Source organism: Kribbella sp. NPDC023855, assembly GCF_040639475.1.
Lineage (GTDB): Bacteria > Actinomycetota > Actinomycetes > Propionibacteriales > Kribbellaceae > Kribbella.
The window spans coordinates 53946-165015 of the sequence record NZ_JBFAAA010000002.1; the positions used below are offsets into that span (position 1 = coordinate 53946).

Below are 111070 nucleotides of genomic sequence, written 5' to 3' on the forward strand. Positions count from 1 at the left end.
CGTCCCGGTTCCCGGGCGCGCCGACCGTGTGCGTGCGATCGCGACCGAGCTGCGCGGTCTGCGCGGCGCTCTGATGCCGATCCTCCATGCAGTGCAGGAAGAACTCGGCTACGTCGACCAGACCGACATCCCGGTGATCGCCGACGTCCTCAACCTGTCCGTCGCCGAGGTCCACGGCGTCGTCACCTTCTACCGCGACTTCCGGCGCGCACCGGCGGGGCGCATCACCGTGCGGATCTGCCAGGCCGAGGCATGTCGCTCGGTCGGTGCGGTGGAGCTCGCCGCCCATGCGAAGCGGCGTACCGGGGTTGGGTTCGGGGAGACCACGTACGACGGGAGGCTGACCGTCGACGAGGTGTTCTGTCTCGGCAACTGCGCGCTCGGCCCGGCGGTCCAGGTCGGCGACAAGCTGCACGGCCGGGTCACGCCGGCCCGGCTCGACGCGCTGCTCGGGGAGGCACGATGAGAGTCTTCGTACCCCGCGACGCCGCGGCGCGATCGGTGGGCGCGGACGAGGTCGCCGAACGGATCGCCGTCGCGGCGGAGGCGACCGGGCGCGAGGTCGAGGTCGTCCGCAACGGATCTCGCGGCATGCTCTGGCTCGAACCGCTCGTCGAAGTCGAGACTGCGGAGGGCCGCGTCGGCTACGGCCCGGTCGCGCCCGAGGACGTCGACGGACTCGTCGCGGCCGGAATGCTGGACGGCAAGGCGCTGACGGTTGGCGCATACGTCGGGCTGGTCGAGGAACTGCCCTGGATGAAACGCCAGCAGCGGCTGACCTTCGCCCGGGTCGGTGTGATCGACCCGCGCTCAGGTGACGAACATGCGGAACACCAAGGAAACAAGGGCCTCAAGGCCGCGCTGGCCATGTCACCGGCCGAGGTGGTCGAGGAAGTGGTCAACTCAGGTCTGCGTGGTCGCGGGGGCGCCGGCTTCCCGACCGGGATCAAGTGGCGCACGGTGCTCGGTGCCGAGTCCGACCTCAAGTTCGTCTGCTGCAACGCCGACGAGGGCGACTCGGGCACCTTCGCCGACCGGATGCTGATCGAGGGCGACCCGTTCACGCTGATCGAGGGCATGACGATCGCCGCGTACGCCGTCGGCGCCACCGAAGGCTACGTGTACCTGCGGTCGGAGTACCCGGACGCGATCGAGACCCTGAACGCGGCGATCCGGACGGCCCGCGACCGCGGCTGGCTCGGCGCGAACATCCTCGGTTCGGACCTGACCTTCGACCTCCACGTCAGGGTCGGTGCGGGCGCCTACATCTGCGGTGAAGAGACCTCGATGCTGGAAAGCCTCGAAGGCAAGCGCGGCATGGTCCGGGCGAAACCTCCGATCCCTGCACTGGAAGGACTTTTCGGCCGGCCGACAGTCGTCAACAATGTGTTGTCATTGGCGACGATCCCGACCATCCTGGCGAACGGCGCGGCGGCGTACGCGGCGTACGGGACCGGCCGATCACTGGGGACGAACGTCTTCCAGCTCGGCGGCAACGTGGCCCGCGGCGGCGTCGTGGAGACGGCGTTCGGCATCACCCTCGGCGAGCTCGTCAACGATCTCGGCGGTGGCACCGCTTCGCGGCTGCCGGTGCGCGCAGTACAGGTCGGTGGACCGCTGGGCGCTTATCTGCCGGTCGAGCAGTTCAACCTGCCGATGGACTACGAGGCCTTCGCGGCCGCCGGCGCGATGGTCGGGCACGGCGGCATCGTGGTGTTCGACGAGACCGTCGACATGTCCGCGATGGCCCGGTTCGCCTTCGAGTTCTGCGCGGAGGAGTCCTGCGGCAAGTGCACGCCGTGCCGGGTCGGCGCGGTCCGCGGGGTCGAGACGATCGACCGGATCCGGCGCGGTGAGGACCGCCGGCAGAACCTCGTCCTGCTCGACGACCTGTGCGACCTGATGACCGACGGCTCGCTCTGCGCGATGGGCGGGCTCACCCCGCTGCCCGTCCGCAGCGCAGTACGCCACTTCGGAAAGGACTTCGGCGCGTGACTCTGCTCAAAGAACCCGATTTCGGTACGCCGGCCCGCGAGGGCGAGGCCACTGTCGAGCTGACCATCGACGGGGTGAGCGTCGCCGTCCCATCCGGTACGTCGGTGATGCGTGCGGCTAAGCAGGCCGGTCTCGAGATCCCCAAACTCTGCGCAACGGACAGTCTGGAAGCGTTCGGCTCGTGCCGACTCTGCATCGTCGAGATCGACGGCGCCCGCGGTACTCCGGCCTCCTGTACGACGCCCGTCGCACCCGGCATGGTCGTGCGCACCCAGAACGAGAAGCTCGGCAAGCTGCGCCGCGGGGTGATGGAGCTCTACATCTCCGACCACCCGCTCGACTGCCTGACCTGCTCGGCCAACGGCGACTGCGAGTTGCAGGACATGGCCGGAGTGACCGGGCTGCGCGAAGTACGGTACGGCTCGGGTGTGGATGCCGGCGCGAACCACCTCGACGCACCGACCGACAGCTCCAACCCGTACTTCGACTTCGACGCCTCCAAGTGCATCGCGTGCTCGCGCTGCGTCCGCGCGTGTGACGAAGTCCAGGGCACGCTGGCACTCACGATCGAAGGCCGCGGCTTCGACTCCAAGGTCGCCGCGGGCGCCGGCGTCTCCTTCATGGAGTCGGACTGCGTCTCCTGTGGCGCCTGTGTGCAGGCCTGCCCGACCGCAACCCTGCAAGAGAAATCCGTCATCGAACTCGGCATGCCGACCCGCTCCGTCATCACGACCTGCGCGTACTGCGGGGTCGGGTGCTCCTTCAAGGCCGAGCTGCGCGGTGACGAGCTGGTCCGGATGGTGCCGTACAAGGACGGTGGCGCGAACGAGGGCCACTCGTGCGTGAAGGGGCGGTTCGCGTTCGGCTACGCGAGTCACCCGGATCGCGTGCTGGAGCCGATGGTGCGGGACGCCATCACGGATCCGTGGCGGAAGGTCTCGTGGGACGAAGCGATCGGCTTCACCGCACGACGGCTGCGTGAGATCCAGGCTGCTCATGGTCAAGGATCGATCGGTGCGATCACCTCGTCGCGGACGACGAACGAAGAGGTGTACGCCGTACAGAAGATGGTGCGAGCGGTGTTCGGCAACAACAACGTCGACACCTGCGCCCGGGTCTGCCACTCACCCACCGGCTACGGGCTGAAGCAGACCTTCGGCGAGTCGGCGGGCACCCAGGACTTCAAGTCGGTCGAGAAGGCGGACGTCATCCTGGTGATCGGCGCCAACCCGACCGACGGGCACCCGGTTTTCGCGTCCCGGATGAAGAAGCGGCTGCGGCAGGGGGCCAAGCTGATCGTGGTCGACCCGCGCCGGATCGACCTGGTCCGCTCGCCACACATCGAAGCAGCCCACCATCTGCAGCTGGCGCCCGGCACAAATGTTGCCGTGATCAACGCGATCTCCCATGTCGTCGTCACCGAAGGGCTGGTCGATCGGCCCTTCGTCGAGGAGCGCTGCGAGGACTTCGAGCAGTGGGAGACGTTCATCGCGCAGCCGGAGCACAGCCCGGAAGCCGTTGCCTCGATCACCGGTGTCGACCCGGACGAGTTGCGCGCGGCGGCCCGGCTGTACGCCACCGGCGGCAACGGGGCGATCTACTACGGTCTCGGCGTCACCGAGCACAGCCAGGGCTCGACCACCGTGATGGGGATGGCCAACCTCGCGATGGCGACCGGCAACATCGGTCGCCGCGGCGTCGGGGTGAACCCGCTGCGCGGGCAGAACAACGTGCAGGGTTCGTGCGACATGGGCTCCTTCCCGCACGAGCTACCGGGGTACCGGCATGTGTCGGACGACGGCGCCCGCGACGTCTACGAGCAGCTCTGGGGTACGCCGATCCTGAACGAGCCGGGCCTGCGCATCCCGAACATGTTCGACTCCGCGATCGACGGGTCGTTCAAGGCACTGTTCGTGCAGGGTGAGGACATCGCGCAGTCCGACCCGAACACCGCGCATGTGTTCGCCGCGCTCGGCGCGCTCGACCTGCTCGTCGTACAGGACCTGTTCGAGAACGAGACGGCCAAGTGGGCGCACGTACTGCTGCCCGGTACGTCGTTCCTGGAGAAGGACGGCACGTTCACCAACGCGGAGCGCCGGATCAACCGGGTCCGGCCGGTGATGGCGCCGCAGACCGGCAAGCAGGAGTGGCAGATCGTCTGCGAGATCGCGCAGGCGATGGGCTACCCGATGCACTACGACTCGGCTTCGCAGATCATGGACGAGATCGCGCTGACCACGCCGACCTTCATGGGCGTCTCGTTCAAGAAGCTCGACGAGGTCGGGTCGGTGCAGTGGCCGTGCAACCTGGAGAACCCGGACGGTACGCCGATCATGCACGAGGACGAGTTCACCCGGGGCAAGGGGCGGTTCATGGAGACCGTCTACGTTCCGACGACCGAGCGGTCGACGCGCAAGTACCCGCTGATCCTGACGACCGGGCGCATCCTCTCGCAGTACAACGTGGGCGCGCAGACCCGGCGTACTGCGAACGTGGCCTGGCATCCCGAGGACATCCTCGAGTTGCACCCGCACGACGCGGAGGTGCGAGGCATCGAGGACGGCTCGATGGTCGCGCTGTCGAGCCGGGTCGGACGGACCACGCTGCGGGCGAAGCTGGCGGACCGGATGCCGGTCGGCGTCTGCTACACGACGTTCCACCACCCGGTGACGGGCGCGAACGTGATCACCACCGAGAACTCCGACTGGGCAACCAACTGCCCGGAGTACAAGGTCACCGCCGTACAGGTCGACCTAGTGGTGGAGCCGGTGTCCACCGAGAACACCCGCGAGGCGGTGCCGGCGCAATGAGTGGGCTTCCCCCGCACACACGACTGGCCAACGAGATCGCCCGGCAATTCGTGCACAAACCCCCAGCAGAAGCAGCCACCGCCATCGCCAACCACATCAAGACAGTCTGGGACCCCCGCATGAAGCGGGCCCTGGTCGCCTGCCTGGAAGCCGGCGCCGACGGCCTGGACCCGGTGGCCGCACTAGCAGCCGACCAAGTCCGGGCAACGCTGAAGTGATGAAGGTCGAGGAGGCGGTACGGTGGCATGCTGTGGCTGCTGTGTCGTGGGATGAAGCGCGGGCGCTGGCACATGCGGCGGCCGTTCCCTTGCCACCGCGGCGGGTTTCCCTGGCGGACTCCGTGGGGTGCGTTCTTGCTGGTCCGCTTGTTTCGCCTTCTGCAGTGCCGCCTGTGGACCGGTCGGCCATGGACGGGTACGCCGTGCGTGGGGGCGGGCCGTGGCGTGTTGTGGGAGCTATCTTGGCGGGCTCCCCGCTTGCCGCGCCTTTGGTGGATGGGCAGGCGTACAGGATCGTCACCGGCGCTAGCGTTCCGTCCGGCACCACCGCTGTGCTGCCCGACGAACAGGCGACGCTCATCGGCGGGCGACTCCACGGCAAAGTTGCTGCTGGCAACCATATTCGGCGGGCCGGGGAGGAGTGTGCTGCCGGCGAGGCGGTGCTCCCCGCGGGCACGCTGGCGAGTCCGCAACTGCTTGGCCTGGTGGCGACTCTCGGGCTCGACCAGCTGACCGTCATCCCCAAACCGCGTGTGCTCGCTCTGGTGACCGGCGACGAACTGGTGCATCACGGCGCCTCCGCGCCCGGTCGGGTCCGCGATGCGATCGGCCCGATGCTTCCCACCTTGATCACCAGCTCGGGCGCCGAGGCGAGCGCCGTGGTCCACCTGTCCGACTCCCGTGAAGCCTTGGCAAAGGCACTTTCCGCGGCTGATGCCGAGGTGGTTCTGGTGTCCGGCTCGTCCGCCTCGGGACCCGCCGACCATCTGCGCAGTGTGCTGTCAGAGCTAGGAGCTGAGCTCGTCATCGACGGTGTGGCGTGCCGGCCAGGACATCCGCAGGCGTTGGGACGATTGCGCGACGGGCGACTGGTGGTCGGGTTGCCAGGGAATCCGCTCGCCGCGTTGACCGCGTTCCTCACGCTAGGAGTGGCCGTCATCCGGCGGTTGCGCGGCGAAGGGCTGGACCGTCTCACGGTGGCTCCAGTGGCCGGCGGGCTGGCGTGCCACCCGCGCAGTACCAGGCTGGTACCGGTGCGAGTCGGCCCGCAAGGCGTAGTACCGGTTGGACATGGTGGGTCGGCGATGTTGCGGGGTGCTGCGGCAGCGGATGCGTTTGCTGTGGTCGATCCCGGGCCCGCCGAGGCGATCGCCGCGAGGTTGCTGCCACTCGATCCGGGGGTGCGGCCATGGGGCGTTTGATCGCGCGCAAGAAGGTCCTTCGGCTCACGCCCGACGGCGAGCGTTCGCGACCTGACTCGATCGCCGTCGAGGAACCACTGGAGCTTCGCGTCGACGGCCGGCCGTTGGCTGTCACGATGCGGACGCCGGGGCACGATGTCGAGCTCGCGCACGGCTTCCTGCACACCGAAGGCGTGATCGGCAGCGTCGACGACATCCGCCATGCCCGGTACTGCGACTCGCGCGACGACGACGGTCGCAACACCTACAACGTGCTCGACCTCGGACTCGCCCCAGGCGTGCCCTCCCCGGAAACGGGTGTCGAGCGCAACTTCTACACGACCTCGTCCTGCGGGGTGTGCGGCAAGGCGTCGCTGGACGCAGTACGGCTGAAGTCGCGACACTCACCCGCGGGCGACCCTGTGCAGGTCTCGCTCGACGTGCTGGCCGGCCTGCCCGATGTGCTGCGCGAACGGCAGGAGGTGTTCGACCGAACCGGCGGCCTCCACGCAGCCGGTTTGTTCACCCCCGACGGCGAGCTGCTGGTGGTCCGCGAGGACGTCGGCCGCCACAACGCGGTGGACAAGGTGGTCGGCTGGGCCTTGCTCGGCGGTCTGATCCCGGCTCGCGGTCACATCCTCATCGTCTCCGGGCGCACCTCGTTCGAACTCGCCCAGAAGGCCGTCATGGCCGGGATCCCCGTCCTCGGCGCGGTGTCGGCCCCCTCGTCGCTGGCCGTCGATCTGGCCGACGAGTGTGGCCTCACCCTCGCCGGCTTCATCCGCAACGGCTCCCTGAACGTCTACGCCCACCCCGACCGCATCACCCACTCCACGGTCAGCGCCATCGCCAGGTAGGCGTCAGACCGCCTCGTCCTGGGAGACCGTGGACGGCGCGACCCACAAGCACTCGGCCGTGCCGCGTTCGAGGTGCTCGGTGTAGATGTCGACCTTGTAGGTGATCACCCGGAGGCACTCGGTGAGTTCCTCGAGCTGCGCGACCACGGACTCCTGGTGGCTCTTCAGCAGCGCGAGCCGCTCCTGCTCGTTGCCCGGGCCCTGCTTCACCAGATCCGTGTACCGCCGGATGGTGTCCAGCGGCATCCCCGACGAGCGGAACTTGATGCACATGTCCAGCCAGTCGACGTCGTCCTCGCTGTAGACGCGGCGCCCGTTGGACTCCCGGCGTACCGGGTCGGCGAGGATGCCCTCCCGCTCGTAGAACCGCAACGCGTGCACGCTCAGCCCGGTGCGCTCGGAAACCTGCCCGATACTCAATCCCTCAGCCATGCCGACACCCTAACCGCCGCCTAGAGTCAACTCTAGGTTTTTACCAGCCCGTCCAGGGCCTCGAGCGCGAGCTGGACGTCGGCCTGCGCCGAGTACACATGGAACGAAACCCGCAGATTCCCACCCCGTACCGCGGCCCGGATGCCCGCCGCCGCGAAGGCCTCGTCGGCGCCGGGGATCGCCGCACTGACGATCGCCGAGTTGCCGGGCGGCAGCCCGATCCCGGCGCGGAACTCGTTGGCCAGCGCGAGGTTGTGCCGGTGGATCGTCTCGACGCCGATCTGCTCGATCAACTCCAGCGCCGGGGCAGCGCCGACGTAGCAGAACCAGGCCGGCGACTGGTCGAACCGGCGGGCGTCATCGGCCAGCTGCATCTTCGGTGCGTAGTACGAGTCGCCGATGTCGCGACCCGCGTACCAGCCCGCATGCAAGGGCCGGCACCGCTCCTGCAACCGGGGCGAGAGGTAGCCGAACGTCGCGCCGCGCGGCGACATCATCCACTTGTATCCGTGCGCGACCAGCGCGTCGACCCCGGTCACGTCGAGCGGCAACCAGCCGACCGCCTGGCTCGCGTCGATCACCAGCAGCGCATCGATCTCCTTGCAGGCGGCAATGACTTGGGCCAGGTCGAGAACAGTGCCGGTCGCGGACTGAACCGCACTGACGGCCACCAGGTCGATACCCGGCCGGATCGCGTCGACGAACTGATCGGTGCTGACGGCAACCACCTCGACGCCGCGATCGGCGTGCACCATCCAGGGGTAGACGTTCGAGGTGAACTCGATGTCGTCGACCAGCACCCGCGCACCGTCCGGCAACGAGGCCGCGATCGGCGCGACAGCCGCCGACACCGTGCTGCCGACGAACACATCGGCGGCATCGGCCCCGACCAGCCGGGCGAACGACTCCCGGGCACGAGTGGTCGACTTGTCCCACGGCTCCCAACTGGTCGCGCCGACCTGCCAGTCGCGCAGCGCCGCCTGCAGCGCCTCCCACCCCGGCCGCGGCGGCAACCCGTACGACGCGGTGTTCAGCCACCCCGGCCGCGGATCCCACAGGTCCGAGAAATCTGCCACAGCTGTCATCCGCGCACTCCTTGCCTCGGTAGCGTCGGACCAGGGTAGTTCGCGGGCGGGCTTGACCTAGACAGCGCTCTAGCTCCTAGGTTCGGGCGCACCAAGACCTGAATCTAGGAGCTACCCCATGCGCTACCGCACACTCGGTGGGACCGGTATCGAGGTGAGCGTGCACTGCCTCGGCACGATGATGTTCGGCACGGTCGGCAATCCCGATCACGCCGACTGCGCCCGGATCCTGCACGCCGCCCTGGACGCCGGGATCAACTTCGTCGACACCGCCGACATGTACTCCCGGGGCGAGTCCGAGGAGATCGTCGGCAAGGCGCTCCAGGGCCGCCGCGAGGACGTCGTGCTGGCGACCAAGGTGCACTTCCCGATGGGTGAGGGCCCCAACCGCGGGGGCAACTCGCGGCGGTGGATCACCCACGAGGTCGAGCAGAGCCTGCGGCGGCTCGGCACCGACTGGATCGACCTGTACCAGGTGCACCGGCCGGACCCGACCACCGACATCGAGGAGACCTTGTCGGTGCTGACCGACCTGGTCAGCCAGGGCAAGATCCGCGCCTTCGGCTGCTCGACCTTCCCGGCCGAGGAGATCGTCGAGGCGTACCACGTGTCCGAGCGGCGCGGCTACGGCAAGTTCCGCACCGAGCAGCCGCCGTACTCGCTGGTCACGCGTGGGATCGAGCGGTCGATCCTGCCCACCACGCAGCGGTTGAACATGGGTGTGCTGACCTGGAGCCCACTGGCGTCCGGTTTCCTGTCCGGCAAGGTGCGCAAGGACCAGCCGGTCGACCTGGCGGCGGGCCGCGCGGCGCTGACCCCGCACCGGTTCGACCCCGACCTGCCGGCCAACGCGGAGAAGTTCGAGGCGGTCGAGAAGCTGGCCGAACTGGCGGACAGCATCGGCCGGTCGCTGCCCGAACTCGCGCTCGCGTTCGTCACCTCGCACCCCGCGGTGACGTCGGTGATCATCGGTCCGCGCACGATGGACCAACTGACCGGGCTGTTGAAGGGCGCCGACCTGACCCTCGACGACGACGTCCTCGACCGGATCGACGAGATCGTCCCGCCTGGCACCGACCTCCACCACTACCAGTCCGACGGCCTCTGGCAGTCCCCCGCCCTGACCGATCCCACCAAGCGCCGGCGTCCACTGTCGGACCGCTCGGCGGCCTAGACCGTACTCCGGCCGCCGGGGTTCGCCCCCGCGGCCGGGCGGTCTACTTGCCCGCCTGCAGAGCGGACCAGGTGACTGGTCCTACCACTCCGTCGACCACCAGTTGCCGGGTGCTCTGGTAGTCGCGGGCGGCGGTTTCGGTGAGCGGGCCGAACGAGCCGTCGATCACGACCGATCTGCCGAGCGCCGCCGTGAGAGCTCGTTGCAGGCGGCTCACCGCAGTACCGGTTGAGCCGTTCTGGACGGTCACTTTGTCCCCGGCGGCCAGCAAGGCTGTCCAGGTTTTCGCTCCGACGACTCCGTCCGAGGGCAGGCCGACTCGGGTCTGGAAAGCCTTGACCGCGGTCGTTGTGGTGGCATCGAAGGCGCCGCTCGGTTCGCTGGTACCACCTAGCAGGCATTGCGCCGCCTTCACGGCCGCGCCGGTCGAGCCTTCCTGGATCGTCGGGTAGCTGGTGAAGTCGAGGTTGGTGGCACCGCAGGTCTGCGTCCCGTTGACGAACGAGGTCGCCGCCGCCTCACCCTTGCTCACGGCATCGGCCGCGTTCTCGATCGGTACCGACTTCACGCCGGGGAAGAGCACGTAGGTCACGACCGCACCCGAGACTCCGCCGGTCGCTGGGTTCGGGTTGATGCCGAGCTGCTGAGCCAGCTTGTAGGAGCCTTCACCGATGATCCCGGTCGGCCCTTGGTCACCGACCACGGCGTACGCGACCTTGTCCTGGTAGACGACCGCGGCGATCGTGCCGCCGGTGATGCCGGCGGTCTGGTAGTTCCAGATCGTGCTGGCCAACGGGACAACGATGAAGGGCAGCCCGGCGGAGTTCAGCGGTCTGCCGTCGGACTGGTTCCACGAGGTGTTCGGCTGGAACGACGGATCGGTGTTCTCGTTGCACTGGGTGGTTCGCTGACCGTCGCAGTCGATGTCGAAGTCGGCCGTCCAGTGCACGGCCGTGCCGCTCTGGCAGACCGCGATGGTCCGCGCTCCACCGGAGTCCTGGGCGTACTTCCCGTTCGACAGTTGCGTCGGGCAACCCGACGTTTTCTCCTTCAGCTGCTGGGCTGTCGGCCCGGCCAGCTCGGCGGCCTGGGCCGGTGCGGCGACGGCCGGCAGGCCGGCGACCAGGGCTGTGAGCAACGTTGTGACGAGCAACAAGCGGGGCGGCTGATGCATCGTTTCCTCCAGATCTGAAGCCCGAAGACGAAACTTTCTGGCCATGACGGTACAGATGGCCGTTAGATTTTGACAGGGCTCAGTGGTCTACCGTGAGGGTTCGGGAATCCGGCGGGAGGGGTGACACGGGTTGGCAGTGACGATGCGGGATGTCGCGCGGCACGCCGGGGTGTCACCGAAGACGGTCTCGAACGTGCTGAGCGGCTACCCCTACATCCGGGAGTCCACCCGGCTGCGGGTGCTCGCGTCGGTCGACGCCCTCGGCTACCAGCTGAACCTGTCCGCCCGGAACCTCAAGTCCGGCCGGACCGGCATCATCGGCCTGGCCGTCCCAGGGCTCAGAATCGCGTACTTCGCCGAGCTCGCCGACGCCGTCATCCAAGCGGCCGACCGGCACGGCCTGACGGTGATGATCGAACAGACCGGCGCCGTCCGGGAACGGGAACTCGCCGCCCTCGCCCGGCCCCGCGGCCACCTCGTCGACGGCCTGTTGTTCAGCCCGCTCGGGCTCGGTCACACCGACGCCGAGCAGCTCCGCATCTCCACCCCGATGGTGCTGCTCGGTGAGCGGATCTTCCACGGCCCGGTGGACCACGTGATGATCGACAACATCCAGGGCACCCGGTCGGCCGCACAGCACCTGCTCGAGCTCGGCCGCCGGCGGATCGCGGTCATCGGCACGCACCCCGGAGAGCTGGTCGGCACGGCGGCGATCCGGCACGGCGCCTTCGCCGACGCCCTGGAAGAAGCCGGTGTGCAGCCCTTCCCAGAACTGGCGATGCCGGCCGATCCGTGGCACCGGGCCAACGGCGCCGAGGCGATGGAACAGCTGCTCGCCTCGGGACGGAAGTTCGACGCCGTCCTCGGCCTGAACGACACGCTCGCGCTGGGCGCGATCCGGGTACTGACCAAGCACGGGATCCGGATCCCCGACGACGTCGCGGTGGCCGGTTTCGACGACATCGACGAGGCCCGCTTCAGCAGCCCGACGCTGACCACGGTGGATCCGGGCCGGGAGCAGATCGCCGCCACCGCGGTCGATCTACTGGTCGCCCGGATGAACGGCGACGACTCCGAGCACCACGAGATCATCTCCCCGTTCGAACTGCACCGCCGCGAATCCACCCTCGGCTGACCCCCGGCATTCGCTCGATCGACGGGTGCCGGCGAATTTTTGTTAGCGCTATCACTTGAGGTCTTGACGGTCCGGAAGGGGCCGGGCATCATCCTTCTACACCGATGTAGAAACCTGCACCGGAGCTCCTGACCAGGGAGCCGGTGTGGCATTTCAGCTTCCCCGCACCCGTGCTCCACCCCCGCCAGGAGGACACGCGAGATGACTCCCCGCACCCCCAGCCGGCGCTCCTTGCTCACCGGCGCGCTCGGCCTTGCCGGCGGCCTCGCGCTGTCCGGAACACTGTCCGGTTGCGGCGCTTTCAGCCACGACGCCAGGGTCCGCCAGTGGAACCTGTTCGGCGGCGGCGACGGCGCCCGGCTGCTCCAGATCCACGAGAAGTTCGCCGCCGAACACCCCGACATCGCGTTCGAGGCGCACACGCTCGCCTGGGGCCCGCCGTTCTACACCAAGCTCGCGATGTCCGCCGCCGGCGGCCGGGCTCCCGAGATCGCCACCCTGCACCTGTCCCGGCTGAAGGGATTCAGCCCGACCACGATGCTCGACCCGATCCCGCTCGACCTGCTGAACAAGGCCGGCGTCACCGAGCAGGACTTCCTGCCCGAGACCTGGAGCCGCTGCCTGGTCGACGGCCAGCTGTACGCCGTACCGCTGGATCTTCATCCGTTCGTCCTCTACTACAACGTCGACATCTGCAAGAAGGCCGGGCTGCTCGGGCCGGACGGCAAGATCAAACCCGTCAAGGGCGTCGACGCGTTCCTCGAGATGCTCAAGGCGGTCAAGGACACCACCGGCAAGGTCGCCGCCTCGGTCGAGACGACCAACCCGTGGCGCCTGTGGTGGACCCTCTACGGCCAGCTCGACGGCAAGTTCTTCGACGACTCCGGCACCCGGCTCGCGCTCGACGACGCGAAGGCGCTGGAAGCCCTGCAGTTGATGGCGAAACTCGCCGCCGACGGTCTCACCCCCAAGTCGTCCGACTACGCGTCGCTGGTCGCGCAGTTCACCAACGGCGACGCCGGGCTGAGCTTCAACGGCGAGTGGGAGGTGACGACGTACCAGACCGCGAAGATGCCGTTCAGCATGGCGCCCTTCCCGGTCGTGTACGACGTCCCGAAGTACGCCGGCGACGCCCACACGTTCGTTCTGCCGCACCAGGCCGACCGCAACCAGAAGGACACCGAGGCGACCATCACCTACATCGCCTGGATGCTCAAGCACAGCGCGGAATGGGCCGCGGGCGGACACATTCCGGCGTACCAGCCGGTGGCCTCCAGCCCGGAGTACCTGAACCTCAAGCCGCAGGCCGAGTACCGCTCGGTCGCGCCGGACGTGCTGTTCGACCCGGACGCGTGGTTCAGCGGCTCGGGTGCTCAGCTGCAGAACGAAGCGGGGGCCGCGTTCGCAGGGGTGTTCTCGGGCCGAACGACGCCGCGGCAGGCGCTCGACCAGTTCAAGGCCGCCACCCAGAAGCTGCTCGACACTCCCTCCCCGGTCTGACAGGAGCTGACCCCGATGGCAGTTCAGACACCGACCCGCAGCAGTACCACGCAGTCGCGTCGTGACCAGGAACCACCGCGGAACGGCCCGCCCTGGACCGAGAAGTGGGGCGGCCTGTTCTTCGTCGCCCCGTTCGGCGTGCTGTTCGCGTTCTTCCTGCTCTGGCCGACCGTGGCCGGCCTGTGGAACAGCTTCTTCAACGCCAGCCTCGCCGGGGTGAAACAGGAGTTCCTCGGCTTGCAGAACTGGCGCGAGCTGTTCGGCGATCCCGCCGTCTGGGACTCGCTGAAGAACACCTTGGTGTTCACCGCGATGAGCACCCCGCCCCTGGTCGTCATCGCCTTGGTGATGGCCCTGCTGGCGAACCGCAAAGGCGTGCTCGGCTGGCTGTTGCGTTTCTCGTACTTCGCGCCGTTCGTCCTCCCGGCGACGGTGGTGACCCTGATCTGGGTGTGGATCTACCAGCCCGGCTTCGGCCTGGTGAACGGGCTGCTGACCGCCGGCGGTTTCGCCGAGATCGACTGGCTGAACGACGAGAACCGGGCCATGCTCGCCGTCGTGATCACGACCGTCTGGTGGACGATCGGGTTCAACTTCCTGCTCTACCTGGCCGCGCTGCAAGGGATTCCGGAGCAGGTCTACGAGGCGGCCTCGATCGACGGCGCGAGCGGACGGCAGAAGCTGTTCCGGATCACCTTGCCGCTGATGAGCCGGACCACCGGGCTGATCATCGTGCTGCAACTGGTCGCCTCGCTGAAGATCTTCGACCAGATCTACCTGATGACGGACGGCGGCCCGAACTACGCGACCCGGCCGATCATCCAGTACATCTACGAGAGCGGCTTCACCAGCTACCGGATCGGCTACGCCTCGGCGATCTCCTACCTGTTCTTCGCGATCATCGTGATCGTCGCGGTGGCCCAGTTCAAACTCTTCTCCGGCAAGAAGGAGGCGGTGTGATGAGCGGGACCGTGGAACGCCGCTTCACCTTCCCCAAGGTCGCCATCGTCGTCGGCGCGATCCTGCTCGCCCTGGTCTGGCTGGTGCCGTTGCTCTGGGCAATAGATACGTCGCTCAAGCCGGAGCCCGAGACCACCCGGACCCCGATCACCTGGTTGCCGGGCGCACCGACTCTGGATGCCTACCAGAGCGTGCTCGAACAAGGCTCGATCCTGCGCTGGTTCCTGAACAGCACGATCGTCGCGGTCCTGGTGACCAGCCTGACGCTGATCGTCTCGGTGCTGGCTGCGTACGGTTTCTCCCGTACGACGTTCCCGGGCCGACGGGTGCTCTTCGGCGTGCTGATCGCCGGCATCCTGGTTCCGCCGCAGGTGCTGATCGTGCCGCTGTTCCAGGAGATGACCAGCCTCGGCCTGGTCGACACCTACTGGGGCATGGTCCTGCCGCAGGTGGTCGCGCCGGTGATGGTCTTCGTGCTGAAGAAGTTCTTCGACGGGGTGTCCCGCGACTTCGAGGACGCCGCCCGGGTGGACGGCGCGAACCGGTGGCGGATCGTCTGGTCGGTGATGGTGCCGATGTCGCGCCCGATCCTGGTTGCCGTCGGCATCTTCACGTTCATCGGCGCCTGGAACAACTTCCTCTGGCCGTTCATCGTCACCACCGACCCGTCGATGATGACGATCCCGGTGGGTCTCGCCAACGTGCAGGGTTCCTACGGTCTGCGGTACGCCCAGATCATGGCTTCGGCCGTCCTCGGTGGTCTGCCGCTGCTGATCGTCTTCGCCCTCTTCCAGCGTCACGTGATCCGCGGCGTCGGCGATGCGGGGATCAAGGGATGAGGCGCCTCGCGGCACTGGCCGCCGCCGCCCTGCTCCTGCTGACCAGCACGGCGCACGCCGAGCCGATGCGTGAGCGCGCCGTACCGGTGTTGAGTGGTGACCTCCGCACGCATGATCCGGCGTTGATCCAGGACGGTTCCGACTGGTACGTGTTCTCGACCGGTGACCCCGCCGTCGCGGGCGGGACGGTGCAGGTGCGTCGCTCGACGGACGGCAAGCACTGGACCTCCGCAGGGACCGTCTTCAACTCCATCCCGGCCTGGTTGCGTACCGAGGTACCGGGAGTCTCGAACCTGTGGGCTCCGGAGATCATCAAGCACGCCGGCACCTTCTACCTGTACTACTCCGCATCCACCTTCGGCTCCAACCGGTCCGCGATCGCGTTGGCCACCAACACGACGCTGAACCCCAACGACCCGGCGTACCGGTGGGTCGATCGAGGCCTGGTACACCGATCGGTGTCCACCGATGACTACAACGCGATCGATCCCGGTGTGGTGACGGATCACAACGGCGTTCCCTGGATGTCGCTCGGCTCGTTCTGGAGCGGGATCAGGATGATCCGACTGCAATGGCCGTCCGGGCTGGCCGCGCCCGGCCAAGGCGCGCCGTTGCGACTGGCCGGCGGCCGGCCCTCCCCGAACGCGATCGAGGCGCCGTACGTCGTCCGCCGCGGCTCCTGGTACTACCTGTTCGTCTCGCTGGACTTCTGTTGCCGTGGATCCGACAGCACCTACAAGATCGCGGTCGGCCGCTCCCGCTCCGTTTCCGGCCCGTACGTCGACCGGCAAGGTACGCCGATGCTGCAAGGCGGCGGCACGGTCATCCTTTCCGGCTCGGGCTCGATGGCCGGTCCCGGCGGCCAGTCGGTGTCCGGCGACTGGCTGGCTCACCACTACTACGACACCCAGGCCGGCGGTGACTTCAGGCTCGGCCTCCGCCCGATCACCTGGGGTCCCGACGGCTGGCCACGCGTCACCTGATTCCCCCTGCCGTTCCATGCCCGAACCCCATGACAGGAGCCACCTCGTGCCCTCTGCCTCACTAGTCCTCGATCCCGCCTTCGTCGTTGCCCCGGTCAACCGCCGGACGTTCGGCAGCTTCGTCGAGCACATGGGCCGTTGCGTCTACACCGGGATCTACGAGCCCGACCACGCCACCGCCGACGAGGACGGATTCCGCAAAGACGTCCTGGAGCTGACCCGGGAGCTGGGCGTCTCGCTGGTCCGCTACCCCGGCGGCAACTTCGTCTCCGGCTACCGGTGGGAGGACGGCGTCGGCCCGCGCGACCAGCGGCCCCGGCGGCTGGAGCTCGCCTGGCACAGCATCGAGACCAACCAGTTCGGCCTGGACGAGTTCATGCACTGGTGCGCGAAGGCCGGGGTCGAGCCGATGATGGCGGTCAACCTCGGCAGTCGTGGCGTCCAGGAGGCACTGGACCTGCAGGAGTACGCGAACCACCCGGGCGGCACGGCGTTGTCCGATCTCCGGGTGCAGCACGGCGCCAGTACGCCGTACGGGCTGAAACTGTGGTGCCTGGGCAACGAGATGGACGGGCCCTGGCAGATCGGGCACAAGACGGCCTCGGAGTACGGGCGGATCGCGGCCGAGACGGCGCGCGCGATGCGGATGATCGAACCGGATCTGGAACTCGTTGCCTGCGGCTCCTCCAACTCAGGCATGCCGACGTTCGGCAGCTGGGAACGGGACGTCCTGCGCGAGTGCTACGACCTGGTCGACCACATCTCCTGCCACGCGTACTACGGCGACGACGCGGGTGACCCGGCCTCGTTCCTGGCCTCGGCCGTGGACATGGACCGCTTCATCGACTCGGTCGTCGCCACCGCGGACCACGTCGGCGCGGAGCTGAAGAGCCGCAAGCGGATCGACATCTCCTTCGACGAGTGGAACGTCTGGTACGGCGACCGCTCCCGGCGGACCGACGGTCCGGGCGACCAGTGGGAGGTCGCGCCACGCCGGATCGAGGACGAGTACAACGTCACCGATGCCGTTGTGGTGGGCAACTTGCTGATCTCGTTGCTCCGGCACAGCGACCGGGTGGCGGTTGCTTGCCTGGCGCAACTGGCGAACGTGATCGCGCCGATCATGACCGAGCCCGGCGGCCCGGCCTGGCGGCAGCCGATCTTCCACCCCTTCGCGATCACCTCGCGACTGGCGGCCGGCTCGGTGCTGCGGGTCGAGACCTCCTCGCCGACGGTCGACACGGAGAAGTTCGGTGAGGTCGCGGCGGTCGACGCTGTCGCGACGTACGACGACGGCAAGCTGGCCGTGTTCCTGGTCAACCGGTCGCTCGACGAGTCGATCGAGGTCACCGTGGACATCAGCAGGACGCCGGTGACCGGTGTACTGGAAGCGCTCAGCGTGTACGACGACGACCGGCTCGCGGTGAACACCGCCAACCAGCCCGACCGGGTGGTCCCGCGGCAGAACGAGTCGGTCCGGCTGGAGAACGGCCTGCTGACGGTCACCCTGCCGCCGGTCTCCTGGACCGCTCTCAGCGCGAGCCGCGACTGAACTGAGTGATGGTGATGCCGGGGGCGATCTCTACCTGTCCCGTCGCCGCATAGCCGCGGGACAGGTAGAGGGTGGTCGCCGGAGTGTTGGCGGTGCCGGTGGAGACGAGGCTGATCGGTCGCGGTACGAGCTCGTCCAGGTGATCCAGGAGGGCCCGGCCGTGACCGCGCCGGGCGTGGGCGGGGTCGACGACCAGGCGGCTGATCTCGATCGTGTCGGGGTCGGGCAGCTCGTAGGCGACCGCCGCGACCAGCTCTGCGCCGACGTACCGGCCTAGCCAGTACTCCGTGGTCGCCATCAGCGCTTCGAGGTCTTCCCGCAATGGCGGGATGCCGTCGAAGCCGATCAGCTCGGCTTCCACCGCGTAGGCCAGGCGCTGCACGCGCAGAACCCGCTCAGCCGTCTCCACATCGGTCAGGTCGAGAGCTCGGATCACGGCGTCACCCTAGCCGTCGGCGCGGGCTGTAAGTTGGCGGGGCCGAGACTCCAGCGACGTGAGGATGCCGAGTGAACGCGACGGTCGACCGGGACGCCTGGGGTGTGCCGCACCTGAAAGCCGACGACCCGCTCGCACTCGCCTATCTGCAAGGCCAGAACGCTGCGACCGATCGAGCGTGGCAGATCGAGCTGCAGCACCGGCGCTCGCGCGGCACCAGCGCAGCGTTCCTCGGCCGGGAGGCACTCAGCTGGGACGTCTTCGCCCGCCAGGCCCGCCTCGACGACACCGCCCAGCGCTGCTGGGAGAACCTCGACGCCGGCACACGCGAGTGGGTCTCGGCGTACGTGGCCGGTGTCAACGAAGCCCTGCCCGGTGCTGCCGATGGAGCTCCTGAGTTCGGCCAGACCGGTCTCGTCCCGCAGGAGTGGCAGCCGTGGACGCCGCTCGCCAACTGGATCGCGATCCACGTCCTGTTCGCCGGCTTCCCGACAAAACTCTGGCGCGAGCACGTCGCCCAGCACCTCGGCGACGCTTCTCTCGATCTCTTCAACTCCGAAGGTCCCAGTACTGCGGGGAGCAACGGCTGGCTGATCCCGGGCCACCGGACGGCAACGGGCCAGCCGATCATCGCGGGCGACCCGCATCGCTACATCGAGAGCCCTGGCGTCTACCAGCAGATCCGGCTCACCTGCCCGTCGTACGACGTCATCGGATTGGCCGTGCCCGGCATCCCTGGCATCGCTCATTTCGGTCACACCGGCGAGGTCGCCTGGGCGATCACCAACGCAATGGCCGACTACCAGGACCTGTACTCCGAACAGCTCCGTCGCACCGACTCCGGGGTGGAAGCACTCGGCCCGGACAGCTGGGAGCCGGCCGACTTGCACACGGAACTGGTCGAGGTCGCCGGCGCGGAACCCGTCGAGATCGAGGTCATCGAGACCGCTCGGGGCCCGGTCATCATCGGCGGTGCCGGCGCACCCGATGACGTCGGCGCAGCCGACGAATCCGGCGCGGGCGCAGCGGGTCCAGCGATCAGCCTGCGCTATCCGCCGCGGGTTTCGCGCCGGATCGGGTTCGAGGCCCTGCCTCGGTTGCTTCGGGCAACGACGGTCAAGGACATCGACGATGCTTTCGATCCGTGGGTGGAGCCGGTCAACGTGGTGATGGCGGCCGACACCGCAGGCGGTTTGTTGCACCGGACGGCGGGTCTGGTGCCGACCCGGCACAACGACAACCGCCTGCGCGTAGTACCGGCTTGGAAAGCAGATCACCAGTGGCAGGGCTGGCACTCGCCGATGCCTCGGGCAACGGTTGACGACGTCGCCGTGATGGCGAACAGCCGTGAGCTGGCCGAACCACTGGGCGTCGACTTCGCCGCCCCGCATCGCTTCCGCAGGATCCGTGAGCTGCTGGTCGAGCGCGACGACTGGACCGTCGAGACGATGCCGCTGATCCACACCGACACCCTGCTCGGCTCGGCCGACTCGTTGCTCGGTCTCCTCGTCGACCTGCAGAACTTGTCGCCCGAGGCAACCACCTTGCGCGAGCAACTCCTCGCCTGGGACCGCCGGATGGAGGCGACCAGCACTGTCGCCTCCAGCTACGCGGCCGTCCGCAAGGCGCTGGTACGCCGAATCGCCGAGCACCCGGCACTCGCGGTACTGGAGCAGGACGCCGGCGTACCGGAGCTGTTCGTGCCTTATCTGGACACGCTCTCGCACGTGTACTTCGCGCTGGAGAACCTGATCGCCACCGACCTGCTCCCCGACGTGAACGTCAACTGGCTGGCCCAGGAAGCCCTGGAGGAAGTCGCGCACCGCAAACCGCGCGGCCCGTGGGGCGAGACCCACCAACTGACGCCGCTGCATGCGCTCCGCGGGCCGGTCTTCGCGCCCGGCGAGGAGCACTACGACCTGACGCTGTCCGGTGACCACCACTGCGTGATGTCCACCTCGAGCCTGCCCGGCCTGACCGACACGTGCATCCGGGCGTCAGCGGCTCGCTACGCCTGGGATGTTGCCGATCGCAACGACTCGGCGTGGATCGTGCCGCTCGGCGCTTCCGGCGTACTGGGCGATCCGCACCACCACGATCAGCTTCCGCTGTGGCTCCGGGGCGATCTCGCCCCGGTTGATGCGCCTTAGCGGGCGCCGTCGGCGAGGCGTTGGATGAGGTGCCCTGTGACGGTGGCCGCGGCTACTGCGGCTGCGCTGAGCAGGAGAGTGGCGATGCCGGTCAACCACGAGGTCGGCGTGATGGCGAGCATTCCGCCGACAGCGCCGAGGTACAGGGCGTTGGTCAGGCCGGCCGAACCGGCGACCAGGATCGCGCGCTTGATGGCGGGGCGGTCGAGGTTGAGTTCATCGGCCGCGGCCAACAGGCACGCGACGAGTCCCGCGGTGACGGGAAGGGTGTAGAGCGCCGCCATCAGGAAACCCCCGCCGACCATCAGATAGAGCAGGTCGAAGAGGACAGCGGCTCCGGCTAGGACGCCGGTGTAGAGGGCGAACATCGGATGAAAGGCCCCGGAGAGGCTCCGGGGCCGGGGCAGGTACTCGGTGTGCAAGACCGTCCTTCCTTGAGTTGTGCCGAGGGGTGTCAGGGGCGCGGTCGTCCGGTCCGGCCCATTCGTCTGGGGAAGACTGCGGTGTCACCGCACCGCCACCGCCAGGACCGGACGACCGCAGGTATGGTCGAACGGCTCAGGTGCTGAGCTGCTTCTGGCCGTTGTCGGTCGTGGTGATCGCGATCTTGCGCGGCTTGGCCTGCTCGGCGATCGGGATGCGCAGCGTCAGGACGCCGGCGTCGTACACGGCCTCGATCCGCTCTGCGTCGAGGGAGTCGCCCAGGAAGAGCTGCCGCGAGAAGGCTCCGAGCGGGCGCTCGGCGACCTGCATCTCGACGCCCTCGGGAAGTTCGGCCGGCCGGCGCTCGGCCTTGACGGTCAGAACGTTGCGTTCCACGTCGAGCTCGATCGCGTCCTGCGGTACGCCGGGCAGGTCGAAGGCGACCACGTAGTCGTCACCCGCGCGATAGGCGTCCATCGGCATCGGGTTCGGCCGGGACCACGTACCGGCCGCGGCGGAACCGCCGAGCAGCTGCTGGGTCCACCGGTCGAGCTCACGGAACGGGTCGGTGCGCATCAACATCGTCATCCACCTCCTGATTCACCAGTTATCGGTGTCAACACGCACTCCCGTTATACCGCGTCATCCAAACGATGACAAGTCCATACGTCGTCGTTCCGATGACGGCAAAGGATGCGTGACACGGCGAAGAGCTGCGGATCAGGGCAGGCGGGAGCGCGGCGAAGGAGCCGCGGAGGGAGATCTCGACCGCCCGGCGGGGTCGAGTGGCGTGGGGGTTTCGGCGTGACCCCCAGCGCCCCTGCCACAAGAGTCAGCTGCGGACTTTGTCGTCCTTGTGGTCCCGGTTGAGGGGACGGCGGTCGGTTGGTGGATGGTCGGCAGTGCGGGGGGCGGGGCAGACCGGGCCGCGGCGGATCGGGCCGCCTCCCAGTCTCCTGCTCTTCCACTGCTTCTCTTCGTAGTCGTAGTAGGTGTCAACGCCTCCGACGGTCATAGGTTGTCCTCCCGGTCAGCCCCCCGGCTACGTGGCCCCTGCTTGGCCTCCTCCACAGTCCGTCACCTCGGGCCCGGAATACAAGCAATTCTTGAACTACCTTCGACATGCGGACACAAACGCCCCATGTCCAGACTTATCAACGAGCAAAGGCGTTACGGGCAGATTTCGTCAGGACGCTACGGTTCGCAGGAAACTTTCAGCCCGCGAAGATCGCCACGGTGCGACCCGCGAGCCGAACACCCTCCGTCACCACGGCGGCATCGCCGAACACCATCACCTGGTACGCCGGCGCGGCTGCCAACGGCACCACCACCTCGGTGTCGTCGAGGTTGACGATCACCCGCAGAGCCCCGCGGCGTACGACGAGCCACGAGTCGGCGTACGTCACGTCGACCGAGGAGAGCCGGTCATTGCGCAGATCCTCGTTGCGCGCCCGCAGCGCGATCAGATCCCGGTACCAGCGCAGTAACTCCGCATGCGGCGACTCGTCCAGTTCGGTCCAGTCGAGCACCGATGATCGCCACGTCTCCGGGTCCTGAGGGTCAGGAATCTCCTCCGCGTCCCACCCGTGCGCCGAGAACTCCCGCCGCCGCCCCTCCCGAACCGCCTGAGCCAACTCCGGCTCGGTGTGGTCGGTGAAGTATCGCCACGGCGTAGACGCACCCCACTCCTCACCCATGAACAACATCGGCGTGTACGGCGAAGTGAGAACCAAGGCCGCCCCGATCGCCAGCTGCCCCGGCGTCAGTGCCGGCCGGTCGCCGAGGGCGCGGTTGCCGACCTGGTCGTGGTTCGACGTGTAGGCGAGGAACTCCCAGCCGCTGTGCCGCTCAGGATCCACCGGCCGACCCCAGTCCTGCCCACGGAAGGTCGAGAACGACCCGTCATGCAGGAACACCTGAGTGAGCGTCTTGGCAAAGACAGCCGGATCGCCGAAGTCCACGTAGTACCCGGCGCGCTCGCCGGTCAGCAGAGTGTGCAGCGCGTGGTGGAAGTCGTCACTCCACTGCGCCGTCATCCCCAACCCACCGGCGCTCACCGGCTCGACCATGCGCGGATCGTTCAGATCGGACTCGGCCACCAACCCCAACGGCCGCCCCAAAGACGCGGACAGCTCAGCGGTCTCCACCGACAACTGCGCCAGCAAGTGCTGCGGACTGTCGTCAGCAAGAGCGTGGACTGCGTCCAGCCGCAACGCGTCGATGTGGAACTCCCGGAACCACCGCAACGCGTTGTCACAGATCCACCGCCGTACCTCGGAGCAACCGTCGTCGTCCAGGTTGACCGCCGGACCCCACGGCGTCGTGTGCTTGTCGGTGAAGTACGGCCCGAACGAATCCAGGTAGTTCCCGCTGGGCCCGAGATGGTTGTAGACCACGTCCAGACACACAGCCAGCCCGACCGCATGACAACGATCCACAAACCGCTGCAGCTCCCCAGGCCCGCCGTACGGCTCGTGTACTGCGTAGAGGTCGACCCCGTCGTACCCCCACCCGTGCCGACCGGGGAAGGCCGCAACCGGCATCAGCGAGACAACCTCAACCCCCAATGCCACAAGGTAATCCAGGTGCTCAGCCGCGGCCTCCAACGTCCCCTCAGGGGTGAACGTCCCCAGGTGCAGCTCGTAGAACACAGCACCCCGCACATCACGCCCAGCCCACCCAGCGTCCGTCCACGCGTACAGCGAGGAGTCAAACACCCGGCTGAACCCATGCACCCCGTCAGGCTGCCAAGCACTCCGGGGATCCGGCATCGGCTCACTACCGTCGACCGAGAACGCGTAGGAAGTCCCATGCCCCGCCTCGGCAACCGACAGCTCCCACCACCCACCGTCACCCCGCCGCATCTCCGAAGAGCCGTCCTCGAGTACCAGCGAGACGGCGGACGCGGCAGGAGCCCAGACAGTGAAGGTGTGCACGCATCAGCTCCTAGCGAGTAGCGCTACGGGTAGGTCGGCTAGTAGGTCGTGGATCCGAGCCGCTCCACTACCCACAGAGCGCCCGGTCAACACGTCCTTCCAGTCACCGTCCGGCAGTACTACGGTGCTGTCGCCCCAGCCGCCCAGCCGGTGCAGAGCGACCGGCAGTCGCGTTGCGATCGTCAGGACGTCATCACCACGGCTGAAGGCCACTGCGTGACCGTTAGAAGTGGGCAGCGGCGTGTAGCTGCCCGCAAAAGCCGCAGGGTTCTGCCGCCGCAGGCGAAGCGCCCGGGACGTCACCAGCAGCTTCTCCTCGGCCAGCCCGCGCGGATGGGCACCACTGTCCAGCCTGGCCAGCTGCTCGATCCGCTGTCCGTAGTCGACGGGCCGACGGTTGTCCGGATCGACCAGTGAGAGGTCCACGAGCTCAGTGCCCTGGTAGACGTCGGGCACGCCCGGCATGGTCAGCTGCACCAGCTTCTGCCCGAGTGTCGCCGCCCGGATGTACTCCCGCTGCCCATCCGCAAACCGCCCGATCGCCGCGAGCACAGCCTGGTCGCCCAGCACTCCGCTGATGAACGACGCGACATGCCCCTCGTACTCCTCGTCCGCCGACGTCCAACTCGTGTGCCGCTTGGCCTCCCGCACCGCCTTCAGCACATACGCCTGCAGCCGGTCTTCCGCGATCGGCCCGTCGTCCCAGGTGCCGAAGAGCGTCTGCCAGATCAGGTACTCCGTGCTGCCGTCCAGCTCCGCGTCGCGATGCAACTCGGCCAGGGACCGCCACGAGCGGACAGCCTCGGTCCAGGCAGCCGGCTGCTCCGACAGCACGCCCAGTCGCGCCCGAACGTCCTCGGACCGCTTCGTGTCGTGCGTGGACAGGGTGGTCATCGTCCGCGGCCAGCGATCGTTCAGCCGGGCGGCAAAGGCGTGGAACTCCTCCGGCGACACCCCGAAGTGCTCCGGGTCCCCACCGACCTCGTTCAACGACGTGAGCCGGAACCAGCGGTAGAAGGCGGTGTCCTCGATCCCCTTCGCCATCACCGGTCCGCAGGTCTGCTGGAACCGCACGATGAGCTCATGCCGCGCGTCCTCGTCGATACGGCTCGCAGTACCGGCCTCGCGGCCCAGTAGCAGGTCGCGGACGAGCTCCAGCGTCTCCTGCTGGTCCTCGTCCAGGTTGCGCCGGGCCCGCTCGGTCGCCTGCTCCAACGCTCGGACAGCGGTCGGATCAGGCTGCTCACCCGGTACGACGTAGGCCCGGTACCGGTCGAAGTTCACCAGCAGCTCGACAACCACCAGGTGGAACGCCCGGCGAGTGTGGTCGCGCAGCCGCACATCGTCCTGGCAGATACGCGCCAGGAGCTCCACCAGCCGGTGCACCTCGGCGTACTGGCCGTGTTTCACCACCTCGCGCTTGGCCTGCTCCACGACCGGCGCGAAGTCGGCCGGCTCGCCCGTGAGCTCCGAGTGGAAGGCAGACAGCGGTGCGGCGCCGGCGGGGTCGACGAAGAGCCCACCGACGCGCAGGAGAGCGTCGTACCCGGTGGTGCCCGCGCACGGCCAGTCCCCCGGCAGTTCCTCGTCACCTTCGAGGATCTTCTCCACTACGACCCAGGCACCGCCCGTACGCTCGGCCAGGCGACGCAGGTAGCCGCGTGGGTCGGCCAGGCCGTCCGGGTGGTCGATACGGAATCCGTTGAGCTTGCCCTCGTGCACCAACGAGAACAGCAGCTCGTGGGTAGCCTCGAAGACCGCCTGGTTCTCCACTCGGACCGCAGCCAGCGTGTCGACGTCGAAGAAGCGCCGGTAGTTCAGCTCCTCGTCCGCGACCCTCCAGTGCGCCAGCCGGTACCACTGCTCGGTCACCAGCTCGGCGATCGGCAGGTTCTCCGTCCCTGGGCGCAGCGGGAACTCGTGGTCGTAGTACCGGAGTACGTCTCCGTCCACGGACAGCTCGCCGTCGGCCAGGACCTTCCCGATCCGCTGGCCGAGTACTGCCATCAGCAGGGGCTGGTTGCCCGCTCCCCAGTCGACGTCGAACCACTCGGCATACGGTGAGCCCGGGCCGTCCCGTAGTACCGACCACAGAGCCGTGTTGAGCCGAGCAGGAGTCGGCACAGCGACATGATTCGGTACTACGTCCGCGATCGCCCCCATCCGGTGGTCCGCCAGGCTCGTGGCGAGCCGGTCGAAGGCAGGGCGCCCACCGGCCGGCTCGGACAGCCTGCTGTGGTCCACGACGTCGTACCCGTGCGTGGAGCCGGGCGCGGCCTGCAGGATCGGGGACAGGTAGACGTGCGAGACCCCGAGGTCGTGCAGGTACGGAACGACCTCGGCAGCGGCATCGAAGCCGAAGTCGGCCCGCACCTGGAGTCGGTAGGTGGCCTGTGGGACCGCCGTCACTGCGACGCCTGTCGGGGCCGGGTGAGGACCAGTGTGCCGCGGGCCTCGATCCGGATCGTGCTGCCCGCCGCGTGCTCCTCATCGCCGTGGACGCCGGTGGGAGTCGTGGTGTCGACCACTACCGTCCAGGACTCGCCGTACTCCTTCGAGGGCAGCAGGAAGTCCAGCGGCTGGTAGTCGCTGTTCAGCAGGATCAGGAACGAGTCGTCCACCACCGGCTGGCCACGCGGGTCGGGCTCGGAGATCGCGTCGCCGTTGAGGAACACGGCCACCGCCCGGGCGTCGTCCCGGCTCCAGTCGCCGTCCTGCATCTCCTTGCCGTTCGGGCTGAACCAGACCAGGTCACCGAGCCCGTCGACGCCGGTGTCGCCGTGGAAGAAGCGGCGGCGGCGTAGTACCGGGTGTTCGTGGCGGAGCCGGACCAGGCGGCGGGTGAAGGTCAGCAGGTCCTTCTGCGACTGCGTGAGGTCCCAGTCCACCCAGGCCAGCTCGTTGTCCTGGCAGTAGACGTTGTTGTTTCCGCTCTGCGTCCGGCCCAGCTCGTCGCCGTGCGCAATCATCGGCACGCCCTGCGAGATCAGCAGGGTGGTCAGGAAGTTGCGCTGCTGCCGGCCGCGCAACTCCAGGACGGCCGGGTCGTCGGTCGAGCCTTCGGCGCCACAGTTCCAGGACCGGTTGTGGCTCTCGCCGTCGTTGCCGCCCTCGCCGTTGGCCTCGTTGTGCTTGTCGTTGTACGAGACCAGGTCGCGCAGGGTGAACCCGTCGTGGGCGGTGATGAAGTTGATGCTGGCGATCGGGCGCCGGCCGTCGTCCTGGTACAGGTCGGACGAGCCTGTCAGCCGGGAGGCGAACTCGGCCAGCGTGTACTTCTCGCCGCGCCAGAAATCCCGCACGGTGTCGCGGTACTTCCCGTTCCACTCGGTCCACAGCGGCGGGAAGTTGCCGACCTGGTAGCCGCCGTCGCCGACGTCCCACGGCTCGGCGATCAGCTTCACCTGGCTCACCACCGGGTCCTGCTGGACCAGGTCGAAGAAGGCCGACAGCCGGTCCACTTCATGGAACTGGCGGGCCAGCGTGGCGGCCAGATCGAACCGGAACCCGTCCACGTGCATCTCGGTCACCCAGTACCGCAGCGAGTCCATGATCAGCTGCAGCACGTGCGGGTGCCGCATCAACAGACTGTTACCGGTACCGGTCGTGTCGTAGTAGTGCGACTTGTCCGAGTCCACCAGCCGGTAGTACGCCGCGTTGTCGATCCCCTTGAACGACAACGTCGGGCCCATCTCGTTGCCCTCGGCGGTGTGGTTGTAGACCACGTCGAGGATCACCTCGATATCGGCCTCGTGCAGCGCCTGCACCATCGTCTTGAACTCGGTCACCTGCTGCCCACGCGTCCCGATCGACGAGTACGCGTTGTGCGGGGCGAAGAAGCCGATCGTGTTGTAACCCCAGTAGTTCGACAGTCCACGCTGCTGCAGGTGCCCGTCCTGGGCGAACTGATGCACCGGCATCAGTTCCACCGCGGTCACCCCGAGCTCCTTGAGGTGCTCGATGATCGCCGGGTGCGCCATCCCGGCGTACGTGCCGCGGATCTCCTCCGGCAACGCCGGGTGCGTCTCGGTCAGGCCCTTGACGTGCGCCTCGTAGATCACCGTCTCGTGGTAGGCGTGCCCCGGCGGCCGGTCGTTGCCCCAGTCGAAGAACGGGTTCGTCACCACCGACAACATGGTGTGCTCACGGTTGTCCATCGTGTTCAGCTCAGCCGGCTCACCGAACCGGTAGCTGAACAGCGACTCGTCGGCGTCGACCTGCCCGTCGATCGCCTTGGCGTACGGATCCAGCAACAGCTTCGACGGGTTGCACCGATGTCCGTTGGCCGGGTCGTACGGGCCGTGCACCCGGTACCCGTACCGCTGACCGGGCTGCACCGACGGCAGATAGGCGTGCCAGACGAACCCGTCCACCTCGGTCAGCTGGACCAGCTGCTCCGACCCGTCGTCGTCGATCAGTGCCAGGTCAACTTGTTCGGCAACCTCCGAGAACAGCGCGAAGTTCGTACCGGAGCCGTCGTACGTGGCTCCGAGGGGATAGGGACGACCAGGCCATTTCTGCACCCGACGACAGTAGCCACCCCAGGCCGTTGGTGCCGAACGGTGGTGCGTTTCGCCGGCCAGAGCCGGGGCAGAGCCGGGCCGGGCCGCCCCGCTAGGACGGCCCGGCCATCGCTCAGTCCGAGCAGGCCACCGGCTGGTCGAAGTGACCGGGCGTAGTCGGGTATGCCGGTCCCACCGCGTGCTCGTTGTAGTCCGGGTTGTACGCGAAGGCCAGCTCCCGGTACGCCGAGGTACCGGCTGTGGTGACGTCCGCGGCTGTCCGGCCGGCACCCGAGCCCCAGGCGACAGCGGTCAGGAAGCTGTGCATCGCCGGGGAGTGCTGCCGTACGTCGTTGAACCCGCCGTACGCCGCGTTGCAGTGGGTGTAGAGGTTGAACGCGCCGTTCCAGTCGATCAGCCGGTCGCCCGGGTTCGGGCCGTTCTCCGCGACGTCGGCCTGCATGACGTCGCGGTCCCAGCCGCCGTAGATCCAGTCCGTGCCCTGGTGGTGCTGGTTGTTGGCCAGGGTCTCCGGCGCGGCCGTGTCGTCGTCCTTGCCGGTCAGCTGGAACCACTCGCACGGGTCGACGGTGACGCCGGCCGTGGTGACCGGCCAGGCACCCGGTGCACAGTTGCCCGGGAAGGCGCCCCGCGGGTTGAAGTCGAGCAGGTCCGAGCCGGCCACGTCCTGCTTCGCCGGGTCGAACTCGCCGACGCCACCGAACACGTGGTCCAGGAACCGGTCGTTCGTACCGCGCGAGTCCGGGTCGAAGACGCCGTTGGTGAGACAGTCCGGCGTGGCCGCGTCCAGAGCCGGGTCACAGCCCTTGCCACCCCACAGCACGTCCTCACCGTCGCCGCCGAACACCTGGTCGCCGCCACTGTCGCCGTTGGCCAGGTCGTCCCCGTAGCCGGCGTGGACGTTGTCGGCGCCCGCACCGCCCCGCAGCCGGTCCCGGCCACCCACGGTGATCCCGTCGTGCGGCATCTCGGGCGAGGTCGACGTACCGATCCACTGGTCGCCGTCCACGTCGTGCTCGAGGTCCACCCGCCGGTCGTAGAGCCCGCGCCGGAGGCCGACGTAGGTCTCGGCCGGTGGCGAGTTCAGCGAGATGGTGAACTGCGCCGGTGCGTCACCGGTGTCGAGGTACTGGTTCACCACGCCACCGCGGTCGCCGAGGATCGCGTCCTCGCCGGCCTCACCGAACACGGTGTCGTCGCCGAGCTCGCCGTACAGGTCGTCGTCGTCCAGGCCGCCGTAGATGGTGTCGTCACCGTCCTGGCCCCAGACTCCGTCGTCACCGGCCTCGCCGTACAGGGTGTCGTTGCCGAAGGCTCCGGCGACCTCACAGGTCGCCTGTGCCTCGGTGCAGAACCGGGTACTCGGGTCACCGAGGTCCGGATCGTGGGTGCGCGCCACCGTGGCTCCGGCCGGCGGTGTGCCGTTCGGGTACCGGTCGGCGTAGACCCGCTCGGTCTGGCCGGTGATGGTCCGCATGAGCGAGCCGTTGTCACCCAGGACGACGTCGTCGGCGCCGTCGGCCTCGACCGTGTCCCCGGTGTCCCGGAAGCCCTTGGCCGAGCTGCCACCGATCAGGTCGTCCTGACCGTCCGGTGCGGACGCACCTTCCAGTACTGCGGCCGCACTCGGCGTACCTGGCCAACCTGGGTCGGCCAGCGGGGTCACCGTCGTAAACGGCGACTCCCCGGCCAGCGACAGGTCACCGCGCAGTACGTCGGCACCGCCGTTGCCCTCGACGTAGTCGGCGTGGGCCCCGCCGGAGACGAAGTCCCCGCCGTCCTGACCCCAGAGCGTGTCCACGCCCTCGCCGCCGGACAGCCGGTCTGCGCCGAAACGGTCGGCCGGTGCAGGGAGCAACTTGTTGGCACCGAGGTCGTACAGCTGGACGATCCGCCCTGCCATCGGAGTACCGGCCGCCTTGGTACCGAGCCGGACGGTCGCCCGGGTCGGGGTCTGGCCGGCGGCCGGCCGCAGGAGCTGACCGTTGTCACCGGTGACCACGTCGTCACCAGGACCACCGAAGATCGCATCGGCGGTGTCCGGCTGACCGGCACCGGCCGCCAACGGCGTCGAGCTACCACCGACCAGGTCGTCGTCGGCCAGGTCACCCTCGACCCAGTCGCTCGCCTGTCCGCCCTCGACGTAGTCGTCCTCGCCGTCGCCCTTGGCGCGGTCCTCGCCGCCCTGGCCGTACAGCACGTCCTGCCCGTCGCCACCGGACATCTGGTCGTTGCCAGACGTGTTGGCGGGCGGCGTCAGGCCCAGGTCGAGCAGCGTGACCGTGTGCCCGGAGGCGAAGCCGCGCTGCCTGGTCACCGGAGTCGTCGCGGCCGGGTCGCCGGTCAGAGCGAGTACCGCGTTGTCACCGGTCATCAGGTCCGGACCGGCGTCACCGAACAGCACGTCACCCGTGTCCGGACGACCCACACCGGCTTCCGCCTGCTCGAACGAGCCACCCGCGATGGCGTCCTCACCATCGTTGCCGTGGACAACATCCGATCCGTTGTTGCCTTCCAGGTGGTCGTTGTCCCCGTTGCCGTTCACGAGGTCGGCCCCCAACCCGCCGTACGCCGTGTCGTCGCCGTCACCACCGTTGATCCGGTCACCCGCTCCGGCCGTCGCGGGGGTCCCGTCGAGGTCGAGCGGGATCGCCGGTACGTCGTCCGGGTTCGCCGGGTCGTCCACGGTGCCGTTGTCGCCGATCAGCCGGTCGTTGCCGGTGTCGCCGTACAGGTCGTCGTCACCGTTGTCGGTCCGCCCGGCAGCACGGGTACCGCCGTAGACCAGGTCGTTGCCGGCTCCACCGGTCGCCCAGTCCTTGCCGTTGTTGCCCTCGATCACGTCAGCCTCGGTACCGCCGTACGCGACGTCGTCACCGGTGTTGCCGAAGGCCTGGTCGAGCCCAGCATCGCCGTACAGGACGTCGTTCTCCGCGCCGCCCCAGAGCCGGTCGGCGTCGCCGCCACCGCGCAGTACGTCCTTGCCTTGCTGGCCACAGGCAAGGTCGTTGCCTCCGGCAAGCTCAGCCAGGTCGTTCGCGCCACCGGCCGAGACGGTGTCGATGCCCGCGCCGCCGAGGATCCGGTCGTTGCCGTCACCGGTGCCGGCGCTGGTGCTCTCCTCCACCGGGTCGGACGTCACGGTTGCTCCCGGCTTGCAGAGCTCGTCGTCGATCCGCTTGTCACCGAACATCTTCGCCGGACCGTCGCCACCGACCAGGTGGTCGTTGCCCAGGCCACCGACCAGCGTCTTCGCGTTGGACGGTACGCCGGCCGGCAGTGGCAGCTTCGTCACGTTCCTGGTCGCGCCGAACCCGTCATTGGGTCCGTCGGCGGCACTGACCTCGGCCGGTTCGGCGATGACGTAGTCGTCACCCGGACCGCCGTACACCTCGTCGGTTCCGTAGCCGCCGAGCAGGATGTCCCGACTGCCGCCACCGATCAGTTTCGCGGTCTGGTCACCCTGTGAGTGGCTGGTGATGTTCTCGAAGCCCTGGCTGCCCCAGACCTTGTCGCTCCCGGTGCCGGTGTCGACGGTGTTCGTCGCCGGGTCGGTCCCGACCTTGTCCTCCGGGCCGGCCTCGTCGACCCCGAACTCCTCCTCGGCCGCGGTGAAGATCCGGTCCGCGTTCGAACCACCGGTGATCCGGTCGTTGCCCTGGTTGCCGACGATCGTGTTGACGCCGGCCTTCAGCGCGCCGTCCGGCTGGTCGGCCGCGACGCCGATCTTGTCGGCGCCGCTGTTGCCGACGGCCTTGTTGGTCCCGAGACCGAGCCCGATCGTGTCGTCACCCGGGTTGGCCCCCTCGGCCTGCGTGGTCGGGTTCGCGATCGACTCCCAGTTGAACACCTGGGTCAGGTCCGAAGTACCGCCGCCGTCCTGGGCGTTGTGCGTCACCTTGCGGTCCTTGCGGGCCGAGCCCAGCGACGCGTCGCCGGCCACCAGGTTGTCGCCGTTGCCCACGGTGATGGTGTCCTTGCCCGGACCACCGGCCACCATGGCCTTGGAGGTCGCGCCACCGGTGTCGCCGGTGACGATGATGTCGTCGCCACCGCGACCGTCGACGTACGAGAGACCGCGTCCGGTGGTGATCACGTCGGCGGCGTTGCCACCGATCACCACGGCGTCCTTGTCGTAGACCGCCGGGGTCTTGCCCGCGCTGTCGCCGGTCTCCTTCTTGCCGTCGCCGATGAAGGTGATGTTCATCGGTTTGCCGTAGCCCTCACCGTCGACGACCACGCGCTTGAGGTTCGGGTCGAGGTACTCGCGCCGCTCGCCGAGCATCTCCACCGAGAACCCGTCGAAGTCGCCGTTCGCACCGGTCGCGTCACCAGGCTTCTGCGCGTAGTGCAGGGAGACGACCTTCACCGTGTCCTTCTCCACCGCCGCGGCCTCGTTGCCCCACGGATCGCCGCGCTGGGCGTTCTTGCCGAACTGACCGGCGAAGACCACCACGGTGTCGCCGACCGCGCCGCCGAGTTTCGGCGGTGGCGGTTCACAGTCGGGTTTCACCGAGAAGTCGAGCAGCGTCACATCGGCCAGCGTGAAGCTGAACGAGACCGAGAAGATGCTGACCCCGATGGTGATGTAGACCCGCAGGAACAACGACAACCGGCCGCTCATCGTGAACAGGCACATCGGGTTGTTCAGGGCGGCGTGCAGGAACTCGCTGACCCGGAACTTGCCGTCGTCGTTCGGGTCGTTCCAGTAGAAGCCGATGGTCAGCCGCAGACCACCCTCGATCCCGACCGTGATGATCACCGCACTGACCGCGGCGCCGGCCGCGATCTCACCGGTCAGCTGGACCACCGGGATCGGCGTACCGGCGTCGTCGACGGTCTTGAAGAACAGTCCGTCCATCACGTCGACCGCGTCCACCGGCGCGCCGTTCTGGGCCGCCTCGACCGCCTTGCGGATGCCGTAGGTGTCCAGGCCGGCGACGATCCGCAGGCTCACGCTCGCCGATCCGGCCAGCGTGACGAACACCGGCGGCGGCGCGTAGACCGGCCCGAAGGACTGCCGCCAGCTGAAGCCGAGCGTCAGCGGGCCGGAGTCGAACTCGACCAGCGTGACGTCGCCGCCCATCAGCAGGTTGAACGCCTTGGCCGGCTCGTCGAGGATCGGGAACTTGAAGCCCGACTTCTCCGCGTCGCCCTTGGCCGGCGCCAGGCCGGTGCCGCCGAAGATCGGGTTGTCGCCCGCGGCCGGGTTCTCGTTCTTGCCGTTGAGGTTGCTCTTCACCTCGGTGCCGGACTTCGCGTTCACCGCCTTGTACATCTTGTCCGCGGTGGTCGGCGAGTTGCTGGTGTCGAGCGCCTTGTCACCGGCGATCTCGAAGTCGCCCAGTGGGACGTAACAGTCGTTGTCCACGTCCGGACTGCAACTGGGCAATCGGTTGATGAACTCGATCACCGACTTGATCGTGTCGACGAAGTCGAGTCTCGGTCCGCCGGCCAGCGTGCTGAACGACTTGGCCAGCGTCATCAACGTGACGTCGTCACCACCGGCCATCCGGCTCAGGTCGGACAGCACCGGGATCGGCGCGTACAGCGTGTCCATCACCGGCTGCAGCGGTCCCGTGACCCGCTTCATCTCCTTGACCACGTCACCGAGCAGCCCTTCGAAGAAGCTGCCGGCACTGATCCCGACGTCCTTGAAGGCGATGTACGGCGCACCCGAGTCCTGTGGCGCCTTGTTGTCGAAGGCCCAGGTGAGCTGGAAGTTCGCCCTGACTCCCGGGAAGGCGGAGTCCACCTGCGCTTCGACGATCCAGTCGATCGTGAACCCGCCGGCCAGCGAGACCCCGAACAGCTCGCCGCCCTTGCCGAGATCGGTGAACTTGATCTTCGCCGTCTCGTCCGCGGTACAGGCGGCCTCGTCGCCCTTGAAGCAGCTGTTCTCGCCGGGCGCCTTCAGGTCGATCTGAAACGCGCCGGCGAACAAGGACTTGCTCGCGTCGTGGCCCGTACCGGTCGCCTTGTCGACATTGATCTTGATGAAGGCGAGCTCGGCGACCATCGTGTCCGGCAGGTCGAAGGCGAGGCCGACCTGCAGCTCGGGCAGCGCCTTGTTGTCCGGACCCCAGCCGTCGTGGGTGTTGATGAAGAAGCCGTCGGCCTTGGTCAGCCCGAGCTTGAAGTGCAGCGCGAAACCGGCGTCGACGGTGATGCCCTCGGTGCCGTCCTTGCCCTGCCGCAACGCCAGACCCGGGATGCCGATGTCCAGCGGCAGCGAGGTGTGGAAGCACGGCTTCGGTGCGCCGGTGTTCTCACAACCCTTGGCCGAGCTCACCTTGCCGCGCTGGGCGGTGAACTCCAGGAACACCCCGGCGATGTCGCTGATCCCGCAGATCTCGAGATCGGGTGCCTGGGTCGCCGCGGTGTAGTCGGTCGCGGTGTCGGCGCCCTTGTCGTCGTAGACCAGCGCGTTGCCGACCTTCTTGACCAGCTTGAACGCCGAGTCGCCGGGCGCCTTGCGCAGTACCTTGTAGCCGGTCGCGTTCGGCACCGAGGCCCAGGTGACGTGGTTGAAGTTGGTGGTGTCCAGCGTCGCGGCGCCCTTGGCCGTCTGGCCCGGATCGCTGGGGATCGTGTCGTCGGCCGTGCCGTCGCCGATCCCCTGATACGCGACCACCTTGTACTCGTACGTCGCAGTACCGACGTCTGCCGGGTTCTCCTTCACCGTCGGCGCAGCGGCCTGGGCCAGCGTCGCGGAGCAGTCGAAGTCGACAGTCACCTCAGTAGCGGCGATCTGTACTTCGGCGAGCGCTGCCGCGAGCTTGGTGTTGATGAAGTCCTTGAACTCCTTGGAGTTCGCGGGCCGGCCGCCACCGGGCAGTTCGTTCCAGATCGAGCTGCGCAGCTTGGTCCGCAGGTCCCCGATGAAGTCCGCACCCTGCTGCAGGTCCTCACCGATCAGCGGGAGCTTGCCCTGGAAGCTGGCGGTCCGGAAGGCCTGCTCGATCGCGGCGAGGTAGCCCTCCAGCCCGTCGCCGAAGTTCTTGAAATCGAGCAACGCGTCGGCCAGCCGCTGACCGAGGTCCGCGGGCAGCTCCAGTTCCTTCTTGGCCGAGTCCGCACCGGGCAGGTTGTCGTCGAGATCGACCAGGTCGGCCGGGTTCGTCGAGTCGGGAACCCGCAAGGCGATCTGGCCGATCGGCACCCAGCCGTTGTCCGCGCCGGAGTTGTTCAGGTAGATCGGCAGGCTGCCGCAGACCATCAGCGGTGTTTCCAGCGTCTCGCCACAGCTGACGGTTCCGTTGGTGGCGTTGAAGTTCACGCCGACCGCACCGATGAAGTCGCTGAACGAGACCGGAGTGTCCGCGGTCGCGCCGGACTTGGCCAAGGCGATGCTGAGGTCGGCCCTGGCCTGTGCCTTCTCGGCGTCCGGCGCGCCCGCAGTCGGGTTGCCCAGGGCAATGGACAGCGGACCCACCACGCCCCGGACGATGCCGTTCTTCAACTCGGCCTTCGCGCCCACGCTGATCGAGGAGTCCTCCAGCACCCTCAGCGCCGCGCCGTCTGCCGGACCTTCGCCGGCCGCCAGCGGGATGACCAGGCCGACCTTGACCCGGCCGTCCACGGTCACCTGGGCCATCCCGGTGGCCTGCGCTCCGGCGAAGGTCTGGTCGCCGCCATTGAAGTTGCCCAAGGCAAGCTTGATCGGCGAGGCCGCGCGGTACCCACGCTTCCAGTCGACGTCGAGCACCAGGTTCGGCTTGCCGTCCTTCTCCAGGTAGCGGAACTTCACGCTGTCGGTGCCGAGACCCTTGTTCAGCAGCTTGACGGCGTCCTGGATGTTGTCCGGCGTGTTCGCCAGCAACTGGTCGGTGACGTCGTCCAGCGCCGAGCGCATCATGTACGGCGTACCGGCGGCCGGCGCCGACTCCCAGTTCTTGGTCAGCGTCATGGTTTTACCGTCGGCCGACACGGCCTGGATGATCCCGATCTGCGTGCCGACCACGATCGAGCGGCCGACCAGCGCGGGCGTGAACAAGTTGCCGTCGGCCCTGGTGTTGTCGACTACGGTGTTCGGGCCGTAGCTGACGCCGGTTCCGGCGTTCGACTCGTCGCTCACCAGCAGGTCCCGCAGCGACTTGCCGAGGCCCGGGATGTCCTTGTCGAAGACGCCGCCACCGGCGGACGGGTTCGACTCCGCGAGCTGCTTCGACAGCGTCTGCAGGGTCTTGATCAGCGCGGTGAACAACGCCTTCGGGTCGTCCTTGTCGAAGTCCAGCTTGAAGATCTCGGCCAGGTCGGAGGTGTCGAGGTCGACCGATGTCGGGTCGGTCAGGTCGCCCCACTTCGCGGTCAGCTTGGTGGTCGCACCGGCCGGGAGGAACTGCGCCGCTTCGGGGACGGCAACCGTCAGATCGCCGTACGCGCGGACGTTCGTGTCGATGTCGAGCAGGTTCTGCGGTCCGGACACGAGTTGCTTGAACAGCTCGGACAGCCGCAGGTCGTGTTGTGCGTCGCCCTGTTGTTTCAGGCCGACGGAGAGCATGTGGCTGGACGGTGTACCGGCCGGGCAGGTGTCGCCGAGGTCGGAGTTGCAGACCTTCAGCTGACCGGTCAGGTGCACCTTGAAGAAGCCCGCGTTGGCGGTCAGGTCGACGGCCGTGTCGATCGCGAGGTCCGCGCTGAACAGCGAGCCACCGGTCCGGATCATCACCCGGTCGGTGTTCAGCGGCAGCGACGGTACGACGATGTCGAGCGGGCCGTCGCTCTGGGTGAACGGGCAGGCCTTGGTGCTGCCGAGGAAGCCGTTGCAGTCGGCACCGGTCTTCGGGTCCTGCAGATCCAGCACCAAGGTGACCGACGCTGCGAAGGACGGCTTGACCTTCGCGAACGTCTGCTCGGCGTTGGCGTTGACGATCCCATGGCCGCCGGAGTCGATCTTGTTCGCGAATGTCACCGCACCGACATGCGGCTCCGCCCCGGCGATAACGTACGGCGAATTGACGCCCGGCTGACCACCGGCCCAGTCGGCCTTCAGCGTGATCGTGCTGGCGTCATTGCTGGCCACCTCACCGGCGGAGGTACCCGCCACCACCCGGCGACCGACCCACTGGTTCACGGCCCAGCCGGCGCCCGCGACAGTCAACGTCTTCGGCCCGTACGACGCGGTCTTGCCGGACGCCTCGATGCTCACCGGGTCGAGCTCGACCGGGGTGCCCGGCGCGGCCTTCGTCATCCCCAGGGTGAGAGACAGCTTGCTGGTGGCAACATCCCAGACCAGGTTGCTCAGCGAGATGTCCGAGGCGTCGTCGAGCTTCTTGAGCAGGTCCTGCAACGAGGTGAAGGTCGGCTTGCCCGCCTGCGCCGGGTCCTGGCCCGCGTAGTTGGGATCGGTCGGCCCGGGCACGGTGTTCTTGGCCAGGAAGTCCTTCAGGACGGCGTTGATCTGGATCGCGTCGGCCAGCGTGCCCTTCATGAACGGCAGGTCCAGGTCGCCGATCGTCGGCAACGGTCCTTCCTTGTCCGGGTCGTACTTCGCCTTCTGGATCGCGGTCAGCGTGGCGACCACCTGGGCCAGGCCCTCGGCGAGATCCTGCAGGCTCATGTTCTGGAACCGGCCGACGGTGCTGGCGAGATCGGGAGCGGTGACTGCCGGCGTACCGGTGCCGATGTCGTTCCAGTCGACCTTGACCGTCGCGCTGATGTCGCTCGGCAGGGCAGCCGGGATTCCTGCCGCCGCGGCGCCGAGCTGGAAGGTCGCGTGCACGGAACCGCGCGAGCCGGCGTCGGAGGCGTCGATCGGCTGGGACCCCTCGGGGTCGAGCCCGACGGTGACCAGGCCGTCGAGCGACCCGGCCTGGGCCAGCTCGCCGTTACCGCTGAAGAAGAGCTTGCCGTCGTTGTCGGGGTCGCTGACCGTACCGACGAAGTGGGCGTCCAGGTCGAGCGAGGAACCGGTCAGCGAGACGCCGAGGATGCCGATCGCGGCCTTCGCGCTCGCGTTCTCGATTCCGGCGTGGACGTCCACGTCGAGTCGCGGCGTACTGGCCGAGCGGACCAGGTACACCTTGTCGTCACCGGTGCCGGTCCAGACGACGCTGAGGGCGAACCGCGACTTCAAGCCGACGGTGACGCCGTCGGAGACCGACAGTTCCACCTTCGGTGAGGCGTTGCTGAGCCGCAGGTCCTGGCCGGTGGCCGTCTTGTCGACGGTGGCGACGATGTCGAGCTTCTTGCCGTTGCCGAGGTCACTCACCGAGGTCTTCAGGTGGCCGGCCCGGCCGCCGTCGATGGTGATGTCCTTGTCGACCTCGAGATCCCCGAAGTCCGTTGCCGACTGCAACTCGTCGGTGATCGCCTTCGCGAACAGGTCGTTGACGCCGAGCAAACCACCCGGACTCGCGCCGACCAGTGGCAACGGTTCCTTCAGCTTGTCGACGGCAGCGAGCCCGGAGGTCCAGGCGGCCAGGCTGTCCGGCGCACCCCCGACTCCCAGCAGGCCGAGCAGATCACCCACGCCGTCCTCGGCCGCACGGGCTTTTGGAGCGGTGTAGACGAGCATGCCCACCAGCAAACTGATGGCCACGGCAACCGAAACAAGGCGTGACGAACCGACGCGCAACAACCCCATAGGACACCCCCGCGGCCCCGGGCCCGCGCTCCCCCCACGGTAGCGCGACGGGCGACCCCCCAGCCGCTGCCGAAAAAGGTAAGCGACACAGAGTAGTCGCGCAATACCTCAGATCAACTTGCCCGTTCCGGCCAAGTCAATCGCCTTCGAGATGCAACTCCGTCGACGGTTCCGCGGCACACCACTCAGCCAGCCTGCGAACCTCCGCCAACACGCCCCGCTGAGGCTCCGCCGCCCGCCCCCACTCAACCTCCACCTCAGCGATGAACTGCGGCATCTCCTCCCCGGTCAGCACGAGATCGCCATACGGATCCACCCGACTCAACATCGGCAACCCACTGCCCGCACAGACTCCCGCAAACACGTCAGCCTCGTCCAGCACGACATCAAGCTGGGTCAGCCGGCGCTTCTTCGGACTCGTCCCAGCCCGGCCGACCCGCTTCAACACCACATCTACGCCCATGCCGACAGCACCCTACGTCCCTCCCGTCACGGCGCACCGGAGGGGAACGCCGTGTGGATCCTGCCCTTCCGGACCACCACCCGGATGTAGTACTGCGGATCGCCGGCGGCCGTCGTACCGATCGACGACGGGAACCGGTAGTAGTACACGCCGTCACCCGTCTCTCCACCCAGCGCCCGGTTGATCATCCGCTCGATCTTGGCCTTGCTGGTGGTGTTGAACTTGCTCTTGTGCGGGTACTTCGTCCGGTTCACGTGCCGCTTCCAGATGTGGTCCCAGCGGCCCTTCGGGATCGGCACTCCACAGGTGTTGTGGACCAGCAACTCGTCGGCGCCCACGTGGTACGTGTGGATGCCTTCGACACTGAGGTTGTACGCCGTCGCGGCGCGCGCGCCGGCCGTCCGCAGCCCACCGATCGTGAAGCGCCGGCCGTCGGCGGACTGCACCTCGTCGCCGCGGTCCAGCTCGGCGGCGGGTTCGAACCGCTGGTCGGTCGCGTTCCAGAACGGATGGTTCGCGGTCGTGGTGACCAGCTCACCGGCCACTTCGAGGTCGATCACCTGATCGGAGTGCTCGAAGATCTGGGTGACCTTGTGCCGGCCTTGCTCGCCCGTCTCCGGATCAGTGGCCAGCACCTCGTCGCCGACTTCGACCTGCCCGATCGGCTTCTTGGTGCCGTCGGCCATCAGGACCAAGGTCTCGCCGGTGAAGCTGCATGCCTTGGCCGCTGTCTCGGCGGCGTCGTCCAGCAGCTTGGTCAACGGCCTGGTCGAGCGCAGCCCCACGCTGAGGAACTTGCCGACCCCGAACATCAGGACGCCCTCTGCGCATCCCTTGGCCAGTCCGCGCAGGTAGTCGCCCGCGGTGTGCTTGCGGCCGAGCAGTACTCCGGCCACGGTGTTGACGATCGCGCCACCCGCGCAGGCGGCGATGATCTGCGGCACCGCGCCGGTGGGGTCCGTGGCGTCGACGGGGTCGCCGTCGACGTACGAGTACAGGTTCGGCCCAGCGGCCTCGAACCCTTCCGGGTCCTCGGACAGGAAGCGGCCGGTCCCTGGCTCGTACCAGCGGGCACGATTGAACTGCAGGCCCGCCGGTGTGCCGGGCCCGGACTCGCGTCCCGTGTAGCGCACCGGGTTGGTGTCCCCGGTCAGGCTGGATCGCGAGGTGCCGTACGGGCCGTACGTGTACTCCGCCGCCAGCGTCGCAGTACCGGGAGCCGTCCTGGCCACGACTGAACCTTGCCGGTCGGTCAGGAGGGCTGATGCGCCACCCGTACCGTCCAGACCGTCGACCCGCGCGACTGCCGAGTCGGTGTCGAGACCGGCGAGGTACGTCGCGTCCGCGGTCCCCGGACCGTCCTCGACCAGCAGGTTGTCCCCGTCGTAGCGAAGGTTCCAGGACTCACTGCCGACCGTGGTCCCGATCCGCCGGCCCAGTGGGTCGTACCGCACCTGCGAGGCACCGACTGCGCCCGTGGTCGACGACAGTTCGCCCCGGGCGTTCCAGGTGTACGTCGAAGTGCCGTCTGAGGTCAGGTTGCCTTCTGGGTCGTAGGTGCGCGTGACGCCGTCCAGAGAGGTCAGCCGGTTGGCCGGGTCGAACTCGGCCGACGTGACCGGCGTCGGCAGATCCGATCGCGCCCACGACCCCGACGACCGGTCCAGCCGCCCAGCGGAGTCGTAGTGGTAGGTCAGGTCGCCCAGCACCTGCCCACCCGACGTGAAGGTCAGCCGGGTCAGCGCACTGTCCAGGTCGTAGTCGGCTGTGCGGACCACACCACCGGGCAACGTCTGCGTCTTCAGCCGCCCGGCCGAGTCGTACCCGTACGACGCTGTCACCGTCCCGCGAGTGACCGACGTGAGCCGGTCCGACTTGTCGTACTGGTAACTCGTGTCCGGCAGCCCTGGCACCTTGAGCGTCTTCAGCCGATCCGCGGCATCCCACTCGCGCGTGATCGTGCCCTGCGGAGTGGTCTCGGTGGCGAGCCGGTCCTGATCGTCGTACGTGTACGCGACCGCGCCCGCACCCGGCGTGGAGTCCGTGAGCGACTCGAGCCGACCCTTGTCGTCGTAGACCGAGATGAGCGTCGACTGGTACTGATATGCGCCAGGCGAGCCGGTCCTGCCGTACCCGGTGAAGACCTGCCGCTGCAGCTCGTCGTACCGGTACTCCGTGGTGAGCCCGCGCCGGTCGGTCACGGTCTCCGGCCGGCCGAGCGCGTTGTACGTGTAGACGGTCTTCTTGCCGACCTGGTCCGTCACCTCGTGGACCCGGTCCATCACGTCGTACGCCCAGCTCGTCGTACCGTTCCGTGCGTCCTTCAGCGATTCCAGGTTGCCGTTCGCGTCGTACGTGTACGTCGTGACGGCACCCAGCGGATCCTTGGTGGACAGCACCTGGTTGGCGGCGTCGTACTGCACGGTGGACACCCCGCCGTCCGGCCCGACCGTCTCGTGCACCCGCCCGGCCGGGTCGATCCCGTACGACGTCTTGCGGCCGAGCGGATCGATCGTCGCCGACGTCATGCCGTCCAGGTACTCGTACGTCGTCGAACCCGCGCCATCGGGTGTCAGCTTGGCCAGCAGACCGTCGGAGTTCCACTCGTAGGTGGTCTTGCGCCCCTCGGCGTCGGTCGCGTTCGCAACGTTGCCGGCGGCATCGAACGTGTAGCGGATAGTGTTGCCGAGGGCATCGGTCGTCGAATCCATCGCGCCCTCGGGACCGTTGTAGGTCGCCGTTTCCTGCTGCTGCCCGGTGCCCATGCTCACCGTGGTCGAGGTGGCCTGCTGGTTCGCGTTGTAGGTGCTGACCATCGAGCGGCCGTTGGTGTCGGTCGTCTTGGTCGGCAGGTGACTGGCCGGGTCGCGCTCGACGCTGTAGCCGCGTTCGGCCGTAGTACCGGTGGCGCTGGTGTCTTTGACCAGATAGCCGGAGGCGTCGTACTCGACGGTGCGCTTGGCGCCGGCCGGGTCGGTGACGGTCGTCTTGGTGACCTTCTTGCCGGTGCTGTCCAGAACGTAGTCGAACTTGTAGAGCCCGCCGTCGGCCAGCTTCTGCTGGATCACCCGGTTGTTGGTGTCGTAGGTGTTGGTGAGGAAGAGTTGCTGCTTGGCGTCGGTGATCGTCGTCAGCCGCTTGGCTGAGTCCCAGCCGTAGGTCGTGACGCCACCGTTGACATCGGTCACGGTCTTCAGCAGGCCGCTGTCATAGGTGTAGGAGACGGTGCGGCCGGCGTTGTCGTGGATCGCGAGGACCTGACCGGCGGTGTCGTAGTCGTAGGTGAGCCAGTAGCCCTCCGACGAGGTGATCGAGACGATCGCGCCGATCTGGCTGCCGTAGACGTTCTTCGCGATCCGCTTGATCGCCACGGTGTGGCCGAACCGGTCCCGGATCCCCTGCAACGGGGCCTCGTCGCCGTAGATCAGCACCGTGCCGTCGCGCAGCCGCAGGTCCCAGCCGCGACCGTTCCAGGCCATCGTGGCGCCGGCGAACTGCCCGACCGTGCCGCGGGCCTCGAACGAGGCATCGGTGAAACTCGTCCCGGGCGAGGTCCGGACGAAGTGCACCTGACTGCCGTCGATCAGGTTGAGATCGGCTTCCTGCCACTGCCGTTTGGAGGTCAGGAACGTGTCGTACGTCCCCATCGTGCCCATCCCGAACGGCCGGGCCCGGCCATCGCCCGAGCTGTACGCGCGCTGCACCTCGATCGGGACGAACCCGCCGAGGGTCAGGTCGGACTGCGTGTAGGTGAAGCGTCCGGTGCCGAGGTCGACCGGGTCACCGGCCGAGCCGAGCGCCTCGAGGATGCCCTTGGTGAGACCCTCCAGCCAGCCCGAGACGTTGATCATCGCGCCGTCGAAGTTCTCGATCGCGGTGTCCTCGCCGGGGATCACCTGGGTCCCGTCTGCCGTCACCGTTCCCTGGCCGTAGACCTCCCAGCCTTCGGCGTACTTCTCGTGGGTCCAGAAGTTCAGCCGGGTACCGGGCTTCTGGTCCAGGTAGTTCGGGTAGTGGATCTTCGCCACGCCACCGTGCAACTCACCACCGGCCGGCTGGACGGTGAAGTAGACCGGTACCTGGACGCCCTTCGGCATCGGGATCGGGGTCCGGTCGACCGGGATCGGCGTGATGCCCACCCGGGTCACCGGCTTGCCGTCGGCGTCGGTGATCGTCACGCCGGCCGGGATGTGCACCTCGAGACCCTTCACCTTCGGCGTCTTGATCACCACCGGGGTGGTGGTCGGGCCGGCGATGCTGATCTCGTTCGCGGTGTCGAGAATCGGCAGGTACGGCTGGTAGAAGAGCTTGTTGCTCCCCTTGCGCAGGTTCACCTGGACGTCGAAGTACCCGTACTTCGTGGTCCGCGTCGACGCCGTCCGGCCGTCCATCGCGAACAGCCAGGTGCCGTGGGGCAGACCACGGAGTACGAAGGACCCGTCGGCCTTCGTCCGGGCCGCCCGGTCGGCCACCTTCACCGTCACCCCGGCGAGCGGTTTGCCGTCCGTCCGGAGGATCCGGCCGGTCAACGACGCGTCCCGCTTCCGCGGATAGACCGGTGGTGGCGGTTCCTCTTCCTCGTCCGGCTCCTCTGTTTCGGCCACCGCCGGAACAGCTTGCTTCGTGCGGGGAAAGTCCTTGCGGTCTTTCACGGACGGCATGGCCGCGGCGGCCGTGTTGTTGGTGACCGCGATCGTCGCGGTCCCGGCATTGAGGTCCGCCGGATCGACGAACAGCGTGTAGGTGCCCGCGGCCGGCAGCGTGTAGGTCAGGTAGCCGTTCGCCGTCAGGCAGGTCGAGGTGAGGTTGGTACCCGCCGAGTTCCGCAACCGCAGGAAGCCGCCGCAAGACGGATAACTCGACGCGGTCAACGTCGCCTTGATCTTCTGGCTCGCCGTACCGGTGAACGTGATCGAGGCCGACTGACCGACCACGGTCGTCACACTCACGCCGGCGCCACCGACGGTCGTCGTCTTCGTGACATCGGCCGGCACGGAGTACAAGCGGACGGTGGTACTGGCGGTGACCGCGTAGTCCGGGTCGACGAACAGCTGCCAGGTCCCCGCCTGCGAGAGGGCAAGTGTGTCGATCAGCATGCCCTTGCTGGACTCGTAGCAGCTGGTGGTCTTCTCCGTGGTGCCGTCCGGCCGGAGCAGTTTGAACGACACGTCGTACTGCTTGGCGGTCCAGTCGGCCAGGCTGCAGCCGATCAGCACCCGCTGTCCGCTGGTCGCGGTGAAGGGGATGGTCGCGTTCTGCCCGACCACGGTGTCGAAGGTGACCGCGGCCCCACCGATGGTGGCCGCCGGTGCGGCATCGGCCGGTACGGCGTACAGCTTGATCGTCGCGCCCGCGTTCGCGTTGAGCTTCGGGTCGACCTTCACCGTCCAGTCACCGCCGGCCGTGGCGGTGACCGTGTCGAACAGCTCGCCCTTGAAGGAGGTGTAGCAATTTCCGGTGTCAGCCTTTGTCCCGTCCGGACGCAGCAGCTCGAAGGAGATGTCGTACTGCTGGTTCGGATCGGTCAGGGTGCAGCCGACGAAGATGCGCTGGCCGGCCGTGACCGGGAAGACGACAGTCCCGTTCTGACCGGGGACGAGGTTGACCACCGGGCTCGCACCGAGCGAGGAGCTGACCACCGGATCGGCCGGGACGGAGACGGCCCGCAGCATCGGGGCGAGCACGAGCGCGCGGCTCGGGTCGGCGAGGACGGTCCAGGTACCGGCCGTCAGGGCCCGGGTGTCGAACAGGATGCCCTTGTCCGACGAGGCACAGGTGCCGGTTTCGACCTTGGTGCCGGCCGGGTTGAGCAGCTGGAAACTGACGTCGTACTCGTGACCGGTGATCGCCACGCAGGAGATGAAGACCCGCTGTCCGGCCGTGGCCGAGAAGGTCAGCCGGGCCAGCTGGCCGGGCTTACTGTTGCCCACAGCAACAGCTGCGGCGTCGACGGTGGTGCTGACAATGGCATCCGCCGGAATGGTGTTCACCGTGACGTCGATCGTGCCGGTCTGCGCGCCCGCGGGCTCGACCAGCAGCAGGTACTCACCTGTCTGCGGCAACACGTAGCGGTCGGCCTGGTAGTCCATGAAGTAGGTCCAGGACTGGTCCCGGAACAGGAACGATCCGTCCGGACCGCGCAGCGTCACCTTGCCGGTCGCGGTGCTCGTCAGCTGCGGAGCGACATCGACGTGGACCAACTGTCCTTGCGTGCCGGTGAAGCTGACCGAACCGGTCTGACCCGGCTTGCTGATCGTGAGCCGGGCGGCCGGGCCATCGAGCGTGGTCGTCGCGGAGATCGGTGACGGCACCAGGTTCACCTGAGCCGTGTAGGTCCCCACGTCGAAGTTGTACGGGTCCACGTCGACCGTGTAGACGCCATCCTCGGGCAGCAGGACCGAGGCGAGGAAGCCGCTGGTCGTACCGGAGTACGTGTTGGTGGTGACCAGCTTCTGGCCGTGCGGGCCCCAGAGGACCGCTCCGCTGGCGAGCTTGTTCGGCGCGGTCAGAGTGGTGAAGACGAGTTGACCCTTGGTACCGGTGAAGGTGAAGACGGCGTGTGAGGGCGCTGCCGTAGTGGTCAGGCTCGCGGCGGCACCGTCGATCGTCAGCGGGCTGGTCAGGTCGGCGGCCTGCCGGGCCAGGACGGTGAAGCTGCCGGTGACCGGGTCGCGTGGGTCGAGCTCGACCAGGTAGGTGCCGTTGGTCGCCGGCCGGGGCAGCTCGAAGAAGTCCCGGCCACAGACCGTCTCCTCCGCGACCACCGCGCTGCGGTCGGGCGCCCAGACGTGCGCTTCGTAGCAACCGCTGATCGTCTCGTCGACCTGGAAGCCGAGCCGCTGTCCGGCCGTCGCGTCGATGCTGAACAGCGCGATCTGGTTGGACGTGACCAGGTTGATCGTCGAGGCAGCGTCCGGAGTGAGCTGGACCGAGGCCGCGACATCCGCCGCCAGGAAGGGGGCGGGCGGCACGGTGAGCTGCCCTGCCGAGCTGACGGTACCGGCTCTGGTCCGCACGCTCAGCTTGCCAGCAACGCCGAAGCCGGGTGCGCGAACCGTGAGCGTGCTCGAGGTCGCCGAAAGCACCTGCAGCTTGGTGCCGTTGACCGATACGGTGTTCGCCGTCGTGGCCGGAGCGAAGTTGCTGCCGGAGACAGTCAGCGGCGCACCGCGATCGACGACGGCCGGACTGACACTGGTGATCTGTGGTGCCGCGAGCAGAGTCACCGAGCCAGCGGAGACCGTCGTACCAGCGACCTTCACCAAGGCCTCGCCGGTCGCCGCCCCGGTGGGGACGGTGACGACGAGGTGGTTGCGGCGCAAGGACGTGATCGGCGCGGCGGCACCACCGATCGTCACCGACACCTGCTCGGCGTCCAGCCCGAACCCGGTGCCGTAGATCTCGTAGGAGTCGCCGACGACCGCGGTGGAAGGTCCGGCCTGCGCGACTGTCAACTGGCCGGCCGGCAGGTTCTGCGTCGCCGTGACGTTGCCGACGGCGTCGTACTGGTAGGAGACGCCGGCGCCGTCCGAGGTGAAGACCGCCTTGACCCGGCCGGCCGCGTCGTGGGCGTAGAGCACCTCGCCGCCCATCGGCACCACCGGCTTGGATGCGGCGGACGCGGCGCTGGTGCCGGCGGCGTTGATGGCCTGCACGGTGAAGGTGTACGGGACGCCGTTGGTCAGGCCGTTGACGGTCGCCGTGCTCGTCACGCCGACCGTCGTCTTGATGCCTCCGGGGTTGGCAGTCACCGTGTAGCCGGTGATCGCCGCGCCGCCGTCCTTCGGGACGGTCCAGCCGACAGTGGCTCTGCCGTCAGCTCCCGCGACCGTCAGGCCGGTCGGAGCCAGTGGAGCGGTCGCCTTCTTGTAGTAGCCGCGGAGGCGCAGGATCAGCTTGGTCGCGCCGCTTGCGTAGAAGGTGGTCTGCCCGGCGGCGGAGATCTTGAGAGTGTCGTGGGCGGCGGTGTTGGTTGCGTTCGCGTAGTAGACGGAGGCATCTGAGGGCCGGGTCGTACCGGCCGCATAGCCAGTCAGGTAGCCGGCAGCCGTAGGAGCCGAGGCCACCACGTTGGCGTCAACAGCGGCGAGGTTGGCGGCCGCAGGGATGCCGTTGGCGCCGGCGAGCGTTGCGGTCGTAGTACCGGCTGCTGCCAGGGCAACGCCGTTCACCACGGTCGCTCGTGCGACCGGGATGTAGGACGCGGCTGCTGTGGTTGCTGTCGGCTTGGAGTAGTAGCCGCGAAGCCGGACCGTGAGCTTGGTGGCGCCACTGGCCGAGAAGGTGACCTGACCGGTACTGGACAGCCGGACCGTCTCGTAGTTGGCCTGCGACTGGGTGACCGGGTAGTTGACGACAGCGTCGGCTGGTGCGGCTTCGCCGGTCGGGTAAGCCTTGAGGACTCCGGCTGCGGTCGGGGCGGCTGACACGACGTCTAGGGCCATCGCAGCGACGTTGGCGGCTGCAGGGATGCCGTTGGCGCCCGCGAAGGTGTAGCTGGTGGTCCCGTTCGCCGCTAGCGCCAGGTTGTTGATCACCGTGGTCGCCGGGAGCGGGACGAAGGTCGAGCCCGCCGTCGTGGCCGACGACGAGGTGAAGTAGCCGCGAAGCCTGACCCACACCTTGGAGGCCGCACTCGAGTACACGCTGATCTGCCCGGTCGCGGAGACCGGCACGACGTCGTAGCTGACTGTGTTCCGGCCGGTGACGAAGTTGGTGGTGCTGTCCGTTGGCCGCGTAGTACCGGCAGCGAAGGTCTGGATGTAGCCGGCTGCCGTCGTACCGATCGCTGTCACCTGCACGGCGACCGCACTGACCTGCGCGGCCGACGGAATCCCATTAGCCCCGGCCACCGTGACGGTCGAAACCCCTGCCGCGGCCACCGCGACCCCGTTGATCACCGAGGCGGGGGCTACCGGTACGAACTGCCCCGCACCGGGCTGCAGCTCAGGAACTGCCGCCGTACTCGCCGCGGCCGTCTCACCCCCTACCGGCTCGGCCGCGACCTCCGGCACCACCAGCAACGACCCCAGCAACGAAACGCAAACGAGCATGACGATCCGACGACGCAACACGACAACCCCCAGCAGAGACCTGCAGCGACATCCCCCGACGACCACTCCGGCCGCCGCGGAGTCTATGCGCAACCGGTAGCTTTCCGACAGCGATTGCCCACAACCAGTAGCCCCCTGCCCAGATCAAGGCACTACTTGAAGGACGCCACGAAAATCCGACAGTTCGGGAAGTCGAGGGCGACAGCCAAGACACTCCGGTGCACAACGCCGAGGATGTCCTCCTCGATACCTCGAGGACTGTCGAACCGTTCGACGTCCCAGCCCCGGCTGAGACCAGCGGAGTACACCAGGGAGGGAACAACACCGGCTCGGGGCGGCGTCGTGAAACCACTGGCCGTCAAGAACTCCTGCACCGACGAACAGGCGAGGTCGAAACTCAACTGAAAGCTGTACTCGCAACCGCTGAAGGCACCGAAATGCACACCCGATACAGCCGCCGGCAACTTCAGCGCGTGGTCGTCAACGCAGTTTCGAGCGTGACGCGCGGCACGGTGCCGGCGTAAGCCCTGGCGTCCGGATTCGACTCTTCCTCCAACGAGCAGCCGACCAGTACCGAAGCAGCGATGCACACCAGCAAGAAAGCTCGGACCATCGCACGGACGACTATCACCTCATGCTGCCTGCGGCCCGGACTTGTTCCCGTCAGTCCGGCGCAGCAGTCCTGCGTCGACAAGATGGGCGCGAAAGCGCTCCTCCTCGTCAGGCGAGAACTCCGAGAGGGGCAGGACGATCAGGGTGCGGCCGGCTCGGAGGATCCAGTACCTGCGAGTGCGGCGGACCCGCGAAAAGCTCGCCCATGGGTAGAAGGAGAAGTTGTTCACCTCGGTCCGCCGAGCGACCCCGGCCGCATCGATCACATTCACGAACTGGCGTCCGAGACGGCGAGACATCCACCAACTGATCGCGGCTGTCCACTCCGGCAGGGAAAGCAGCACCAGACCTTCGAGGGCGCCGACGATCATCGGCCCGGGACCGCTCGCCGTACCGACCACCCAGATCGTGAACAACAAGCCCGCAACCCGCACTATCCACGCTCGCCACCCGAGCCAGGCCAGAAGCGCTTCCGTGCCAGCCCGGCAGGTCCCTTCCCACCTGACCTCAACCGACGCCGCCTGCGCGCTCATCCACTCTCCGTCCTACCCACCACATCGCCAGCGTTCTCGCAGGAGAGTAGACCCTTCCCCCCGACCTCGTGGCCGACCGGCCTCCGGTGGAGCAACTGGCCCAGGCGATCGACGCTCGCATCGAGCCGGTGCTGATCCCGTGGGACTGCGCTGACGGCTTCTTCGAGGCCTACTGGCGCAGGCCCGAGGCGTACCTCGACGAGCCGGTACGCCGGGCCGTGTCGGTCTGGACGAGAGTCGGACCGGACGCCGAGCGGCGGGCAGTCGACAACCTCCGCGCCGACCTTTCCTCAGGCCGGTGGGCCGAACTCAACAGCGAGCTCCTCGCTCTCGACGCCGCAGAGCTCGGCCTCCGCCTACTCGTAGCCTGAGGAAACTTCGACGTCCGCAGGTCGAGCGGGTGGTGGGGATTGGGGTACCGCGGGTGGGGGGTGGGTTACTGGGGGTGAAGGGGGGAGCGAGGGGCTGGAAAGGCGGGTAGGATGCCGCGACTGTGAGGTCGGAGCCGGTTCAAACGCCTGTTTTTGTTGATCATTCCGGGCATCGTCAGCGCCGGATTCGGCGGGTCGGGGCTGGGCTTGCCGTGCCGGTGGTCGGGTACGTCGTGCTGCTGGTCAGCAGCGTGCTCGGTGGGCCGCGGGTGGATACGCCGTTGATTCCGTTGCCGGAGGCGGGGAGGCAGTTGCCGAAGCCTCGGGTGACGCCGGCGCCGGGGCGGGTCACGGAGACTCCCAAGCCGGGCGAGTCCGAGAAGACGAATGAGAGCAGTGTGCGGCCGGTTGCTCAGACGAGCGCGCCGGAGACGGAGGGAACTCCCACGCCGGGTGAGCGACCGACACCGTCGGCGTCGACGAAACCGACCGTGACACCCACGGCTCCCACAGTCACACCGACCATCACGCCAACCGTCACGCCTACTATCACTCCGGGGCCGCCGACCAAGACACCTGGGCACGGTAAGCCGACGACTCCGCCTGGACGCGGCAGCACCAAGACCCCGTCCAAGCCGTGACCAGGGCCCGTAGAGCTCGTCAGGTTCCGCTGCGGACCCACTGGATCGTCCTGACGCTCCTGCTGGTTTGTCTGTCCGGTTCGCTGCTGCTGCACGGCTACACGCACCACATGTTCGGCACCGAGCCGGACGGCGCGGTCATCGCGACCGGCCCGCACAACGCGGTACCGGCTGCTGTTTCTGGTGGTGGTCCGCTCATCGACGCGACCGGGTCGTCGCCGCGGTCGGCGCGGCCGAAGCCGAAGACGATCGCGATCACCTTCGACGACGGGCCGGATCCGGAGTGGACTCCGAAGGTGCTCGACCTGCTCAAGGCGCAGGGGGTCAAGGCGACCTTCTTCGTGGTCGGCACCGAGGTCGTCGCCCATCCCGAGCTGGCTCGGCGAATTGTTGCCGAAGGCCACCAAATCGGCGTGCACACCTTCACCCACGCGAACCTGTCCTCCGCGGCAGGCTGGCGGCGGTCGCTCGAACTGCGGCAGAGCCAGCTGATCCTCGCGGGCGCGACAGGAGTCAGTACGCCGCTGCTGCGACCGCCGTACTCGTCCGAGCCCGACGCACTCACCAACGCCGACTGGAACGCGATCAAGCACGCCCGGGACGACGGCTACCTGACCGTCCTGACCACCCAGGACAGTGAGGACTGGCGCCGGCCGGGCACCACCCAGGTGATCGCGAACTCGATGCCGAAGAGCACCGCCGGGCAGGTCCTGCTGATGCACGACGCCGGCGGCGACCGGACCCAGACGCTCGAAGCACTGCAACGGCTGATCCCCGCCCTGAAGGCACGCAACTTCCACTTCGCGACCGTCAGCGACACCGTCGGCATCGCGCAGCCGGTCCATCAGGCGAGTGTGGTGGAGCGCGGCCGCGGACTGGCCGTGATCTGGGCGATGCGGCTGAGCGACGGCACCCTCGGCATCCTCACCTGGCTCCTGTACGCCGCCGGCGCACTGAGCGTCCTGCGAGCCATCACCACGATCGTCGCGGCCAAGCGGCACGCCCGCGAACGGTACTGGTCATGGGGCGAGCCGGTCACCGAGCCGGTCTCGGTGATCGTTCCGGCGTACAACGAGACGGCGGGGATCGAGGCGGCGGTCAGGTCGCTGGTGGCCTCGGACCATCCGGTCGAGGTGATCGTCGTCGACGACGGCTCCTCCGACGGCACCGCCGACCTGGTGGAGTCGCTGGGCATCCCGGGCGTCCGGGTGATCCGGCAGGCGAACGCGGGCAAACCTGCCGCCTTGAACACCGGGTTGCAGGCCGCGTCGTACGAGCTGGTCGTGATGGTCGACGGTGACACCGTGTTCGAGCCGGATGCCGTTCGCATGCTGGTGCAGCCCTTTGCCGATCCGTCGGTCGGCGCGGTGTCCGGCAACGCGAAGGTTGCCAACCGCAAGGGGCTGCTGGGCCGGTGGCAGCACATCGAGTACGTCGTCGGCTTCAACCTGGACCGCCGGCTGTTCGACCTCGCGGAGTGCATGCCCACCGTTCCGGGTGCCGTCGGTGGATTCCGGCGGAGCGCTCTCGAGCGCATCGGCGGGCTGAGTGACGTCACGCTGGCGGAGGACACCGACCTGACGATGGCGCTGTGCAGGGACGGCTGGCGGGTCGTGTACGAGGAACGTGCCCGCGCCTGGACGGAGGCACCGGCGAGCCTGGGTGCCCTCTGGCGGCAGCGCTACCGCTGGTGCTACGGGACGCTGCAGGCGATGTGGAAGCACCGCGGCGCCTGGGTGCAAGGCGGCCAGTCCGGCAAGCTCGGACGCCGGGGACTGACCTACCTGCTGCTCTTCCAGGTACTACTGCCGCTGCTGGCCCCTGCAGTCGACGTGTTCGCGCTGTACGGCTTCGCGTTCCTGAACCCGGTACGGGTCGGACTGGTCTGGGCCGCATTCCTCGCCTTGCAACTGGGCATGGGCTTCTATGCGTTCCGGCTGGACGGCGAGAAGGCAGGCCCGCTGTGGAGCCTGCCGCTGCAGCAGTTCGTCTACCGCCAACTGATGTACCTGGTGGTCATCCAGTCGGTCTTCACGGCCCTGGCCGGCTCCCGCCTGCGCTGGCAGCGGATGGAGCGCTACGGCACCCTCAACGTCCCACCGGCCGCCGCTGACGTCGCTCGCTGATCAGGCTGCGTCCGGAACACGCTGAGCACGGAGGAGCCGAGGAGCACGACGCCGGAGCCGAACCCGGAGACGAGAGCCACCAGGGACCGGTCGTCCTGGGTCAGGACGAGCACGCCGCCGACGACGGCCAGAGCGACCATGAGCAGGCCGATCGCGAGCATCTCCCGCTGGCCGCGGAGCCACCAGATCGAGAAGGCGACGAAGTGCAGCCCGACGACCAGCGCGATCCACGGGGTCACGGCGGACGGCTCGACCTTGTTGATCACCGCGAGACCGCCGAACAAGGCGACCACCTCGAGCGCCACGATCACGAAGTACCCGCGGGCCGACTGGTTCTCCGGCCGCTCCGGTTTGCCCTGCCGCAGGGTCCGGACGAACGACGCGAGCACGATCGCCATCGCCACGACGGCCAGCGCAACGGCGATCGGCCGCCCGGGCGTACCGAGGCGCTGAGTGTTCAGGATGACGAAGACCAGACCGAAACTGGCGCCGACGACGTGGCCTGGCTGAGTTCCTGATTTCACCGAGGGACGACCTTTGCGACGAGGGTTGGCGGGGCAAACGGACCCAGGTTACGGGACCGTCCGGTCAGCGGAGTGCACGCTCGGCGACCGAAGGATTTCCCTAGGTTTCCGCATTTTTCCGGTCGATCGCTTCCGTGGCAGGCAATCGGATCGCATCATTCCGGTCAACCGGCCGCCCGCCCAAGCGGCCCGATCCTGAGGAGCGCGTCCCGCATGCGACCTTTCATCACCCGTCCCCGCGCGCTGGCCGTCCTGCTGGCTGGTACCGCGCTCGCCTTCAGCCCGATCAGTGGGCAGGCCAACGCCAAGCTCCCGGTCGACCTGCCGGTCAACCAGGCAGCCGACTGCTTCGTGCCGTCGGCCGACGCGGCCGCCAAGGGTGGCCGTGGCCCCGACACCCGTGACATCAGCGCGGCCGAGCAGAAGGCGATCGAGGCCCGCACGGCCCAGCTGCTGAAGGCCAAGGCCGCGCGCGGCATCGCCGTACCGCAAGGTGCGCTGGCGGCGGCCACCGTACCGGTCTACTTCCACGTGATGCGGGACGCGGCCGGCAACGGCGACGTGACCGACACGCAGATCTCCCAGCAGATGGCCGTCCTCAACAAGACGTTCGCCGGCCAGGAGTCGACCGCGGCGGCCAACACCGGCTTCACCTTCTCGCTGGCGGGCACGTTCCGCTACAACAACAGCAACTGGCACAAGGACAAGCAGAGCGCCACCTACCGCAAGCAGACCCGCAAGGGCGGCGCGAACGCGCTGAACATCTGGCTGGTGGACTTCTCCTACCTCGGCATCGCGACCTTCCCGTGGGACTACTCCCGCAATCCGGGCGTCGACGGCATCCGGGTGCACTTCGACTCGCTGCCCGGCGGCTCGATCGCCAACTACAACCTCGGTGAGACCGCGACCCACGAGGCCGGGCACTGGTTCGGGCTCTACCACACCTTCCAGGGCGGTTGCACGGCCACGAACGACGAGGTCGCCGACACTCCCGCGCAGAGCAGCTCGACCAACGGCTGCCCCGAGGGCCGCGACTCCTGCTCGCTGCCGGGTCTCGACCCGATCCACAACTACATGGACTACTCGTACGACTCCTGCTACAACCAGTTCACCCCGAACCAGAGCACCCGGATCAGCAACATGTGGACGGCGTACCGCGCCTGACGCCTGACGCTCAAGACGCCTGACGGCCGCGTGCCCCTGAGTCTCCGGGGTGCGCGGCCGTCGGCGTACGGGTTAGCGCCGGGACGCCTCGTTGGACTGTTCCACCAGCGCCGCGGCGATCACGTTGAGTTTGGTGTTGCTGGTCTGGGACAGCCGGGTCAGGAACGCGAAGGCGCGGTCGGAGTCGAGCTTGTAGCGCTCCATCACGATGCCGACCGCCTGGCCGATGATGTTGCGGGTGGCCAGCGCCTCGGTCAGCGTCTGGTCCTGCCGGGCCCAGCCCATCGCGACCGCGATCTGCCCGGCGAACATGCTGCCGAGATGGATCGAGTCCTGGTCGATCGAGTTCGGCTCCTGCGCGTACAGGTTGAGCGCGCCCCGGACGTGCGGTGCGGCCCGGAACTGGAACGCGACCTGCGAACCGAAGCCCAGCGCGGCAGCCTTCGGGCCGAAGTCGGGCCAGCGCGGATCGTTGGCGAGGTCGTTGACCGCGACAACCGGCTCCTCGAGCGCGGCGTGCAGGCACGGGCCCTCGCCCAGCTCGTACTGCAGGTGGTCGGCCCGGGTCACCCGCGGTCCGGTCGGCGCCAGCGTCTCGATCCGGCCTTCCTTGGTGGTGATCGAGATGCTCGCCTCCACGATGCCCGGGATCGTCTCGGCCGCGACCCGGGTGATCACCGCCAGCGTCTCCTCGAGCTCCATCGGCGCCTGCAGGGAAGCAGCCACCTCGGTCATCGCCTCGGCGATCTCGAGATGCAGATCGGCCTGTTCGGTCATCGTTCAACTCCTCGGCAAGAAAAGCCGATTCCCCCCGGGAGTCGGCATGTCGTGACCCCAGTGTGCGCTACGACCGCCAGGACAAGACGGCTCCGGCGCTGCTTTTCTCAACGCCGGAGCCTGGAGTTTGCGGGACCTCGAGTTCCGGCAAGCTCCTGTCGGGTCTGTGCCCCTCCACAGCCGACCTATGCACGAATGAGACGGTCAACTCGTGTCAGCCGGTGATCACCTAACGCATCCGGTCGAGCGCATGCAGTAGGTTCTCGGCATGCTGAAGCGCGCTGTTGTCATTGCCGGAGCCGTTCTGCTCGCCACCGCCGGCGCCGCGACCGCCTCGGTCGGCCACCAGGACCACAAACTGATCGTCGGCGGAACGCTCGCCAGTACGACGGAAGCACCGTGGGCGATCGCCCTGACGAACACGGCCTCCGCGCAGTCGACCGGACGCTGGTGTGGAGCCGCGCTGGTCAAGGCGGACAAGATCATCACCGCCGCCCACTGCATGATCAAACCGATGTCGACGTACACCGCGGTCCAGGGCCGGCGCGACCTGACCGACACGAGCACCGGGCGCGCCTCCGGGATCAAGTCGATCTGGATCCACCCCGGCTACAACACGACCGACAACCGCTACGACTTCGCCGTACTCACGCTCAGCCGCCCGATGAACCGCGTACCGATCCTGCCGTTGGAGACGAACCCGAAGGCCGACCGGAAGGGTGCCGTACCGACGGTCTACGGCTGGGGTGAGACGCAGGGCACCGGCCCGTCGGACACGCTGGGCAAGCTCGCCGTACCGATCCTCGGGGACTCGGTCTGCCTGGCCAACAACGAGTACACGGGCAATGGGTACGCCGCGGCCACGAACGTCTGCGCCGGGTACGTCGACGGCGGGCGCGACGCCTGCCAGGGCGACTCGGGCGGACCGCTCGTCCTCAACGGCCGGCTGCTGGGCACTGTCTCGTGGGGCAAGGGCTGCGCGGAGTCCGGGTATCCCGGCGTCTATGCGCAGGTCGCCGCCGGGGGCAAGGCCCTATTGGCCCAAGTGCGCTAGTTGCCCTAGCGAACGAGTGCCGGCGGTCCTAGAGTCGAACTGCCTGGGGGGCATCGCCACTCTCTTGGATCCAGGGGGCAGTCATGAAGCGGTTCACGCTCGTCCGGGCCGGCGCAGTCACTCTGATGCTGCTGACGACCATGGGTGCCGCACCCGCGGCCAACTCGGCCCCGGTCCCGGAGTCGCCCACCGAGGAGTGCGGCGGGCATGCCGAGTCCGCCACCCTGCTCGGTCGCGGTGGACTGCGGGAACCTGAGCTCGGCCAGGTTCACGAGGATCTACCGGCCAGCGCCATCGGTAAGGCGCCGAAGGGGTTCAAGGTGAACGTGCCGGTGTACGTCCACGTGATCACCGACGGCACGACCGGGGCGCTGACGGACAGCCAGATCGCGACGCAGATCGCAGTACTCAACAACACGTACGCCGGTGGAGAAGGCGGGGCGCGATCGGGCTTCAGCTTCACCCTGGCCGGTGTGACCCGGACCGACAACGCGGCCTGGTTCACCGCGAACCCAGGCGGCACCAACGAGCACAGCATGAAGCAGGCGCTGCACCAAGGCGGGCCGAATGCGCTGAACTTCTACTCGACGACAGCCGGTGACTACCTCGGCTGGGCCTACCTCCCCGACATCGTGACGAAGCCCGGCCAGGCCTATCTCGACGGCGTCGTCATCGACTGGGAGTCGATCCCGGGCACCTCGACCGCGTACGCCGGCCGCTACGACCAGGGCGAGACGGCAACCCATGAGGTCGGCCACTGGCTGAACCTCGAGCACACCTTCTTCGGCGGCTGCAACGCGAAGGGCGACTTCGTCGACGACACCCCCGCCCAGAAGACCCCGACCAGCGGCTGCCCCGAAGGCAAGGACACCTGCCGCGCGCCCGGGCTCGACCCGATCCACAACTACATGGACTACTCCTACGACAGTTGCTACACGCAGTTCACCCCGGGCCAGGTGCAGCGGATGGGGGACGCCTGGTTGCTGTACCGGGCAGGCTGATCGGCTGCGCCGTCGTTCCGCAGTTTTACCTGCTGACGTTGACACTGTCATATGACAGTGTCATGATGCGGGCATGGAACTGTGGACGCTCGGCGAGCTGGCGGAACGGGTGGAGGCGGCACTGGCCGACTCTCCAGGCCCGGTCAACGGTCGGGTGCGCGCGGTTCCTGACCAGCGGGCGATTCGCTGGTACACCACGACCGGTCTGATCGACCGGCCCGCTCAGATGCGCGGCCGGACGGCTCTCTACAGCCGCCGCCACCTGCTCCAACTGGTAGCCATCAAACGCCGCCAGTCCCAAGGCCACGCCCTCGCCGAAATCCAAGCCGAACTAACCGGCGCCCCCGACGAGGCCCTAGAACCCATCGCCGCCCTCCCACCCGAACCGGCGGCCAACCACCCGAGCGAGCCTCCGTCGGCGCCCGCCGACGCAGCCGCCCCAGAGCGCACCCGCTTCTGGACGGACCGCCCGGCTGGCGCTGATGTCGCCGGCGAGCCAGTAGACACCCGCCGCGCCTCCACCCCCTCAACTCATCTGGGGTTTGTGGTGCGGGTTGGGGATGGGGTTCGGGTGGTGGTTGATGGGGTGGATGGCGGGGTTGTGGATGTGGAGCGGTTGGTGGGGGCTGCGGAGCCCCTGGTAGCGGAGTTGGTTCGGCAGCGGTTGTTGCCTCAAGCGTCAGGAGACGAGTTATGACTGTTCTGCCCACTCTCGAACCCGGCGAGCTGCAAGAGGTGGTCGACGACAGCGGACTGGCCGCGTTGCACACCGAGCGGGGGAACCTGCCGCTGGAGCGGATCGACGTTCGCGCCGACATCACCGGGCTGGTGGCGCGGACCGTGATCACCCAGGACTTCCACAACCCACACGACGTCCCGCTCGAGGCGACGTACATCTTCCCGTTGCCCGCCCGCGCCGCGGTCACGGGTCTGCGGATGACAGCCGACGGCCGGACGGTCGAGGCCGAGTTGCGGGAACGCGCCGAGGCCCGCGCGAGGTACGACGAAGCCCTGGCCGCTGGTCAGCGCGCGTCGATCGCCGAGGAGGAGCGCCCGGACGTCTTCACGCTGCGGGTCGGCAACATCGTCGCCGGTGAGCGAGTGAGCGTGCAGCTGACCCTGGTCGCGCCCCTCCCCTACGAGGACGGCGAAGCGACGTACCGGCTGCCGCTCGTGGTGGCGCCGCGGTACATCCCTGGTACGCCGATCCCGGGGTCCAGCGTCGGCGACGGCGTCGTACCGGACACGGACGCAGTACCGGACGCCTCGCGGATCACTCCGCCGATCCTGCTGCCCGGGTTCCCGAATCCGGTTCAGCTGAGCATCCGGGCGGACATCGACCCGGCCGGACTTCCGCTGGGCGGGATCCGGTCGAGCCTGCACGCGATCGGTACGGAGCAGGGCGACCGGGTCACCTCCGTCGCGATCAACCCCGGCGAGCGAGTGGACCGCGACTTCATCCTCCGGCTCGCGTACAGCGAGGCCGAGGCGACCGCGACCGCCTTCACCCTGGAGCCGGACACCGACGACACCCAGGAGGGGACGTTCGAGTTGACCGTCCTGCCTCCGCTCGAGGCTGTCGCGCCGCGTCCGCGGGACGTCGTACTGGTGCTGGACCGGTCCGGCAGCATGCAAGGCTGGAAGATGATCGCGGCAAGGCGGGCGGCTGCGCGGATCGTGGACACGCTGACCGCGAAGGACCGGTTCGCCGTTCTCAGCTTCGACACTGTCATCGAGCGGCCCACCGGGCTGCCGGCGGATTCACTTGCCGAGGGCAACGATCGCAATCGCTTCCGCGCTGTCGAGCACCTGGCCGGCCTGGAGGCCCGCGGTGGCACCGAGATGCTGGCGCCGATGCGCGAGGCGGCCCGGATGCTCGACGCCGACCAGGCCGGCGCGCGTGATCGCGTCGTCGTACTGGTGACCGATGGGCAGATCGGCAACGAGGATCAGTTGCTGTCCGAGCTGGCCGCGCCGCTGACCGGCGTACGGATTCACACCGTCGGTATCGACCGAGCCGTCAATGCGGGCTTCCTCGGCCGGCTGGCGGGTCTCGGTGGCGGCCGCTGCGAGCTCGTCGAGAGCGAGGACCGTCTGGACGAGGCACTCGACCGGATCCACCTCCGCATCGGTACTCCGTTGCTCACCGACCTCGCGCTGTCGGCCGATGGGCTGACGCTGCTGGAAGACACGATCAGCCCGGCCCGGATGCCGAACGCCTTCGCCGGTGTTCCGCTCGTACTGCGGGGCCGGTATCGGGGGGCACCCGAGAACGCTGTCGCTCAACTGCACGGCATCACCGCGTCGGGTGAGGAATGGCACGTGCCGGTGCCGGCTGTCCCGACCGAGAGTGGTGCGGTCGCGGCGATGTGGGCGCGCGGGCATCTGCGCGAGCTCGAGGACCGCTACACGATCGGCACCGGCGACTCGCAAGAGCTGGAGCAGCGGATCGTCGCGGTGTCGTTGAAGCATCGTGTGCTGTGCCGGTTCACCGCGCTCGTGGCCGTGGACTCGCGCGTCGTCGCGGAGGGCGGTCCGAAGCACCGCGTCACCCAACCGGTCGAGCTCCCGTCTGGGTGGGATGCCCGGCTCGCCATGCCGACAGCGGCCGCCGCGTTCACCACTGCACCCGCTGGAATGCCTGCTCCGCCTTCTGGTTTCGCGGCAGCCGGTGATTTCGACGCCCGATCGCAGGGTGGAGTTTCGCTGGGCATGGGCGCCACCCCGTCGTTCGCGCCGATGCAACGGCGTGCCCGCGGACGTGGTGGTCTCCAGGAGGCGGCAGTCTTTGAGCGGGACCCGCTCGCCGAGGCGCGCACTCAAGCCGCATCCGAAGCACACCTGCTCCGAAACGCCGGTACGCCGAGCCCGGTCGAGCAGCGGACCATCCTGGCAGACCTGGCCAGCCGCCTCCGCGCCCTACTCCAGGACGCCGGCACCCAGGCTGACCCGCTTCGCGACCTGCTCACGGCCCTAGCGGCCGTCGAAGGTCGCGGCATCCCCACACCCACTCAACTAACAGCTCTGTGGGAGCTAGCGCTCCAAACCTTGGAGACCTTCGCAGGCACCGGCAATCCAACCCCGGCTGCGCCGGAGACAAAGCGCAAGCGCGACTTCTGGAAGCGAGCGTGAGCCCCTACTCGAAGCGTTCGTAGGCAGGGAGGGTCAGGAAGTCGATGTAGTCGTCGGCTAGGGCTACGTCGAGGAAGGTTTCGCGGGCGGTTGCGTAGGTCGCGGGGTCGCCGTCGAGTTTGGCGATTTCCTCGTCGGCGAGGGTGGTGACCAGTTCTGTGGTCACCACCGCGCCGGTGTCGAGGACGACCTGGTTGTGGCGCCACTGCCAGATCTGCGAGCGGGAGATCTCGGCGGTGGCGGCGTCCTCCATCAGGTTGAAGATGCCGACGGCACCGGTTCCTTCGAGCCACGCGGCCAGGTACTGGATCGCGACACTGATGTTGTTGCGCAACCCGGCCTCGGTCACCGAGCCAGGTGTCGACGCGACATCGAGGAGATCCGCGGCCGTGACGCGCACGTCGGAGCGCAGTACGTCGAGCTGGTTCGGGCGGTCACCCAGTACGGCGCTGAAGACCGCCTTGCACGTCTCGACCATGCCGGGATGCGCGACCCACGAACCGTCGAACCCGTCGCCGGCCTCGCGCGCCTTGTCCGCCTCGACCTTCGCGAACGCCTGCTCGTTGACCGCCGGGTCCTTGCTCGGGATGAACGCCGCCATCCCACCGATCGCGTGCGCGCCGCGCTTGTGGCAGGTGCTGACCAGCAGCTCGGTGTAGGCCCGCATGAACGGCACCGTCATCGTCACCGAGTTCCGGTCCGGCAACTGGAAGTCCGTACCGCGGGTCCGGTAGGTCTTGATCACGCTGAACATGAAGTCCCAGCGACCCGCGTTCAGCCCGGCCGAGTGCTCGCGCAGCTCGTAGAGGATCTCCTCCATCTCGAAGGCCGCCGGGTAGGTCTCGATCAGCACGGTGGCCCGGATCGTGCCGCGCGGCATCCCCAGGAAGTCCTGCGCGAGCACAAAGGCGTCGTTCCACAGTCGCGCTTCCAGATGCGACTCCATCTTGGGCAGGTAGAAGTACGGCCCCTGCCCGCGATCGAGCTGCAGCTGTCCACACGCCACCAGGTACAGCGCGAAGTCGACCAGCGATCCGGACACCGGTGAGCCGTCCACCTGGAGATGCTTCTCCGGCAGGTGCCAGCCGCGCGGCCGGACCACGATGGTCGCCAGCTCCTCGTCGGGCTTCAGCGCATAGGACTTGCTCGCGGTACTGAAGTCGATCTTGCGGGTGACGGCGTCGAGCAGGTTGAGCTGCCCACCGACCACGTTCTCCCAGGTCGGGGTGTTCGCGTCCTCCTGGTCGGCCAGCCAGACCTTCGCGCCGGAGTTCAGCGCGTTGATCGTCATCTTCCGGTCGGTCGGCCCGGTGATCTCCACCCGCCGGTCGACCAGACCCGGCGCCGGCTCGGCCACCCGCCACGACAGGTCCTCCCGGACCGATCGAGTCTCCTCCAGGAAGCCGAGCGAACCGCCGGCCGCGATCTCCGCCACCCGGGCCTTCCGCCGCTCCAGCAACTCCAGCCGACGCGGGTTGAGCTCCCGGTGCAACAGCCCGATCAGCTCCAGGGCCCGCTCGCTCAGGATCTCGTCGTACCGATCGTTCATCGGTCCGGTGACGTCGACTGACACAGGAGTTCTCCTAGCTGTCCCGCAGCAGTGGCAGGACGTCTCGCAGTACGGCGGCGTGGTCTTCGGGCTTGTCCAGTCCGAAGCCCATCGTATTCACGCCCAGATGCGTCGCGCCCAGCTCACGCCAGCCGGCCACGAACCCGGGCCACTCCTTTTCCGGTACTGCGCCCAGCGTGAGCCGCGCCTCGATCCCGACCTCCGCCGGATCGCGGCCGGCCTCCACCGCGGCGGCGCGGACCAGCTCGACCTGCGAACGAGCCCGGTCGTTCGGCGCGCTCTGCGGCATCCACCCGTCACCGATCCGGCCGGTACGCCGAAGGGCAGCGTCCGCGTTGCCGCCGAACCAGATCGGGATACTCCGCCGGGGCGGCAACGGATTGAGCCCGGCCTCGACTACCTCGTGGAACTGGCCCGTCGTGGAGATGACCGGCTCAGCCCACAACCTGCGCAGCAACTCGACCTGCTCGGTCAGCCGGGCCCCACGCTGGCTGAAGGGAACCCCGAGCGCCTGGTACTCGACCTCGTTCCAGCCGATGCCAACCCCCAGCCGCAACCGGCCGCCACTCAGTACGTCGACCTCGGCGGCCTGCTTGGCGACCAGCGCGGTCTGGCGTTGCGGCAGCACCAGGACGCCGGTGACGAGCTCCAGCGACGTGGTGATGGCGGCCATGTATCCGAAGAGCACGAAGACTTCGTGGAACTGCGACTGATCGGTGTACCCCTTCCAGCCGGGCCGGTTCGCCGGGTCGGCCCCGAGCACGTGGTCGTAGGCGACCACATGCGTGTAACCGGCCGCTTCGACGGTCTCGGTCCAGTCGCGCACGACCTTGGGGTCGGCCCCGATCTCGAGCTGCGGGAAGACGGCACCGATCCTCACGAGGCGACTCCTTCGAGCAGGTCGACCAAGCCCTCGATGGCCAGTTCGAAAGGTTCGTTCGACCCGGCCGCGCGGGCCAGCACGTAGCCGCCCTGCAGTACGGCCGCGATCGTCGCCGCCGTCCGCTCCGGGTCCAGCGAGTCCGGGTACTCGCCCGATTCTTTGCCTTCGGCAATGATTTCGGCGAGCCTGCCGCGCAGCCAGCCGAACGTCTCGGCGACCGGCGCGCGTAGTACCGGGTCGGCCATCACGTCCGGGTCGGCGGTGAGCCGGCCCATCCGGCAGCCCTTGAGCACGTCGCGGTCACGCCGCAGATAGGCCGCGATCCGCTCGGTGGCCGAACCGGGGCCGGCGAACTGCTCCTCGGCGGCCGTCCGCAGCTCGTCCGCGGACCGCTCGATGGCGGCTTTGGCCAGCTCGGCCTTGCCGCTGAAGTGGTGGTACATGCTGCCTTGACCGGCGTCCGCGGCGAGCTGGATCGCCTTCGGGCTGGTCCCTACGTAACCGCGCTCCCAGAGCAGTTCCTGGGTACTGCGGATCAACCGTTCCGCTGTCTCCACCTCGGCACTGTACCCAGTCGTAGGTACAGGAATCCCCGGCGCGGCGTTAACAGCACATTTCACGAGGCGTTCGACCCACGGGCGAACTGACGCCTGACCGTGGTCAGCAGATATTGTCGGTCGGCATGAGCACCAGGGTCGCGATCGCCGTCATCACCTTTCGGCGACCCGCTCTCCTGGCAGCCCTGCTGGACAGCCTGCAGGCGCAAGAACTTCCCGACGACGACGATTTCGCCGTCCGGATCATTGTGGTCGACAACGACGACGAGGGCAGTGCGCGCGAGGTGATCCAGCGCGCGGCCAAGGACGCCCGCTACCCGATCGAGGCGGCGACCGAACCGGAGCCCGGAATCCCCTTCGCCCGGGAGAAATCGGTGCTGCTCGCCTGGCACGACGACGCGCTGATCTTCGTCGACGACGACGAGGTCGCACCGCCCGGCTGGCTGGCCACCATGCTGCGCGCCTGGCGCTCCACCGGCGCGGACGTGGTCACCGGGCCGGTCCGGGGCATCCTTCCGCCCGGCGCCCCGGCCTGGAACCGGCACAGCGACGTGCACGACTCCACCGGGCGCCACCAGACCGGCGAAATCCGGAACAAGGCGTACACGAACAACACCCTGGTCGCCCAGCACGTCTACCACTCGCTGACGCCGAGCTTCCATCCCGCCTTCCGCTACACCGGCTCCAGCGACCTGCACTTCTTCCTCCGCGTGCACCGGGCCGGCTACCGGATTGTCTGGTGCGAGGAAGCCCAGATCCACGAACACGTGCCGGCCTCTCGTACGACGCTGTCCTGGCTGGTCCGTCGCGCCTTCCGCTCCGGTAGCGGCGACTCGATCAGCCGGCTGCTGATCCGGCCGGGCCTGCGCGGCTACCTCCTGGTACTGGCCTATTCTTTGGCCCGGATCGTGTCGGCCGTGTTCTTCGGTCTCGGCGGTCTGGTACTGGTCCGCAAGGCTTTCGTGCTGAAGGCTGTCCGCCGGTTCTTCTCGGGCATCGGCAGCCTCGCGGGGATAGTAGGGATCAACCACGACGAGTACCGGGAGCGGCACCATCCTGACAGTGACGACGCTGTGCCAGGCGGTGTGGGCGGTGGAGCGGGAGCTGGACCTGCTGAGCTGGCAGATCGACGGCGTGCGCCCGTGGCCGATCATCCGGATGCGCATCTTCCATGAGTTGACCCGCCGCAGCGGCCTGCATGGCGATCCCCACCCGGTACGCCGTACTCGCGCCGACCAGGCCCGTCTGGTCGGCAAGCACGTGGCCGGCACGGTCACCCGGAACCCCTTCCTGGCCCGCGGCTCGTACGACGCGCTGGTGGTACCGCATCCGCGGAAACCGGGCGGTGTCGAGATCTACACCGACTCACTGCGCGCCGAACTCGGCGACTCGGCTCTGATCCTGGACTCGGGCATCAACGGCATCCCGCTGAAGGGCAGCCACAACCTCGACTTCTTCACCTCGGCCGCCGGGGCTGTCCGCAGCCGAAAGGTGCATGCCCGGTGCGCCGAGATCGCCGCAGCCCTGGAGGCCGGGACGGGCGTCAAGGTACCGGTCGCGGCGCTCGTCGCCCGTGAGGTTCCCAAGCACACCCGGCTCCGCGCGCTCTACCGCTCGCTGCTCAAGCGCCGACGGATCAAGACCGTGTACGTCGTGGTCGCGTACTTCCACCAGCACATCGTCGGGGCCGCCCGCGATCTCGGGATCCGTGTCGTGGAACTGCAGCACGGCGCGATCAGCCCGTACCACCTCGGCTACAGCTATCCCGGCCGCCCCGAAGTGGCCGACCAGCCGGATGAGCTGTGGTGCTTCGGCTCGTACTGGACCGATGTCGCCGAGCTGCCCGCCGGGATGAAGGCCGAGGTGGCCGGCGCCTCCTTCATCTCACCGCTGTCCCCCGCGGAGTTGGCCGCGAAGGACCCGCGCCTGGTGGTCTTCCTGTCCCAGGGCACGATCGGCCCAGCCCTTCTCGAGTACGCCGGTGCGCTGGCGTCCGCCCGGCCGGACCTCCACGTGACCTTCCACCTGCACCCGAGCGAGCGCAGTACGGACTATGCGTTGCCGGCGGGTGTCCGGATGTCGACCGGCAACACCTTGGCGCTGCTGACCTCCGCGACGTACCAGGTCGGCGTCTCGACCACAGCCCTCTTCGAAGGCATGGTCCTAGGCTGCCGAACCGCCGTCGCCGAGCTCCCCGGCCACGAGTACCTGTCGCCGACCGTTGCTCGCGGCGACTCCGTGCTGATCCATAGTCCGGACGCCCTGGCTCCCGCTCTCGAAAGCCTCCCGAGAGCATCCGCTCCCACCACGTACTACGCCCCGCCGCGTCAGGGCTGACGGCCGATGTAGCCGAGCAATCTGTCCTGCAGCGGAGCATCCGCCGGGACGGGGACCTCGGCGCCGAAGACCTCGATGCCGGGGCCGAAAGCGTCCGGAGTGCGGTATTTCTCGATCACGTCGGCTGGGATCGCGGAGGTGCTGGTCCACAACCGCTCCACGTCAACCGGATCCATCGTCTCGTCCTGGCCGGTCGCGCGGGCGAGATCCCAGCCGTGCAGAACCAGGTCGTCACTCACGACCTGGTCGATCTGGTCCTCCACCGTCATCTGCCCGGTCGGCGTCTCGCACAGTTGGGCGGACAGCTCAGGATCGGCAAGCACCGCCTCGACGGCCGCTCTCGCCTGCCGGAACGCCGTCAACGGATCGTTGGCCGCCTCCAGCGTCCGCCCCACCGGCCTGAGCATGACGCCGTGCATCATCACGACGTGGTCGACCACATCCCGCGCCGACCACTTCGCACACGGCGACTGGTTCCCCCACTGCTCAGGCCGCACGCCCGCGACCTTCCGCTCGAACTCCCCCGCCCGCCGCCGATACCGCCCCGCGATCCCGCTCATCCCATCGCCCGGCCGAATGATCGATTATGACCGAGCCTTGGCACATGAACCGGCTCGAGCTCGCGCGCGGGGTCCGGAGAGCTTCTGGGTGACGGTCGGAAAATCGTCGGTCGGTTGATCCGCGCGGACCGGCTGCGAGCGCTACCGTCAGAACTCTCAGGTGATGGCGAGGAAGGGTGGAGCCGGTGCGCTACATGCTGCTGCACAAGACCAACGAGAAACTCGAGGCGGGACAGGCGCCCGATCCGGAGATGCTGGCCCGCGCCGACGAGGTCCTCGAGGAGATGCGTCAGGCCGGCGTGCTGTGCACCGCTGAGGGGCTGATGCCGAGCTCGCGCGGCGCCCGGGTGACGTTCCCCGGCGACGACGGCGCGCCCCGCGTCCTGGACGGCCCGTTCGCCGAGACCAAGGAACTGGTCGCGGGCGTCTCCATCATCCGGGTCGACTCCAAGGACGACGCGGTCCGCTGGGCCCTCCGCTTCGCCGACGCCGACCCGGGCACCGAGATCGACATCCTCGAACTGGCCGACTGAGGTCAGGCCGCGAGGGTGCCCTCTTCGGCGGTGACCAGGCTGTCGATGGCGGCGAAGAAGCGGGCGATGCCGGGGAGGTTGGCGCCCTTTTCGCGGGAGGCGGCGAGGTCTTCGGGGGTTTCCCATTCGACGATGTCCAGCCACTCACCGCCGGGCAGGCGGACGAGCTGGGCGCCGACGAAACCGGTGCGGTCGGCCGCGAAGTCCGCGAGCATTCCGGGCCGGGCGGCCAGCAGCTCGTCGGCCTTGTCCTCCGACACCTTGAACCGGGTCAGCTCGATCGTGCTCATTGCGTGTCAGCTCCACTCATCGCGCAGTCGTCAACCACTTCCCAGAACCACCACTCGGCCCGCGCCATTCCCAGCGCGATCAGGAGGTGTAGAGGCGGACGATGCCGTCGGCGCAGCGGACCGTCCAGCCGTTGGTGTGGTAGGTGATGATCTCGCCGGGTTGTGAGGACTGTTCGCCCGCGGAGATGAGTTCGATCCGGCGTACGGGCTGCTTGGTGCCGGCGACGAGGACTTTGGTCTTGGGTTCGAGGACGTTCAGGGCCGCGGACTTGCGGACCAGTACTGCGCCCGGCTCGGTCAGCCGGAGTACCTGCTCCTCAGGCGTGAACATCGGCGCATCGGAGGCCAGCGCCGGATCCTGCGGCATCCCGGGATCACCCGCGAACGCCCGGGCAGCTCCCTCTTCCAGTACTTCGCGCAGCATCTCGCGCCACGCCTGGAAGATCGCCGGGCCGGTCAGCTCCTCGGGCAGCGGCCGCTCGCGCTGGCTGAGGATCGCGCCGGTGTCGAACTCCGCCTCGGTCCGGTGCAGCGTCGCCCCGACGGTGGTGGCGCCTTCGTACACCAGCCGCACCGGGTTGGGACCGCGCCCGGCGGGCAGCGCCGACGGGTGCAGGTTGACCGCGCCGTACGTCGGGATCTTCAGGATCTCCGCCGGGATCAACCGCGGGAAGGCGGCCGAGATGACCAGATCCGGTTCCAGCGCCGCGATCACGGGCGCCGCGACGGTACGCAGCTTGCCGGTGACCAGCACGTTCGCGGTTCGCGGCAGTTCCACCACGAACGGTTTCGCGGCCGGGTCGTAGCGGTCGCTCGCACCGGCCGGTGGGGTGACCACCAGGACGATCTCGTGGCCGTGTTCCTCGGCCCAGCCGGCGATGTTGGTGTAGCCGGGCAAGAACGCGTTCATCGTCACGATCCGCATGGGACTCAGTCAACCACCCGCTCGGGCCCAGCTCAGTCCGCGAGGTTGGTGGCCGCCCAGGCGGAGATGTCGTCCCGGCGGATCGCGGCCGCCATCAGGTCGGGGAAGAGTTCCGGCGTACAGGCGAAGGTTGGGACGCCGAGATCGGCCAGTGCCGCTGCATTGTCCGCGTCGTACGACGGTGTGCCCGAGTCGGACAGTGCCAGCAGGGCGATCAGCTGGACACCGGACTCGACCAGGTTGCGGGCCCGCCGCAACAGTTCCTCGCGGATGCCGCCTTCGTACAGATCGCTGATCAGCACCATCACGGTTTCGCCGGGTCTGGTGATGAGCTGTTCGCAGTACGCGACGGCGCGGTTGATGTCGGTGCCACCGCCGAGCTGGGTGCCGAACAGGACGTCCACCGGATCGTCCAGCTCGTCGGTGAGGTCGACCACGGCCGTGTCGAAGACGACGAGGCTGGTCCGCAACGCGCGCATCGAGCCCAGTACTGCGCCGAACAAACTCGCGTAGACGACCGACTCGGCCATCGACCCCGACTGGTCGATCGCCAGTACTACGTCCCGCTGGACACTGTGGTTGCGTCGCGCATAGCCGACCAGCCGATCCGGGACGATCGTGCCGAGGGTCGGCGAGAAGTGCTTGAGGTTGGCGCGGATCGTGCGATCCCAGTCGATGTCCGAGTGCCGCGGCCGCCCGGTGCGACCCGCCCGGTCGAGGGCACCTGACACGGCCGCCCGCGTTCGCTCGGCCAGCCTTGCCTCCAGCTCGGCAACCACACGGCCGACCACCTCGCGGGCGGTCTGCTTGGTCTCCTCGGGCATCACCTCGTTCAGCGCGAGCAGCGTGCTGACCAGGTGGACGTCGGGCTCGACCGCGTTGAGCAGCTCAGGCTCCATCAGCATCCGGGTGATGCCGAGCCGCTCGACCGCGTCGCGCTGCATCACCTGAACGACCGTGCTCGGGAAGTACTGCCGGATGTCGCCGAGCCACCGCGCGACGCGAGGCGCCGAGGAGCCCAACCCGGCCGACCGTTTCGTGCCGGGCTCGCCGCGCTCGGCGTCGTACAAGGCCGCGAGGGCGGCGTCGACGGCGCGATCGGGGCCGGACAGTGTCGTGCCGGACTCTGGGTCGGCCTCGCTGCCGAGCACCATCCGCCAGCGCCGCATGCGTTCGGCGTCCGGCATCGTCACACCCCCAGCAATCGCTTGACCACCGGCAGAACAGATGCCGCCAGCAACGAGTCGAGTTCGTTGTCATCGGCAAAGACGGTGGCCGTCGGGTCGCCGAGGGCCCGGGCCCGGTCGCCGATCGAGCGACGCTCCGGCGAGGCGAACGTCCCGAAGGTACGCCGGAGCAGCGGCAACGCCTCCAGGAACGCGTCATCGGGAATCGCGGCCAGCCAGGTGTCGACCAGCGCGAGCAACCGTTCGTCGTGGACCAGCAGGAGTCCGCCGCCGGCCAGGAACCCCTCGACATAGCCGGCCGCGTCGCCCGTCGGAGTACCGGGAGACAAGGCACGTCCGAGCCGTAGTGCGACCTCGCCGGCCTCCAGTCGCGAGGTGTCGAGCATCAGCCGGGTCAGCCGGCCGGCGATCAACGGCGGCACGGACGGCCGATCGCTCAAACCCTCCAGCGTGGCCAGCCATTCGAGCCGGACCTCTTCAGCCAGCAAGGCCGTCGCGTCCTGCACCCCGTCGATGAGTTCGAGCACCGAGGCGGCCGCGTCCGGATCGAGACCGTGCACGGTCCTCCCCAGACCGGCGCACACCCGCGAGACCATCCGCCCGGCGACCAGACCGAGTCCTTCAGCCGAAGATCCCCGTACGTCGCCGTAGCGGGCGGAGCGCGCGAGGGCAGGCAGCGCGGCCATGAGGTGCCCGACATCGGCATCCTTCGCGGCCCGGGTGTCGACGCCTTGCAACAACGTCGGCAACGCATCGGCCAGGTCGGCCAGCAGCGAGCGTTCCAGCGCCGCGGTGACCTCAGCCAGCGTGGCCGACTCTTCGGCCGCCTTGAGCATCGTCGCCGTCGCTGCTCCCAGCACGGTCGTCCCATGGGCGCCCGCAGCAACCAGTTCGACCTCGAGGCCCGGATCCCAGGCGAGCGTCCACATCTCCCGGAAGGTGCCTTGGTTCCGGCGTTCGTCGGCAGTCGGTATACCCCAGTCGATGCCAAGGATCCGCAGCCGATGCAGCAGCCGCGACTTCTCCAGATCGTTCGGCTTGCGCAGGTCCAGGTCCACCACCCGCTCGGCGGCGTCCCGCTTCAATCGCAACCGTCGCGCCTGCGCCGCAAGGTCGGCCGCCACCGGCGCTTGCGGAGTCTCAGCCGGTACTTCGCCCAGCAACTCGCCGACGACCGCTTCGCGAGTCACCAGGTCGAGCAGCACGTCGTTGCCGTTGCACATCACCGCCCGCGTGGCCTCGGTGACTTCGCTCAACCCGGCCAGCGGCCGTTCCCGCAATGCGGCCAGCGTGTCGGCCAACCGGACAGCCTCGATCACGTGAGCACTCGACACGGGGAGGTCTTCGGCGCGTAGTACCTGGGCGACCTTCGTGAGCCAGCGGGTGGTGATCTGGTCGGGCGCGGTGAACAGGTGGTGATACCAGCCGGGTGAGGTGACGCCTGCGCCGTACCCGCTGGAGCTTGCCAGCCGGCCGTGCGTCCAGGGCACCCAGGTGCAGGCGACCTTGCGCTTCGGCAGGCCTTTCAGGATCCGCTGGTCATGTGTTGCCGGGGGCAACGGGATTTGCAGGGCCGGCACGTGCCAGGCGCCACAGACGACCGCGATGCGTTCGAAGCCCTCTTTGATTGCCTTGCGCAACGTCGTGCGCATGTAGGCCTCGCGTTGCGCCTCGCGCCCGGTCGCCTCCTCACCACGCCGCAACTCCGTCATCGCCTCGGCGATCACGGTGAACGGCTCGGCACCGTCGCGCCGGTGCTCGATGACGTCGTCCCACCAGCGCTCGGGATCGTCGTACCCACCCGCTGCGGCGAGCGTCGCCAACGGGTCGGCCGACAACCCCCGGCGATCACCACGCTCCGAGCTGCCGAACTGGTACGCCGCCGGCAGATCGCAGAACCGCACCGGCACGCCGGCCGCCAACGCGTGCCTGATCGCCTGCCACTCGGGACTGAACACCGCGAACGGCCAGAACGCGGCCCTCGTCGAGTCATCCGCCGCATAGGCCAGCAACGCGACCGGCGGCACCATCTCCTCGGACGCGGCCAGCTCGACCACCTTGTCGGCCTCCGGCGGTCCCTCGATCAGCACAATGTCGGGGCGCAGCTCCGCCAGGGCAGCCGCGAGCGCCCGGGCCGACCCCGGACCGTGATGCCTGATGCCGAAGAGATGGACGGTCATCCTGAGATGTCCCGGCAAGCCCGATAGAAGTCCGCCCAGCCGTCCCGCTCGCGGACGACGGTTTCGAGATACTCCGACCAGACCACCCGATCCGCCGACGGGTCCTTCACCACCGCGCCGAGGATGCCGCCGGCCACGTCGTTCGAGCGCAGGACGCCGTCGCCGAAGTGCGCCGCCAGCGCGAGTCCGCCGGTGACCACACTGATCGCCTCGGCCGTCGACAGCGTGCCGGACGGCGACTTGACCGCGGTCCGGCCGTCCTCGGTCCGCCCGGACCTCAGTTCGCGGAAGACCGTCACGACCCGGCGGATCTCGTCCAGCGCATCGTCCTGCTGCGGCAGCTCGAGTGACGAGCCGAGCTGCGCGACCCGCCGGGAGACGATCCCGACCTCGTCCTCGGCGTCGTCCGGCAACGGCAGCACGACCGTGTTGAACCGCCGCCGCAACGCGCTCGACAGCTCGTTCACGCCCTTGTCGCGATCGTTGGCGGTGGCAATGACGTTGAATCCCTTGCGGGCCTGGACTTCCGTGCCCAGCTCGGAGATCGGCAGCGCCTTCTCGGACAGGATCGTGATCAGCGCGTCCTGGACGTCGGACGGCATCCGGGTCAGCTCCTCGATCCGGGCGATCTTCGCGTCGGCCATCGCCCGGAACACCGGACTCGGCACCAGCGCGGTCTCACTGGGGCCCTGGGCGATCAGCTGCGCATAGTTCCAGCCGTACCGGATCGACTCCTCGGCCGTGCCCGCCGTGCCCTGGACCAGCAGCGTCGAGTCACCGGAGATCGCCGCGGCCAGATGCTCGCTGACCCACGTCTTCGCCGTCCCCGGTACGCCGAGCAGCAACAGCGCGCGATCCGTCGCGAGGGTGGCGACCGCGACCTCGACGAGCCGGCGCGGACCGACGTACTTGGGGGTGATCTCCACGTCTCCCGCCTTGCCGCCGAGCAAGTAGGTCACCACCGCGGCAGGCGACAGCTTCCACGCGGGCGGCCGGGGCCGGTCGTCGGTCGCGGCCAGCGCGGCCAGCTCCTCGGCGTACTCGTCCTCGGCGTGCGGGCGCAGTACCTCAGTCATGACAGCTCCTCGTACATTTCCCGACGGAAGATCAAGGTCTCGACAAGACGCCGCCGCCAGGTGTCTTCCTCACCGGTCGGCTCGCGGGTGATCGGATGGTCCAGTACTTCGGCCGGTACGGCGCGGGCCGCGATGCTGGCCAGCCTCGCCCAATTCCTGGCGGTCCCGACCTTGGCCAGCTGGTCAAGGATGCTGGTGGCAAGCGTCGCGGGCCAGGGCACGGGCAGGCCGCCGACCAGGTCGGTCAGGTCCACCCGGTTGCGCAGCATCTCGATCGCCGGCACCCATTCCTCGGACGGTAGGACCCGGAGCAACTCGGCGACCCTGTTGCCGGTCTTCGCATTCGCCTGCAGCAAGGCGCGAGCCCACTCGGCCGACCCTTCCCGGACAGCAGCCTGCGCCCAGGCCACCTGCAGCACCTCAGGCGAACAACCTTCGACGTCGAGCTGGAGATAGCTCACCTCGTAGGTCGACAACGGCGCCGCGGCAGCCAGCTGGCGGAACCACCAAGCCCGCTTGCCGATTCCCTCCTGCGGCTCCGGATCGATGCCATCACGCTCCATCGCCTTGGTCAACCTCGTCGGGAGGTCCACAGCAATGACGCCTTGGCTGACAGTCAGATGCGACCAGACCCGCTGAGCCATCCGCTGCCCGTACTGCGAACCCGGGATCCGCGCGAGCAACCCGGCCGCGGCCCGGCGGACATCCTTGGCACGGTCATCCAGCGCGTGCTCGAGGAACTCCTCGTCGCCGATCGACAAGTTGTCGGCGAGCAGGTTGAGAAAGTCCAGCCGCGATGGAGCCGCCTCGGTCGGCCAGACCTCTCGCAAGGCCTCCAACGCCCCGGCCGGATCGCTCTGGCGACGCGCGCGCAACCAGCTGCGGCGCTGGGTCGGGTTCCCGTGCGTCCAGCGATCGTTGCCCTCGACAACTGCCGCGTGCAGGAACCGCCAGTCAGGGTTGAGATCAGCCAGCCAGCTCGCCCGCCGCCCCGCCGCCCTCACAACCAACGGCCGGTACTCCGCCCTGCCGCGCGCGTAGTCGGCCAAGGCGGGGAGGTGCTCCGGCGGGACACCCCAGCCCTTGCTGTCCGCCACGCGAAGCCACTCGCCGAGAGCCGCGGTCTGGAAGCCGGTGAGCATCGCGGCCAGGCGGCGGATCGCTGCCGGTCTGGGGAGCGGCCTGTCGTCGCCTTGTGCCGCTGGGATCGGCGTCAGGCCTTCCAGCGGCTTACGACCGGCCCGCTTGTAGAGAGTCGCCAGGGCGGCCGCGTCGAGCAGGCCACCTTCACCCAACTGTTCCTGGAGCTGTGGGGGCAGTTCTTCGAAGTGTGGCGGTCGCCGCTCGGTGCCGAGCAGCGCGGAGCTGACCAGGCCGTCCCAGCCCCTCATGACAACACCACCGGGCGGTCGCCGTCCCAGCAGGTCATCGGCTTGAAGCCTGCACGGTTCCACTCGCCGGCCACGGTCACTGGGTCGCCTGCGGAGACGGTCAGCAGCTTCCAGAGGTCTACGCCGGGTAGGACTTCGAGGGCGTCGCCACTGTCGTCTACCAGCGCCCAGTTCTCGCCGTTGCGGGCTGGGCGGACGTCTGCGAGCACTAGTGGCCAGCGCTCGTTCCACGGGTCGGCGGCCAGGGATTCGACGTACGAGGCAAGTGCCTGCTTGGCGTTGAGGCCTGCGGGGGGCGGGGAGGCCAGACGTGGGGATGTCTGGGTCAGCAGCGCTCGCATGGGGAGGACGCCTGGGTAGTAGGAGAGCACTGCAGGGACAAGCTCGCCGGGGCGGGCCGGGAGGGGGTCCAGTTGGCGTCCGCCGGCTGCGAAGTTGAGGATCAGGGCCAGCCGTCCAGTGCTGGAGCCGCGCAGCCAGAGGCGTCGTACAGTCAGGTAGTCGTCCGGCTCGATGACCCGGCCGAGGACCAGCCAGTCGTCCTCCACCTTCTCACCTTCGGCCAGTACCCGGGCGGTCTCGACGGTCCAGCCGATCCGGGACTGGACGGTGTCGGCCAGTGACGGCGGGAGCTCGCTGAGCTGGCCATGCGCGGCCACGATGAGGTGGATGAGGGACAGCTCTTCCAGGAGCTCGCCCGGCCAGCCGTGACCGCGGCCGACGACGGCGGCGGCTCGGCGTACGGCGCCTGCTACTCCTGGAGCCTGGGCGTCCACCATGCGCGCGGCCAGCCGGCTCAGTTCGGAGTACCCGCGCTGCTCGAAGCCGCCGAGCCCTCGGCGTACCTGGTCGTCCAGCCAGCTCTCCAGCTCGGCCATCCCGGCCGAGACCCGGTCCGCCCGTCGCGCGACCCGCTGCTGCGCGGCAAGCGGGTCAGCGACCTCACCCGGCTTCCGCTCGGGGCGGTCGGCTCGCGCTGCCCGGTCCTCCAGCCAGCTCGCCGCCCACTCGGGCTCTGGCGCCTCGGGCACTTCACCGGTCGCGGCCAGCAGCATGAGCCCGAGTGCGTGCTTGCAGGGGAACTTGCGGCTAGGGCAGGAGCACTTGAACGCAGGCCCGCTCCGGTCCACGACTGTCTGGTACGGCTTCTTCCCGCTGCCTTGGCACAACCCCCACAGCGCGCGCTCCGAGCTTCCGAGGCCGGACCACTTGGCTCCCCGCGCCAGACTCTGGGCAGCTTTGGCCGATGCGGGGTCCGGCGCCAACCCAAGCACCTGCTCCACATCCAAGGCCGCCACCACACCCCCTGCCGCTCAACCACCTACCCCGCAGAGCATGCCACCCACACCCGACACCCCCATCCACTGGTCGGCAGCGGCGGACCTTTTGAACTCTGTCGAAACGAATAACCGCCGGCCCGATCCCAGCATCAAGCCGGATGTGGTTGTCCAGAACTTCTGATCAGGGAGCATTGATGCGTATATCCGTCCACCGGTCGGCCGCGATGGTGATGTCCGCGGTCCTGGCCGGGGCCGTCGTCACCGGGGTCTCACCGGCTGCCGCCGAGTCGTCCACCTGTGTCGCGACCGAGCTCAGGCTGCCGGCGGGCACTCCGTCCAACGTCCACAGCAGCCTGGCCAGCTCCGACGTCACCGGCCGGTACCAGGTCGGCCACATCCAGCAACCGGACGGCCGCCTCACGCCGCTGCTCTGGACCGCGGGTGAGCCGAGCCTGCTCGGCCCGGTGCCGGACGGCCGATCCTTTGTGGTCGACGTCAACAGCCGGGGCGTCGTCCTCGGGTTCACCGTGAACCCCGACGGACAGAGGCAGCCCTGGCTCTACTCCGATGGCACCCACCGGAAGCTCGCGATGCCCGCCGGCCTGGTCAATATCTCCGTCAAGGCACTCAACGACCGGGGCGATGTCGTCGGCTCCGGCTTGGACGAGGCCAGCAGCACTTCGAGCGCCATCGTCTGGCCGGCCGCCGGGGAGCCGCGGCGCCTGCTTGCGACCGGCTCAGCGGCCGGCTCGGCGGAGGCCAGAGACATCAACGAGGCCGGTGTCGTCATCGGCAACTTCTACACCGAGGCCGGCGCGTTCGGCATGATCTGGAGGAACTGGGACACCGAGGGTGAACGGGTGACCGGCAAGAATGGGGCATCCGTTGGGCTGAGGCAGGTGCGCGGCAACTGGTTCATCGGCTATCAGAGCCTCGACGGCGGCTACGGTGGCGCCCTCTTCACGACGCTGAGCACGGAGGTCGCCAGCTTCCCGAAGATCCTGGACGGGGTCAACGGCTCCGGTGACGTCACCTACACCGACGACGGCGGCAAGGCGATCGTGGCCCGCCCGGACGGGACGCAGTACGCGATCGATGCCGTCGGCCACAACACGGCCTCCTACCTGTTCGAACGCGGCAGTGCCTACGACGCGGCCGGCGACCGCGACTACGGCTACGGCCGGGCGGTCCTCTGGTCCGGCTGCGCCAGCTGAATCCGGCCGACTGATGTCCCGCCAGCGCTCTCGCTCGCGGGACATCACGGGTCAGAGCGAATCCCAGAAGTCGCACTTCCGCGACCTCCCAGCCGGTAGTTGACCGTCACACGACATTGCCTCGGGCAACCAGTTTGGCAGGATCGCAGAACGAGCCTGCGCCGCTCACCAAGCACCATGCAGAAGACCAACAGCAGGACTGTCAGGCCGTTGGGTGGAGGAGGTCGGCGAGGTCGACTCGGCGTAGTAGTTCGGCGCGTACTCGGTCGGCGACGGCGTTGACTACGGCCGAGCCGTCGTCGGAGGGGTCGATGTGTACTCGGAACGGGCGTTTGCCCTTCTCGGTGTCGACCACGGTCACGATTGCCCGGGCGACCTCGGTCACGTCGGCCCACTCCGGCTCGAGCTCGGCCAGCTTCTGGGAGACCTGTTCCATCAGGCCCGCGTACTTCGTGTCGTAGGCGGCGACCACCGCCGTGTCGGCCGGCTTGCCGCTGTGGGCGAAGTGGTTGGTCCCGCTGGTGAAGGCGCCGGGCACGATGATCGTGGTCTCGATCCCGAACCTGGCCAGCTCCAACGCGTAGCTAGCCGCCAACGCGTCCATCCCGGCCTTCGCGGCGAAGTACGGAGCGAGGTACGGCGGGGTGCCGCCTCGCGTGCTGGAGCTGCCGACCCAGACGACCAGACCGTCGCCTTGTTCGCGGAGCTGCGGCAGGGCCGCCCGGTTGAGTCGCTGGGTCCCGATGACGTTGGTGTCGTACAGGTCGGCCAGCTGCTCTGGCGTGAACGCTTCGGCGGGTCCGGTGACCATGTGTCCGGCGTTGTGGATCAGTACGTCGAGCTTGCCCTGCTCGGCCAGCACGGTCTGCACGGCTTGCCGGGCCGACTCGTCGCTGCTCACGTCGAGCTCGACGGCCCGCAGGTCGACGCGGTGCTCGTCGGCGTACTGCTTGGCGTCGGTGGCCGCTGTCGCGTTGCGGCCGGCGAGGTCGCGCATGCCGGCGTACACGGTGTGGCCGGCGTCGGCGAGGGCGCGAGCGGTGAGCGCTCCGAAACCGCTGGAGGCGCCGCTGATCAGGATCGTCTTGGTGGTCATGCGGCCGAACCTCCGTTGGCGTAGATGACCTGGCCGTTGATCCAGCGGGCCGGGCCGGCCAGGAAGCTGACGATCTCGGCGATGTCCTCGGGCCGGCCGAGCCGCTCCAGCGGGGGTTCGGCGGCGATCCGGTCGACCAGTTCCTGGGGCTTGCCCTCGAAGAAGAGGGCGGTCGCGGTCGGGCCGGGTGCCACCGCGTTCACGGTGATGTCGCGGCCGCGCAGTTCGCGGGCCAGGATCAGGGTGATCGCCTCGACACCGCCCTTGGACGCGGCGTACGCCGAGTAGCCCGGGCGGGCGAGCTTGGTCAGCGAGCTGGAGAAGTTGATGATCGCGCCGCCGGCGCGGACCCGGCGGGCGGCCTGCTGGTCGACCACGAAGGTGCCGCGCAGGTTGGTCCGGATCACCTGGTCGAAGTCCGCGAGGTCGAGGTCAGCCAGCGGAGACAGCGGCATCACACCGGCCGCGTGGACGACCACGTCGACGCCACCGAAGGCTTCCTCGGCCTGGTCGAACAACGCGCTCAGCGCGGTCTCGTCGGCCACATCGGCCTGTACTGCGATCGCCCGGCCGCCGGCCTGCTCGACCTCCTTGACCGCCTCGTCGGCTGCCGAGGCACTGCCGCTGTAGGTCACCACGACGGCGTACCCGTCGCGCCCGAGCCGGGCCGCGGTCTCCCGGCCGATTCCCCGCGAGCCGCCGGTCACGATCGCGACCCGTTCGGCGGCGGTGGTTGCGTTCTCCGTCATCGTCCTTGCTCCTTCAAGATCTGCTGTCCGAACTTGCTGACACTTCGATCTTGTGGCCATCGATGGATCAAGTCCAACGACTCAAGTCGATGGATGAATCAGTTATGTTGATCCATCAGGTCGGCACCGAGCTCGGTTCCTTCGGGGTGACGCAGATGAGCGGTCGCCAGGCCGAGCAGCGCCCGCAGCGCGGCCGACGGCTTCCGCTTGCGCAGGGTGGCCATGTAGAGGGACCACTGGAAGTTCTCGTCGACGATCGGCACCGCGCGGATCCTGTCGTCAGCGGCCACCGCGTAGCCGGGCAGGATTCCCAGGCCGACGCCGTGCCGGACGAACTGGACGCCGTTCTCGATCCGAGCGCCTCCACCACGACGCGCCGCTCGATACCGGCCGCCTCGAACTTCTGGTCGATCAGCGTGCGGGTGCCGAACCCCGGTGGGAAGTCCACGAACGCTTCATCGGCGAGCTCGGCCAGCGTGACGGACGGCCGCCGAGCGAACCGGTGACCGGTGGGCACCGCGAGCACCTGCGGCACCTTGAGCAACTCCCAAGCGGTCAACTCCCGCGGCACGCTGCCCGCGCCGACGCCGAGGAACCCGACGTCGATGTCACCGTTGCGCAGTCCGACGATGACACCGGCCGACCCCTCGGGCTCGACACGCAGTTGCAGCTCGACGTTCGGATGCCGCCGCCGGAACTCACCGGCTGCGGCCGGCAGATCGACCAGTCCGAGCCCCGGCAGCAGCCCGACCCGAACCGTCCCGCGGACCCCCGCGCCCAGCTCGTCGACGACATCCCGCGCCCCCTGCACGGCATCCATGACAGCCAGCGCCTCGGGCAGCAGCGCAGTACCGGCTTCGGTCAGTACGACGCGCTGTGCGCTCCGCTCGAACAGCGTGACCTTCAGATCCCGCTCGAGCGAGGCGATCGCCGCACTCACCGCACTCTGCACGACATGCAGCCGCCGCGCCGCGAGCGTGAAACTCCGCTCATGCGCCACCGCCACGAAGTACTCCAGCTGCCGCAACTCCACCCCCAGAGTCTGGCACCCCTCGGCCGGCTAATCCGTCAGGTGCCTGATCGTCTTGACGATTTCCGCGGGGGCTTCCTCGGCCATGAAGTGGCCTGCTGTGGTGGTGGCGTGGTGAAGGTCGGGAGCCCAGGCGGACCAGAGAGCTGCGGCGTCGAAGCCCAGAGCGGCGCCCCAGTCCTGCTGGAGGACGGCCACGGGCATCTGGAGTTTGTTGCCCGCGGCAAGGTCTTCCCGGTCGTGCTCGATGTCGATGCCGGCGCTCGCTCGGTAGTCGGCGACGATCGACGGCACCGCCTCCCGAGACGCCTTCAGGTAGGCGGCGCGAACGTCGGCCGGGATCGCGGCCGGGTCCTTGATCCAGAGATCGAGGAAGTAGGCGAAGAAGGCATCCGGGGCGGCGGAGATCAGCTCCTCCGGCAGGCCGGGTGGCTGGGCCATCAGGTAGAGGTGGAAGGCAACGGCCGCGTTGACGCCGCGCATCGCGTCCCACATGTCCAGCGTCGGCAGGACGTCGAGGCAGAGCAGGTGCGTGACCTTGTCCGGGTGGTCGAGGCCGGCCCGGAACGCGACGAGGGCACCACGATCGTGCCCGACCAGGGCGAACCGGTCGTGCCCGAGAGCCGCGGCCAGCGCGACGATGTCGGCGGCCATCGTGCGCTTCGAGTACGCCGTACCGTCGGTCTCGGCCGGTTTGTCGCTGTCGCCGTAGCCGCGGAGATCGGGGCAGATCACCGTGTGGTCGCGAGCCAGGTCGGCCGCGACGTGCCGCCAGATCAGGTGGGTCTGCGGGAAGCCGTGCAGCAGCACGATCGGGGTGCCGCTACCGCCTACCGCGGCGTTGAGGGCGACACCGTCGGCCACCTGCACGCGCTGGTAGTCGAAACCGGGGATGGTCATTGCTGTCCTTTCGTTGACACCCCAGGAGCGTGCCGCGCGCCGATGAGCATCCGATGAGCAGCGCTATACGGTGACGGGGTGCAGGTGGTTTTCGGCGTACTCGGACCGGTCACGGCCTGGCGGGACGGCGTGGAGCTCGCACTGAAGGGGCCGCGGCATCGCGCCGTACTGGCCCGCCTGATCGTCGCTCGCGGCCGGGTAGTTCCGGTGGACTCGCTCGTCGCCGATCTCTGGACAGTCCCGCCCGACGGCGCGACCAGCGCGGTCCGCACCTTCGTCGCCGCCCTCAGACGAGCCCTGGAGCCGGATCGCCCACCACGTTCTCCAGCCCGACTCCTGGTCACCGAAGGCCCTGGGTACGCCCTGAGGGCAACTGACGTCGACGCCTGGCGCTTCGAGCAGGCAGTGGCCGGTACTGCGACGCTGCAGGAGCTGGAGGAGGCGCTGAGCTGGTGGCGCGGCCCGGCGTACGCCGGGTTCGCCGACGCGCCCTGGGCTCACGCTGAGCGGTCCCGGCTGACTGAGCTGCGGCTGACGGCCGTCGAGCGACATGCCGAGGCACAGCTCGCACTTGGCCTCGCCGCGGACGCAGTACCGACACTGGATGCGCATGTGACCGAGCACCCGTGGCGTGAGGACGCCTGGCGACTATTGGCTCTGGCGCTCTACCGCTCCGACCGCCAAGGCGACGCACTGGCAGTACTACGCAACGCCCGCACCCTGCTCGTCGAGCAACTCGGTGTCGACCCCAGCCCTGCGCTGCAGCGACTGGAGACGGACATCCTCAACCAGGCCGACCACCTGGACCCCACACCCGCCGGAAACGTCTGGGCGCAAGCCACTGCCGCCTACGACCGGGCAGTGCCCACCAGCGCACGCGCACGGCTGGAGTCGACGGTCGGACTGCTCCGCAACCTCGCCCTGACCGGCGGAAGCGGACTGGAGGCGGCTCGCGAACACAGACTGGCTGCCATCACCGCAGCCGAGGAACTGGGCGACCCGGAGCTGACGGCTCGGGTGATCGGCCTCTACGACGTACCGGCGATCTGGACGCGGTCGGACGATCAGGAGCAAGCGGACGCGATCGTCGCGGCAGCTGCGCGCACCCTGCCTGCCATCACGCAGCCGGCGGCTCGGGCTCGGCTACTGGCGACAGTGGCGCTCGAATCGCGGGGCTGCAACAGCACTCGCGGCCTGGCCGCCGCTCGGGAGGCAGTGGACATCGCCAGGCGGCTGGAAGACCCGGCGCTCCTGGCCTTCGCCCTGAACGGCCTGTTCATGCACACCTTCTACCGGGCCGGACTCGCTCCGGAGCGCGACAAGATCGGCCGAGAGCTGATCGCGCTGGCCGACCGCCTCGATCCGGCCACCGCGGTACTGGGCCACCTCATCCGGCTGCAGGCCCGCAGCGCGCTTGGAGACTTCGAGGGCGCCGACGAGCACGCACGGGCAGCGGACGAGTTGTCGAAGCGGTTCGAGTTGCCACTCGTCGCGGTGTTCACCACCTGGTACCGCGCAATGCGAGCCGCCGACGAGTCGGCGTACCGGGAGGCCGCGGCACTGCTGGATGGTGCTGGGATGCCCGGCCTGGAGCAAGGCCTGCTTCCGCTCGCACTGCACTCCCTCGGACTAGCGCCCGCGACTCCACCGGACGAACCACGCCCCGACCTCCTCCTCGAGGCCCACTGGTGCATGATCGCCCGCCAAGCCATCGCGCGCCACGATCACGCCACGATGCAGCGAGCCCTCGACGCCCTGACCCCCGCCGCAGCCGAGCACGCCGCCGGCAGCGGCCTGGTTACCTTCGGCCCGATCTCGCAGTACCTCGAACAACTCCGCCAGGGCCTGATGCGGGACTGACGGGTGGCTAGGGGGTACGGACGGCTTCCTGGTCGACCCAGACCAGGTGGCCGTGGTGGCTGACCAGGACCTCGCCGCTGCGCCGGGCCAGGGCCTGGCCGGCGATCCAGCGGCCGCCGAGCTTGACGTGAACGGCCTCGGGACGTGCGCTGCTGGGACGCACGGGGGTGGCAACGGGCATGGCACCAGACTTCTGAACAGGGGCGGAGACGGATTTACGGCGTCGTACAGCAGGAATGGGGTGATGGTGCAGATCGGTCATAGTCGTCCTCGGCAGCGACCGCAGTCGTCGACGCATCCAACGCCGGCTGGCTGCTCAACCAAAGGCCACCTTACAACCGGTCACCGCTCCTGACCCAGCCGTATCTCGAACTGTCCGGTCACCGGTTGCCATCCGTTCATTCGTCAACCAGGTAAGGACTTTTCGGAACTGTCCATCTGTAAATCGGCCGCGGATCCGCTCCGCCCGCGGGGCTACCGCCAGTCAGGCAGCTGCTGCAAGGCCCAGCTGTTGCCGTCCGGGTCTTCGAAGAAGGCGAACTTGCCCCAGGGGAAGTCCTGCAGCTCGCTGACCTCAACCCCGCGGCCGGCCAGCTCCTCCCGGGCCGCGGCGACGTCCGCGACGACCATCTGGAGACCGCGCACCGACCCCGGCTCGGCCTGCGGCATCCCGGTACCGATGGCGATCGAGCACGCCGAGCCCGGCGGCGTCAGCTGCACGAAGCGCAGCTCGTCGTTGACCTGGTGGTCGTGGTCGGCGTTGAAGCCGGCCTTCTCGGTGTAGAACTCCTTGGCCCGGTCGACATCCGACACCGGCACCTGAACGAGTTCCAGCTTCCAGTCCATCGTGTTCCCTCCCGATCGTGTGGTGTCCCGAACCTATCGCCGCCGGCGGTCAGTTTCTGTCCTGTACCGCATCGGCTGCTTGGCGTCACCGACCGTGGGTACCAGGCCACCATGACCACGCACCCCGAAAGAATCAGCGAAGACCGTCAGGACCAGCAGGTCGGGGCCTTGGTGGCGCAGCTCAGCAGCGACGTGAGCCGGCTGGTTCGCGACGAGTTGCAGCTGGCGAAGGCCGAGCTCAAGGACAAGGGCAAAGAGGCCGGGATCGGCATCGGGTTGTTCGGTGGCGCCGGCACGGTCGCCGTGTACGGCGTCGGCGCACTGGTCGCAGCGGCCATCCTCGGCCTCGCGACCGCCGTACCGGCGTGGTTGTCGGCATTGATCGTGGCGGTGGTGCTGTTCGCCGTCGCGGCGGTGGCCGGGCTGCTCGGCAAGCGGCACGTCGGGCACGCCTCGCCGCCGATGCCGCAGCGGGCCGTTGAAGGCATGCACGAGGATCTCGAGGCTCTCAAGGGCCACAAGCCGGGAGGAAAGTTCAGCGCATGACCACTACCAAGACATCTGAGACCGAAGCTCTGCGGGCTGACCTGGAGCTGACCCGCCGGCACCTGGCGGAGACCGTCCAGGAGCTGAGTCGCCAGCTGAACGTGCCCCGCCGGATCAAGGAGTCGGCCGCCAGCGCCGGCCACCGCGCGGTCCACGCCGCCGGGAACGCGGCGGGCACAGCGCGCGGCCGCCTGGCCCAGGCAGCGGGGACGACCCGCGGGCGCGCAGTAGAGGCAGCGGGCACGGCGCGCGGACGCGCAGTACAGGTCGCGGGGACGGCGGGTGAGCGGGCGAAGGACGGCGCGCGGAACCTGCCGGCGGTGGCGAAGCAGGTGCCGGCAGCGGTGAAACACGCGCCGGTGACCGTGCGGGAGCACCCGAAGGCCACTGCCGCAGTCGGTGGGGCCGTGGCGCTCGGGGTCGGTGCGGCAGCGTGGATCGTGGGGCGAGGCAAGTGAGCAAAGCCGCCAAGGTCGCGTACCGCCCGTTCGGGCTGCTGTCGGGAATCGCGGGCGGTCTGGTCGCCAGTGCAGTCTTCAAGCAGATCTGGCGCCGGATCAGCGACGAGGACGATGCGCCCGACGCTCTCCAGTCCGAATACCCCTGGCGGGAAATCCTGCTGGCCGCCGCTCTGCAAGGCGCCGTGTACGCCGTGGTCAAAGCCGTGGTGGATCGCGGTGGCGCGAAAGCTTTCGAACGCTGGACCGGCGAATGGCCGGGCAATTGATGTGACCGAACCCTCCGTCCGGCCCGGCATGAATGCCAAGACAAAGGGCACAGGAGGAGTAGCAAGTACAGATTGCCAGAGCCCCGGTGTTGAGCAGCCAGCGCCGGGGCCGCCTTCTGTCCGGGGGCGGCGTGTCGGCCAAATGGCTGACAAACATCCGGACCGGTTCTCTTGCTGTGTAAGGGAAACGTGTTCTCCTCGGCCGAACCCTCGACGCGCGACCACGCAGCGCACTAACGTCGCAGGCTTCTGGCAGTCGAGGCTGGGGAAGGTCCCACAAGAAATGGATGTTGATTTACGGCTGGTGCGGTACTTCCTGGTGATGGCGGAGGAACTGCATTTCACTGCCGCGGCACGTCGGCTTTACGTGTCACAACCGGCCTTGAGCAACCAGATCCGCCGACTCGAAGCGCAGCTCGGCTCCCAGCTTTTCGACCGTTCCCCCCGCGGCGTGACTCTGACCGCGGCAGGCGACGCTTTTCTCCCGCACGCCCGCGGCGCCCTCGAAGCGATCCGCTCGGGCGTAGCCGACGCGACCGCCGCTGCCCAGCGCGATCAGGTACTGCGAATCGACGTCCTGCAGACCAACTTGGCCACCCCTCGCGCGGTGCTCGCCAGGCTCCGCGACCGGCTCCCGTCCTTCCGGCTGGTGATCACCAGCCGCGGTACTCATGACCAGCAGCAACGCCTGCTCGCCGGCGAGCTCGACCTTGCGCTCTGCGGCTCCACCGCGCGCTGCCCCGACGGGGTCATGCAGCGCATCATCCGTCGGGAGGCACTCGGCGTAGCCCTACCCGCAGGTCACCCGCTGGCATCAGCCGAAGCGGTCGCAGTACGGGAGTTGACGGACGAGTTGCACTACCTGCCGCCGGACGAACTGGCGCCGGAGTGGAACGAGTTCGTCATCGCCTGCTGCCGTACTGCGGGGTTCGCACCGCGCCGGCATCCGGCGACCAGGAGTTCGGCGGCCGACCTGGTCCGGGCAGGCGAGTGCGTCGCGCTCGGGCTGCTGTCGACGCCGTACCCACGCGGTGTGGTCGTCCGGCCACTCGCTGCGGGCGTCCCGCCGTACGGGTGGTCGCTGCGCTGGCGGGACTCGCCGCGGACCCCGGCGGCCGCGCTCGCCGTGTTGCGCACTCTCGACTGATCCTGAGCGGTGTTGCCACCGCGTTGCGACCCTGCGGGTTCATTTCGGTCGAACCTCGGATGCATAACTTCGGGATCCATAGGGTAGGAATAGCCATACAGATATTGACCGCGGTCCAGACATGTGCCGCGCCGTGACTCACAGTCGCGAGGTCAAGAATCATGGTTTCCGTACTTGCCGAACCGAAGCAGCACCGCGATCCGCAGCAGCACCGCGATCCCAAGCAGCAGCGAGATCTCACCACCCGGTCCCTTCTCGACCGGCGAGCCCGGTCGACGGACGAAGCAGAGCGGCAAAGACTGCTCGACGAAGCGATCGAGCTCAACCTCGGTATCGCCCACAGCATCGCCGGCCGGTTCCGTGGCCGCGGGGTCGAGGCCGACGACCTCGACCAGGTCGCCTACCTCGGTCTGGTCAAGGCCGCCCGCAGCTACCGTCCCGACACCGAGACGCCGTTCCTGGCGTACGCCGTACCGACCATCCGCGGAGAGGTGAAACGCTACTTCCGCGACTGTTCGTGGACGGTGCGGATCCCCCGCCGGCTCCAGGAACTGCAGGGCTCGATCGCCTCCGTGCGGCCGCAGCTGGTGCAGGACCTGCAGCGGGACCCCACCCTGGAGGAGCTCGCCGAGCGCCTCGGCACCACCGTCTCCGAGGTCGAGGCTGCTCTCGCCGCGGACGGTTGCTTCTCCGTCCTGTCGCTGGACCGGCCGCTGGACGGCGAGTCCACCGCCAGTCTGGCCGACACGATCGCGGACGAGGAGGACAGCGACTTCGAGCGGACCGAAGCGGTCGCCATGCTCGAGCCCGTCCTGAACGACCTCGCTCCGCGCGAACGCAGGATCCTCGAACTGCGCTTCGTCGAGGGTCACACCCAGGCCGACATCGGCGCCGAGATCGGTGTCAGCCAGATGCAGGTCTCCCGCCTGCTGCGCGGCATTCTCGACCGGCTGCGCGACCAGATCGAGCCTCCTGCCGCTGCCGCGGCGTGACCCTCCCGTCACCCCGGTAGCGCCCTCCCCGCGGTGGTCCGCCGTACACTTGCTGCACGGCGGATCACCTGCGGAGGGCTGGGTCTATCGATGCCTGAGGCACCGATCTTCGTGGTCCAGCTGCATGACGCGCGGCGGCTGCACTACGACGTACGGCTCGAGGTCGACGGCGTCCTGAAGTCCTGGGCGGTGCCGCGCGGGCCGTCACTCGATCCGGTGGTGAAGCGGTTGGCGGTGCCGACCGACGACCACTCGATGGAGTACGCGACGTACGAGGGCGTCCACGCCGGCAGCCGGTACGGCAGTGGTGCCGTGATCGTCTGGGACGCGGGCGTCTACCGCAACGAGACGCGGGACAAGCAACGCAAACTCGTCGACCCCGCCGAGGCGATCGAGCACGGGCACTTCCGGTTCGCCTTGCAGGGCGTGAAGTTGACAGGCTCATGGGCCTTCACCCGGACGGGTCGCGACTGGCTGCTCGTGAAGGTTCGCGACGAGTCCGCCGATCCGCTCCTCGACCTCACTCTCGCCGAGCCGCGGTCCGTACTGAGCGGCCTGACCATCGACGAGATGGCAGCCACCGCGAGCTGACCGATTCCGGACACGTCGTTGACGCGTCGCGATCTTGACCGGCGGTCACCCCAGCAACACACTCGTGCACACTTCTGTTCCTTTCGCCGCCCGGAGGACATCAATGCGCACGCTTGCTGGTCTTATCGCCGGGGTTCTGCTCGCCACCCTCATCCCGCTGCCCGCTGCGGCAGCTCCCCCACCTGTCTGGACCCACAGCGCGTCCGACCGATTGTTCGCCGGTACGCCGAGACCCGCCGGCGCACCCGCCGCGATCGACCTCTACGCCGCCCGCAACGAGACGGAAGCCGCCCAGATCGCGGTCCGCCCCACCACCGCCGTCAGCGGCGTATCCGTCGTCCCCAGCACGCTGACCGGACCGGGTGGAGCGACCATCCCCAGCTCGGCCATCACCGTCCGGCGCGAGTACCTGCACCCGAACGTCGTCCTGCTGGGCGACGCCGAAGTGGAGCCGGCGCCAGGCGGCGGCACGGCGTACTACGACGCGCTGGTCGAGAACACTCCACGCTCCCTCGCAGCCAACGTCACCCAGCCGTACCACTACAGCGTGCACGTCCCGACCGCCCAGGCGCCCGGTGTCTACACCGGCACGGCGACCGTGCAGAGCAGCGCGGACGACGTCGTCGTACCTGTGCGGCTGACCGTCTATGCGACGACCCTGCCACCCACCAACCAGTCCACCTTCAAGCTGAACAACTGGACCACCTCGGCCGGCTGGGACTACGACGGCACGGTCAAGTCGATCCCGGTCCAGTACGGCGTGCAGATGTACGACGCCAACTGGTGGAAGGTGATCGAGGCGATGGCCCGCAACCATGCGAAGCACCGCAACAACGTGGTGTTCGCCGACTTCCAGGCCCTGCTCATCCCGGACACCACCATTGACGCTGCAGGCAACTACACGTTCGGCTGGGCGACCTTCGACCGCTTCATCCAGACGTACGCCGACGCCGGCGCGCTGCAGTGGATCCACACACCGCACCTGCTGATCGGCGGCACGACGCCGCGGCTGGAGATGCTCAAGCGCGGGGCCGACGGCACGACCCAGATGGTCCCCGTGCTCACCAACACCGCCGAGGCGAACGCCTACCTGGACAAGGTGTTCCCGGCCCTGAAGCAGCACCTCGACGCCAAGGGCTGGACCGACAAGTTCTACATGAGCGCCAACGACGAGTCGACCCGGCCGGAGGAGATCAGCGCCGCGAACTGGCTCTACGCGAAGTACCGGCAGTACTTCCCGAACCCGAAGCTGAACGAGGCCGAGCTCGCCATCCTCAACCCGGCCGCCACCGTCACCTCCAACACGCCGATCCTCGATCTCTACGAGAACAACGTCGGCCACTTCCAGTCCAAGCGGCTCGGCGGCAACGAGCTCTGGCTCTACAACTGCATCGGCCCCCGCGGTCCTTACCTCAACCGCTTCATCGGTTCGCACCTCAACAAGACCCGGCTGACTCCGCTGCTCGCCTGGAAGACCAACTCGGTCGGCTATCTGCACTGGGGCTGGAACTACTGGTTCCAGAACGTCGGCGGGCCCTACCTCCAGTTCGACACCTTCGACGGCCCGCAGAACGGTGACAACTTTCTGGTCCGGCCCAACCGTGCGGCGTACGACCTCTACGACAGCGTGCGCAGCGAGGCCCAGCTGGACGGCGCCGAGGACTACGAGCTCTTCGCCAAGCTGGCGGTGACCAAGCCCGTGCTCGCCAGAGCGCTCGCCAACTCCCTGCTCACCAACTCCTACACCTTCGACCACTCCGGTACTGCGGTCGACAACGTCCACCGCCAAGTCCTCGATGCTCTCGCCGGCGGCGGACCCGACCGGCGATACCCGTACGCCGACGACTTCACCGCCGGCGCGGCCTCCTGGCAACCCGGCAAGGGCACCTGGTCGGCCTCCGGCGGAGTGCTGAGCCAGACCGACACCTCCCGCTGGGACTTCGTCAACAGCCTGAAAGGCCGCGCGTACGCCGATGCGGTGGCGAGCGTCGACTTGCGGATCACCGGGGTGAACAGCAACGACGGCAACAACAACTGGGCCGGTCTCGTCGTGCGCAACCTCAACGGCACGGACTTCGAGAGCGGCTACCTCGTGGCCCAGCGCAACAACGGCGAGGTGTTCGTCTATCGCAGCGGGACCAATCTCGGTCGCGCGATCGCCACGGGCTATGCGCCTGGTCAGTTCAACCGCCTGCGAGTGGTTGCGCGGGGCAACACGATCACGGTGTATGCGGGCTCAGGGCAAGCACCTGTGCTGACAGTCACCGACAACGCCTTCAGCGCGGGCGGAATCGGGTTGGCCAGCGGTGGCGTCAGCGTCCAATTCGACAACGTCCGACTCAACCCGGAGACGAACACAGCCGAGGCCCGGCCGGTCACCGTCAGCTCGACGTACGACGGTGACGGGTGGAACCCGCGAGCCGCGGTCGACGGCCGGCGGACGTCGGTGGCCGGGGCGATGGGCTGGACGAGTGGCGCGGCGGCGAGTGCGACCGACACGCAGTCGGTCCAGCTCGATCTCGGGGCGGCGCGACCGGTGAGCCGGGTGGATCTTTATCCACGCAGCGACGGGGCCAACGCGGGGACAGGGTTCCCGATCGACTTCACCGTGCAGGTTTCGGCCGACGGCTCAGCTTGGTCGACCGTGGCGAGTCGGCAGAACTATGCACGGCCGACGGCTGTGGCTCAGACCTTCCCGTTTGCCACCCAGAACGTCCGCTACGTGAAGGTTGCCGGGAGCAAGCTCGGGCAGGACAGTTTCGGCAGCTACCGGATGCAGTTCGCCGAGGTGGAGGTTGCCGGGGGCAATCTTGCGGAGGGACGACCGGTGAGTGCGTCGTCCTCGTCGGAGTTCACGGCGGAAGGTTGGCTACGGTCCAACCTGACCGACGGCTCACACCAGTCCCGGTTGTGGAACTCGATGGGCTGGACCAGCGCCTCCGTGCCGGCCGGCAGTCCGCAGTACGCGCGGGTGGATCTCGGCGGACCGAGTCTGATCAGCCGGGCCGACCTGTACGCCCGGTCCGATGGCGGAAACACGGGCAACGGGTTCCCGATCGACTTCACCGTCGAGACCTCTCTCGACGGCACGTCCTGGACCCCGGTGGCCACAGTCAACGATCTGCCGCGGCCCGGCGCCGGAGTACAGGCCTTCACCTTCCCGGCGACGGCGGCGCGCTATCTGCAGGTTCGCGGCACGGAACTGCGGCCGGATGGCGAAGGCGGCTATCGGATGCAGTTGTCGGAGCTGGAGGTCCGGTGATTCACCAGCCGTCGACGTGCAGGACCTCGTCGACGGGCTGGCGCGGGGCCGGCTTGAAACTGTCGCCGGTGTAGTACGCGGTCGGGAGGAGCACGGACTGCCGGATGTCCTCCGGCAGTCCGAGCAACTCCGCGATCTCCTGCTCGTACGTGAGGTGCAGCGTGGTCCACGCAGTACCGAGGCCGCGAGCGCGGGCGGCGAGGCAGTAGCTCCACGCCGCTGGGAGGATCGAGCCCCACGTGCCTGCCTGATTGACCGCCTTCAGCGACTTCGTCTGCAGGCACGGGATGACGAGCGCAGGCACCTCGCCCATCCGCTCACCCAGGTAGGCGACGCTCGACCCGACCCGCTGCTGCACAGGCGCCCGCTCGGGATCATCGGCGTACAGGCGGCCGGCCGCGCCCGAAGACTCCAGGTACGCCGCGACCGCGCGCCGGTAGTACTCGCCGATCGCCGCACGCTTGTCCGCATCGGTGATCACCAGCCAGTGCCAGGTCTGCCGATTGCTGCCGGACGGAGCCTGGAGCGCGACCTCGATGCACTCGCGGATCAGCTCCATCGGCACCGGCCGCTCGAGATCGAGCCGCTTGCGGACCGTCCGGGTGGTGGTGAGCAGTTCGTCGGGGGTCAGGTCAAGAGTGGTCACCTCGCCAGTTTGTCAGCAGGTGTACATGGAGGTCGGGTGGACCTTCTCGCAGTACCGGATGTGCAGGTGGTTGTCGTGGGCCGGCCACTCGGCGGTCAGGCCCTCGCTGATCAGGGTCGGGTCGTTGAACCAGATGAACTTCACGTGGCCCGGTGCGGCCGCCCGGATCGCCTGGACCAACTGGCGGGTCGCGGCCCGGTCGTACGTCGTCGACTGCCAGGTGATCCGGCCGGCCGTGCACTGGCCGTTGTCCGTGCGGATCGGCCAGATGTCGATGTCCAGCCCCTGCTCGTGGCTGCCGTGGCCGGGGATATCGCCACCGTGCTCGAACCCGGCGTCGCCGTACGGGACCTTGCCCTGGCCGGTGCCGGCGAAGTTGCGCGCGGCCGCTTCGAGTTGAGCCACCGCGGCCGCGTGCGCCCAGTTGGCCGCGGTCCCGTTGCCGTCGGGGTCCTGGTCGCAGAGGTTGGCGGTGAAGTCGGGATAGTCGTAGTGCCAGGCGAGGTTGCGCCAGGTGACCGGGCCGACGATGCCGTCCGCGCCGATGCCCGCGTGCGACTGGAACGCAACGACGGCGTCGCGGACCGCAGTACTGAAGACTCCGTCGACCGGCAGGCTGAGGCGGCGCTTGGCGTTCAGCTCGACCTGCAGCGCCTTCACCGCCGCGTTGTTGTCACCGGACCGGATCGTCGGCACGAGCGCACCCCAGGTCTGCGGCCCGACAATCCCGTCGGCACCGAGACCCTTGGCGGTTTGGAACGCCTTGGCAGCCGTCACCGTCCCGGCGCCGAAGACGCCATCCGTGGAGACGGACTGACCGTTGTGCTGCAGCAGGTACTGAATCGCCAGTACGTCGGCGCCGCGGTTGCCGCTGCTCTGAGTCGGGAAGAAGGCGTTCGCATACGCCTGCGCACTGCCCGGAATGCCACCGATCAACAGCACGGCAGCAAGCAGCGCAAGACCTGTTCGCTTGAGGGAAGGCACGGTGATCTCCATTCGGGGCGGACGAGTTCCGTGAACCAGTAACTACTGACGGCCACTGTCGGCCACAATTTTCCGCACCGCAAGCTCTCACGCTCCCGATCGGCGAATTCACCCGCTCCAGAGCTCCCGCTCACCGGCCGGCGGCTGGCTGACTGGTTCAGGAAGCAACCAGTGGGAGGAATTCGGATGTACGTCACCAGGGATCAGGCGTTCGGTGCGCGCGAGCTGGAGCAGCTGCTGGACCGCGAGGAGGTGATCGACGCGCTGTACCGGTTCGGGCTGGGCCAGGATCTGCGCGACCGGGAGTTGTTCGCCTCGGCGTTCGCGGCGGACGCAGTACTGGACTTCCGGCCGGCGGCGACGAAGTGCGGGCTCGACATCCCGCTGATGGAGGGCCGCGACACGATCGTCGGCACCATCCTCGACCCGAAGGTGCGGATCGACACCACCCACGTGGTCACCAATGCCCGGGTCGAGCTCGACGGCGACACCGCACGGCTGACCGCGATCGTCGAGGCGCAGCACCTGCCGAAGGACGACCACAGCCGGCACGCCCTGCTCAAGAACCTGTACGCCGTCGAGGCGGTCCGGGACGGATCGCGCTGGGTGATGCGGCACGTGCACATCGACAACGTCTGGTTCACCGGCGACCCTTGGGTGATAGCCGGCCAGTGATCGGTCGTACCGTGGTGAGGTGGACTCAGCGGACCTGGTGGCAGCCAAGCTGCGGCCGCCCGTATCCCTGGCTCCCCTGCTCCCCCGGCCACGCATCGACGCCCTGCTGGACAAGGCAGCCGCCGGGTCCTCCGTCATCCTGCTGATCGGCCCCGGCGGATCGGGAAAGACGGCCGCACTGTCGTCCTGGTCGCCCGGCGGCGCTTCGCCGTCGCTGCGTCCGTCCTCGACCGCTACGGGTCCAGCCGCCTGGATCACGATCGATGCCCAGGACAACGACCCGGTGCTGTTCTGGCGCTATCTCGCCCAGGCCGTCGGAGTACCCGACCAGGGACTCGGCACCGGCAGCTCCGCGCCGCGTGCCGGCGCGCCCGGCAGTGATGCCTTCGTAGCACGGATTGCCGCGGCCGTCCCCGCCGGAACGGTGCTGGTGCTCGACGAGTTCGAGCATTTGGTTGCTGCTGGCATTCACCGTCAGCTGGATCTGTTGCTCTCCATCGCCGGGGATCGGTTGACGTTGGTGATCGCGAGCCGGGTTCGTCCCGGCCTGCGGCTGGATCGGCTGCAGCTGGCCGGACGGTTGACGATCCTGAGCTGGCGCGACCTGCGCTTCTCGGCCGAGGAGTCGGCGCTGTTCGGCCGGCGAGTGCTCGACTCCGAGGGCTGGCCGGGTTCGGTGGTGTTGGAGTCGGTCGGTGAGTTCCTGGTCGAGCACGTCTGGGAGCAACTTGCTCCTGACCTTCGCGAGTTCTTGCTGGACTGCGCAGTACCGGCGCGGTTCGACGTACCGCTGATGAATGCTGTCCGGGGTCGGTCGGACTCGGCCGCGTTGCTCGATCGGTTGCGGCGGGATGAGGTGTTCCTGATCGCGGACGACGGGGACGGGCGGTGGTACCGGCTGCAGCGCTCGTTCCGCGAGGCTCTGCTGCACCGGCTGGAGACGACTGATCCCGATCGGCTGATCACGGTACGCCGGGCCGCGGCGCGGTGGCACGCAGTCTCCGGTGACCGGGAGGAGGCGATTGGGCTTGCGCTGGCGTCGGGTGACTATCCGTTGGCCGTGCGGCTCCTGGACGAGCAACTCGACGGTATCTACCGCGCTGGGCGACTGGTGTCTTTGGACCAGTGGCTCGCTGCGCTCCCGGATTCCGCGCTGGCCGGCAGCGGACTCGGCCGGCGCGCCCTGAACCTGTGGTGCGAACTCGGCCGCTTCGGCGAACGCGATCGCTGGATCCGCGAAACCACCGACCCACCCGCCGCGGACGAGGTCTGGCGCCTCTGCCTCCCCCGCGAACGCGGCGACCTGGCCCTCGCCCTACGCCAAGGCCGCCGGACCCTGGCCAAACCCGCCGGCACTCCCCAGACAGCCACCCAGGCACGAATCAGCCTTGCCCGCACGCTCCTCCTGGCCGGTCAACCAGACGAGGCCCAGAAGCTGGTCGCCGAGATCCCCTCGCTCTGGAAAGACCCACTGCCACCGCCAGTCCAGGTGGCCATGCACGGCATCGCAGGCCTGGCGGGCTACCTGCAATCGTCTGAAGGCATGCGGGCGGGGGCGGAGTTGGTGCGGGAGGGGTTGCGTGAGTGTCAGGTGCGGCCGTCTGCTCGGATGATGCCGGAGGCGATGGTGGTGTTGGCGTTGGCTGCTGATGATCCGGGTGCTGAGCTGGCGGAGCTGATTGACGGGTCCGGGTATGGCTCGGACCTGACGATGGGAGCCTTCGTCAATCTGCTGTTGGCGCAGTACCTGGGTGCGGGTTCTGAGGCGCGAGCGCGGCTGGCTGCGGCTGATGGGTTGCTGGCGCAGTGTCCGAGTGCCCTCGGGCTGGTCGACTTCAGGAATCGCGTCGCCGGCGAGGTGGGTGAGCCATTAGGTGCGTCGGCGGCCGACGTCGGGCTGCTCAGCGAGCGGGAGCTGTCGGTGTTGCAGTACCTGCGCAGCGAGCTGACCTTGCGCGAGATCGCGGAGGATCTGTTCCTGTCGGTCAACACGGTGAAGACGCACGCGGGGTCCGTCTACCGCAAGCTCGGCGTGTCCGGCCGGCACGAACTCGGCTGACCTACTCGAACGGCTTGGGATCTCCCGCGCCGACCCGGACGATCTCGGGAAAGTCTTCGGAGAAGTCGATGACCGTGGTGGGTTCAGTGCCGCAGTCGCCGGAGTCGATGACCGCGTCGATCTGGTGGTCGAGCAGTTCCTTGATCTCCCAGCCCTGGGTCATCGGCTCCTCCTCATCAGGCAGCAGCAAGGTGCTGGACAGGAGTGGCTCGCCGAGCTCCGCGAGCAGGCTCTGGGTGACCACGTGGTCGGGGATGCGGACACCGACCGTCTTCTTCTTCGCATGCAGCAGCCGGCGCGGCACCTCTTTGGTGGCGGGCAGGATGAACGTGTAGCTGCCCGGGGTCGCCGCCTTGATCGAGCGGAACACCGCGTTGCTGATGTGCACGAACTGCCCGAGCTGGGCGAAGTCCTGGCAGACCAGGGTGAAGTGGTGCCGGTCGTCGAGCTGCCGGATGGTCCGGATCCGGTCCAGGCCGTCCTTGTTGCCGAGCTGACAGCCGAGCGCGAAACAGGAGTCCGTCGGGTAGGCGATCAGGCCGTCGGAGCGGATCAGGTCGACCACCTGACCGATCGCTCGCTTCTGCGGGTTCTCCGGATGCACGTCGAAATACCTGGCCATCCCCAGACCCTAGCGCTCCGCCTCCGCGGAGTGGGAGCGCTAGAGGAGGAAGGACACCGCGAGTGTGGTCAGCGCCAGCGTGGCGGTGAGCACCAGGCGGGCGGTACGGCCGGACGAAATGATCATGACAGCGATTCTCCAAGCCGCTCCCGGCGTCTGGGAACGGCTTGGAGCGCAGATCAGGGACGGATCCGGGGGTGTCTCAGTGGACTACCTGACCAGCAACTGCAGCGCCGTACTAAAAGCGGTGTCCCGTCCCTCCCGCAACTCGGCGGCGGTGAAGACCGGAGTACGGAGGTCCGGCGGGATGCCAGGGCCGTCGAAGGTCTTCCAGTCGCGGGTGCGGAACTCCTCGTTCGGCACGATGAACTGCCAGCCGTTCGGCAGGGTCCGGACCAGCACGTCGGAGAAGACGCCCTGGGTGTTCTGCCCGATCCGGACCGGCCGCGGGCTGCGGTTCATCATCGCCTGGGTGAAGGTCTCCCCGGCGCTCATCTGCGACCCGCCGGTCAGCATCGCGATCGGTCCGGTGTACTTCGTCCGCTCCGACGGCTGCACGAAGATCGGCTGCGGCGCGGTGAACGCCGATGGGTCGGCCGGGTTGTTGCGGGCCCGCTTGGCATAGGCGAAGAACGGCTTGCCGGTGAGTCGCGAGGCCAGGTCCAGCCCGAGCTGGTCGGAGCCGCCACCGTTGATCCGCAGGTCGATGATCAGCCCGCGCAGCCTGTTTCGCCCGGTCGTGCGGTCCTTGGTGAGGATCTGGTCGAGTGTGTCGTTCAGGACCTTGCGATAGGCGTTGTAGTCCTCGACGTCGCCGTACCCGAGGAAGGAGATCACCCTGAGGTAGCCGATCCGCCCGGGTAGGTCGGCGTACCCGATCATGTCGTTCGCGTACGTCGTGAAGCGGATCCCCTTGAGCGCCGTCTGCTCGATGTAGGGCCGCAGCTCCGCCTCGAGCTCGGGGGACGGGAAGGTGGTGCCGGGCCGTACTCCGGTAAACGCCTTGGTCTGGCTGCGAATCGCGGTGTGCGCGTCACCGAGCGGCTTGATCATCTCGCTCAGCAGGTCGAACAGCGCATCCTCGGAGATGTCCGGCGTGACCCGCGGACGGTAGGTGTCGCGGACCTTGCCCCAATCGATGCCTTTGGCCGCGAAGAACGGGTAGTTCTCCGCGTACGTCGTCCAGAACTGGTCGAAGACGGCCAGCGGACCCGTTGCCCCGGGCACCGTGCAGTTGTTGGGGAGTTTCGCCAACCTGCGCAGGTGTTTGTCACCGACGTTGCCCTCGACATGCAGCACCGCGCGGTCGCGGCGTGCCCGCACCGTGAAGGCCTGTTCCTCCTTGGCGGTGAACCGGTTGCCGGACTGCGTGTACACGGCGGCCGGAGTACAGCTGATCGAGGTGGTCGAGAACAACTCGGCCTTGCCGTTGTCGATGGCAACAATGGTGCTGTAGCCGTCCATCTGCCAGACCCCGTCGACGGAGTTCGCGGCATTGGCTGCCAGCGGAGCGGACAGGGGCGCGGCCACCAGTCCGGCGGCGATCCCGACAGCCAGCACAAGCCGGCGGGCGGGGCGGAACGAAGTGAAGTCCATGCGGACACTCTGGTCGGCCGGGCCGAGCCGAGACAGGGAGCGATCACCCCAGCCGGGGTAGACCTAGGTCCACTACTTCGCCAGTCCCAATGGCGTCGCGCTGACCACCAGGTTCTTCTCGTACCCACCCCGTGCTCGGTCGTAGGAGCCGGTGCAGGTGATCAGCACCAGCCGATGAGCACCCGTTTGTTCGAACGCCCCACTCTCGGTCGCCAACGCACCCTTCGGCACCGACGTCACCGAATCCACCCGGTACGACGCGCTGTGGCCGGCGCCGCGCAGTACGACGACCTCGCCTGCCCTGACCTTCAGCAACCGGACGAAGAAGCCGATGCCTTCCTTGGCCGAATCAATGTGTCCCGCGATCACCACCGACCCGAACGGGTCACCCGCCTCGGCGCCGCCGTCCCACCAGCCGACCTGCTGAACACGTTCCGGAACGGCCAGCTCGCCAGTCACGGTCTTCGCGGGCACCACGGCAGCCTTCGCTCCGCCGGGAAGCACGAGCCCGGTCGGTACGAACCTGACCCGTTGGCTGGCGGCCGGAGTACCAGTGCGGCCGGGCAGCACGAAAGGCAACGGCTCCGGCTGTTGCGCAGCCGGAGTACCGCCGCCATCCGTGCCAGGGCTCGGGACTGCTTCGTTCACCTGCGCGGCGCACCCCTCCAGGGCCACGCAGCAGAACAGGAACAATCCGAGCAAGAACTTCCTCAGCGACGAACCGCCTTCCTCACCGTCAGGGCCAGCGCGCCGGCCAGGAGCAGAGCCACCAACGGCAGCCCAGCGCCCGGCGACTCCGACGTCAGGCCGGCCGCCTGGCCGCCGGTGCCGGTGTTGACCACGCCTGGCTTCGCGCTGCCGGACCCGGGCAGCTTCAGCGTGGCGACCGCGACATTCATCGTTTTCGAGGCCGGCTCACCGACGGCGAACACCCGGGTCAGATAACCGGCCCGGACCGGCAAATTCAACGGCCCGAGAACAACCGGTGTGCTCGCTCCGGTCGGCACGATGTCGACCTTGTAGGTACCGGCCGGAACCACCACGTCGAGTGATTCACCGTTCGCCACGTTGGCGAACAGCACCTGGCCGTTCACCCGGATGTCGGCCGGCCCGACCGCCGCGGTGTGCGCGACCCGGACGGCGGCCTTGTCCCGCGGTACGGCGGTCAGCTTGTTGGCGTACGTGGTGATCACCGGCGCGGCCGTCAGTGCGGCCGGGCGATGGATGACGACGTCAAGATTGCCGTTGGCACCCACCGTCACCTGCCGCTCGATCATGACCTTTCCGCCCTCTGTCGCGGTGATCTTGCGCGAACCGGCCGCCACCGTCAGCGGCCCGACCACCTCGGTCGCGTTCACCCCACTGGCCACCTGCTTGCCGTCGACAGCGATGTCGACGGTCCGGCCGGGCAGACCCTGGATGACGTGCAGGATGCCGCTTCCGGCCGCCTGGGCCGGCACCGCGACCAGTCCACCGAGCCCGGCCACGACCACCGCCAGGAGTACGGAAAAGAGACCGCGAAATTGCGGACCTGACCTTCTCGTTAATTCCGCCGGGCTATTTCTCCATGTCGAGATAACTGTTGGAGATTGCCCGGACACCCTGTGTTCCCGCATTTTCCCCGCCCCTCGGAAATGCATCGAGAATTGCCCGACAAGTCCAATTGCGGCGTATCGTATGCGGAAGTCGACCTGGCCACCAGAGGAAGCGTCCGGGCCCATTGGGGGCGATGCCGCATGTCCGCAAGCAGGTTCGCCGGGGGCTTGGCGACGCTGATCTTCGGGCTCGGCGCGACCGCGGCCTGCTCGCCCGACCAAGTCGCGACTCCGGTCGAGCCCAGCCCTGGCCCGCTGACCACGAGCACCGCCGGCACCCCGTCGATCGTGTCGCCACCGGCCGCGGAGGGCGCGGGTCTGACCGCTCCCGGTATCCGGTTGGTCGCCATTCCGCGCAGCGACGGCAGTCTCGACATCACCGAGCACGTCGTACTGCGCTCCGAGGTCGCCCTGATCCGGCTTCAACTGCCGCGATCTGGTCGGCGGCTGGCCGGCATGATGCGAGCCACCAAGCCCGTTGCGACGGGTCTGAAGATCATCGCCGGCGACCAGCCGGTACCGCTGAGCTTCACGCAACTGAGCGCACCGCGCGATGTGCCGTTGACCGTCACCGCGACCCGCTTGCAGCTGACCTATCGACTGACCGGCTCGACCGTGCGCAGCCGGCCGTCGGAGAGCGGCCGGGCCGCCGTGGCGATCAATCCGCTCACCGCCGGGATCGATGGGACCCTGCCGACCAACTACCTGATCCCCGGCGGCGGGCTGCGCAACGCGGTCTGCCCGGCACTGGCAGAGACCCGTTGCGCCGTCGGCGAGCCCCCCGGACTGGGCGTCCAGCAAGGCATCCCGGCCGGCCAGGCGCTCGCAGTACTCCAGCTGAATCTGCCGAAATAGTTCTCCCTGGAATCTTTGAAGCGCTTAAGCTGAGCTCATGGCCGACACACACACTGAGGATCGGATCGCTTTCGGCAGTGCGCGGGCCCGCTGGGTGCTGGCCGCCACGGCGCTGGGTTCCGGGATGGCGTTCCTGGATGGCACGGTCGTCAACGTCGCGCTGCCCGCGATGGGCGAGGACCTGGGCGCCGACATCGCCGGCCTGCAGTGGATCGTCAACGGCTACATGCTGATGCTGGCCTCGCTGATCCTGCTGAGCGGATCGCTCGGCGACCGGCTCGGCCGCCGCCGGACCTTCGTCGCCGGCGTCATCTGGTTCGCGCTGGCCTCACTGGTCTGCGCGGTGGCACCGAATCTCGAGGTGATGATCGCCGGCCGTATCCTGCAGGGCATCGGCGGCGCACTGCTGACCCCGGGCAGCCTCGCGATCCTGCAGACCAGCTTCCGGCCGGCGGACCGCGCCAAGGCGGTCGGCCTGTGGTCGGGACTGACTTCGGTGGCCGCGGCGGTCGGGCCCTTCGTCGGCGGAAGCCTGGTGGACAACGGCTCGTGGCGGCTGATCTTCGTGATCAACCTGCCGATCGCCGCGGCCACTGTCCTGGTCACCCTGCGGCACGTGCCGGAGACGCGCGACGAGACGATGGCGGGCAAGCTCGACGTGGCCGGGGCCGTTCTCGCGACGATCGGGCTGGCCGGCCTGACCTTCGGCCTGATCAGCGCCGGAGACCGCGGTTTCGGTGACGCCTTGGTCCTGGTCTCTCTGGCGGTCGGCGTTGCGGGTCTGGCCGCCTTCGTGGAGGTCGAGCGACGCAGCTCGCACCCGATGCTGCCGCCGGGAATCTTCAGCAGCCTCCGATTCACCGGCGCCAACCTGGTCACCGTTGTCGTGTACGGCGCGCTGGGCACCGCCACGTTCCTCCTGGTCGTCTATCTCCAGACCGGGCTCGGCTACGAAGCTCTGACAGCGGGCGCCGCGTTGTTGCCGATGACTGTGCTGATGCTGGGACTCTCGGGTTATGCGGGCGCGTTGTCAGAGAAGATTGGTGCCCGCATTCCGATGACGGTCGGCCCGCTCTTCATGGCCGGTGGCTTCCTGCTGATGATGAACGTCGAGCCTGGCGCGAAGTACCTCACGGATGTCCTGCCGTCCGTCGTCGTGCTGGGGATCGGCCTGGTGTGCACGGTGGCTCCGCTGACCGCCACCGTGTTGTCCTCCGTCGAGGACCACCACGCCGGTGTCGCCTCCGGGGTCAACAACGCCGTCGCCCGGTCGGCCCAGTTGATGGCCGTCGCGGCGATTCCGCTGGCGGCCGGCATCACCGGCGACTCCTACCGTGATCCGGCCGCATTCAGTGACGGCTTCCAGATGGCCATGTGGATCTCGGCCGGGCTGGCCGTTGCGGGCGCAGTACTGGCGTGGGTGACGCTCGGGCCGGCTCCGGAGCGGCCGGCCGCGCGTCAGGTCCATCACCGGCACTGCGCCCTGGAGTCGCCGCCGCTGTCGAACTGCCCGTCTAGCTCACGGTGAAGGTGCGCGAAGTTCCGGTGAACGGCGTGATGGTGCCGTTCAGCGCCTTCGCGTCGCCGCGGTGGATGATCCGGTAGGTGCCGGGCTGGGTGGCCTTCCAGGTGATCGTCGCCTTCGAGTCGGCCAGGCCGGTGCGGGTCCAGCGGTAGGTGGTGTCCCAGTCACCGTCGTCGGCGATTCGTTGCCATTGGCCACCAACTTGGCGCTGCACCTCGAGGTACGTGCCGTTACGGTGCAGGTTGTTCTTCGGATGGCCGGTGACGAACTCGACCGAGACCGTCGCCCCGAGCTGGTACTGCGGTGCCGCGTCCGTCAGCACCTGCCCGAACGACTTGAACGGTGGCGGGCTGTCGACCACGACTCCGGTCTGCAGATTCAGCTCGGCGGTCGCGGGCTTCGGCGGATGTGTGCCGATCGGGACCGGCGTACCGGCCTTCAGCGCCTTCGCCAGACCGGCGAACTCCTGCTGGTACGCCGGCAACGTGTACTTGCCGAACAACGTCGAGCCGCCCTCGTACTGCTGGAGCTGGTACTCCTCCGGCGTCGTCACGTATTGGGCGTAGGCGTTGGCATAGCCCTGGATCAACACGTTCTCAATCGATACGCCGAGCTCGGCCGCCACCGTACGCCGAAGTCGCAGGCCGGCCACGATCGTCACCTCACCAGGCACCGCGACCAGGTGGAACTGGCCGAGCTTCACCAGCTGGATCGGGACGATGTCCGGCGTTGCCTGGAGCAACCCGGTCGGTACCGCGGCCAGCTTGGGCGACTGACAGCTGATCAGCCACGGCGGCACGTCGACCTTGTACGGCTTCAGCAGCTCGAAGAACGGGTTCGTCACGCCCTCGGGAATGACCGCGATCCCCGGTCCGTCCTCCACGCTGCCCGCCAAGGTCGAGACGCCGACCACGCCGGGACAGGTGCGATGCGGTTCGCCGTCGGGCGTGTACCGCGGGTCGACCTGAACAGCCGACATGTCGACAAATTGCATCCGGGCGTCGATGCTGCCGGTGATCGTTGCGCGCGGCCCGTTGTACGCCTGCACGGCGGCCTGGTGCTGCCGGTCGCCGAGGATCTGCTGGTTCAGCAGCGGATTCTCGGTCGGGCCGGAACCGGGCCGGAGATTGAGGTTCGGCGACATGTCGCCGGCATTGGTATTGGGGAACGCGGCAACGAAACCCTGGCTCTCGTCGAGGTACCGGACACCCTTCTCGTCGTGCTCCCAGCGGTACGCCGCATAGCCCTTGTTGTCCGGGCTGATCAGCGTGTTCTCGTTGGTGATCGAGGTCGCGTGGGTGGCGAACCAGCTGATCGCGCCGACATCGGTGCCGCCCTGCTGGAAGCGCAGTACGGTCACGGCCGGATCGATCCCCTGCGGGAAGGCGGCGCGGTCGCCGGCCGGGTTCTGCTCGAAGGCGACGCGCGAGCGCTGGACGCTGGCGTGGGTCAACGTGGAGCGGCCGAGGCTGATGGTGCCGGGGGCAAGGTTGGCGTGCGCCTCGCTGATCGCCTCGACGATGCCGTCGACGGTCGCGTCGAAGGCCTGCTTCTGGAACCCCAGAATGGACAGGTTGTAGGCGAGGTTGTGCGACTGCCCGCCCGGACCGCTGTGCGTGTGAGTTGCCGAGAGCAACACGTTTCGCTCGGAGTAGAGATCGCCGTACTTCGCCCGCAGCTTGGCCAGGACGGCGTCCCGCTGGGCCTGGAAGATCATCCCGAGATCGGCGTTCACGTAGGCGACCCGCTGGCCGCTCGCCTGGTCGACCGTCACGAACGCCCGGGCCCGCAGCCGCTGGTGCAGCCCGGTCGTGTTCTGCCCGAACTTGGAGTAGCCCATCATCCCGTTCTCCGCGGCCGGGCCGGTGACGTCGGAGATCCCGCGACCGACCAGGTACGGCGAATCGGCCGCCTGCGCGGGGGTTCGGTGCACGCTGATCGCGGTGGCGACGAGGGCGAGGGCGAGTACGGCGACGAGCGGGCGGGGGCGGCGGCGCATGACGTCTCCTGTCCGGATGAAAGCTGAGTCAATTTCATCTTCATCGGAGAGTACTGGCTCGCTCGCACACTGTGAAGCCTTGGCGTTTTAACACAGCCGTGCTGTACGCTCGTATGCATGACCTGGTTGCGTGCCGGTTTCGGCGCCCTCGCGATGGCCATCGCCCTCGGCACGGCCTCGGCCGCCTCCGACGCCTTGTCCGGGACCCCCATCTGGCTGGACCGTCTGCTGCCGGCGCTGTTGTGCACGGCGATCGCGGTTCTGCTGATCCGCCCCTGGCGCCGCCGCCGGGAGCTGGGCCTCGTCGGCGGCTGGCGGCCATTTGCCCGCGGAGTCGCCGTCACTGGCGGCAGCGCAACAGTATTGCTCGGCGCCGGTACTGCGGCAGGCTGGATCGACTGGGGCCCGTTCGACCTCGGCGGCGTACTCCTCTTCATCCTGACCAACGCAGTGATCGCGGTGCTCCTCGAAGCCTTCCCGGAAGAGTTGACGCTGCGCGGCCACACCTACAGCGCTCTCCGCGACGGCCACCGCCCATGGATCAGCGCCGTCGGCACCACCTTCCTGTTTCTCCTGGTCCCTGGTGCCGCGTCGGTGATCCAGGCGCTCCTGAGCGGACTCATCGGCGTCTCCGCACCGAGTCCGGGCCTCGCCCCGCCTGGCGAAGATCCCATTGGCTACCTGATCCTGCTGACCTTCTTCAGCTTCACCCTGGTCGCCGCCCGAACCTCCACCGGCTCCCTGTACGCCAGCATCGCGACCCACCTGACCTTCCTCACGGTCAACCGCCTCACCCTGCTGGGCAACGACCGCGATTCGGGCTGGTCAGCCGAACTGACCGCCCCCGACGCCATCCTGCTGATCCCCGGCTATTTGTTGCTAACAGCAATCATTTACCGAGTGACAGGTAGTAGGCGCGAGTCTCGGCGGGAAGCCGCTCCAGCGAGTAGCGCAGCATAGTTCTCGGCATCCGGGCGGCATGCTTGTCCAGGAAGGCGAGCAGGCCGTCCGGAGTGGTGTGTTTGGCGGCCTCGCGCAACATCCAGCCGGAAGCTTTGTGGATCAGGTCTTCGGAGTCGCCGAGAACCAGCTCGGCCAGCGCGAAGGTGTCGGCCGTCTGCCCGGCGCGGATCAGCCGGTACGTCGCGACCAGGGCGATCCTCCGCTCCCAGAGGTTGCCAGAGGCAATCAATGTGTAGAGCGGGTCGCGCGGCTGGTCGAGCAGGAAGCCCCCGACGACCTCCGGCGCACTGCAGTCGACCAGGTCCCAGTTGTCGATGTGCCGGGTGTTGCGCAGGTAGAGGTCGAAGATCGCCGCCAGCTCCGCGGGGTTCGCAGTACGGGGCTTGAGGGCTCGGGACGCACGGTCCGCGAGCAGGCAGAGCATGGCCAGCCGGTGTTCGTGGACCGGACTCGCCAGCGCCTTCTCGATCGCGGGAAGCGGCAGGTCGGCGCGAAGATAGGGCTTCAGCAGGATGCGCACTGTGGAGAGCTTGACGCCGATCATCCGGTCACCCTCGCCGTACCCACCTGGCTTGACCTGGAAGTAGCGCGCGAGCACCTCGGCGGTTGCCGGGTCGGCGGCCGCGTCGAGCTCAGCGAGCAGGTCGTCGATGGTGGTCAGAGCACCAGCCCTCCCGTCACCCGCAGGTTCTGGCCGGTGATCCACCGGCTGTCCGGTCCGGCCAGAAACGAGACCACGTCGGCGATGTCGGCCGGTTCACCGAGCCGGCCTAGCGCGGTCAGGCCGATCACTCTTTCCATTGCCTCCGGTGGGTTCGAGCCACGGAACATGTCCGTGTCGGTGGCACCGGGCGAGACGCAGTTGACGGTGATGCCGCGCGGCCCGAACTCCCGGGCGGCAACGGCGGAGAACTGCTCGAGTGCTGCCTTGCTCGCGGCGTACAGGGAGATGCTCGGGCCGGGCAGCACGGTGTTGAGTGTCGACAGGTTGATGATGCGGCCGCCGTCACGTAGTACGGAACCCGCCTTCTGCAGGGCGAAGTACGGACCCTTCAGGTTGCCGGCCATCAACTCGTCGTACTCCGCTTCGGTGACGTCCGCGATCAGTTTGGGCATCACGGTCGCCGCGTTGCAGACGAAGATGTCGAGCCCGCCGGCCGGTTCGGCGGCGAGTGCGAAGACTTCGCCGATGGCGCCCAGATCGGCTTGGTCGGCCTGCACCGCGACCGCCTGGCCGCCTGCGGCCTTGACCTCGTCGACCACCTCGCCGGCCGCCGCGGAGCTGGACGCGTAGGTGAAGGTGACCGCCGCGCCGTCGGCCGCGAGGCGGCGGACGATGGCCGCGCCGATCCCGCGCGACCCACCTGTCACCAACGCGCCCTTGCCGGTCAGTACACCCATCGGAACTCCTTCCGCAGCTGCCTGGTCCTCACTGCCTGACATGATCGCCGACCGCCGGGTTCATTGACGGTGAGCGACCGCGCTGGTTGCCCAGGGCGACGGTAGCGTCGGTCGTCCGGGGCTTTGGTCACGCTCCGGGGTCACTGCGCGGGGACCCGTTGTGGCGCTTGGTTGTTGGGGCATACGGTTACACCAGGGCTGTCACCCACCACGCCAGGACCGACCGGCGTCCGCGGGGGCACCCGGGGGAGAAGCACCGTGACGAGCCAGCCCGAGCCCCACGATGGGGAGATGATCCGGACCACCTTCGGTGCCGTCACCGAGGAGCTGGCGGCCGGAGTTCTGGTGGTCCGGTTGTCCGGTGAGATCGACATCGCCACCACCGAGTTCGCCGCCGAAGCGATCCGCGCGGCCATCGCCCCGCCGGCCCGGAAGGTGCTGATCGACGTGTCCGCGGTGACGTTCTGCAGCTCGGCCGGACTGGGCAACCTGGTCGAGGCCCGGCAGTTGGCCGGGCAACGTGGCATCGATCTCGCATTGGTAGGAGTGGGGCGTCCGGTGGACCGCCCGCTGACCATCACCGGGCTCGGGCGCGAGTTCCGGATCTTCGCTTCCGTCGACGACGCCCTGCAGCAGGACGGGTCCGCATGAAGAGGTCAGCCGGCGACTCACGATGAGCCCGCCGGGTGGGATCAGCGCACTGGCCGGCATTCTGGGGGCTGCCTGCCCGCTGCCAACCGCCGTGGCCGAGCACGGTGCTGAGATCGAGCCCGGCCACGTGTACGTCGCGCCACCCGACCATCATCTACTGGTCGACGGCAGTCACCTGGTGCTGTCCGACGAGCCACCGGAGAACGGTCATCGGCCGACGGCTGGAACGCATCCTGGCCGGGCCGATCGGTTCGGCCTGTCCTCAGTGTGGGAAGGCTGTGCTGACAAGTGCGGGTCCTGATCAGTTCGAGCTGGCCGATCAGGGGGTGCGCGCCGCGCTGTGGATCGCCGTCCGGACCCTCGACGAGAAGACCGCGGGGTTGTTGCGATCACGGCTGACCGTCGGGCAGTCGGAAGCCGGGACGCCGAAGACAGGGGAAGCGCCATGAGTCGAGCCGCTCGCCTTCGGATCGGCGTACGGACCATCGGTGCGGCTGTGGTGGTCAGCCCGTCCGGCCTCCTCGACGTCGCGACGGCACCGCAGCTCCGGACGTTCCTCACCAAGCAGCTGGCCGACCAGCCGGCCGCGGTCATCGTGATGCTGGATGGCATCGCGCTGGCGAAGGCCTACACGCTCAGCGTCTTCACCACGGTGGCCCGGCAGACCGCGGAATGGTCCGGGATCCCGCTGATCCTGGTGACCGGTCGCCACCACGATCACCAGTTCCGCCTCCACTCCGCGGTGGTGGCCCGGTTCATTCCGGTGTTCGACAACCTGGCGGCGGCGCTCGCCTCGATGCACGACCCACCGATCCGGCAACTGACCCGGCTGAGGCTGGCGCCCATTCTGAGCAGCGCGGCGGTGGCCAGGCGCTACGTCGGCTCCACCTGCGAGCTGTGGCACTGCGAGGACGTGGCGGAGGACGCCGTGGCGATCGCCTCGGAGCTGGTCGCGAACGCGGTCCGGCATGCCGGGACGGACGCAGTACTGCGGCTGGAGCTCCGCCGGCAACTGCTGACCGTGGCGATCAGTGACGGCAACCCGACACTACCGTCGCGGCCGCCCCGCGACGACTGGACCGAGAACGGGCGCGGGCTGGGCATCGTCAGGGCCCTCTCCACCACCTGGGGTGCCAACCCGACGATCAGCGGGGGCAAGATCGTCTGGGCGACCATCCGGGTCACCACGCCGAGCGCGCGGTCGGCGATCAACAACGGCTGGCGGAACGGCCAGTAGCGTGACGAACCCCGACGTGGCCGATGCCGAGCTCGACGCCCTGCTCGACTATCTGCGCGAGTCGCGGGGCTTCGACTTCGGCGGCTACAAGCGGACCGGACTGGCCCGCCGGATCACGCACCGGATGGGTCAGGTGAGGCGTACTCGCTGGCGATGCTGCTGGCCGAGGAGCTTGGCAGCGACGCCTATCTCAAGCAGGTGAAGATCTACGCCACCGACATCGACGACGAAGCGCTGGGCCAGGCCCGGCACGCGGCGTACCAGGAGGCCGAGCTCGAAGGCGTGCCTTGGGAGCTGCGGACGAAGTACTTCGAGAAGCGCGGCGACCGTTTCGTCTTCACTCCGGAGCTGCGGCGAACGGTGATCTTCGGGCGCAACGACCTGGTGCAGGACGCTCCCATCTCCCGGGTCGACCTGCTGCTGTGCCGCAACACGCTGATGTACTTCAACGCCGAGACCCAGCAACGGGTGCTGAATCGCTTCCACTTCGCCTTGGTTCCGCGCGGCGTGCTCTTCCTGGGGCGGGCGGAGATGCTGCTCGGCCGGAGCCGGATGTTCGAGCCGATCGACCTCAAGCAGCGGATCTTCCGCCGGGTGGCCGACCGGTCGATGACGTCCGGACGCCGGCCGGGGCCGTCGGCCGACGTACCGGTCACCGACCGCCTCCGGGAGCTCGCCCGCGCGGCCAACCCGATCGCCCAGCTGGTGGTCGGTCTCGACGACACGCTCGTGATGCAGAGCGACCAGGCCGGCAACCTGTTCGGGGTGAGCCGCCGCGATGTCGGTCGGCCGGTCCGGGAGCTGGAGGTCTCGTACCAGCCGCTCGCGCTGCGCGGCCACCTCGACCAGGTGATCGCCGAGCGGAAACCGATCCGGGCGCTGCGGCAGGAGGTCGAGCGGGCCGGCCGGCAGCTCGAGGCGACCAACGCCGAACTGCAGATCATCAACGAGGCGGTCCGCGAGCGCAGTACCGAACTGAACGACGTCAATGACTTCCTCCAGGCAGTACTCACCGTCTTCGCCGCCGGGGTGATCGTGGTCGACCTGGAGATGCGGATCCTGGCCTGGAACGCGGCCGCCCAGGAGCTGTGGGGTGTCCGCAGCGACGAGGCCGAGGGCCAACATCTGCTCAACCTCGACGTCGGGCTGCCGGCCGACGTACTGCGCCCGCTGGTGCGGGCCGCGCTGAGCGACCCGGAGAGCGCCAGCGAGACGCGTCTGGACGCCGTGAACAGGCGTGGCCGGGCAATCGTCGTCCGGCTGCTCTGCAGCGCGTTGAGGGGTCCGGACGGGCAGCAGCGAGGCGTTCTGCTGACGATGGAGCCGGTCTAAGGGCTCCAAGTCCACGGTGTTCGGGGTTCTGGGCCCTACGATGACGCGTGTGAGCGTCGATTCCAGGAAGCAGCAGAGTCGGCCTACCGTGCAGGACGTCGCCCGGGAGGCTGGTGTCTCTCCGTCGACCGTGTCGCGCGCCCTGCACACCCGGGGCTACGCCTCACCGGAGGTCCGCGAACGCGTCCAGGCGGCCGCCCAGCGGCTCGGGTACGTGCCGAACCACATGGCCCGCAACCTGCGCAGCCGGACCTCGACCGCGATCGGAGTCCTGATCTCCGACCTGCGCAACCCGTTCTACGCCGATCTGGCCGCCGGGGTCGAGGAGGTGCTCCGGTCCGAGGGCTACCAGATGATCCTGGTGAACGACAACGGCGACCCCGAAGAGGAGATGCACGCGGCCGAAACGCTGCTCGCGATGCAGGTCGCCGGGGTGATCGTGACCCCGGTCGCCGCCGCCTGCCCGAAGATGCTGCAGGACAACGGCATCAACGTGGTCTCCGCCGACCGGCAGCTCGGCCGTGGCGGCGACGCCGTACTGAGTGACAACAAAGCCGGTGCGCGCGAGCTGACCGAACACCTGCTCGGGCTCGGCCACGAGCGGATCGGCCTCCTGATCGACGAGACGAAATGGTCCACCGGCGCGGGCCGGCTGGCCGGCTTCCGGGCGGCGTACGAGGATGCCGGGCTGGAGCTCGACGAGGACCTGATCGCCTACACCAGCTTCGACGCCGAGGCCGCCCGGGAGACCACCCGCGAGCTGCTGAACGAGCACGACATCACCGCGATCCTTTCGGCCAACAACGTGCTGGCCCAGGGCGCGCTGGCCGAATTGAAGCACCGCAGACTCCGGATACCGAACAAAATCAGCCTCGCCGCGTACGACGACGTGCCGTGGATGTCACTGGTCCAACCGGGCATAACCACCGTCGATCAACACACAGTGGATCTGGGTCGTAGCTGTGCGCAGTTGTTGCTGGCCAGAATCCGGGACGAATTGCCCGCACGGCGGCGAATTGTCCGGGTGGCGCCCCGCCTCGTCATCCGCGGATCCACCGGTCCCGCTCCCAGAAACTGAATTTCTGGCGTACGACCGGCACATGACACAAATTCATGTAGACCGGGTCATCGCCAGGCAGCTCGAGCGTCACACCGAGGTCGCCTTTGCGATGCACAGCCAGCTGGAGGCGATTCAAGCAGTCGCCGACGAGCTCATCCGCCGACTCGACTCAGGCGGGGTGCTCTACACCTACGGCAACGGGGGATCCGCTGCCGACGCACAACACCTGGTCGGTGAACTCATCGGCCGTTACCTGAGGGAACGGCGGCCGCTGCCCGCCGTAGCCCTGGTCGGCGACGCGGCCGTGACGAGCTGCATCGCCAACGACTACTCCTATGACGAAGTGTTCTCCCGCCAGGTCCAGGCCCTGGTCCGGCCGGCCGACATGGTGGTCGGCTTCAGCACCTCGGGGACGTCGCCGACGGTGGTGAAGGGACTCGAGGCGGCCCGCTCGGCGGGCGCGTGCTCGGTGGCCTTCACCTCCCGGCGCGGCGTTGGCCTGGCCGCGGCGGCCGACCTGGCGATCGTCGTACCGGCCGAGGAGACGGCCAGAATCCAGGAAATGCACCTGCTGGCCCTGCACATGGTCAGCGAGATCGTCGACCAGTGGGCCGCGGCGTACTGACCGTCTGAGGAGCGGCCGCGTTGAGGAGTGGCCGCATTGGGTGGTGACCGCAGTGGGGTGGCGGCTGCGTGCGGAGTGGCCGTCTGAGTGAGCCGGTTTGGACCCGGTTCGGAGCCGAGTGAAGCCGGGTGGAACGCCCCACCCGGCTCGCCCGTTCCCCTCGTACGCCGTACTGCAACCTTCCGATCGCGTCACCTCGACGGCCACCGGACAGTTGATGCGGTAGCGTCCTGTGACCCGAGAAGGCTTTTGACGAAGGAATGAGAATGGCTGAGAGCGCCAAGATCATCGTGGTGGTGCCGACCTACAACGAGCGGGAGAACCTGCCCGTACTGGCGGCGCTGCTGTCCGACCTGAAGCTGCCCGGGCTGCAGATGCTGGTGGTCGACGACAACTCCCCCGACGGCACCGGCGACGTTGCCGACGAACTGGCCAAGGCCGCGCCGGAGCAGGTCTCGGTCCTGCACCGGACCGAGAAGGACGGGCTGGGGCGCGCGTACATCGCCGGCATCAGCCGCGCGCTGGACGAGAACGCCGACATCATCATCCAGATGGACGCCGACCTGTCGCACCCGGCCTCGGTGATCCCGCTGATGGTCGAGACCCTGCAGACCACCGACGCCGCTGTCGTGATCGGCTCACGCTACGTAGAGGGCGGCTCGGCCGCGGCCGAGTGGGCCTGGCACCGGCGCCTGCTGTCGGCGTTCGCGAACATCTACGTGAACACGATCCTGCGCCTGCACGTGAAGGACGCCACAGCCGGCTTCAAGGCCTGGAAGGCGGAGACCCTCCGAGCCATCGACGTCTCCACCATCCGCAGCAACGGCTACTCGTTCCAGGTAGAAATGAACTACCGAGCAGTCCGCCAGGGCAAACGCATCGCCGAAGTCCCCATCCGCTTCGAAGAACGAACCATCGGCGCCTCCAAAATGAGCCTCAAGGTCCAACTGGAATCAGCCCTGATGCCCTGGAAACTCCTCTTCAAACGCTCCTGACCCCCGGCACCCGCGGCTCCCCGCGGCACCAACACACCATGTCCGGCCAGCACCTGGGGTCCCCAACCACCGGGCGCTAGCGAGCAACGCGCCACGCCCCCAACCTCAGCACTGCGACC

At 68.4% G+C, this 111070-nt stretch carries 91 protein-coding genes and 1 pseudogene (1 of these 92 running past the window's edge); 47 read left to right on the top strand and 45 right to left on the bottom strand.

The genetic code is table 11. The features are described 5' to 3' along the window. The 6 genes in view from AB0F51_RS06030 to fdhD are tightly spaced (each overlapping or abutting the next) and all read left to right on the top strand, a layout consistent with a single transcriptional unit that may run on beyond the window. Window positions 1-466, top strand: partial view of an NAD(P)H-dependent oxidoreductase subunit E gene (locus AB0F51_RS06030; protein ID WP_360274781.1) — the 3' portion only. Its footprint begins 29 nt before the window's first position; 466 of the gene's 495 nt are visible here — the last part of the coding sequence; its start codon lies beyond the left edge, outside the window; its stop codon occupies window positions 464-466. Continuing rightward, on the top strand, window positions 463-1995 hold the full coding sequence (locus AB0F51_RS06035; protein WP_360274784.1) for an NADH-ubiquinone oxidoreductase-F iron-sulfur binding region domain-containing protein: 1533 nt from the start codon (window positions 463-465) through the stop codon (window positions 1993-1995). Before AB0F51_RS06030 ends, AB0F51_RS06035 begins: the two co-directional genes overlap by 4 nt. Beyond that, window positions 1992-4805, top strand: a complete 2814-nt coding sequence (gene fdhF, locus AB0F51_RS06040; protein WP_360274786.1) for a formate dehydrogenase subunit alpha — start codon at window positions 1992-1994, stop codon at window positions 4803-4805. The genes AB0F51_RS06035 and fdhF overlap by 4 nt, the downstream gene beginning before the upstream one ends. Next, window positions 4802-5023 (top strand): formate dehydrogenase subunit delta, encoded by a 222-nt coding sequence (locus AB0F51_RS06045; protein ID WP_360274789.1) that lies wholly within the window; start codon window positions 4802-4804, stop codon window positions 5021-5023. Before fdhF ends, AB0F51_RS06045 begins: the two co-directional genes overlap by 4 nt. Then, window positions 5023-6225 (top strand): molybdopterin molybdotransferase MoeA, encoded by a 1203-nt coding sequence (locus AB0F51_RS06050; protein WP_360274792.1) that lies wholly within the window; start codon window positions 5023-5025, stop codon window positions 6223-6225. Before AB0F51_RS06045 ends, AB0F51_RS06050 begins: the two co-directional genes overlap by 1 nt. Beyond that, window positions 6213-7061 (top strand): formate dehydrogenase accessory sulfurtransferase FdhD, encoded by an 849-nt coding sequence (gene fdhD, locus AB0F51_RS06055; RefSeq protein WP_360274794.1) that lies wholly within the window; start codon window positions 6213-6215, stop codon window positions 7059-7061. The genes AB0F51_RS06050 and fdhD overlap by 13 nt, the downstream gene beginning before the upstream one ends. A 3-nt stretch (window positions 7062-7064) precedes the next feature. Here the strand turns inward: fdhD and AB0F51_RS06060 are convergent, their stop codons facing one another. Together AB0F51_RS06060 and AB0F51_RS06065 are read right to left on the bottom strand one after the other, a co-directional pair. After that, a complete protein-coding gene (locus AB0F51_RS06060) occupies window positions 7065-7493 on the bottom strand; it encodes a MerR family transcriptional regulator (protein ID WP_360274797.1) in 429 nt (142 codons plus the stop codon). 32 nt (window positions 7494-7525) lie between these two features. Beyond that, window positions 7526-8578: an aminotransferase class V-fold PLP-dependent enzyme gene (locus tag AB0F51_RS06065; RefSeq protein ID WP_360274800.1), complete on the bottom strand. Its 1053-nt coding sequence runs from the start codon at window positions 8576-8578 to the stop codon at window positions 7526-7528. 118 nt (window positions 8579-8696) lie between these two features. On the opposite strand from AB0F51_RS06065, the gene AB0F51_RS06070 reads away from it, so the two are divergent. Then, window positions 8697-9752 (top strand): aldo/keto reductase, encoded by a 1056-nt coding sequence (locus AB0F51_RS06070; protein ID WP_360274803.1) that lies wholly within the window; start codon window positions 8697-8699, stop codon window positions 9750-9752. Window positions 9753-9795: 43 nt separating this feature from the next. Here the strand turns inward: AB0F51_RS06070 and AB0F51_RS06075 are convergent, their stop codons facing one another. Then, the gene (locus AB0F51_RS06075) at window positions 9796-10926 is read right to left on the bottom strand and encodes a peptidoglycan-binding protein (protein ID WP_360274806.1); all 1131 of its coding nucleotides are present in this window, start codon (window positions 10924-10926) and stop codon (window positions 9796-9798) included. Between the two features lie 136 nt (window positions 10927-11062). Here AB0F51_RS06075 and AB0F51_RS06080 point away from each other — a divergent pair, with 136 nt between their 5' ends. The 6 genes from AB0F51_RS06080 (at window position 11063) to AB0F51_RS06105 (ending at window position 17895) form a co-directional block, all read left to right on the top strand. Then, window positions 11063-12061, top strand: a complete 999-nt coding sequence (locus tag AB0F51_RS06080) for a LacI family DNA-binding transcriptional regulator (protein WP_360277209.1) — start codon at window positions 11063-11065, stop codon at window positions 12059-12061. Between the two features lie 201 nt (window positions 12062-12262). Beyond that, window positions 12263-13561 (top strand): extracellular solute-binding protein, encoded by a 1299-nt coding sequence (locus tag AB0F51_RS06085; RefSeq protein ID WP_360274809.1) that lies wholly within the window; start codon window positions 12263-12265, stop codon window positions 13559-13561. Window positions 13562-13576: 15 nt separating this feature from the next. Further along, window positions 13577-14521, top strand: a complete 945-nt coding sequence (locus AB0F51_RS06090; RefSeq protein WP_360274812.1) for a sugar ABC transporter permease — start codon at window positions 13577-13579, stop codon at window positions 14519-14521. After that, window positions 14521-15360: a carbohydrate ABC transporter permease gene (locus AB0F51_RS06095; protein WP_360274815.1), complete on the top strand. Its 840-nt coding sequence runs from the start codon at window positions 14521-14523 to the stop codon at window positions 15358-15360. Before AB0F51_RS06090 ends, AB0F51_RS06095 begins: the two co-directional genes overlap by 1 nt. Next, a complete protein-coding gene (locus tag AB0F51_RS06100) occupies window positions 15357-16343 on the top strand; it encodes an arabinan endo-1,5-alpha-L-arabinosidase (RefSeq protein ID WP_360274818.1) in 987 nt (328 codons plus the stop codon). The genes AB0F51_RS06095 and AB0F51_RS06100 overlap by 4 nt, the downstream gene beginning before the upstream one ends. A 46-nt stretch (window positions 16344-16389) precedes the next feature. Next, window positions 16390-17895: an alpha-N-arabinofuranosidase gene (locus tag AB0F51_RS06105; RefSeq protein ID WP_360274821.1), complete on the top strand. Its 1506-nt coding sequence runs from the start codon at window positions 16390-16392 to the stop codon at window positions 17893-17895. Here the strand turns inward: AB0F51_RS06105 and AB0F51_RS06110 are convergent. Then, complete coding sequence (locus AB0F51_RS06110; RefSeq protein ID WP_360274824.1) at window positions 17876-18331, bottom strand: GNAT family N-acetyltransferase; 456 nt, start codon at window positions 18329-18331, stop codon at window positions 17876-17878. The two genes, AB0F51_RS06105 and AB0F51_RS06110, sit on opposite strands and share 20 nt — an antisense overlap. Before the next feature lie 71 nt (window positions 18332-18402). On the opposite strand from AB0F51_RS06110, the gene AB0F51_RS06115 reads away from it, so the two are divergent. Next, window positions 18403-20481 carry a penicillin acylase family protein gene (locus AB0F51_RS06115; RefSeq protein ID WP_360274826.1) on the top strand — a complete coding sequence of 693 codons (2079 nt, stop codon included), beginning with the start codon at window positions 18403-18405 and terminating at the stop codon, window positions 20479-20481. Here the strand turns inward: AB0F51_RS06115 and AB0F51_RS06120 are convergent. The 11 genes from AB0F51_RS06120 to AB0F51_RS06170 form a co-directional block, all read right to left on the bottom strand. Next, a complete protein-coding gene (locus tag AB0F51_RS06120; RefSeq protein WP_360274828.1) occupies window positions 20478-20903 on the bottom strand; it encodes a hypothetical protein in 426 nt (141 codons plus the stop codon). The genes AB0F51_RS06115 and AB0F51_RS06120 overlap by 4 nt on opposite strands. A gap of 136 nt (window positions 20904-21039) precedes the next feature. Next, window positions 21040-21486: an Hsp20/alpha crystallin family protein gene (locus AB0F51_RS06125; protein WP_360277212.1), complete on the bottom strand. Its 447-nt coding sequence runs from the start codon at window positions 21484-21486 to the stop codon at window positions 21040-21042. A gap of 250 nt (window positions 21487-21736) precedes the next feature. Further along, entirely contained in the window at window positions 21737-21919 is a 183-nt protein-coding gene (locus AB0F51_RS06130) for a hypothetical protein (protein ID WP_360274831.1), read from the bottom strand. A 199-nt stretch (window positions 21920-22118) separates the two neighbouring features. After that, window positions 22119-23840: a malto-oligosyltrehalose trehalohydrolase gene (gene treZ, locus AB0F51_RS06135; RefSeq protein WP_360274834.1), complete on the bottom strand. Its 1722-nt coding sequence runs from the start codon at window positions 23838-23840 to the stop codon at window positions 22119-22121. Window positions 23841-23843: 3 nt separating this feature from the next. Beyond that, complete coding sequence (gene treY, locus AB0F51_RS06140; RefSeq protein WP_360274837.1) at window positions 23844-26249, bottom strand: malto-oligosyltrehalose synthase; 2406 nt, start codon at window positions 26247-26249, stop codon at window positions 23844-23846. Then, window positions 26246-28363 carry a glycogen debranching protein GlgX gene (gene glgX, locus AB0F51_RS06145; RefSeq protein ID WP_360274840.1) on the bottom strand — a complete coding sequence of 706 codons (2118 nt, stop codon included), beginning with the start codon at window positions 28361-28363 and terminating at the stop codon, window positions 26246-26248. The genes treY and glgX overlap by 4 nt, the downstream gene beginning before the upstream one ends. Before the next feature lie 112 nt (window positions 28364-28475). Then, entirely contained in the window at window positions 28476-38906 is a 10431-nt protein-coding gene (locus AB0F51_RS06150) for a calcium-binding protein (RefSeq protein WP_360274843.1), read from the bottom strand. A gap of 181 nt (window positions 38907-39087) precedes the next feature. After that, on the bottom strand, window positions 39088-39414 hold the full coding sequence (locus AB0F51_RS06155) for a hypothetical protein (RefSeq protein ID WP_360274846.1): 327 nt from the start codon (window positions 39412-39414) through the stop codon (window positions 39088-39090). A gap of 26 nt (window positions 39415-39440) precedes the next feature. Next, complete coding sequence (locus AB0F51_RS06160) at window positions 39441-48467, bottom strand: RHS repeat-associated core domain-containing protein (RefSeq protein WP_360274849.1); 9027 nt, start codon at window positions 48465-48467, stop codon at window positions 39441-39443. Between the two features lie 466 nt (window positions 48468-48933). Continuing rightward, a complete protein-coding gene (locus tag AB0F51_RS06165) occupies window positions 48934-49080 on the bottom strand; it encodes a hypothetical protein (RefSeq protein ID WP_360274852.1) in 147 nt (48 codons plus the stop codon). 19 nt (window positions 49081-49099) lie between these two features. After that, window positions 49100-49498 carry a YcxB family protein gene (locus AB0F51_RS06170; RefSeq protein WP_360274855.1) on the bottom strand — a complete coding sequence of 133 codons (399 nt, stop codon included), beginning with the start codon at window positions 49496-49498 and terminating at the stop codon, window positions 49100-49102. Between the two features lie 182 nt (window positions 49499-49680). Between AB0F51_RS06170 and AB0F51_RS06175 the strand changes: the two genes are divergently transcribed. After that, complete coding sequence (locus AB0F51_RS06175) at window positions 49681-49983, top strand: hypothetical protein (protein WP_360274858.1); 303 nt, start codon at window positions 49681-49683, stop codon at window positions 49981-49983. 175 nt (window positions 49984-50158) lie between these two features. Here the strand turns inward: AB0F51_RS06175 and AB0F51_RS06180 are convergent, their stop codons facing one another. Then, a complete protein-coding gene (locus AB0F51_RS06180; protein ID WP_360274861.1) occupies window positions 50159-50335 on the bottom strand; it encodes a hypothetical protein in 177 nt (58 codons plus the stop codon). Between the two features lie 285 nt (window positions 50336-50620). Here AB0F51_RS06180 and AB0F51_RS06185 point away from each other — a divergent pair, with 285 nt between their 5' ends. Beyond that, on the top strand, window positions 50621-52750 hold the full coding sequence (locus AB0F51_RS06185; protein ID WP_360274864.1) for a bifunctional polysaccharide deacetylase/glycosyltransferase family 2 protein: 2130 nt from the start codon (window positions 50621-50623) through the stop codon (window positions 52748-52750). Here the strand turns inward: AB0F51_RS06185 and AB0F51_RS06190 are convergent. Further along, complete coding sequence (locus tag AB0F51_RS06190; RefSeq protein ID WP_360274867.1) at window positions 52702-53274, bottom strand: hypothetical protein; 573 nt, start codon at window positions 53272-53274, stop codon at window positions 52702-52704. The genes AB0F51_RS06185 and AB0F51_RS06190 overlap by 49 nt on opposite strands. 213 nt (window positions 53275-53487) lie before the next feature. Here AB0F51_RS06190 and AB0F51_RS06195 point away from each other — a divergent pair, with 213 nt between their 5' ends. Further along, entirely contained in the window at window positions 53488-54438 is a 951-nt protein-coding gene (locus AB0F51_RS06195) for a zinc metalloprotease (RefSeq protein ID WP_360274870.1), read from the top strand. A 72-nt stretch (window positions 54439-54510) separates the two neighbouring features. Here AB0F51_RS06195 and AB0F51_RS06200 read toward each other — a convergent pair whose 3' ends face one another. Next, window positions 54511-55215 (bottom strand): GAF and ANTAR domain-containing protein, encoded by a 705-nt coding sequence (locus AB0F51_RS06200; protein ID WP_360274873.1) that lies wholly within the window; start codon window positions 55213-55215, stop codon window positions 54511-54513. Window positions 55216-55483: 268 nt separating this feature from the next. Between AB0F51_RS06200 and AB0F51_RS06205 the strand changes: the two genes are divergently transcribed. From AB0F51_RS06205 to AB0F51_RS06220, 4 genes are all read left to right on the top strand, one after another. Next, window positions 55484-56269, top strand: coding sequence for a serine protease (locus AB0F51_RS06205; RefSeq protein ID WP_360274875.1), 786 nt, complete (start codon window positions 55484-55486; stop codon window positions 56267-56269). Between the two features lie 83 nt (window positions 56270-56352). After that, window positions 56353-57270, top strand: a complete 918-nt coding sequence (locus AB0F51_RS06210; RefSeq protein ID WP_360274878.1) for a zinc metalloprotease — start codon at window positions 56353-56355, stop codon at window positions 57268-57270. A 73-nt stretch (window positions 57271-57343) separates the two neighbouring features. After that, on the top strand, window positions 57344-57967 hold the full coding sequence (locus AB0F51_RS06215; protein ID WP_360274880.1) for a MerR family transcriptional regulator: 624 nt from the start codon (window positions 57344-57346) through the stop codon (window positions 57965-57967). After that, a complete protein-coding gene (locus AB0F51_RS06220) occupies window positions 57964-60402 on the top strand; it encodes a VIT domain-containing protein (RefSeq protein WP_360274883.1) in 2439 nt (812 codons plus the stop codon). The genes AB0F51_RS06215 and AB0F51_RS06220 overlap by 4 nt, the downstream gene beginning before the upstream one ends. 4 nt (window positions 60403-60406) lie before the next feature. Here the strand turns inward: AB0F51_RS06220 and aceB are convergent, their stop codons facing one another. From aceB to AB0F51_RS06235, 3 genes are read right to left on the bottom strand one after another with little or no spacing between them, the layout of a single operon-like run. Further along, window positions 60407-61975 carry a malate synthase A gene (aceB, locus tag AB0F51_RS06225; protein ID WP_360274886.1) on the bottom strand — a complete coding sequence of 523 codons (1569 nt, stop codon included), beginning with the start codon at window positions 61973-61975 and terminating at the stop codon, window positions 60407-60409. A gap of 10 nt (window positions 61976-61985) precedes the next feature. Beyond that, window positions 61986-62852: an LLM class F420-dependent oxidoreductase gene (locus tag AB0F51_RS06230; RefSeq protein WP_360274889.1), complete on the bottom strand. Its 867-nt coding sequence runs from the start codon at window positions 62850-62852 to the stop codon at window positions 61986-61988. Then, window positions 62849-63412: a TetR/AcrR family transcriptional regulator gene (locus tag AB0F51_RS06235; protein ID WP_360274891.1), complete on the bottom strand. Its 564-nt coding sequence runs from the start codon at window positions 63410-63412 to the stop codon at window positions 62849-62851. Before AB0F51_RS06235 ends, AB0F51_RS06230 begins: the two co-directional genes overlap by 4 nt. Window positions 63413-63537: 125 nt before the next feature. Here AB0F51_RS06235 and AB0F51_RS06240 point away from each other — a divergent pair, with 125 nt between their 5' ends. Together AB0F51_RS06240 and AB0F51_RS06245 are read left to right on the top strand one after the other, a co-directional pair. Next, window positions 63538-64587 (top strand): glycosyltransferase, encoded by a 1050-nt coding sequence (locus AB0F51_RS06240; RefSeq protein WP_360274894.1) that lies wholly within the window; start codon window positions 63538-63540, stop codon window positions 64585-64587. Continuing rightward, window positions 64475-65749, top strand: coding sequence for a hypothetical protein (locus AB0F51_RS06245; protein WP_360274897.1), 1275 nt, complete (start codon window positions 64475-64477; stop codon window positions 65747-65749). The genes AB0F51_RS06240 and AB0F51_RS06245 overlap by 113 nt, the downstream gene beginning before the upstream one ends. Here the strand turns inward: AB0F51_RS06245 and AB0F51_RS06250 are convergent. After that, complete coding sequence (locus AB0F51_RS06250) at window positions 65740-66309, bottom strand: TIGR03086 family metal-binding protein (RefSeq protein WP_360274900.1); 570 nt, start codon at window positions 66307-66309, stop codon at window positions 65740-65742. The two genes, AB0F51_RS06245 and AB0F51_RS06250, sit on opposite strands and share 10 nt — an antisense overlap. 194 nt (window positions 66310-66503) lie before the next feature. On the opposite strand from AB0F51_RS06250, the gene AB0F51_RS06255 reads away from it, so the two are divergent. After that, on the top strand, window positions 66504-66842 hold the full coding sequence (locus tag AB0F51_RS06255; RefSeq protein WP_360277215.1) for a YciI family protein: 339 nt from the start codon (window positions 66504-66506) through the stop codon (window positions 66840-66842). Between the two features lie 2 nt (window positions 66843-66844). Here the strand turns inward: AB0F51_RS06255 and AB0F51_RS06260 are convergent, their stop codons facing one another. From AB0F51_RS06260 to AB0F51_RS06290, 7 genes are all read right to left on the bottom strand, one after another. Beyond that, a complete protein-coding gene (locus AB0F51_RS06260; protein ID WP_360274903.1) occupies window positions 66845-67132 on the bottom strand; it encodes an antibiotic biosynthesis monooxygenase in 288 nt (95 codons plus the stop codon). Between the two features lie 79 nt (window positions 67133-67211). Then, the gene (locus AB0F51_RS06265; RefSeq protein ID WP_360274905.1) at window positions 67212-68057 is read right to left on the bottom strand and encodes a formyltransferase family protein; all 846 of its coding nucleotides are present in this window, start codon (window positions 68055-68057) and stop codon (window positions 67212-67214) included. A gap of 32 nt (window positions 68058-68089) precedes the next feature. Further along, window positions 68090-69250, bottom strand: coding sequence for a VWA domain-containing protein (locus AB0F51_RS06270; RefSeq protein WP_360274908.1), 1161 nt, complete (start codon window positions 69248-69250; stop codon window positions 68090-68092). Then, a complete protein-coding gene (locus AB0F51_RS06275; RefSeq protein ID WP_360274910.1) occupies window positions 69247-71424 on the bottom strand; it encodes a DUF5682 family protein in 2178 nt (725 codons plus the stop codon). Before AB0F51_RS06275 ends, AB0F51_RS06270 begins: the two co-directional genes overlap by 4 nt. Further along, the gene (locus AB0F51_RS06280; RefSeq protein WP_360274913.1) at window positions 71421-72500 is read right to left on the bottom strand and encodes an AAA family ATPase; all 1080 of its coding nucleotides are present in this window, start codon (window positions 72498-72500) and stop codon (window positions 71421-71423) included. The genes AB0F51_RS06275 and AB0F51_RS06280 overlap by 4 nt, the downstream gene beginning before the upstream one ends. Continuing rightward, the gene (locus tag AB0F51_RS06285; protein WP_360274916.1) at window positions 72497-73891 is read right to left on the bottom strand and encodes a DUF5691 domain-containing protein; all 1395 of its coding nucleotides are present in this window, start codon (window positions 73889-73891) and stop codon (window positions 72497-72499) included. Before AB0F51_RS06285 ends, AB0F51_RS06280 begins: the two co-directional genes overlap by 4 nt. Continuing rightward, window positions 73888-75189 carry an SWIM zinc finger family protein gene (locus AB0F51_RS06290; protein WP_360274919.1) on the bottom strand — a complete coding sequence of 434 codons (1302 nt, stop codon included), beginning with the start codon at window positions 75187-75189 and terminating at the stop codon, window positions 73888-73890. Before AB0F51_RS06290 ends, AB0F51_RS06285 begins: the two co-directional genes overlap by 4 nt. A 176-nt stretch (window positions 75190-75365) precedes the next feature. On the opposite strand from AB0F51_RS06290, the gene AB0F51_RS06295 reads away from it, so the two are divergent. Next, the gene (locus AB0F51_RS06295) at window positions 75366-76385 is read left to right on the top strand and encodes a hypothetical protein (RefSeq protein WP_360274921.1); all 1020 of its coding nucleotides are present in this window, start codon (window positions 75366-75368) and stop codon (window positions 76383-76385) included. 202 nt (window positions 76386-76587) lie between these two features. On the opposite strand, the gene AB0F51_RS06300 is transcribed toward AB0F51_RS06295, so the two are convergent. From AB0F51_RS06300 to AB0F51_RS06320, 5 genes and pseudogenes are all read right to left on the bottom strand, one after another. After that, complete coding sequence (locus tag AB0F51_RS06300; RefSeq protein WP_360274923.1) at window positions 76588-77481, bottom strand: SDR family oxidoreductase; 894 nt, start codon at window positions 77479-77481, stop codon at window positions 76588-76590. Beyond that, window positions 77478-78230, bottom strand: coding sequence for an SDR family oxidoreductase (locus AB0F51_RS06305; RefSeq protein WP_360274926.1), 753 nt, complete (start codon window positions 78228-78230; stop codon window positions 77478-77480). Before AB0F51_RS06305 ends, AB0F51_RS06300 begins: the two co-directional genes overlap by 4 nt. Before the next feature lie 98 nt (window positions 78231-78328). Next, window positions 78329-78583: a LysR substrate-binding domain-containing protein gene (locus AB0F51_RS06310; protein WP_360277218.1), complete on the bottom strand. Its 255-nt coding sequence runs from the start codon at window positions 78581-78583 to the stop codon at window positions 78329-78331. A 17-nt stretch (window positions 78584-78600) separates the two neighbouring features. After that, window positions 78601-79263: pseudogene (locus AB0F51_RS06315) on the bottom strand (LysR family transcriptional regulator); the annotation flags it as partial. 27 nt (window positions 79264-79290) lie between these two features. After that, window positions 79291-80160, bottom strand: a complete 870-nt coding sequence (locus tag AB0F51_RS06320) for an alpha/beta hydrolase (RefSeq protein WP_360274928.1) — start codon at window positions 80158-80160, stop codon at window positions 79291-79293. A gap of 78 nt (window positions 80161-80238) precedes the next feature. Between AB0F51_RS06320 and AB0F51_RS06325 the strand changes: the two genes are divergently transcribed. Then, the gene (locus AB0F51_RS06325; RefSeq protein WP_360274931.1) at window positions 80239-82020 is read left to right on the top strand and encodes a BTAD domain-containing putative transcriptional regulator; all 1782 of its coding nucleotides are present in this window, start codon (window positions 80239-80241) and stop codon (window positions 82018-82020) included. Between the two features lie 7 nt (window positions 82021-82027). Here AB0F51_RS06325 and AB0F51_RS06330 read toward each other — a convergent pair whose 3' ends face one another. Further along, window positions 82028-82201: a hypothetical protein gene (locus AB0F51_RS06330; protein ID WP_360274934.1), complete on the bottom strand. Its 174-nt coding sequence runs from the start codon at window positions 82199-82201 to the stop codon at window positions 82028-82030. A gap of 293 nt (window positions 82202-82494) precedes the next feature. After that, window positions 82495-82866 carry a glyoxalase superfamily protein gene (locus AB0F51_RS06335; protein ID WP_360274937.1) on the bottom strand — a complete coding sequence of 124 codons (372 nt, stop codon included), beginning with the start codon at window positions 82864-82866 and terminating at the stop codon, window positions 82495-82497. Window positions 82867-82977: 111 nt separating this feature from the next. Between AB0F51_RS06335 and AB0F51_RS06340 the strand changes: the two genes are divergently transcribed. From AB0F51_RS06340 to AB0F51_RS06370, 7 genes are all read left to right on the top strand, one after another. Then, the gene (locus AB0F51_RS06340; protein ID WP_360274939.1) at window positions 82978-83412 is read left to right on the top strand and encodes a phage holin family protein; all 435 of its coding nucleotides are present in this window, start codon (window positions 82978-82980) and stop codon (window positions 83410-83412) included. Further along, window positions 83409-83870, top strand: coding sequence for a DUF3618 domain-containing protein (locus tag AB0F51_RS06345; RefSeq protein WP_360274942.1), 462 nt, complete (start codon window positions 83409-83411; stop codon window positions 83868-83870). The genes AB0F51_RS06340 and AB0F51_RS06345 overlap by 4 nt, the downstream gene beginning before the upstream one ends. Next, entirely contained in the window at window positions 83867-84139 is a 273-nt protein-coding gene (locus AB0F51_RS06350) for a DUF4235 domain-containing protein (RefSeq protein WP_360274945.1), read from the top strand. Before AB0F51_RS06345 ends, AB0F51_RS06350 begins: the two co-directional genes overlap by 4 nt. Window positions 84140-84422: 283 nt before the next feature. Next, window positions 84423-85286: a LysR family transcriptional regulator gene (locus AB0F51_RS06355; RefSeq protein ID WP_360274948.1), complete on the top strand. Its 864-nt coding sequence runs from the start codon at window positions 84423-84425 to the stop codon at window positions 85284-85286. Between the two features lie 161 nt (window positions 85287-85447). Next, window positions 85448-86278 (top strand): SigB/SigF/SigG family RNA polymerase sigma factor, encoded by an 831-nt coding sequence (locus AB0F51_RS06360; RefSeq protein ID WP_360274950.1) that lies wholly within the window; start codon window positions 85448-85450, stop codon window positions 86276-86278. 90 nt (window positions 86279-86368) lie between these two features. Then, entirely contained in the window at window positions 86369-86869 is a 501-nt protein-coding gene (locus AB0F51_RS06365; RefSeq protein WP_360274953.1) for a DNA polymerase ligase N-terminal domain-containing protein, read from the top strand. Window positions 86870-86972: 103 nt separating this feature from the next. Continuing rightward, window positions 86973-90131, top strand: coding sequence for a glycoside hydrolase domain-containing protein (locus AB0F51_RS06370; RefSeq protein ID WP_360274956.1), 3159 nt, complete (start codon window positions 86973-86975; stop codon window positions 90129-90131). Between the two features lies 1 nt (window position 90132). On the opposite strand, the gene AB0F51_RS06375 is transcribed toward AB0F51_RS06370, so the two are convergent. Together AB0F51_RS06375 and AB0F51_RS06380 are read right to left on the bottom strand one after the other, a co-directional pair. Further along, window positions 90133-90777, bottom strand: coding sequence for a nitroreductase family protein (locus tag AB0F51_RS06375; protein ID WP_360274958.1), 645 nt, complete (start codon window positions 90775-90777; stop codon window positions 90133-90135). Window positions 90778-90789: 12 nt separating this feature from the next. Next, entirely contained in the window at window positions 90790-91761 is a 972-nt protein-coding gene (locus tag AB0F51_RS06380) for a penicillin-insensitive murein endopeptidase (protein ID WP_360274961.1), read from the bottom strand. A gap of 186 nt (window positions 91762-91947) precedes the next feature. On the opposite strand from AB0F51_RS06380, the gene AB0F51_RS06385 reads away from it, so the two are divergent. Continuing rightward, window positions 91948-92436 (top strand): nuclear transport factor 2 family protein, encoded by a 489-nt coding sequence (locus tag AB0F51_RS06385; protein ID WP_360274963.1) that lies wholly within the window; start codon window positions 91948-91950, stop codon window positions 92434-92436. Window positions 92437-92455: 19 nt separating this feature from the next. Beyond that, window positions 92456-94495 carry a LuxR C-terminal-related transcriptional regulator gene (locus AB0F51_RS06390; RefSeq protein WP_360274966.1) on the top strand — a complete coding sequence of 680 codons (2040 nt, stop codon included), beginning with the start codon at window positions 92456-92458 and terminating at the stop codon, window positions 94493-94495. Between the two features lies 1 nt (window position 94496). Here the strand turns inward: AB0F51_RS06390 and AB0F51_RS06395 are convergent, their stop codons facing one another. From AB0F51_RS06395 to AB0F51_RS06410, 4 genes are all read right to left on the bottom strand, one after another. Next, window positions 94497-95117 carry an L-threonylcarbamoyladenylate synthase gene (locus AB0F51_RS06395; protein ID WP_360274969.1) on the bottom strand — a complete coding sequence of 207 codons (621 nt, stop codon included), beginning with the start codon at window positions 95115-95117 and terminating at the stop codon, window positions 94497-94499. Between the two features lie 210 nt (window positions 95118-95327). Next, entirely contained in the window at window positions 95328-96713 is a 1386-nt protein-coding gene (locus tag AB0F51_RS06400) for a S41 family peptidase (protein ID WP_360274972.1), read from the bottom strand. Between the two features lie 72 nt (window positions 96714-96785). Continuing rightward, on the bottom strand, window positions 96786-97361 hold the full coding sequence (locus AB0F51_RS06405; RefSeq protein WP_360274975.1) for a class F sortase: 576 nt from the start codon (window positions 97359-97361) through the stop codon (window positions 96786-96788). 62 nt (window positions 97362-97423) lie between these two features. Continuing rightward, on the bottom strand, window positions 97424-98206 hold the full coding sequence (locus AB0F51_RS06410; protein ID WP_360274978.1) for a DUF4397 domain-containing protein: 783 nt from the start codon (window positions 98204-98206) through the stop codon (window positions 97424-97426). A 243-nt stretch (window positions 98207-98449) separates the two neighbouring features. Here AB0F51_RS06410 and AB0F51_RS06415 point away from each other — a divergent pair, with 243 nt between their 5' ends. Beyond that, a complete protein-coding gene (locus AB0F51_RS06415; RefSeq protein ID WP_360274981.1) occupies window positions 98450-99163 on the top strand; it encodes a hypothetical protein in 714 nt (237 codons plus the stop codon). Between the two features lie 37 nt (window positions 99164-99200). After that, on the top strand, window positions 99201-100691 hold the full coding sequence (locus tag AB0F51_RS06420; protein ID WP_360274984.1) for a DHA2 family efflux MFS transporter permease subunit: 1491 nt from the start codon (window positions 99201-99203) through the stop codon (window positions 100689-100691). Here AB0F51_RS06420 and AB0F51_RS06425 read toward each other — a convergent pair. Further along, window positions 100678-102687 carry a neutral/alkaline ceramidase gene (locus tag AB0F51_RS06425; RefSeq protein WP_360274987.1) on the bottom strand — a complete coding sequence of 670 codons (2010 nt, stop codon included), beginning with the start codon at window positions 102685-102687 and terminating at the stop codon, window positions 100678-100680. The two genes, AB0F51_RS06420 and AB0F51_RS06425, sit on opposite strands and share 14 nt — an antisense overlap. 117 nt (window positions 102688-102804) lie before the next feature. Here AB0F51_RS06425 and AB0F51_RS06430 point away from each other — a divergent pair, with 117 nt between their 5' ends. Beyond that, window positions 102805-103647 (top strand): CPBP family glutamic-type intramembrane protease, encoded by an 843-nt coding sequence (locus tag AB0F51_RS06430; RefSeq protein ID WP_360274990.1) that lies wholly within the window; start codon window positions 102805-102807, stop codon window positions 103645-103647. On the opposite strand, the gene AB0F51_RS06435 is transcribed toward AB0F51_RS06430, so the two are convergent. Then, on the bottom strand, window positions 103577-104356 hold the full coding sequence (locus AB0F51_RS06435) for a DNA alkylation repair protein (RefSeq protein WP_360274993.1): 780 nt from the start codon (window positions 104354-104356) through the stop codon (window positions 103577-103579). The genes AB0F51_RS06430 and AB0F51_RS06435 overlap by 71 nt on opposite strands. Beyond that, window positions 104308-105051: an SDR family oxidoreductase gene (locus tag AB0F51_RS06440; protein ID WP_360274996.1), complete on the bottom strand. Its 744-nt coding sequence runs from the start codon at window positions 105049-105051 to the stop codon at window positions 104308-104310. The genes AB0F51_RS06435 and AB0F51_RS06440 overlap by 49 nt, the downstream gene beginning before the upstream one ends. A gap of 291 nt (window positions 105052-105342) precedes the next feature. Here AB0F51_RS06440 and AB0F51_RS06445 point away from each other — a divergent pair, with 291 nt between their 5' ends. The 9 genes from AB0F51_RS06445 (at window position 105343) to AB0F51_RS06485 (ending at window position 110951) form a co-directional block, all read left to right on the top strand. Further along, window positions 105343-105702: an STAS domain-containing protein gene (locus AB0F51_RS06445; RefSeq protein ID WP_360274999.1), complete on the top strand. Its 360-nt coding sequence runs from the start codon at window positions 105343-105345 to the stop codon at window positions 105700-105702. Between the two features lie 22 nt (window positions 105703-105724). Next, a complete protein-coding gene (locus AB0F51_RS06450; RefSeq protein ID WP_360275002.1) occupies window positions 105725-106003 on the top strand; it encodes a chemotaxis protein CheB in 279 nt (92 codons plus the stop codon). Then, on the top strand, window positions 105981-106151 hold the full coding sequence (locus AB0F51_RS06455; RefSeq protein WP_360275005.1) for a hypothetical protein: 171 nt from the start codon (window positions 105981-105983) through the stop codon (window positions 106149-106151). The genes AB0F51_RS06450 and AB0F51_RS06455 overlap by 23 nt, the downstream gene beginning before the upstream one ends. Continuing rightward, the gene (locus AB0F51_RS06460; RefSeq protein WP_360275008.1) at window positions 106148-106939 is read left to right on the top strand and encodes an ATP-binding protein; all 792 of its coding nucleotides are present in this window, start codon (window positions 106148-106150) and stop codon (window positions 106937-106939) included. Before AB0F51_RS06455 ends, AB0F51_RS06460 begins: the two co-directional genes overlap by 4 nt. Before the next feature lies 1 nt (window position 106940). After that, window positions 106941-107141, top strand: a complete 201-nt coding sequence (locus AB0F51_RS06465) for a hypothetical protein (RefSeq protein ID WP_360275011.1) — start codon at window positions 106941-106943, stop codon at window positions 107139-107141. Continuing rightward, the gene (locus AB0F51_RS06470; protein ID WP_360275014.1) at window positions 107093-108271 is read left to right on the top strand and encodes a CheR family methyltransferase; all 1179 of its coding nucleotides are present in this window, start codon (window positions 107093-107095) and stop codon (window positions 108269-108271) included. The genes AB0F51_RS06465 and AB0F51_RS06470 overlap by 49 nt, the downstream gene beginning before the upstream one ends. A 40-nt stretch (window positions 108272-108311) precedes the next feature. Continuing rightward, window positions 108312-109349 carry a LacI family DNA-binding transcriptional regulator gene (locus AB0F51_RS06475; protein ID WP_360275017.1) on the top strand — a complete coding sequence of 346 codons (1038 nt, stop codon included), beginning with the start codon at window positions 108312-108314 and terminating at the stop codon, window positions 109347-109349. Window positions 109350-109371: 22 nt separating this feature from the next. Further along, window positions 109372-109956 carry an SIS domain-containing protein gene (locus AB0F51_RS06480; RefSeq protein WP_360275020.1) on the top strand — a complete coding sequence of 195 codons (585 nt, stop codon included), beginning with the start codon at window positions 109372-109374 and terminating at the stop codon, window positions 109954-109956. A gap of 266 nt (window positions 109957-110222) precedes the next feature. Next, window positions 110223-110951 carry a polyprenol monophosphomannose synthase gene (locus AB0F51_RS06485; RefSeq protein ID WP_360275023.1) on the top strand — a complete coding sequence of 243 codons (729 nt, stop codon included), beginning with the start codon at window positions 110223-110225 and terminating at the stop codon, window positions 110949-110951. Window positions 110952-111070 lie beyond the last annotated feature (119 nt).

Bases quoted from the DNA above. Each gene is read 5' to 3' on its own strand.
- AB0F51_RS06420 (WP_360274984.1), top strand. From the start codon at position 99,201: ATGGCCGACACACACACTGAGGATCGGATCGCTTTCGGCAGTGCGCGG.
- AB0F51_RS06265 (WP_360274905.1), bottom strand. From the start codon at position 68,057: ATGCGGATCGTGACGATGAACGCGTTCTTGCCCGGCTACACCAACATC.
- AB0F51_RS06450 (WP_360275002.1), top strand. From the start codon at position 105,725: ATGAGCCCGCCGGGTGGGATCAGCGCACTGGCCGGCATTCTGGGGGCT.
- AB0F51_RS06205 (WP_360274875.1), top strand. From the start codon at position 55,484: ATGCTGAAGCGCGCTGTTGTCATTGCCGGAGCCGTTCTGCTCGCCACC.
- AB0F51_RS06430 (WP_360274990.1), top strand. From the start codon at position 102,805: ATGACCTGGTTGCGTGCCGGTTTCGGCGCCCTCGCGATGGCCATCGCC.
- AB0F51_RS06395 (WP_360274969.1), bottom strand. From the start codon at position 95,117: ATGGCCAGGTATTTCGACGTGCATCCGGAGAACCCGCAGAAGCGAGCG.
- AB0F51_RS06100 (WP_360274818.1), top strand. From the start codon at position 15,357: ATGAGGCGCCTCGCGGCACTGGCCGCCGCCGCCCTGCTCCTGCTGACC.
- AB0F51_RS06260 (WP_360274903.1), bottom strand. From the start codon at position 67,132: ATGAGCACGATCGAGCTGACCCGGTTCAAGGTGTCGGAGGACAAGGCC.
- AB0F51_RS06250 (WP_360274900.1), bottom strand. From the start codon at position 66,309: ATGAGCGGGATCGCGGGGCGGTATCGGCGGCGGGCGGGGGAGTTCGAG.
- AB0F51_RS06475 (WP_360275017.1), top strand. From the start codon at position 108,312: ATGACGCGTGTGAGCGTCGATTCCAGGAAGCAGCAGAGTCGGCCTACC.
- AB0F51_RS06130 (WP_360274831.1), bottom strand. From the start codon at position 21,919: ATGACCGTCGGAGGCGTTGACACCTACTACGACTACGAAGAGAAGCAG.
- AB0F51_RS06125 (WP_360277212.1), bottom strand. From the start codon at position 21,486: ATGTTGATGCGCACCGACCCGTTCCGTGAGCTCGACCGGTGGACCCAG.
- AB0F51_RS06415 (WP_360274981.1), top strand. From the start codon at position 98,450: ATGTCCGCAAGCAGGTTCGCCGGGGGCTTGGCGACGCTGATCTTCGGG.
- AB0F51_RS06445 (WP_360274999.1), top strand. From the start codon at position 105,343: ATGATCCGGACCACCTTCGGTGCCGTCACCGAGGAGCTGGCGGCCGGA.
- AB0F51_RS06155 (WP_360274846.1), bottom strand. From the start codon at position 39,414: ATGGGCGTAGATGTGGTGTTGAAGCGGGTCGGCCGGGCTGGGACGAGT.
- AB0F51_RS06165 (WP_360274852.1), bottom strand. From the start codon at position 49,080: ATGGTCCGAGCTTTCTTGCTGGTGTGCATCGCTGCTTCGGTACTGGTC.
- AB0F51_RS06280 (WP_360274913.1), bottom strand. From the start codon at position 72,500: ATGACTGAGGTACTGCGCCCGCACGCCGAGGACGAGTACGCCGAGGAG.
- AB0F51_RS06320 (WP_360274928.1), bottom strand. From the start codon at position 80,160: ATGACCATCCCCGGTTTCGACTACCAGCGCGTGCAGGTGGCCGACGGT.
- AB0F51_RS06425 (WP_360274987.1), bottom strand. From the start codon at position 102,687: ATGCGCCGCCGCCCCCGCCCGCTCGTCGCCGTACTCGCCCTCGCCCTC.
- AB0F51_RS06240 (WP_360274894.1), top strand. From the start codon at position 63,538: ATGAGCACCAGGGTCGCGATCGCCGTCATCACCTTTCGGCGACCCGCT.
- fdhD (WP_360274794.1), top strand. From the start codon at position 6,213: ATGGGGCGTTTGATCGCGCGCAAGAAGGTCCTTCGGCTCACGCCCGAC.
- AB0F51_RS06160 (WP_360274849.1), bottom strand. From the start codon at position 48,467: ATGCTCGTTTGCGTTTCGTTGCTGGGGTCGTTGCTGGTGGTGCCGGAG.
- AB0F51_RS06075 (WP_360274806.1), bottom strand. From the start codon at position 10,926: ATGCATCAGCCGCCCCGCTTGTTGCTCGTCACAACGTTGCTCACAGCC.
- AB0F51_RS06200 (WP_360274873.1), bottom strand. From the start codon at position 55,215: ATGACCGAACAGGCCGATCTGCATCTCGAGATCGCCGAGGCGATGACC.
- AB0F51_RS06285 (WP_360274916.1), bottom strand. From the start codon at position 73,891: ATGAGGGGCTGGGACGGCCTGGTCAGCTCCGCGCTGCTCGGCACCGAG.
- AB0F51_RS06365 (WP_360274953.1), top strand. From the start codon at position 86,369: ATGCCTGAGGCACCGATCTTCGTGGTCCAGCTGCATGACGCGCGGCGG.
- AB0F51_RS06440 (WP_360274996.1), bottom strand. From the start codon at position 105,051: ATGGGTGTACTGACCGGCAAGGGCGCGTTGGTGACAGGTGGGTCGCGC.
- AB0F51_RS06220 (WP_360274883.1), top strand. From the start codon at position 57,964: ATGACTGTTCTGCCCACTCTCGAACCCGGCGAGCTGCAAGAGGTGGTC.
- AB0F51_RS06340 (WP_360274939.1), top strand. From the start codon at position 82,978: ATGACCACGCACCCCGAAAGAATCAGCGAAGACCGTCAGGACCAGCAG.
- AB0F51_RS06085 (WP_360274809.1), top strand. From the start codon at position 12,263: ATGACTCCCCGCACCCCCAGCCGGCGCTCCTTGCTCACCGGCGCGCTC.
- AB0F51_RS06300 (WP_360274923.1), bottom strand. From the start codon at position 77,481: ATGACCACCAAGACGATCCTGATCAGCGGCGCCTCCAGCGGTTTCGGA.
- AB0F51_RS06215 (WP_360274880.1), top strand. From the start codon at position 57,344: ATGGAACTGTGGACGCTCGGCGAGCTGGCGGAACGGGTGGAGGCGGCA.
- AB0F51_RS06480 (WP_360275020.1), top strand. From the start codon at position 109,372: ATGACACAAATTCATGTAGACCGGGTCATCGCCAGGCAGCTCGAGCGT.
- AB0F51_RS06210 (WP_360274878.1), top strand. From the start codon at position 56,353: ATGAAGCGGTTCACGCTCGTCCGGGCCGGCGCAGTCACTCTGATGCTG.
- AB0F51_RS06045 (WP_360274789.1), top strand. From the start codon at position 4,802: ATGAGTGGGCTTCCCCCGCACACACGACTGGCCAACGAGATCGCCCGG.
- AB0F51_RS06370 (WP_360274956.1), top strand. From the start codon at position 86,973: ATGCGCACGCTTGCTGGTCTTATCGCCGGGGTTCTGCTCGCCACCCTC.
- AB0F51_RS06255 (WP_360277215.1), top strand. From the start codon at position 66,504: ATGCTGCTGCACAAGACCAACGAGAAACTCGAGGCGGGACAGGCGCCC.
- AB0F51_RS06345 (WP_360274942.1), top strand. From the start codon at position 83,409: ATGACCACTACCAAGACATCTGAGACCGAAGCTCTGCGGGCTGACCTG.
- AB0F51_RS06035 (WP_360274784.1), top strand. From the start codon at position 463: ATGAGAGTCTTCGTACCCCGCGACGCCGCGGCGCGATCGGTGGGCGCG.
- AB0F51_RS06355 (WP_360274948.1), top strand. From the start codon at position 84,423: ATGGATGTTGATTTACGGCTGGTGCGGTACTTCCTGGTGATGGCGGAG.
- AB0F51_RS06060 (WP_360274797.1), bottom strand. From the start codon at position 7,493: ATGGCTGAGGGATTGAGTATCGGGCAGGTTTCCGAGCGCACCGGGCTG.
- AB0F51_RS06195 (WP_360274870.1), top strand. From the start codon at position 53,488: ATGCGACCTTTCATCACCCGTCCCCGCGCGCTGGCCGTCCTGCTGGCT.
- AB0F51_RS06295 (WP_360274921.1), top strand. From the start codon at position 75,366: ATGCGTATATCCGTCCACCGGTCGGCCGCGATGGTGATGTCCGCGGTC.
- AB0F51_RS06330 (WP_360274934.1), bottom strand. From the start codon at position 82,201: ATGCCCGTTGCCACCCCCGTGCGTCCCAGCAGCGCACGTCCCGAGGCC.
- AB0F51_RS06090 (WP_360274812.1), top strand. From the start codon at position 13,577: ATGGCAGTTCAGACACCGACCCGCAGCAGTACCACGCAGTCGCGTCGT.
- AB0F51_RS06050 (WP_360274792.1), top strand. From the start codon at position 5,023: ATGAAGGTCGAGGAGGCGGTACGGTGGCATGCTGTGGCTGCTGTGTCG.
- AB0F51_RS06065 (WP_360274800.1), bottom strand. From the start codon at position 8,578: ATGACAGCTGTGGCAGATTTCTCGGACCTGTGGGATCCGCGGCCGGGG.
- AB0F51_RS06485 (WP_360275023.1), top strand. From the start codon at position 110,223: ATGGCTGAGAGCGCCAAGATCATCGTGGTGGTGCCGACCTACAACGAG.
- AB0F51_RS06305 (WP_360274926.1), bottom strand. From the start codon at position 78,230: ATGACGGAGAACGCAACCACCGCCGCCGAACGGGTCGCGATCGTGACC.
- AB0F51_RS06095 (WP_360274815.1), top strand. From the start codon at position 14,521: ATGAGCGGGACCGTGGAACGCCGCTTCACCTTCCCCAAGGTCGCCATC.
- AB0F51_RS06070 (WP_360274803.1), top strand. From the start codon at position 8,697: ATGCGCTACCGCACACTCGGTGGGACCGGTATCGAGGTGAGCGTGCAC.
- AB0F51_RS06275 (WP_360274910.1), bottom strand. From the start codon at position 71,424: ATGACCGTCCATCTCTTCGGCATCAGGCATCACGGTCCGGGGTCGGCC.
- AB0F51_RS06470 (WP_360275014.1), top strand. From the start codon at position 107,093: ATGCTGCTGGCCGAGGAGCTTGGCAGCGACGCCTATCTCAAGCAGGTG.
- AB0F51_RS06360 (WP_360274950.1), top strand. From the start codon at position 85,448: ATGGTTTCCGTACTTGCCGAACCGAAGCAGCACCGCGATCCGCAGCAG.
- AB0F51_RS06335 (WP_360274937.1), bottom strand. From the start codon at position 82,866: ATGGACTGGAAGCTGGAACTCGTTCAGGTGCCGGTGTCGGATGTCGAC.
- AB0F51_RS06400 (WP_360274972.1), bottom strand. From the start codon at position 96,713: ATGGACTTCACTTCGTTCCGCCCCGCCCGCCGGCTTGTGCTGGCTGTC.
- AB0F51_RS06385 (WP_360274963.1), top strand. From the start codon at position 91,948: ATGTACGTCACCAGGGATCAGGCGTTCGGTGCGCGCGAGCTGGAGCAG.
- AB0F51_RS06460 (WP_360275008.1), top strand. From the start codon at position 106,148: ATGAGTCGAGCCGCTCGCCTTCGGATCGGCGTACGGACCATCGGTGCG.